Source organism: Mesorhizobium sp. B2-9-1, from assembly GCF_006439455.1.
Taxonomy (GTDB): domain Bacteria; phylum Pseudomonadota; class Alphaproteobacteria; order Rhizobiales; family Rhizobiaceae; genus Mesorhizobium.
On the sequence record NZ_VFTP01000005.1, the window covers coordinates 56,176 to 169,436 of the forward strand.

At 64.7% G+C, this 113,261-nt stretch carries 108 protein-coding genes (2 of these 108 only partly in view); 67 read left to right on the forward strand and 41 right to left on the reverse strand.

Annotated elements, in window-relative coordinates; all coding sequences use genetic code 11:
* Both hemA and FJW05_RS12330 read left to right on the forward strand, forming a co-directional pair.
* Window positions 1–777: the 3' portion of a 5-aminolevulinate synthase gene (gene hemA / locus FJW05_RS12320; protein ID WP_140632183.1), read on the forward strand. Its footprint begins 501 nt before the window's first position; 777 of the gene's 1,278 nt are visible here — the last part of the coding sequence; its start codon lies off the left edge, out of view; it ends in the stop codon at window positions 775–777.
* A gap of 285 nt (window positions 778–1,062) precedes the next feature.
* Window positions 1,063–2,370, forward strand: a complete 1,308-nt coding sequence (locus FJW05_RS12330; RefSeq protein ID WP_140632185.1) for a divalent metal cation transporter — start codon at window positions 1,063–1,065, stop codon at window positions 2,368–2,370.
* Window positions 2,371–2,784: 414 nt separating this feature from the next.
* Here FJW05_RS12330 and FJW05_RS12335 read toward each other — a convergent pair whose 3' ends face one another.
* The 3 genes from FJW05_RS12335 to FJW05_RS12345 all read right to left on the reverse strand — a co-directional run bounded on the left by FJW05_RS12335 (window position 2,785) and on the right by FJW05_RS12345 (window position 5,314).
* Window positions 2,785–3,546: an SDR family NAD(P)-dependent oxidoreductase gene (locus tag FJW05_RS12335; RefSeq protein WP_140632188.1), complete on the reverse strand. Its 762-nt coding sequence runs from the start codon at window positions 3,544–3,546 to the stop codon at window positions 2,785–2,787.
* Between the two features lie 68 nt (window positions 3,547–3,614).
* A complete protein-coding gene (locus FJW05_RS12340; RefSeq protein WP_140632190.1) occupies window positions 3,615–4,385 on the reverse strand; it encodes an SDR family oxidoreductase in 771 nt (256 codons plus the stop codon).
* A gap of 95 nt (window positions 4,386–4,480) precedes the next feature.
* Window positions 4,481–5,314 (reverse strand): GNAT family N-acetyltransferase, encoded by an 834-nt coding sequence (locus FJW05_RS12345; protein WP_140632193.1) that lies wholly within the window; start codon window positions 5,312–5,314, stop codon window positions 4,481–4,483.
* 465 nt (window positions 5,315–5,779) lie between these two features.
* Here FJW05_RS12345 and FJW05_RS12350 point away from each other — a divergent pair, with 465 nt between their 5' ends.
* On the forward strand, window positions 5,780–6,646 hold the full coding sequence (locus tag FJW05_RS12350) for a hypothetical protein (protein WP_140632195.1): 867 nt from the start codon (window positions 5,780–5,782) through the stop codon (window positions 6,644–6,646).
* Between the two features lie 132 nt (window positions 6,647–6,778).
* Here the strand turns inward: FJW05_RS12350 and FJW05_RS12355 are convergent, their stop codons facing one another.
* Window positions 6,779–7,981 (reverse strand): ROK family transcriptional regulator, encoded by a 1,203-nt coding sequence (locus tag FJW05_RS12355; protein ID WP_140632197.1) that lies wholly within the window; start codon window positions 7,979–7,981, stop codon window positions 6,779–6,781.
* 224 nt (window positions 7,982–8,205) lie between these two features.
* Between FJW05_RS12355 and FJW05_RS12360 the strand changes: the two genes are divergently transcribed.
* From FJW05_RS12360 to ugpC, 6 genes are all read left to right on the forward strand, one after another.
* On the forward strand, window positions 8,206–9,447 hold the full coding sequence (locus tag FJW05_RS12360; protein ID WP_140632199.1) for an extracellular solute-binding protein: 1,242 nt from the start codon (window positions 8,206–8,208) through the stop codon (window positions 9,445–9,447).
* A gap of 88 nt (window positions 9,448–9,535) precedes the next feature.
* Complete coding sequence (locus tag FJW05_RS12365; RefSeq protein ID WP_140632202.1) at window positions 9,536–10,420, forward strand: sugar ABC transporter permease; 885 nt, start codon at window positions 9,536–9,538, stop codon at window positions 10,418–10,420.
* Complete coding sequence (locus tag FJW05_RS12370) at window positions 10,420–11,265, forward strand: carbohydrate ABC transporter permease (protein WP_140541780.1); 846 nt, start codon at window positions 10,420–10,422, stop codon at window positions 11,263–11,265. Before FJW05_RS12365 ends, FJW05_RS12370 begins: the two co-directional genes overlap by 1 nt.
* Before the next feature lie 2 nt (window positions 11,266–11,267).
* Complete coding sequence (locus tag FJW05_RS12375) at window positions 11,268–12,284, forward strand: SIS domain-containing protein (protein ID WP_140632204.1); 1,017 nt, start codon at window positions 11,268–11,270, stop codon at window positions 12,282–12,284.
* The gene (locus FJW05_RS12380; RefSeq protein WP_140632703.1) at window positions 12,284–13,222 is read left to right on the forward strand and encodes a PfkB family carbohydrate kinase; all 939 of its coding nucleotides are present in this window, start codon (window positions 12,284–12,286) and stop codon (window positions 13,220–13,222) included. Before FJW05_RS12375 ends, FJW05_RS12380 begins: the two co-directional genes overlap by 1 nt.
* A complete protein-coding gene (ugpC, locus tag FJW05_RS12385; RefSeq protein WP_140632207.1) occupies window positions 13,209–14,285 on the forward strand; it encodes a sn-glycerol-3-phosphate ABC transporter ATP-binding protein UgpC in 1,077 nt (358 codons plus the stop codon). Before FJW05_RS12380 ends, ugpC begins: the two co-directional genes overlap by 14 nt.
* Window positions 14,286–14,369: 84 nt before the next feature.
* Here the strand turns inward: ugpC and FJW05_RS12390 are convergent, their stop codons facing one another.
* From FJW05_RS12390 to FJW05_RS12425, 8 genes are all read right to left on the reverse strand, one after another.
* Window positions 14,370–15,884: an aldehyde dehydrogenase family protein gene (locus tag FJW05_RS12390; RefSeq protein ID WP_140632210.1), complete on the reverse strand. Its 1,515-nt coding sequence runs from the start codon at window positions 15,882–15,884 to the stop codon at window positions 14,370–14,372.
* A gap of 179 nt (window positions 15,885–16,063) precedes the next feature.
* Window positions 16,064–17,338, reverse strand: a complete 1,275-nt coding sequence (locus FJW05_RS12395) for an RNA polymerase sigma factor (protein ID WP_095766416.1) — start codon at window positions 17,336–17,338, stop codon at window positions 16,064–16,066.
* Complete coding sequence (locus tag FJW05_RS12400) at window positions 17,335–17,709, reverse strand: YciI family protein (RefSeq protein ID WP_140632213.1); 375 nt, start codon at window positions 17,707–17,709, stop codon at window positions 17,335–17,337. Before FJW05_RS12400 ends, FJW05_RS12395 begins: the two co-directional genes overlap by 4 nt.
* Window positions 17,710–17,819: 110 nt before the next feature.
* Window positions 17,820–18,911, reverse strand: coding sequence for a DNA topoisomerase IB (locus FJW05_RS12405; protein WP_140632216.1), 1,092 nt, complete (start codon window positions 18,909–18,911; stop codon window positions 17,820–17,822).
* Between the two features lie 90 nt (window positions 18,912–19,001).
* Window positions 19,002–19,877 carry a transglutaminase family protein gene (locus tag FJW05_RS12410; protein WP_140632218.1) on the reverse strand — a complete coding sequence of 292 codons (876 nt, stop codon included), beginning with the start codon at window positions 19,875–19,877 and terminating at the stop codon, window positions 19,002–19,004.
* The gene (locus tag FJW05_RS12415) at window positions 19,878–22,289 is read right to left on the reverse strand and encodes a circularly permuted type 2 ATP-grasp protein (RefSeq protein ID WP_140632220.1); all 2,412 of its coding nucleotides are present in this window, start codon (window positions 22,287–22,289) and stop codon (window positions 19,878–19,880) included. It lies immediately after the preceding gene.
* 6 nt (window positions 22,290–22,295) lie between these two features.
* The gene (locus FJW05_RS12420; protein ID WP_140632225.1) at window positions 22,296–25,646 is read right to left on the reverse strand and encodes a transglutaminase family protein; all 3,351 of its coding nucleotides are present in this window, start codon (window positions 25,644–25,646) and stop codon (window positions 22,296–22,298) included.
* Window positions 25,647–26,012: 366 nt separating this feature from the next.
* Window positions 26,013–27,209 carry an acyl-CoA dehydrogenase gene (locus tag FJW05_RS12425; protein ID WP_140632227.1) on the reverse strand — a complete coding sequence of 399 codons (1,197 nt, stop codon included), beginning with the start codon at window positions 27,207–27,209 and terminating at the stop codon, window positions 26,013–26,015.
* A 105-nt stretch (window positions 27,210–27,314) separates the two neighbouring features.
* Between FJW05_RS12425 and FJW05_RS12430 the strand changes: the two genes are divergently transcribed.
* A complete protein-coding gene (locus tag FJW05_RS12430) occupies window positions 27,315–28,226 on the forward strand; it encodes a LysR family transcriptional regulator (protein ID WP_140632229.1) in 912 nt (303 codons plus the stop codon).
* Here the strand turns inward: FJW05_RS12430 and FJW05_RS12435 are convergent, their stop codons facing one another.
* The 8 genes from FJW05_RS12435 to FJW05_RS12475 all read right to left on the reverse strand — a co-directional run bounded on the left by FJW05_RS12435 (window position 28,227) and on the right by FJW05_RS12475 (window position 39,193).
* Window positions 28,227–30,548 carry a Tex family protein gene (locus FJW05_RS12435; protein ID WP_140632232.1) on the reverse strand — a complete coding sequence of 774 codons (2,322 nt, stop codon included), beginning with the start codon at window positions 30,546–30,548 and terminating at the stop codon, window positions 28,227–28,229.
* A 310-nt stretch (window positions 30,549–30,858) separates the two neighbouring features.
* Window positions 30,859–32,037, reverse strand: a complete 1,179-nt coding sequence (locus tag FJW05_RS12445) for a serine hydrolase (protein WP_140632235.1) — start codon at window positions 32,035–32,037, stop codon at window positions 30,859–30,861.
* Window positions 32,038–32,066: 29 nt separating this feature from the next.
* Window positions 32,067–33,263 (reverse strand): serine hydrolase, encoded by a 1,197-nt coding sequence (locus tag FJW05_RS12450; RefSeq protein ID WP_140632238.1) that lies wholly within the window; start codon window positions 33,261–33,263, stop codon window positions 32,067–32,069.
* Between the two features lie 229 nt (window positions 33,264–33,492).
* On the reverse strand, window positions 33,493–34,527 hold the full coding sequence (locus FJW05_RS12455; RefSeq protein ID WP_140541766.1) for an extracellular solute-binding protein: 1,035 nt from the start codon (window positions 34,525–34,527) through the stop codon (window positions 33,493–33,495).
* 28 nt (window positions 34,528–34,555) lie between these two features.
* Window positions 34,556–35,359, reverse strand: coding sequence for an ABC transporter permease (locus tag FJW05_RS12460; RefSeq protein WP_140632241.1), 804 nt, complete (start codon window positions 35,357–35,359; stop codon window positions 34,556–34,558).
* A complete protein-coding gene (locus FJW05_RS12465) occupies window positions 35,352–36,275 on the reverse strand; it encodes an ABC transporter permease (RefSeq protein WP_140632243.1) in 924 nt (307 codons plus the stop codon). The genes FJW05_RS12460 and FJW05_RS12465 overlap by 8 nt, the downstream gene beginning before the upstream one ends.
* A gap of 9 nt (window positions 36,276–36,284) precedes the next feature.
* Window positions 36,285–37,385 (reverse strand): ABC transporter ATP-binding protein, encoded by a 1,101-nt coding sequence (locus FJW05_RS12470; RefSeq protein ID WP_140632246.1) that lies wholly within the window; start codon window positions 37,383–37,385, stop codon window positions 36,285–36,287.
* A gap of 140 nt (window positions 37,386–37,525) precedes the next feature.
* Window positions 37,526–39,193, reverse strand: coding sequence for an amidohydrolase (locus FJW05_RS12475; protein ID WP_140632249.1), 1,668 nt, complete (start codon window positions 39,191–39,193; stop codon window positions 37,526–37,528).
* Between the two features lie 187 nt (window positions 39,194–39,380).
* Between FJW05_RS12475 and FJW05_RS12480 the strand changes: the two genes are divergently transcribed.
* The 4 genes from FJW05_RS12480 to FJW05_RS12495 all read left to right on the forward strand — a co-directional run bounded on the left by FJW05_RS12480 (window position 39,381) and on the right by FJW05_RS12495 (window position 43,086).
* Window positions 39,381–40,097 (forward strand): TetR/AcrR family transcriptional regulator, encoded by a 717-nt coding sequence (locus FJW05_RS12480; protein WP_246673384.1) that lies wholly within the window; start codon window positions 39,381–39,383, stop codon window positions 40,095–40,097.
* Between the two features lie 42 nt (window positions 40,098–40,139).
* Entirely contained in the window at window positions 40,140–41,171 is a 1,032-nt protein-coding gene (locus FJW05_RS12485) for a histone deacetylase family protein (protein WP_140632252.1), read from the forward strand.
* A 437-nt stretch (window positions 41,172–41,608) separates the two neighbouring features.
* Window positions 41,609–42,319, forward strand: coding sequence for a helix-turn-helix transcriptional regulator (locus FJW05_RS12490; RefSeq protein ID WP_095766396.1), 711 nt, complete (start codon window positions 41,609–41,611; stop codon window positions 42,317–42,319).
* On the forward strand, window positions 42,316–43,086 hold the full coding sequence (locus tag FJW05_RS12495) for a helix-turn-helix transcriptional regulator (RefSeq protein ID WP_140541759.1): 771 nt from the start codon (window positions 42,316–42,318) through the stop codon (window positions 43,084–43,086). The genes FJW05_RS12490 and FJW05_RS12495 overlap by 4 nt, the downstream gene beginning before the upstream one ends.
* Window positions 43,087–43,247: 161 nt before the next feature.
* Here the strand turns inward: FJW05_RS12495 and FJW05_RS12500 are convergent, their stop codons facing one another.
* The 6 genes from FJW05_RS12500 to motA are packed head-to-tail and all read right to left on the reverse strand — an operon-like array spanning window position 43,248 to window position 48,135.
* A complete protein-coding gene (locus tag FJW05_RS12500) occupies window positions 43,248–43,685 on the reverse strand; it encodes a hypothetical protein (protein WP_140632254.1) in 438 nt (145 codons plus the stop codon).
* A gap of 17 nt (window positions 43,686–43,702) precedes the next feature.
* Window positions 43,703–44,785, reverse strand: coding sequence for a flagellar biosynthesis protein FlhB (gene flhB / locus FJW05_RS12505; protein WP_140632257.1), 1,083 nt, complete (start codon window positions 44,783–44,785; stop codon window positions 43,703–43,705).
* 24 nt (window positions 44,786–44,809) lie between these two features.
* Window positions 44,810–45,832, reverse strand: coding sequence for a flagellar motor switch protein FliG (locus FJW05_RS12510; protein ID WP_140541756.1), 1,023 nt, complete (start codon window positions 45,830–45,832; stop codon window positions 44,810–44,812).
* 43 nt (window positions 45,833–45,875) lie between these two features.
* On the reverse strand, window positions 45,876–46,256 hold the full coding sequence (gene fliN / locus FJW05_RS12515) for a flagellar motor switch protein FliN (RefSeq protein ID WP_140541755.1): 381 nt from the start codon (window positions 46,254–46,256) through the stop codon (window positions 45,876–45,878).
* Between the two features lie 30 nt (window positions 46,257–46,286).
* On the reverse strand, window positions 46,287–47,225 hold the full coding sequence (locus FJW05_RS12520; protein ID WP_140632260.1) for a FliM/FliN family flagellar motor switch protein: 939 nt from the start codon (window positions 47,223–47,225) through the stop codon (window positions 46,287–46,289).
* A 34-nt stretch (window positions 47,226–47,259) separates the two neighbouring features.
* The gene (gene motA / locus FJW05_RS12525) at window positions 47,260–48,135 is read right to left on the reverse strand and encodes a flagellar motor stator protein MotA (RefSeq protein WP_140632262.1); all 876 of its coding nucleotides are present in this window, start codon (window positions 48,133–48,135) and stop codon (window positions 47,260–47,262) included.
* A 148-nt stretch (window positions 48,136–48,283) separates the two neighbouring features.
* On the opposite strand from motA, the gene FJW05_RS12530 reads away from it, so the two are divergent.
* The 32 genes from FJW05_RS12530 (at window position 48,284) to FJW05_RS12685 (ending at window position 77,796) form a co-directional block, all read left to right on the forward strand.
* Window positions 48,284–50,095, forward strand: coding sequence for a DUF1217 domain-containing protein (locus FJW05_RS12530; RefSeq protein ID WP_140632265.1), 1,812 nt, complete (start codon window positions 48,284–48,286; stop codon window positions 50,093–50,095).
* A 7-nt stretch (window positions 50,096–50,102) separates the two neighbouring features.
* Window positions 50,103–50,825 (forward strand): flagellar basal-body rod protein FlgF, encoded by a 723-nt coding sequence (gene flgF / locus FJW05_RS12535; RefSeq protein WP_112096306.1) that lies wholly within the window; start codon window positions 50,103–50,105, stop codon window positions 50,823–50,825.
* Between the two features lie 4 nt (window positions 50,826–50,829).
* Entirely contained in the window at window positions 50,830–52,230 is a 1,401-nt protein-coding gene (fliI, locus tag FJW05_RS12540) for a flagellar protein export ATPase FliI (protein WP_140632267.1), read from the forward strand.
* Window positions 52,211–52,987: a hypothetical protein gene (locus FJW05_RS12545; protein ID WP_140632270.1), complete on the forward strand. Its 777-nt coding sequence runs from the start codon at window positions 52,211–52,213 to the stop codon at window positions 52,985–52,987. The genes fliI and FJW05_RS12545 overlap by 20 nt, the downstream gene beginning before the upstream one ends.
* A gap of 195 nt (window positions 52,988–53,182) precedes the next feature.
* Window positions 53,183–53,563 (forward strand): flagellar basal body rod protein FlgB, encoded by a 381-nt coding sequence (flgB, locus tag FJW05_RS12550; RefSeq protein ID WP_140632272.1) that lies wholly within the window; start codon window positions 53,183–53,185, stop codon window positions 53,561–53,563.
* Between the two features lie 2 nt (window positions 53,564–53,565).
* Complete coding sequence (flgC, locus tag FJW05_RS12555; RefSeq protein WP_095766383.1) at window positions 53,566–53,982, forward strand: flagellar basal body rod protein FlgC; 417 nt, start codon at window positions 53,566–53,568, stop codon at window positions 53,980–53,982.
* Complete coding sequence (locus tag FJW05_RS12560; RefSeq protein ID WP_140632275.1) at window positions 53,982–54,311, forward strand: flagellar hook-basal body complex protein FliE; 330 nt, start codon at window positions 53,982–53,984, stop codon at window positions 54,309–54,311. Before flgC ends, FJW05_RS12560 begins: the two co-directional genes overlap by 1 nt.
* Before the next feature lie 4 nt (window positions 54,312–54,315).
* The gene (gene flgG / locus FJW05_RS12565; protein ID WP_140632277.1) at window positions 54,316–55,104 is read left to right on the forward strand and encodes a flagellar basal-body rod protein FlgG; all 789 of its coding nucleotides are present in this window, start codon (window positions 54,316–54,318) and stop codon (window positions 55,102–55,104) included.
* A 6-nt stretch (window positions 55,105–55,110) separates the two neighbouring features.
* Entirely contained in the window at window positions 55,111–55,632 is a 522-nt protein-coding gene (gene flgA, locus FJW05_RS12570) for a flagellar basal body P-ring formation chaperone FlgA (RefSeq protein WP_181164926.1), read from the forward strand.
* 149 nt (window positions 55,633–55,781) lie between these two features.
* Window positions 55,782–56,870 (forward strand): flagellar basal body P-ring protein FlgI, encoded by a 1,089-nt coding sequence (locus tag FJW05_RS12575; protein WP_245442033.1) that lies wholly within the window; start codon window positions 55,782–55,784, stop codon window positions 56,868–56,870.
* 68 nt (window positions 56,871–56,938) lie between these two features.
* Complete coding sequence (locus FJW05_RS12580; protein WP_246673399.1) at window positions 56,939–57,484, forward strand: MotE family protein; 546 nt, start codon at window positions 56,939–56,941, stop codon at window positions 57,482–57,484.
* A complete protein-coding gene (gene flgH / locus FJW05_RS12585) occupies window positions 57,481–58,185 on the forward strand; it encodes a flagellar basal body L-ring protein FlgH (protein ID WP_140632288.1) in 705 nt (234 codons plus the stop codon). The genes FJW05_RS12580 and flgH overlap by 4 nt, the downstream gene beginning before the upstream one ends.
* Window positions 58,186–58,203: 18 nt before the next feature.
* Window positions 58,204–58,698, forward strand: coding sequence for a flagellar basal body-associated FliL family protein (locus FJW05_RS12590; protein ID WP_140632291.1), 495 nt, complete (start codon window positions 58,204–58,206; stop codon window positions 58,696–58,698).
* Window positions 58,695–59,426 (forward strand): flagellar type III secretion system pore protein FliP, encoded by a 732-nt coding sequence (gene fliP / locus FJW05_RS12595; RefSeq protein ID WP_140632294.1) that lies wholly within the window; start codon window positions 58,695–58,697, stop codon window positions 59,424–59,426. The genes FJW05_RS12590 and fliP overlap by 4 nt, the downstream gene beginning before the upstream one ends.
* 243 nt (window positions 59,427–59,669) lie before the next feature.
* Complete coding sequence (locus tag FJW05_RS12600) at window positions 59,670–60,656, forward strand: flagellin (RefSeq protein WP_140632297.1); 987 nt, start codon at window positions 59,670–59,672, stop codon at window positions 60,654–60,656.
* A gap of 258 nt (window positions 60,657–60,914) precedes the next feature.
* Window positions 60,915–61,985, forward strand: a complete 1,071-nt coding sequence (locus FJW05_RS12605; protein ID WP_140632299.1) for a flagellin — start codon at window positions 60,915–60,917, stop codon at window positions 61,983–61,985.
* Window positions 61,986–62,159: 174 nt separating this feature from the next.
* Window positions 62,160–63,818: a flagellar basal-body MS-ring/collar protein FliF gene (gene fliF / locus FJW05_RS12610; RefSeq protein ID WP_140632302.1), complete on the forward strand. Its 1,659-nt coding sequence runs from the start codon at window positions 62,160–62,162 to the stop codon at window positions 63,816–63,818.
* 3 nt (window positions 63,819–63,821) lie between these two features.
* A complete protein-coding gene (locus FJW05_RS12615; protein WP_140632305.1) occupies window positions 63,822–64,448 on the forward strand; it encodes a hypothetical protein in 627 nt (208 codons plus the stop codon).
* The gene (locus tag FJW05_RS12620; RefSeq protein WP_140632307.1) at window positions 64,445–65,863 is read left to right on the forward strand and encodes a MotB family protein; all 1,419 of its coding nucleotides are present in this window, start codon (window positions 64,445–64,447) and stop codon (window positions 65,861–65,863) included. The genes FJW05_RS12615 and FJW05_RS12620 overlap by 4 nt, the downstream gene beginning before the upstream one ends.
* A gap of 122 nt (window positions 65,864–65,985) precedes the next feature.
* Entirely contained in the window at window positions 65,986–67,425 is a 1,440-nt protein-coding gene (locus FJW05_RS12625) for a chemotaxis protein MotC (RefSeq protein WP_140632310.1), read from the forward strand.
* Window positions 67,422–68,771, forward strand: a complete 1,350-nt coding sequence (locus FJW05_RS12630; protein WP_140632312.1) for a flagellar hook-length control protein FliK — start codon at window positions 67,422–67,424, stop codon at window positions 68,769–68,771. The genes FJW05_RS12625 and FJW05_RS12630 overlap by 4 nt, the downstream gene beginning before the upstream one ends.
* Window positions 68,701–69,291 (forward strand): transglycosylase SLT domain-containing protein, encoded by a 591-nt coding sequence (locus FJW05_RS12635; RefSeq protein WP_140632709.1) that lies wholly within the window; start codon window positions 68,701–68,703, stop codon window positions 69,289–69,291. The genes FJW05_RS12630 and FJW05_RS12635 overlap by 71 nt, the downstream gene beginning before the upstream one ends.
* 221 nt (window positions 69,292–69,512) lie before the next feature.
* Window positions 69,513–70,181 (forward strand): response regulator transcription factor, encoded by a 669-nt coding sequence (locus tag FJW05_RS12640; protein ID WP_095766367.1) that lies wholly within the window; start codon window positions 69,513–69,515, stop codon window positions 70,179–70,181.
* Between the two features lie 214 nt (window positions 70,182–70,395).
* On the forward strand, window positions 70,396–71,649 hold the full coding sequence (locus FJW05_RS12645; RefSeq protein ID WP_140542855.1) for a flagellar hook protein FlgE: 1,254 nt from the start codon (window positions 70,396–70,398) through the stop codon (window positions 71,647–71,649).
* Window positions 71,650–71,678: 29 nt separating this feature from the next.
* Window positions 71,679–73,127, forward strand: a complete 1,449-nt coding sequence (gene flgK, locus FJW05_RS12650; RefSeq protein ID WP_140632315.1) for a flagellar hook-associated protein FlgK — start codon at window positions 71,679–71,681, stop codon at window positions 73,125–73,127.
* Window positions 73,128–73,130: 3 nt separating this feature from the next.
* Window positions 73,131–74,180: a flagellar hook-associated family protein gene (locus FJW05_RS12655; protein WP_140632318.1), complete on the forward strand. Its 1,050-nt coding sequence runs from the start codon at window positions 73,131–73,133 to the stop codon at window positions 74,178–74,180.
* A 31-nt stretch (window positions 74,181–74,211) separates the two neighbouring features.
* The gene (flaF, locus tag FJW05_RS12660) at window positions 74,212–74,559 is read left to right on the forward strand and encodes a flagellar biosynthesis regulator FlaF (RefSeq protein WP_040989989.1); all 348 of its coding nucleotides are present in this window, start codon (window positions 74,212–74,214) and stop codon (window positions 74,557–74,559) included.
* Window positions 74,556–74,993, forward strand: a complete 438-nt coding sequence (gene flbT / locus FJW05_RS12665; RefSeq protein ID WP_140632321.1) for a flagellar biosynthesis repressor FlbT — start codon at window positions 74,556–74,558, stop codon at window positions 74,991–74,993. The genes flaF and flbT overlap by 4 nt, the downstream gene beginning before the upstream one ends.
* Before the next feature lies 1 nt (window position 74,994).
* The gene (gene flgD, locus FJW05_RS12670; RefSeq protein ID WP_140632323.1) at window positions 74,995–75,402 is read left to right on the forward strand and encodes a flagellar hook assembly protein FlgD; all 408 of its coding nucleotides are present in this window, start codon (window positions 74,995–74,997) and stop codon (window positions 75,400–75,402) included.
* Window positions 75,403–75,523: 121 nt separating this feature from the next.
* Complete coding sequence (gene fliQ, locus FJW05_RS12675) at window positions 75,524–75,790, forward strand: flagellar biosynthesis protein FliQ (protein ID WP_095766361.1); 267 nt, start codon at window positions 75,524–75,526, stop codon at window positions 75,788–75,790.
* A gap of 26 nt (window positions 75,791–75,816) precedes the next feature.
* Complete coding sequence (locus FJW05_RS12680) at window positions 75,817–76,002, forward strand: hypothetical protein (RefSeq protein ID WP_140632326.1); 186 nt, start codon at window positions 75,817–75,819, stop codon at window positions 76,000–76,002.
* A 150-nt stretch (window positions 76,003–76,152) separates the two neighbouring features.
* Window positions 76,153–77,796, forward strand: coding sequence for an MFS transporter (locus tag FJW05_RS12685; protein ID WP_140632328.1), 1,644 nt, complete (start codon window positions 76,153–76,155; stop codon window positions 77,794–77,796).
* A gap of 63 nt (window positions 77,797–77,859) precedes the next feature.
* Here the strand turns inward: FJW05_RS12685 and FJW05_RS12690 are convergent, their stop codons facing one another.
* Both FJW05_RS12690 and FJW05_RS12695 read right to left on the reverse strand, forming a co-directional pair.
* Window positions 77,860–79,641 (reverse strand): chloride channel protein, encoded by a 1,782-nt coding sequence (locus tag FJW05_RS12690; protein WP_181164927.1) that lies wholly within the window; start codon window positions 79,639–79,641, stop codon window positions 77,860–77,862.
* Between the two features lie 232 nt (window positions 79,642–79,873).
* Complete coding sequence (locus tag FJW05_RS12695; RefSeq protein WP_140632334.1) at window positions 79,874–80,602, reverse strand: NAD(P)-dependent oxidoreductase; 729 nt, start codon at window positions 80,600–80,602, stop codon at window positions 79,874–79,876.
* Between the two features lie 62 nt (window positions 80,603–80,664).
* Here FJW05_RS12695 and FJW05_RS12700 point away from each other — a divergent pair, with 62 nt between their 5' ends.
* Window positions 80,665–81,138, forward strand: coding sequence for a MarR family transcriptional regulator (locus FJW05_RS12700; protein WP_140632336.1), 474 nt, complete (start codon window positions 80,665–80,667; stop codon window positions 81,136–81,138).
* Window positions 81,139–81,151: 13 nt separating this feature from the next.
* On the opposite strand, the gene FJW05_RS12705 is transcribed toward FJW05_RS12700, so the two are convergent.
* Complete coding sequence (locus FJW05_RS12705) at window positions 81,152–81,451, reverse strand: putative quinol monooxygenase (protein ID WP_140632339.1); 300 nt, start codon at window positions 81,449–81,451, stop codon at window positions 81,152–81,154.
* A 119-nt stretch (window positions 81,452–81,570) separates the two neighbouring features.
* Here FJW05_RS12705 and flhA point away from each other — a divergent pair, with 119 nt between their 5' ends.
* From flhA to FJW05_RS12740, 7 genes are all read left to right on the forward strand, one after another.
* A complete protein-coding gene (flhA, locus tag FJW05_RS12710; protein ID WP_140632341.1) occupies window positions 81,571–83,658 on the forward strand; it encodes a flagellar biosynthesis protein FlhA in 2,088 nt (695 codons plus the stop codon).
* Window positions 83,655–84,407: a flagellar biosynthetic protein FliR gene (gene fliR / locus FJW05_RS12715; RefSeq protein WP_140632344.1), complete on the forward strand. Its 753-nt coding sequence runs from the start codon at window positions 83,655–83,657 to the stop codon at window positions 84,405–84,407. The genes flhA and fliR overlap by 4 nt, the downstream gene beginning before the upstream one ends.
* A 5-nt stretch (window positions 84,408–84,412) precedes the next feature.
* On the forward strand, window positions 84,413–84,799 hold the full coding sequence (locus FJW05_RS12720; RefSeq protein WP_140632346.1) for a hypothetical protein: 387 nt from the start codon (window positions 84,413–84,415) through the stop codon (window positions 84,797–84,799).
* Window positions 84,800–84,869: 70 nt separating this feature from the next.
* Window positions 84,870–85,439: a rod-binding protein gene (locus FJW05_RS12725; RefSeq protein ID WP_246673386.1), complete on the forward strand. Its 570-nt coding sequence runs from the start codon at window positions 84,870–84,872 to the stop codon at window positions 85,437–85,439.
* Window positions 85,440–85,447: 8 nt separating this feature from the next.
* Window positions 85,448–85,867 (forward strand): hypothetical protein, encoded by a 420-nt coding sequence (locus tag FJW05_RS12730; protein WP_140542843.1) that lies wholly within the window; start codon window positions 85,448–85,450, stop codon window positions 85,865–85,867.
* Window positions 85,868–85,898: 31 nt separating this feature from the next.
* The gene (locus FJW05_RS12735; RefSeq protein ID WP_095766351.1) at window positions 85,899–86,429 is read left to right on the forward strand and encodes a hypothetical protein; all 531 of its coding nucleotides are present in this window, start codon (window positions 85,899–85,901) and stop codon (window positions 86,427–86,429) included.
* A 190-nt stretch (window positions 86,430–86,619) separates the two neighbouring features.
* On the forward strand, window positions 86,620–86,904 hold the full coding sequence (locus FJW05_RS12740; protein WP_140632349.1) for an SCP2 sterol-binding domain-containing protein: 285 nt from the start codon (window positions 86,620–86,622) through the stop codon (window positions 86,902–86,904).
* Between the two features lie 144 nt (window positions 86,905–87,048).
* Here the strand turns inward: FJW05_RS12740 and FJW05_RS12745 are convergent, their stop codons facing one another.
* Both FJW05_RS12745 and odc2 read right to left on the reverse strand, forming a co-directional pair.
* Complete coding sequence (locus FJW05_RS12745; protein ID WP_246673401.1) at window positions 87,049–87,573, reverse strand: N-acetyltransferase; 525 nt, start codon at window positions 87,571–87,573, stop codon at window positions 87,049–87,051.
* A gap of 343 nt (window positions 87,574–87,916) precedes the next feature.
* On the reverse strand, window positions 87,917–89,050 hold the full coding sequence (odc2, locus tag FJW05_RS12750) for an ornithine/lysine decarboxylase (RefSeq protein ID WP_140632351.1): 1,134 nt from the start codon (window positions 89,048–89,050) through the stop codon (window positions 87,917–87,919).
* A 539-nt stretch (window positions 89,051–89,589) separates the two neighbouring features.
* Between odc2 and FJW05_RS12755 the strand changes: the two genes are divergently transcribed.
* The 4 genes from FJW05_RS12755 to FJW05_RS12770 all read left to right on the forward strand — a co-directional run bounded on the left by FJW05_RS12755 (window position 89,590) and on the right by FJW05_RS12770 (window position 93,645).
* Window positions 89,590–90,786 carry an amidase gene (locus FJW05_RS12755; protein ID WP_140632354.1) on the forward strand — a complete coding sequence of 399 codons (1,197 nt, stop codon included), beginning with the start codon at window positions 89,590–89,592 and terminating at the stop codon, window positions 90,784–90,786.
* Window positions 90,787–90,788: 2 nt separating this feature from the next.
* Window positions 90,789–91,688 carry a LysR family transcriptional regulator gene (locus FJW05_RS12760; RefSeq protein WP_140632356.1) on the forward strand — a complete coding sequence of 300 codons (900 nt, stop codon included), beginning with the start codon at window positions 90,789–90,791 and terminating at the stop codon, window positions 91,686–91,688.
* 78 nt (window positions 91,689–91,766) lie between these two features.
* The gene (locus FJW05_RS12765; protein WP_140632359.1) at window positions 91,767–92,435 is read left to right on the forward strand and encodes a DUF1007 family protein; all 669 of its coding nucleotides are present in this window, start codon (window positions 91,767–91,769) and stop codon (window positions 92,433–92,435) included.
* Between the two features lie 103 nt (window positions 92,436–92,538).
* Window positions 92,539–93,645 (forward strand): nickel/cobalt transporter, encoded by a 1,107-nt coding sequence (locus tag FJW05_RS12770; RefSeq protein ID WP_140632361.1) that lies wholly within the window; start codon window positions 92,539–92,541, stop codon window positions 93,643–93,645.
* A 148-nt stretch (window positions 93,646–93,793) separates the two neighbouring features.
* On the opposite strand, the gene denD is transcribed toward FJW05_RS12770, so the two are convergent.
* Genes denD through FJW05_RS12790 form a run of 4 tightly spaced genes read right to left on the reverse strand, consistent with a single transcriptional unit; the run spans window position 93,794 to window position 96,712 of the window.
* Window positions 93,794–94,768 carry a D-erythronate dehydrogenase gene (gene denD / locus FJW05_RS12775; protein WP_140632364.1) on the reverse strand — a complete coding sequence of 325 codons (975 nt, stop codon included), beginning with the start codon at window positions 94,766–94,768 and terminating at the stop codon, window positions 93,794–93,796.
* A 2-nt stretch (window positions 94,769–94,770) separates the two neighbouring features.
* Window positions 94,771–94,977: a hypothetical protein gene (locus FJW05_RS12780; RefSeq protein ID WP_140632366.1), complete on the reverse strand. Its 207-nt coding sequence runs from the start codon at window positions 94,975–94,977 to the stop codon at window positions 94,771–94,773.
* 51 nt (window positions 94,978–95,028) lie between these two features.
* On the reverse strand, window positions 95,029–96,012 hold the full coding sequence (locus FJW05_RS12785; RefSeq protein ID WP_140632369.1) for a cation diffusion facilitator family transporter: 984 nt from the start codon (window positions 96,010–96,012) through the stop codon (window positions 95,029–95,031).
* A gap of 13 nt (window positions 96,013–96,025) precedes the next feature.
* On the reverse strand, window positions 96,026–96,712 hold the full coding sequence (locus FJW05_RS12790) for a GNAT family protein (RefSeq protein WP_140632372.1): 687 nt from the start codon (window positions 96,710–96,712) through the stop codon (window positions 96,026–96,028).
* An 82-nt stretch (window positions 96,713–96,794) separates the two neighbouring features.
* Between FJW05_RS12790 and FJW05_RS12795 the strand changes: the two genes are divergently transcribed.
* Together FJW05_RS12795 and FJW05_RS12800 are read left to right on the forward strand one after the other, a co-directional pair.
* Entirely contained in the window at window positions 96,795–97,979 is a 1,185-nt protein-coding gene (locus FJW05_RS12795; protein ID WP_140632374.1) for a pyridoxal phosphate-dependent aminotransferase, read from the forward strand.
* 215 nt (window positions 97,980–98,194) lie between these two features.
* The gene (locus FJW05_RS12800) at window positions 98,195–98,539 is read left to right on the forward strand and encodes an SHOCT domain-containing protein (protein ID WP_210239094.1); all 345 of its coding nucleotides are present in this window, start codon (window positions 98,195–98,197) and stop codon (window positions 98,537–98,539) included.
* 46 nt (window positions 98,540–98,585) lie between these two features.
* Here FJW05_RS12800 and FJW05_RS12805 read toward each other — a convergent pair whose 3' ends face one another.
* The 3 genes from FJW05_RS12805 to FJW05_RS12815 all read right to left on the reverse strand — a co-directional run bounded on the left by FJW05_RS12805 (window position 98,586) and on the right by FJW05_RS12815 (window position 101,353).
* Entirely contained in the window at window positions 98,586–99,347 is a 762-nt protein-coding gene (locus tag FJW05_RS12805; protein WP_140632377.1) for an SDR family oxidoreductase, read from the reverse strand.
* 239 nt (window positions 99,348–99,586) lie between these two features.
* Complete coding sequence (locus FJW05_RS12810; protein WP_140632380.1) at window positions 99,587–100,312, reverse strand: tellurite resistance TerB family protein; 726 nt, start codon at window positions 100,310–100,312, stop codon at window positions 99,587–99,589.
* A gap of 123 nt (window positions 100,313–100,435) precedes the next feature.
* Window positions 100,436–101,353 (reverse strand): rhodanese-related sulfurtransferase, encoded by a 918-nt coding sequence (locus FJW05_RS12815; protein WP_140632382.1) that lies wholly within the window; start codon window positions 101,351–101,353, stop codon window positions 100,436–100,438.
* Window positions 101,354–101,524: 171 nt separating this feature from the next.
* Here FJW05_RS12815 and FJW05_RS12820 point away from each other — a divergent pair, with 171 nt between their 5' ends.
* Window positions 101,525–102,163, forward strand: a complete 639-nt coding sequence (locus FJW05_RS12820) for a 2-dehydro-3-deoxy-phosphogluconate aldolase (protein ID WP_140542829.1) — start codon at window positions 101,525–101,527, stop codon at window positions 102,161–102,163.
* Between the two features lie 9 nt (window positions 102,164–102,172).
* On the opposite strand, the gene FJW05_RS12825 is transcribed toward FJW05_RS12820, so the two are convergent.
* On the reverse strand, window positions 102,173–102,922 hold the full coding sequence (locus FJW05_RS12825; protein WP_140632385.1) for an SDR family oxidoreductase: 750 nt from the start codon (window positions 102,920–102,922) through the stop codon (window positions 102,173–102,175).
* Window positions 102,923–103,108: 186 nt separating this feature from the next.
* Here FJW05_RS12825 and FJW05_RS12830 point away from each other — a divergent pair, with 186 nt between their 5' ends.
* Window positions 103,109–104,002: an AraC family transcriptional regulator gene (locus FJW05_RS12830; RefSeq protein WP_140632388.1), complete on the forward strand. Its 894-nt coding sequence runs from the start codon at window positions 103,109–103,111 to the stop codon at window positions 104,000–104,002.
* 82 nt (window positions 104,003–104,084) lie between these two features.
* Here FJW05_RS12830 and FJW05_RS12835 read toward each other — a convergent pair whose 3' ends face one another.
* Entirely contained in the window at window positions 104,085–105,947 is a 1,863-nt protein-coding gene (locus FJW05_RS12835; RefSeq protein ID WP_140632391.1) for a DUF882 domain-containing protein, read from the reverse strand.
* Window positions 105,948–106,326: 379 nt separating this feature from the next.
* Window positions 106,327–107,871: a sigma-54 dependent transcriptional regulator gene (locus FJW05_RS12840; protein ID WP_140632394.1), complete on the reverse strand. Its 1,545-nt coding sequence runs from the start codon at window positions 107,869–107,871 to the stop codon at window positions 106,327–106,329.
* Between the two features lie 157 nt (window positions 107,872–108,028).
* Here FJW05_RS12840 and FJW05_RS12845 point away from each other — a divergent pair, with 157 nt between their 5' ends.
* The 5 genes from FJW05_RS12845 to FJW05_RS12865 all read left to right on the forward strand — a co-directional run.
* Window positions 108,029–109,867, forward strand: a complete 1,839-nt coding sequence (locus FJW05_RS12845) for a M3 family oligoendopeptidase (RefSeq protein ID WP_181164929.1) — start codon at window positions 108,029–108,031, stop codon at window positions 109,865–109,867.
* 354 nt (window positions 109,868–110,221) lie between these two features.
* On the forward strand, window positions 110,222–110,926 hold the full coding sequence (locus FJW05_RS12850; RefSeq protein ID WP_140632397.1) for a proton-conducting membrane transporter: 705 nt from the start codon (window positions 110,222–110,224) through the stop codon (window positions 110,924–110,926).
* A 387-nt stretch (window positions 110,927–111,313) separates the two neighbouring features.
* Complete coding sequence (locus FJW05_RS12855) at window positions 111,314–112,459, forward strand: aminodeoxychorismate synthase component I (protein WP_140632400.1); 1,146 nt, start codon at window positions 111,314–111,316, stop codon at window positions 112,457–112,459.
* Window positions 112,408–113,070 carry an aminotransferase class IV family protein gene (locus FJW05_RS12860; protein WP_140632403.1) on the forward strand — a complete coding sequence of 221 codons (663 nt, stop codon included), beginning with the start codon at window positions 112,408–112,410 and terminating at the stop codon, window positions 113,068–113,070. The genes FJW05_RS12855 and FJW05_RS12860 overlap by 52 nt, the downstream gene beginning before the upstream one ends.
* A 17-nt stretch (window positions 113,071–113,087) precedes the next feature.
* On the forward strand, window positions 113,088–113,261 hold the 5' portion of the coding sequence (locus FJW05_RS12865) for a DUF3445 domain-containing protein (RefSeq protein WP_140632406.1). 783 nt of this gene lie beyond the right edge of the window; only the first 174 of its 957 coding nucleotides appear in the window; its start codon is at window positions 113,088–113,090; its stop codon lies beyond the right edge, outside the window.

Genomic DNA, 113,261 nt, shown 5'->3' on the forward strand with positions numbered 1-113,261 from the left:
AGCCTCTTGCAGGCCGCGGGGCGCGAGCGCGCCAAGCTGATCGTCTTCGAAAGCGTCTATTCGATGGACGGCGACATCGCGCCGATCAGAGAGATCGTCGAGCTCGCCGAACGCTACAACGCCATGACCTATATCGACGAGGTCCATGCGGTCGGCATGTACGGGCCGCGCGGCGGCGGCATCACCGAACGCGAAGGCCTGGCCGACCGCATCGACATCATCGAGGGCACGCTGGCCAAGGCGTTCGGCACGCTTGGCGGCTACATCGCCGGCACCAGCGCTGTCGTCGACGCGGTGCGCTCCTATGCGCCGGGCTTCATCTTCACCACGGCGCTGCCGCCGGCCATCGCCGCGGCCGCCACCACCTCGATCCGTCACCTCAAGCGCTCGCAGGCAGAACGCGACGCGCAGCAGCGCCAGGCGGCCAGGACCAAGCAGGTGCTTGCCGCGGCCGGGCTGCCGGTGATGGAATCGGCCACCCACATCGTGCCGGTGCTGGTCGGAGACCCCGAGCTTTGCAAGATGGCGAGCGACCGGCTGCTTGGCGTGCACGGCATCTACATCCAGCCGATCAACTATCCGACGGTACCGCGCGGCACCGAGCGGCTGCGCATCACGCCCACACCCTTCCATTCGGACGCGCTGATCGCCCAATTGCAGGATGCGCTGGTCGAGACCTGGGATGCGCTGGGCATTCCCTATGCCAGCTCCGGCCGTCCCGCCGTCGCCAAAAGCGACCGGATCATTCCGCTGCTGGTGAGCAACGCAGGCGGCTAGACTAGGGCGCGATTTGCGATCGGCTTCAGCGCCAATCCGGATTTGACCGGCGTCGAGGCTGCCAGGCCTCATTCGGCGTCGACCAAGCTGCGGCTGGGTTCTCTAACAGCGCTCGTGATCGGCTCCATGGTGGGCTCAGGCGTCTTCAGCCTATCTCAGAACATGGCAGCCGGCGCCGGCCCGCTTGCGATCCTATGCGCGTTGTTCCCCATGCTTTGAGCGAGGTCAAAGATCGTCGCGCCGATCGGGATTACAAGGGCGCGGATTTCCTTTTCCGGGCGGCCCATGGGTATCGTCGACGACAACATCAGCGCAGTACCCGGGCACGGCAAGCCATGGAGTTTGCTCGGCCGCCTGAGGGAACATCCGCTTGCGCGCGTCGGACCCGGTTTGATCACCGGAGTAGCAGACGACGATCCGAGCGGGATTGCGACCTATTCGCAGGCAGGCGCCCAGTTCGGTCTCAACATGCTTTGGACGATGCCGCTCTGCTTCCCGCTGATGGCGGCAGTCCAGTCGATGTGCGGCCGAATCGGCCGCGTTACGGGAAAGGGACTTGCCGCCAACATAAAGGCGCACTTCCCACCGTTCGTGGTCGTCTTCGTCGTTGCGCTGCTCGTTGTGGCGAACACGCTCAACATTGCTGCCGATATAGCTGCCATGGGCGAGGTCGCAGAGCTCGTAACCGGCATGAGCCGACACATCGCCACTCTGATCTTCACATTCGCGACGCTGGTCCTGCAGGTGTTCGTCCCATACCATCGCTATGTCGGTTTCCTCAAATGGCTGACGCTGTCGCTTCTTGCCTATGCCGCGGTGCTCTTCATGGTCCATGTGCCCTGGGGCGATGTGGCGCTTCGCACCGTGTGGCCCAGATTGCCGATGAACGCCGAAACTGCCACCGTGGCGGTGGCGATCTTCGGCACGACGATCAGCCCCTATCTCTTCTTCTGGCAGGCTTCTGAGGAGGTCGAAGAGATGAAGGGCGGTCCTCCCCTTATCGCAGACGCGACCGGATCGGGGACTGAACTGCGCCGGTTGCGCTGGGACACCTGGAGCGGCATGTTCTATTCGGATGCGACGTCCTATTTCATCATCCTGGCAACCGCGGCAACACTGAATGCCGCCGGTATCACGCACATCGAGACTGCGGCACAGGCCGCCAGCGCCCTGCAGCCGCTGGCGGGCGATTTCGCCTTCGTGCTTTTTGCCGCCGGCATACTGGGAGTAGGATTGATCGGCGTGCCCGTCCTGGCGGGCTCGGCGGCTTACGCGCTGGCGGAGGCCATGGGATGGCAGGAGGGGCTTGAGCGCAAGGCGGGCGATGCGCGTGGCTTCTATGGCGTCATCGCGGTAAGCATCCTGGCGGCGCTGGCCATCCAATATCTGCCCATCAGCCCGATGAAGGCGCTGTTCTGGAGCGCCGTCATAAACGGCGTCGTCGCGGTGCCGCTCATGGTAGTGGTCATATTGCTGGCCTCAAGCCGATCGGTCATGGGCTCTTTCACGTCCGGTTGGCCGATCGTCATGCTGGGCTGGATCGCGACGGCACTGATGGCCGGGGCATCGATCATGATGCTTTTGCCCGGCTAGGGCGTGATGTGTGAGGCGGTTTTCGGACGACATCATGCTCTATTGATACGGCTGTGAGCGGCTCCTTTTTCGGTGCATTGATCGAGATCAAATTCTTCCTGCCATAATTGGTCATATGTCTTGCAATCAGGCGCTTAAGGTGAATTCCGCTCGATGAAAAATGCCGTCGCGAGACTTGTCGACACGTGCAACGCCGAAAGAAGCAAGGGATCGGACTTTCCCACGATCTGGAGGAATGTGCTAAAGGCGCACCCTTGCGTGCGCGGACAACCCATTCAGGACAGCGCAGAGAGCGGCCCTATTTTGCGGGTCCCTCTGACTACCGGCCAGTTTCTCGTGTTCCTGGGTTCGCATTTCATCCTGTTATGACCTGAGTATCAAAGCGTCCCTGTATTTTGGCTTTCGCGCTCGCGGTCATGCCTTGCGTTCCTGCAGGATGTTGCCGCCGTCCACGACGAGAACGGCGCCGTTGACATAACTGGCCCCGTCGGACGCCAGGAACAGCACGGCCGCCGCGACTTCCTCGGGGCTGCCGGCGCGGCCAAGCGGCGTGTTGCGGGCAGCGGTCAGTTCCTCAGGCGTCGAGGCGCCCGTCGCGATCCATCCCGGTGCCACGGCATTGACCGTGACGCCGCTGCGGCCGACCTCCAGGGCAAGCGCGTGCGTCAGGCCGATCATGCCGGCCTTGGCCGCGGAGTAGGCGGCCTCGCCTTCATTGGATACGTAAGGCCCCGTCACCGATGCCATGTTGACGACGCGTCCATGGCCGCGCTGCACCATGCCGGCCAGAAATCCGCGCGTGCTTAAGAAAGCGGTTTTCAGGCTGACATCGATGCCGCGGTCCCAGTCGCTTTCGCTGAGGTCGAGAAACCGCCGCTGCAATGCCGGCTGGGCGACTGTGCCCATCCCGGCATTGTTGACGAGGATATCGATTTCGCCAGCCTCGGCGCTTAGCCGCTCGACATCGCCCGACAGCGTCAGGTCGGCCATGAAAGCGCGGACACCGAGCCCCTCCGCCCGCAGTTCCGCCGCGCGTTGCTCGACGCGTGCGGACGAAGCGGTGATGGTGACCGAAACACCGGCCTCGGCCAACGCCCGCGCGATCGCCACGCCGATGCCGTCGGCGGCGCCCGCGCCGGTCACCAGTGCCTTGCGGGATTTGTGGAACTCGATCATTTCCCCTCCAGGATGCAGGCGCCGACATGTCGGCGCGGCCAATCACCGCCGCGACGAACCGAACCGGCTCAATAGCCGGCGCTGACGCCGAAATCGATCGAAAGCGCGGCTCCGGTGATCGGCGCCGCGCCCGGCTGGCACAGATAGTGGATGAAGGAAGCGATCTCCTCCACCTGGATGAACCTTGCTTTGTCCCCTTGCGGATAGTGCCCAAGGAGCCGGCGCTTGTAGCCGTCGGGGTCGTCCGCGCCATAGGTCTTGGCCTGATGTTCGATCATCGGCGTTGCCGTGTCGCCAGGACAGACGGCGTTGACCCTGATGCCTTGCGGGGCGAGTTCAAGCGCGAGAGCCTTGGTCAAAAGCACCAGTCCGCCCTTCGAGGCGCAATAGACGGAAGCCCCGTTGTTGCCGACGATGCCGGCGTCCGACGCAATGTTGACGATCACGCCCTGCGCCGCCGACAGATGCGGTATGGCTGCCGAGATCAGGAAGAAGGCTCCCTTGAGATTGACGTCCAGCACCAGGTCCCACTGATCTTCCTCGACCTCGCGTGCCGGTCCCTCGAGCCAGACCCCGGCGGCGTTGACGAGAATGTCGATCGCACCGCCCCACTCCCTGGTCTTGCCCACCACGTCGCGGCAGGCAGCGACGGAGCGGATATCGAGCGGCAAGCCGATCGCGTCCGCCCCGGCCGCGGCAATCTTCGCCACGGCGCCGTCGAGCTTGGAGCCGGGAATATCCGCGAGCACGATCCGCTCGCCGTCGGCGGCGAAACGCAGTCCGGTCGCCAGACCCATTCCGCCGGCGCCGCCGGCGATCAGAACCGTCCTTCCAGCCATTCGATAATCTCCGAAACGCAGCTCGGCAAAGGCAACCACGTCATTGAGCCATGTCGCATGGACCAGCCAGGCAAAACAATGATCTCAGCACGCGATCATCCCAGCTCGAGCGTCGTGACGCCGAAAACCGTCGACTGGTCGTTGCCGGGCTTGCCGCCCTTGTACATGCGTGTCGTCGTGAACCCCGGAACCATGCCGGCGGCCTGCAGCATGGCGGTGAATTGAACCTGGCCGGCCGGCACGTCGATATGCAATTCCTCGCCGGCAGTTGCGTCCGACAGGTCCGCCAGCATTGCCAGGGCAAGCTCCGTCCTGTCGGCGAACAGCGGCCCGACCTTGAAACCCTGCCTGCAACGGCGCGCCACGCCGTAGCCGGCAATGCCGTCCGATCGGGCTGAGAGCCGCGCAATCCGCGGCGGCCGCAGCCACTCGCCAAGGAAGGTTTCGCGCGGTGCTGGAAAGCACTTGCGATCGTAGGCGAAAATCTCAGCCGTGTCGCCGGCCGTCACGGGTCTTGTCTTGCCGCCCTCGGGCAAGCCGGCGGGGCGGCCGCTGTGGCGGACGGTCTCATAGGCAGGCAAGAAGCCCATACTCTGGTAGTTGGCCTGCTGCTCGGCCACCCCGTCGAGACCGATGATGCGGTTGCCGAGGCGCGCCATGCCGGCGTCCCAGACCGCCTTGCCGTGACCTTCGCCACGCCGGTCGGGCCGGCAGATGTAGAGGCCGATGAAGCCGAAGCCGGGGCCGTATGCGACGGCCGAAATGCCGGCCACCATCTCGCCGCCGACAAAGGCGCCGATGAACCCTTGTGGATCCGCCGCGCGAAACGCCGCGGCATCGCTGGTGCCCGGATTCCAGCCTTCCTCCGCTGCCCAGCCAACAAGCGTTTCCACCTCGCTGGCGGTCAGCGTCCTGATTGTTCTCGGCATCGTTTCACTCAGGGTTGGCCATCACCGCCAGGATAGGCCGCCCTCCGCAGGCTTCAAAGGGCTGCGCGGATTCCCCGTCACGTTATCGATCGGCGCCGACCGGCGCGGCCGACGCCAGAGCGCATGTGTTGGAGACCGTCGCGATGGCCGACAGAATGCGGCATCCTTGAAGCGCGAATCCTGCAGGATTGTCTGCGGATCGGCACCAGGGACGGAGCCCGACCCGGGAGGCGCTCCCCGCAGCCCGATGGCGCGGAACCCATGCTCGTCTGGCGGGACTCGTCAATTCAGCGCAGGGCTGCGGGCCCGACTATTATTGGGACGGCTTTCCAGAACCGATGCAAAGAGTTAGCAACGAATTCACGGCCTGATCGTTCGTTGTTCCAATGGGCAACTGGACACGACCGGCGAAGACTGGGAATCTTCATTTGTCGTTGCTTGGAATCGCATGGAGTACCATAGGAAATGCCGCTGAATGCCGCAGAAATCGCCCGTCATCCGGCAGCGCTTCGCGGTGTCCAGGAGCAGTCCAAGGCGCTCATCCATATTTATCAAACGAGCCCGCGGCTGGCTGCCGTGTTTGCCACCCAGCAGCGATGGCTGCTCGCTCATGTCGGCTTGGCTCTGCATTTCCGGCGCGATCCCAACGACCGCCGCACCGACATGACGATGGCGCGTTTCATCGACGTCGTGCGCCGCAATTCCGTGGCCAGCCGCAACACCGCCGAGGCCTTCGTCAAGGAGATGCTGCACTACAACATCGCCGAATATATTTCGGCCAGCGGTGATGGCCGCGCCCATCCGTTGCGGGTCACGGCAGGCACCATAGAGACCTTTACCGGGTGGATTTACGCGCATCTGAGAACGCTCGACCGCATAGATGGCGCCAACCGGCTGGAAAACCTCCTCGATCGACCCGAGATGCTGCCCACCTTGCAGCCGCTGATCGCCGATGGATTGCTGGCCAGCAGCGCAGTGCGGGAGCCTGGGCAGACTTTTTCATTGTTTATCTGGCTAAACAACGGCGGCATCATCATGGACTGGCTGATGTCCGGTATCGATCCTGAGGATGTTCATCTCGACAGGATACCGACCGGCGTCATCTCGGTCAGTGAATTCGCCCACTGGCTGAAGCTCTCACGCACCCATCTGGCGCGCAAACTGTATGATGCCGAGGCGCTCGGCAGCATCGGCTGGATCGGCCAGCGCGGCCATTCCGTGATGTGGGTTTCGAGGGCTTTCTTCGACGAATACATGGCCGTCCAGGCAGCCAAGCTCGCCGTCGTCGACGAGGCCTTCGAAGCCTGTATCTCAGCTCTGAACAATCGCTGACCGTCAAGACTCCGCCCGGCGCCGCGCAAGACCGGTACCCGCGCTGGCGGGCGCCACGCAGGCGGTCAAGCTCGCCATCATCGACGCGGCTTTTCACCGCAAGCACGACGCAGGCGAGGAGGCTGATCGCTTCTATCCGGCCTTCAGGATCGCGGAAAAACGCGGATCGAAGGTTCGGCTGATCGGCTCTGCCGCGGCGCCGACCGCGATCGCCCAGGGATCGGTGGTGCCGAGTTGCAGCCGTGGCAGGCGCCGGACCGGGCGATCTGCGATCGACGGCAGCAGCGGATGCATGGCCTGAAGCAGGAGCCGGGCGAGCGCCTCCGGCGCGCTGGAGGTGAGGATGACGGTTTGCGGATCGAAGATCGTTTCGATCAGATGCACGCTCCAGCGCAGGTCGGACCCGGCTCTTTCAACCCAGCCCATGACCCGCGGATCCTGCGCAAGCGCCAGTGCGCCGAGCGTCTCGTAAAGCCCCCTCTCGGTGGGGTCGAGGCCGAGATGCTGATAGAGCGAGGCCAGCGACGCACGGTGTTCGAGCGGCGTGGAACCGGGGCCGGCCGGCGAAAGCAGCGCCATGCCGACCTCGCCCGCATTGCCGTTGCCGCCGCTATAGAGCTCGCCATTGAGGATCAGCCCGGCGGCTATGCCGTAACCGACATAAAGGCAGACGGCGTGATCGACGCCATGCGCCGCGCCGACGATCCGCTCCGCCGTCGCGCAGGCCGCCGCGTCGTTCTGCAGGCCGACATCGAGCCCCGTGCCGGCCGCAAGCGCCTCCACCAGCGGAAATTGCTGCCAGGCCGGCATCATCCATTTGTTGTCGGGGTTCTTCAGCCCGAACGGTCCCGGCATGGCGACGCCCAGTCCGACCAGCCGCCGCTCGGACTGGGCAAACAAGCAAGCCAGCTCGCGCCTGACGTGGTCGACCAGGCCGAGGATGATCCTGGCGCCCGCCGAAGGCTCGTCGAACGGCAGCCCCGCCTCGGCGCGCGCTATCACCTTGCCGACGAGGTCGACCACCACCACGCGTGTCAGATGCCGGTCGATCTGCAGCCCGATGGCGAAGGCCCCTTCGGGAACCAGCCGGTAGGGCGTGAAAGGCTGCCCCCTGCCCTTGCGCACCGCATCCAGCGCCACGACCAGGCCATCGCGCTCGAGATCCTCGATGATGTTGGAAACCGCCTGCTTGGTAAGCTGCGTCGCCCGCGCCAGGTCGGCGCGCGAAAGCGCGCCGTTGAGCCGCAGCGCCTCGATCATGACGCGGCGATTATGGGCGCTCGTCCCCTCCTGGTTGGTGCCGCTTTTGGCGCGGATCGGACTGATATCGTGCACCGTCGTTTCCCCTCTTGACTCCATTAAAGGATTGATCGACTAATTAAGTCAAGCGAATTGACTTAATAGGTGAGACCTCCGCGGTTTTAAAAAAAAGACGGCAAAAGCTTTCGAGCTCCGCCGCACGCCGTTGGGGATGGATCCGGTCAGACGCGATGCGAATTCGAGAAAGCGGCACAGCCTTGGCCGCCCACTCGCAGCCGTCGAAAATGGGAGAAAGACAAATGCTGAAATCGATCGGTAAGACACTTCTGGGCGCGGTGTTCGTTGGCGGGCTGCTCGTCCCCCACGCCTTTGCTGAAACCACCACCTTGAACGCGCTCTTCATGGCGCAGGCCGCCTATAGCGAGGCCGACGTGCGCTCGATGACGGAGGCCTTCACCAAGGCCAATCCGGACATCAAGGTCAATCTCGAATTCGTTCCCTATGAAGGCCTGCACGACAAGACCGTGCTCGCCCAAGGATCCGGCGGCGGCTATGACGTGGTGCTGTTCGACGTCATCTGGCCGGCCGAATATGCGACCAACAAGGTGCTGGTCGACGTGTCCTCGAAGATCACCGATGACATGAAGAAGGGCGTTCTGCCCGGGGCCTGGACCACTGTCCAGTATGACGGCAAGTACTATGGCATGCCGTGGATCCTCGACACCAAATACCTGTTCTACAACAAGGAAATCCTGGAAAAGGCCGGTATCAAGGCGCCGCCGAAGACCTGGGAAGAGCTCGGCCAGCAGGCCAAAAGCATTCAGGACAAGGGCTTGCTGAAGACGCCGATCGCCTGGAGCTGGTCGCAGGCCGAAGCCGCCATCTGCGACTACACCACGCTGGTCAGCGCCTATGGCGGCGACTTCCTCAAGGACGGCAAGCCCGACTTCCAGAACGGCGGCGGCCTCTCGGCGCTGAAATACATGGTCGACAGCTACAAGTCGGGCCTGACCAACCCGAACTCCAAGGAATTCCTCGAAGAGGACGTGCGCAAGGTGTTCGAGAACGGCGACGCCGCTTTCGCGCTGAACTGGACCTACATGTACAACATGGCCAATGATCCGAAGGACTCCAAGGTCGCGGGCAAGGTCGGCGTCGTGCCGGCGCCGGGCGTTGCCGGCACCAGCGAGGTCTCTGCCGTCAATGGCTCGATGGGCCTTGGCGTCACGGCGGTGTCGAAGCACCAGGACGAAGCCTGGAAATATATAGAGTTCATGACCTCGCAGGCGACGCAGAACCAGTATGCCAAGCTCTCGCTGCCGATCTGGGCCTCGTCCTATGACGACCCGGCCGTCACCAAGGGCCAGGAAGAACTGATCGCCGCCGCCAAGCTCGGTCTTGCCGCGATGTATCCGCGCCCGACCACGCCGAAATACCAGCAGCTGTCGACGGCGCTACAGCAGGCGATCCAGGAATCGCTGCTCGGCCAGGCGACGCCGGAAGACGCGCTCAAGACCGCTGCCGAAAACAGCGGCCTCTGATCTGGCGTTCCCCGACGGGCGGGCGGCCTCAAAATACGAGTGCCGCCCGTGCTATTTCTAACCGGATGAAGGAAGAGAGGCGCCTCTGATGTCGGGCACCTGGATGGCGACGCGTGCGTGGCTGTTGATGCTGCCGCTTCTGGTGATCATGGTGGCCGTCATCGGCTGGCCGTTGGTCGATACTGTCAGGCTTTCCTTCACCGACGCCCAGCTGGTCGGTACGGCGGGCAACTATGTCGGCTTCGACAATTACACCAAGATGCTGACGAGCTCGAATTTCACCCGCACGCTGACCACCACCACTTGGTTCGCGGTCATCTCGGTCGCCGCCGAGATGGTGCTCGGCGTCCTTGCGGCTCTCCTGCTCAATCAGGAATTCCGCGGCCGCGCCGTGCTGCGCGGCCTGATGATCCTGCCCTGGGCGCTGCCCACCGTCGTCAACGCGACGCTCTGGCGGCTGATCTACAATCCCGAATATGGCGCGCTGAACGCGGCGCTGACGCAGCTCCATATCATAGACGATTACCGCTCCTGGCTAGGTGAGCCTGGAACGGCCCTGGCGGCGCTGATCGTCGCCGACTGCTGGAAGAATTTCCCGCTGGTCGCGCTGATTGCGCTGGCCGCCCTGCAGGCCGTGCCGCGCGACATCACCGCCGCGGCGCTCGTCGACGGCGCCGGCCCGTTCAACCGCTTCCGCTTCGTCATCCTGCCCTATCTTGCAGGCCCGCTCATGGTGGCGCTGGTGCTGCGCACCATCGAGGCGTTCAAGGTCTTCGACATCATCTGGGTGATGACACGCGGCGGTCCGGCCAACAGCACGCGCTCGCTGTCGATCCTCGTCTACCAGGAAGCCTTCTCCTTCCAGCGCGCCGGTTCCGGCGCCTCGCTGGCGCTGATCGTCACCCTGCTCGTCACCGTGCTCGCCGTCGCCTATGCGACGCTGGTCAAGAAGACCGCCGGGAGCGCGGCCTGATGGAACGCAAGAGCCCTGTCTTCACTGCTTTTATCTACGTCTGCGCCATTCTGCTCGCCGCCGTAATCCTGGCGCCGCTCGCCTGGCTCTTCATCATGAGCATATCGCCGGCCGCCGACCTCGCCGCCAAGCCGCTGCGCTGGTGGCCGCAGGCGGCCGACTTCTCCCGTTACACGCAGCTTATATCGAGGGCCGAGAACAGCGCCGGCGCCGCCTTCACGTCATCGCTGCGCAACAGCCTGGAGGTCGCCGGCATGGCGACGCTGGCAGCGATCGTCCTTGCCGTGCCGGCCGGCTGGGCCGTCTCGCGCACGCCTTCGGTCGGCTGGTCGCTGTCGATGGTGATCGCCACCTACATGCTGCCGCCGGTGGCCCTCTCCGTCCCGCTTTACATGGGTCTCTCCTATCTCGGCCTGCTCAACAACGTCTTCGGCCTGGCGCTGATCTATCTGACGATCCTCGCGCCCTTCACCACCTGGCTGATGAAATCGGGGTTCGATTCCATCCCGCGCGAAATCGAGGCCGCGGCGATGATCGACGGGGCGGGACTGCTCCAGACCTGGCGCATCATCACCTTGCCGCTGGCCGCGCCCGTGGTGGCGACGTCGGCGCTGTTTGCCGTGCTGCTTGCCTGGGACGAATTCTTCTATGCCCTGCTCTTCACCTCGGACCAGCGGGCAAAGACGCTGACGGTCGCCATCGCCGATCTCGCCGGCGGCCGCGTCTCCGACTATGGACTGATCGCCACCGCCGGCGTGCTTGCGGCCTTGCCGCCGGTGCTGATCGGCCTCGTCATGCAACGCGCGCTGATCTCGGGTCTGACCAGCGGCGGAGTGAAAGGATAATCATGATTGCGCAAAAGAACCGCCCGGCAGGGCTTGTCGCGATCGACCGCGAGATGGCACGCCAGCATGAGGATGCGCTTGCCTCGTTCGCCAGCAATCGAGAAGTAGCTGCCGAGGTCGCTGCCTCGATCAGCAAGAACGGCAGGCTCCTCCTGCTCGGCATGGGCGCCTCGCATGCCGTCGCCCGCGCCGTCGAGCCGCTCTATCGCGCGCATGGCATCGATGCCATCGCGCTGCCGCTGTCGGAGCAGCTCGGCCAGCCGCTGCCGCTGACCGGCAAGACGGTGATCGTCACCTCTCAATCCGGCGAAAGCGCCGAGGTGTTGCGCTGGTTTGCCGAGACCGGCGATCGCACGGAGACCTTCGGTCTGACGCTGGAGGAAGGCTCCTTCCTCGGCCGCACAGTGCCTTGCCTCGTCGGCGCCGGCGGTAGCGAGCTTGCCTTTGCCGCGACCCGCAGCCTGACCGTGACCTTCGCCCTGCATCTCGCCATCCTGACTGCGCTAGGCGACGATCCCGCCGGCGCGCTCGCCGGGCTCAATGCGCCCCAGGCGGTCGAGATCGATGCCGCGCTCGCGGCGCTGAGGATGGTCACGACCATCGTCACTTCCGGCCGCAAGCTTCAAGGCGTGGCTGAAGCCCTTGCGCTCGGCTTCACCGAACTGTCGCGCCTGCCTTGTTTCTCGCTCGAAGGCGGTCAGTTGCGCCACGGGCCGATGGAGATGCTGGGTCCAAGCATTGGCGTCGTGCTCTTCCGCGGCGACGACCCGACCGCCGACCTCGTCACCGCCATGGCCGTTTCAGTGGTCGAGACCGGGGCGCCGCTGATCGTATTCGACGCTTCGGGCAAACCGCCGGTCGCAGGCGCCGCGACACTCGCCTTCAGACCCGCCTCTGGGCTGGCGGCGATCTTTGCCATGCTGCCGGTGGCGCAGCGCCTGATGATCGCCTTCGCCGATTCCCGCGTCGAGAATGCCGGAACGCCGGTGCGCACCACCAAGATAACCAGGAGCGAATGATGCGGCCGCTCGCGGTGATCGGCAACGTCAATGTCGATCTGATCGTTGGGCCGGTCGCGCCCTGGCCGAAGGCGGGCACGGAGACCGTCGTCGATCATGACGACCTGCGCGTCGGCGGCCAGGCCGGCAACACCGCACTTGCCTGGCAGGCGCTGGGCATCGATTTCGACATCGCCGCCAATCTCGGCGATGACCAGTTCGGGCGCTGGCTGCGCGAGGCATTCGGGAGCCGCGCCGCGAGATGGCCGGTCCATACGGAGGGCACGACGCTGTCGGTCGGTATGACCCATCCGGACGGCGAACGCACCTTCTTCACCACCCGCGGTCACCTGCCGCGCTTCAACCTCGACGACGTGCTTTCGGTTCTGGACGGCAGGCGGCTTTCCGGTGGCTATGCGCTGCTCTGCGGCTCCTTCCTGACCGACGACCTGACGCGCCAGTACGAGGCTTTTTTCGACTGGGCGGAGGCACACCGCATCGCCGTCGCGCTCGACACCGGCTGGCCGATGGACGGCTGGACGGCGCAAAATTGTGCCGCGGCGCGCGCTTGGCTGTCGCGTTGCGAGCTTGCGCTCTTCAACGAGGTCGAGACGACGACGCTGGCGGGGTTGAAGGATCCCACGGACGCGGCACGCAAGATCCGCGACGGCATGAAAAAAGCCGCGACCGTGGTCGTCAAGCGCGGACCCGAGGGCGCGATCGCTATCGGCCCGGACGGCCAGCTCATCGATGCGACCGCGCCACGCGTCAACGTCGTCGACACGATCGGCGCCGGCGATGTCTTCAACGGCGCCTTTCTGGCGGCATTTGCTCGGGAGCACGCTCTGGCACGTTGCCTTGCAGCGGCTGTTCAGGTGGCATCGCGGGCCATTTCCACCCTGCCCCGCGACTATGGCGGGCCGATTTTCTTCGAGGAAGCCATCCATGAGCGCGCTTGAAATCCGCGATATCCGCAAGAATTACGGCAGCGTCGAAACGCTGAAAGGCATCGATGTCGCGCTCGAGAACGGCGAGTTCCTGGTGCTGCTGGGTTCCTCCGGCTGCGGCAAGTCGACCTTGCTCAACATCATCGCCGGCCTCGCCGAGGCGACCAGCGGCGACGTGTTGATCGGCGGCCGCTCGGTGCTTGGCGTGCATCCGAAGAACCGCGACATCGCCATGGTCTTCCAGTCCTACGCGCTCTATCCGAACCTGACGGTGAGCCGCAACATCGGCTTCGGGCTGGAGATGCGCAAGGTTCCCGTCGCCGAGCGCGACAAGGCGGTGCGCGAAGCGGCAAGGCTCCTGCAGATCGAGAACCTGCTCGACCGCAAGCCCGGCCAGCTCTCCGGCGGCCAGCGCCAGCGCGTTGCCATCGGCCGGGCGCTGGTGCGCAAGCCGCAGGTCTTCCTGTTCGACGAGCCGCTCTCCAACCTCGACGCCAAGCTGCGGCTCGAGATGCGCACCGAGCTGAAGCGCCTGCACGAGATGCTGCGCACCACCGTCGTCTACGTCACCCACGACCAGATCGAGGCGATGACGCTGGCGACCCGCGTCGCCGTCATGCGCGACGGTCGTATCGAACAGCTGGGCACCCCGGAAGAGATCTACAACCATCCGGCGACACTCTATGTGGCAGGCTTCGTCGGCGCGCCTGCGATGAACATGCTGGAAGCGGTTGTCGAGGACGGCAAGCTCGCCATTGCCGGCACGGATGCGCGGCTGGCGCTGCCGGCGCGCTACGCCAACGCAGGCCGCGGCGGTGCTCAGGTCATTGCCGGAGTGAGGCCGGAAGCGCTCCGGCTGGGGCCGGGCAGCGGCGCGGATCTGTCGCTGCCGGTCGAGATCGACGTCGTCGAACTGACCGGTCCCGAACAGGTCACCACGGCCCGGATCGGCGCGCAGAACTTGACGGCGACCTTGCCGCCACGCGCCCGCGTCGCCAAGGGTCAGCCATGCGCGTTCGTCTTCGATGCGGACGCGCTCCGCCTCTTCGATCCGGCCACCGGCAAGGCTTTCTGAGCAATCGCCCGCCTCCGTCTGCACGGTCTGATCGATAGCCGGGCCGGGTCAGCTCGCGGGCGAGGCTGATCCGTCGCTTCGTTCTCAATCGATGTCGAACGACACGCCCTGCGCGAGCGGCAGCGCTTTCGAATAGTTCACCGTGTTGGTGGCGCGGCGCATATAAGCCTTCCAGGCATCCGAGCCGCTCTCGCGGCCGCCGCCCGTCTCCTTCTCGCCGCCGAAGGCGCCGCCGATCTCAGCGCCCGAGGTGCCGATATTGACGTTGGCGATGCCGCAGTCCGAACCGTCGACGCCGAGGAATCGCTCCGATTCCTGCAGGTCGCGCGTGAAGATCGACGACGACAGTCCGGCGCCCACCGCATTGTGCTGCTCGAGCGCCTCGTCGAAATCGGAGTATTTCATCACGTAGAGGATCGGCGCGAAGGTCTCTTCCGTGACCGGCGAGACCTGGGCAGGCATTTCGACCAGTGCCGGATGCACGTAATAGGCGTCCGGATGGCCGTTCTCGACGCGCGTGCCGCCGGTCACCTTGCCGCCATGCGCTTCAGCCTCCTTCAATGCCTTCTGCATGTTGTCGAAGGCCGCCTTGTCGATCAGCGGACCGACCAGCGCCTTGCCCTCCAGCGGATTGCCGACCGAGACGGTTTCATAAGCCTTCTTCAGCCGCGGCAAGAGCGCGTCATAGACGCTGTCATGCACGAACAGGCGCCTCAGCGTGGTGCAGCGCTGGCCGGCCGTGCCCATGGCGCCGAAGGCAATCGCCCGCAGCGCCATGTCGAGATCGGCGGTGGGCGTGACGATGCCGGCATTGTTGCCGCCGAGCTCGAGCACGGCGCGCGCAAAACGCCTGGCGAGCCTGGGGCCGACCTCGCGGCCCATGCGGGTTGAGCCGGTGGCCGAGACCAGCGGCACCTTCGGATGATCCACCAGCACCTCGCCGGCGGCACGGTCGCCGATCAGCACCTGCAGCAGCCCTGCCGGCGCATCGGTGCCGAAACGCTTGGCGGCGCGCTTGAAGATCGCCTCGCAGGCAAGCGCCGTCAGCGGCGTCTTTTCCGACGGTTTCCACACCACCGCGTCGCCGCAGACGAAGGCCAGCGCCGAGTTCCAAGACCAAACGGCAACCGGGAAATTGAAGGCCGAGATCACGCCGACGACGCCAAGCGGATGCCAGGTCTCCATCATGCGGTGTCCGGGGCGCTCGGTGGCGATGGTGAGGCCATAGAGTTGCCGGGAAAGGCCGACGGCGAAATCGCAGATGTCGATCATCTCCTGGACTTCGCCCAGCCCCTCGGACGGGATCTTGCCGACCTCGATCGACACCAGCCGGCCAAGCTCGTCCTTATGCGCGCGCAGCTCCTCGCCGAGCAGGCGCACCAGCTCGCCGCGCTTTGGCCCCGGCACCAGCCGCCAGGCCTGGAAAGCCTTGTGCGCGGCATCGATGGCCTTGCCGGCGTCGGCGGCCGAGATCGACTTCAGCGCCGCGATCTGTTCGCCCGTCACCGGGCTGCGCACGATCAGGTCGCCCCCGGAAAGCGCATCCCCGGCGACGCCCAGTTTCTCAAGAAGTGAAGCAGTTTCCTTCGCTAACGTCATTTTTGTCCCTTTCATATCCCGCCGCTCATAGGGCGGGCGTGGAAGCCATGCGCCACGTCCGTGCCGTCGGGCACAGCCGGGCGCTTTCATGGCGTGGCATTACGCGTTTCGGGGGAAAACCGCTACCCCGGCATGGTCCAAGGCCGGATTGCGAAATTGGGCCAGACGGCGAAGCCGGATCAGCGCGCTTTTTGGAAGGAAGACTTCTCAGTGCTTTCCTTGATCAGCCGGTCGATATGCATGCGGATATGCGCCGCCTCGGCCGCGGTGTTGGCCAGCGCGATGGCGCGGTCAAAGGCGATGCGCGCCTCGTCGTTGCGCCCAAGCTGCATCAGCAGCCCGCCCCTCAGCCCGAAGAAGTGGAAATAGCCCGACAGCCGCTCTTCCAGCGGCTCGATCATGGCAAGCGCGGCTTCCGGGCCGCGCACCTTGCTGACCGCGACGGCGCGGTTGAGCGTTACCACCGGCGATGGCTGCATCTGCTCCAGCAGACCGTAAAGCAGGTCGATCTCGGTCCAGTCGGTATCCTCGGCCGTCGCCGCCCGCGCATGCAGCGCCGCGATCGCCGCCTGCACCTGATAAGGGCCGGGTTTGCGGTGGCGCAGCGCCTTGTCGACCAGCGCCAAGCCCTCGTCGATCATCTTGCGGCTCCAGAGCGAGCGGTCCTGGTCCTCGAGCAGCACGATCTCGCCGTCTTCGTCGAAGCGCGCCGGTGCCCGCGCATGCTGGAGAAGCAGCAGCGCCGTCAGCCCCATGATTTCAGGTTCCTGCTGAAACAGCCTGAGCAGCAGCCGGGCGAGCCGGATCGCCTCCTCGCACAGCGGCGCGCGAGCCGGCGCCTCGCCGCCATTGCTCGAATAGCCCTCATTGAAGATCAGATAGACCATTGCGGAGACTGCGGCGAGGCGCTCCGAGCGCTCGACCGCGCCCGGTGTCTCGAACGGCACGCCGGCATCGGCAATGCGCGCCTTGGCGCGGGTGATGCGCTGTTCCATGGCGCTTTCGCCGACGAGAAAGGCGCGTGCGATCTGCTTAACGGTGAGGCCGGACACGATGCGCAGCGCCACCGCGATCTGTTGCGTCGCCGGCAGATCCGGATGGCAGCAGATGAACAGAAGCCGCAGGATATCGTCGCGATAATGCGCGCCGTCCAGCCGCTCGGCCATATCGCCTTCGGCATCCTCGAGATCGGAAATCTGGTCCTCTTCCGGCATCGGCGCCTGCTTGGCGCGCTTGCGCACCGCGTCGATGCCGCTGTTGCGGCCGACGAAGATCAGCCAAGCCGCGGGATCGCGTGGCGGCCCGTTCTTCGGCCAGTTGTTGAGCGCCCTCAGGCACGCGTCCTGGAAAGCCTCTTCCGCGGCGTCGAGGTCGCGGAAGTAGCGCAGCAGCGCGCCCATCGCCTGCGGGCGGGCATTGCTGATCGCGGCGTTTATCCAGGCGAGTTCCGTCATACCGCGACCTTTGTCGGATTGAAGACCGAAACCGGCCGGATCTCGTAGGAACCGCCGCTCGGATTGACTTCGGAAAGCTCGCGCGCGAATTCGACGGCTTCGTCGAGATCGTCGCATTCGAGCGTATAGAAGCCGAGGAATTGTTCCTTGGTCTCGGCGAATGGGCCGTCGAGCACGATCGACTCGCCTTTGACCTTTCGCAGCGTCGTGGCCGCCGTCGTCGGCAACAGGCGCGCCACCGGCCCCAGCCGGCCCGCCTTGGCGTATTTGTCCTGCACGTTGAGGAGCTTTGCCATGACCTCGTCGTCCTGTTCCTTGCTCCAGGAGCAGACGACGTCTTCGGAGGCGTAGCAGAGGATGGCGTAAAGCATGGCAGGTCCTTTCCGTATCAAAGGACGCGACACTAGGACCCTTCCCGACACCAGGTCGATAAAAAAAATTATCGAGGGATCACTGACTTGACGATCGCCGCAACCGCCCGTCAGGCGCCGCGCGCCTGCAGCCATCTGAGCACCAGCGTTTCTTCCTCGTCGAGGCCGGGTATGACGCGCTTGTGCTTATTGGCTTCGGCCATTTCGTCGAGCAGGCGCCCGTTGCTCCACGCCTCGAACACCAGCGGGTGGATGTAGCATTTGCGACAGACGGCACGGGTGTTGCCCAACCGCTCGGCGACCTTGTCGACGATGCTGTTTGTCACCCGTTTCCGCAGCGCTTGGCTTTTCGGCAGTTCGGTCTGCGCAAACAGCGAAGCGGCGTGGATGGTGCCGCCCCAGGTGCGGAAATGCCTCGAGCTGAATTCGGCGCCGGAAGCTTCGCGAATGTAGCGGTTGACGTCCTCCGAACGCACCGGCCGCCGGTCGCCATTCTCATCGAGATATTGGAACAGCTTCTGCCCGGGCAGGTCCTGGGCGCCGCGCACGATCTTGGCGATGCGGCGATCGGCCAGCCTCAGCTTCCATTCCTTGCCCGACTTGCCTTTGAAGGCGAAGCGCAGGCTGGAGCCCGTGATCTCGACATGGCGGTCGCGCAGCGTGGTCAGTCCGAAACTCTTGTTGTCGCGCGCATAGGCCGCGTTGCCGATCCGGATCATGGTGTTGTCGAGCAACCAGACCACCGAGGCGACGACGCGCTCCATCGGCAGCCCCTGGCGGCGCAGATCGGCATCGATCTGCCGCCTGAGGGCAGGCAGGCTTTGCGCGAAGGCGACGAGGCTGGAATATTTGACGCCGTCGCGTTCCTCGGTCCAGTGCGGGTGATAGCGGTACTGCTTGCGGCCGCGCTGATCCCGGCCTGTTGCCTGGATGTGGCCGTCCGGATCGGGTGATATCCATACATCCGTCCAGGCCGGCGGAATGACGATCGCCTTGATGCGGGCAAGTGTCTCCGCGCCGACCTTGCGCCCGTTCGGACCGACATAGGAAAATCCCTTGCCTTTTCTCAATCGTCGGACGCCGGGATCGGTGTCGCTGACATAGCTGAGCGACGCGCGCTCGGCCGAATCCTGCGCACCGTTCCTTACTGTTTCCTCGCTCCGCGTTGAACGGTCCGAGGACAATTGTGAATGCTGCAACATGCCGGCTCCGCGAAATTATCCGTAGATAAAGCCGCTCGCCGATGACTGGTTCCGATGCAAACGGCGGTGCGCGTCATCGACGCCCGCGGGTCAGGCTTCCACCGGGACGACGTCGACCGCCTGCTCCCCGACCTGACCGCCCGTCGTCTTCAACACGCCGACGATCGGCGCAACGTCGGAATAGTCGCGGCCGTAGCCAACCGTGATATGGTCGTTGCTCGCCCGCATGCCGTTGGTCGGGTCGAACTCCTGCCAGCCGGCATCGCGTCCGCACCAGGCCTTGACCCAGGCATGCATGGCATCGGCGCCCTCGAGCCGAGGCTTGCCCTTGGGCGGGATCGTGCGCAAAAAGCCGCTGACATAACCGGCGGGAATGCCAAGCCCGCGCAGGCCGGCGATCATGATATGCGAGAAATCCTGGCAGACGCCGCGTTTCAGCCCGAAGGCGTCGCTTGCCCGCGTCTGCACCGTGGTTGCCTTGCCGTCATAAGTGAAATCGCGATGGATGCGGTTGCAGAGATCGGCCGCCGTGGCGACCGCGGAGCCGGCCAGGCTTTCCCGCGCATAGGCCGTGATCGCCGCATCGATGCCGGCATGGTCGCTGGCGGCGAGGAAATGATGCGGCGCGGACGGCAATAGCGAGCGCACCAGGTCGAGCTCCGACCTCAGCCCGTTTATATCGGGCGAGACGTCGAGGCCTTGCTCGGGGCGCGAAACCGAGACGCGCGCGCTCATTCGGATGTCGAGCGTCTCATGCGCGTCGCGAAAGGCGATCGAGGTGACGTTGTTGCCGAAGAAATCGGAAAAATCGGCACGCTCGGCCGGCGACGGCTGGAACGACAGCGAGGCGGCGATCACGCGCTGCACCCCGGCGATCGTCTGCGGCATGACGCGCACCTGGTGCCGTCCCCCACCGGCGGCAGCAGCGTAGTCGTAATGCAAATGGAGTTTGATGTCGTAGAGCATCTAACCGAAATAGGCTCTGGAGAGGCTGTTGTAGAGATCGCCGATCTGGCCGGCGAGGTCGTCGAGCACCTTGGCGCTCATGTCCGACGGCTCCATGACGGCTATTGCCGTGTTGAGCCGCAATATCTCCTTGGCGGCGGGTGACATGTGCCCCTCGCCGCCGATCGAAGGCAGCATGCCGATCTCGGCCTTCAGCCGCTCCAGCTGGAACAGGATCGAGCGAGGATTGAGCGGGTCGAGCGCGAGCAGGTCGATCACCGTGCGCCGCCCGGCCTGCACCGGATATTGCCGGCGATGGGTCATGACGCTGTCGCCGATCTCCAGCATCATGTCCAGCGCCCCTTCCGGCGCCCCATTCCTTGTCAGCTGGCTGAGCGTGCGGGCGATCTGGATGCCGCGTTCCAGCCTGCGGCCGATCTCCAGGAAACGCCAGCCGGTGAAGCGGTACATGTTCTCGTGCAGCAGGCCGGAAAAGCCAGCAAGCTTGCGCAGCATCACCGTCATCGCCCGCGTCGCGTCGTCTCCCGGCGCGACCGTCTCCGCGAATTTGTGGATGGTCTTGGACAGATCCTTCAGCGCCAGCCAGCCATCGGGAGAGAAGCGGTCGCGAATCTGGCCGGCGCTGTAGACCGCGCTGTCCAAAGTGCCGATCAACCCCGGTGGTATCGCCGTCTCGACATCGATGCCGAACGGCTCCAGATAGTCCCTGATATCGGCAAGCAGCGGCATATCCGGATCGGACGTCTCGGCAAGCCGCACATGATAGGCGCGCAGCACGCGCACCGTGTCTTCGGAGCGCTCGATATAGCGTCCGAGCCAGGTAAGGTTCTCGGCCGCGCGGCTGGGCAGGCTGCCCGGCATGGTGCGGGTGAAGCCGTCATGTTCCTGCGGCAACAATGTCTCGCGTTCGACCGGCCTGTCGCTGACCACCCAGACATCCGCCGCCTGGCCGCCGCGCTGCATGGCGATCGCCGTCGGGTCGAGCGAAAAGCCGACACGGGCGAAGCCGCCGGGCATCACCGTCCAGCCTTCCGGCGTGCGCGCCAGATAGACGCGCAGGCTGGCAGGCCGCGGCTCCAACAGGCCGTCGACGAACACCGGCGTGGTCGACAGCGTCACCGCTTCCTGGCCGACGAAACCGGCGCCGTCCGCCTCGATGCGCGCGATGAGCTCGGCTCGCTCGCCGGCCGAAAGGGACGATCCGAGCCGGGTCGCGCCATCGTCCTCGAAGGCAAGCCGGGTCGAGAGCGCCGGGCCGACCACCATGCGGTCGATATTGGCCAGCACATGGGCGCGCTCGGCCTCCTGCCCGCACCACCAGGTGGCGATGCTCGGCAGTTTGAGATCGTCACCTTGCAGGTCTCGCGCGATCCTGGGCAGGAACGACAGCAATGCCCGCGTCTCCATCAGGCCCGAACCCAGCGCATTGACGGCCGAAACGGAGCCGCGCCGGATTGCCTCGACCAATCCTGGCGTGCCGATCTGCGAGTCCGGCCTGAGCTCCAGCGGATCGGCGAAGGCGGCATCGAGCCGCCGCCACAGGACGCCGATCGGCATCAGGCCGGAAACGGTTCGCACCATCAGCCTGCCGCCGGAAACGGTCAGGTCCTCGCCCTCGAGCAGCATGATGCCCAGATAACGGGCGATATAGGCATGCTCGTAATAGGTTTCGTTGAGCGGTCCCGGCGTCAGGATGGCGACGCGGCCGCCCGACTCCGTTGCCATAGCGTTCAGCGCGTCGCGGAAGCGGCGGAAAAAGCCGGCAAGCCGATGCACATGCATCTCGCCATAGATATCCGACAGCGCACGCGTTGTGGCGACGCGGTTCTCCAGCGCGAAGCCTGCGCCCGACGGCGCCTGGGTGCGATCGCCCAGCACCCACCAGCGGCCGTCCGGGCCACGGCCGAGCTCGAAGGCGACCATGTGCAGAAAATGCCCGTTGGCCGGCCGGACGCCGGCTATCGGGCGTAGATATTCCGGGCTGGCTGCAATCAGGCCGGCCGGCAGAATGCCTTTCTCGACCAACCGGTTCGGCCCGTAAATGTCGGCCAGGATAGCCTCGAACAGGTCGGCGCGCTGGACGAGGCCGGCGCTGATCTCGGCCCATTCCTTCTCGTCGATCAGCAGCGGGACATGCGCGAGCGGCCACTCCCGCTCATTGGCGCCAGCCTGCTCATAGACACGGTAATAGACGCCGGCATCGCGCAGATACTGGTCGGCGCGGGCAAACCGCTGCCAGAGCCGATCCGCCCCCAGATCGTCGAGCGCGTCGATGAAGGAGCGCCAGGCCGGGCGCGGGCTGCCAGCCGCGTCGACCATCTCGTCGACGACGCCTTCGATCGGTCGGTAGCGTTCCAGCAGGCTCGGCGTCCGCGGCCTGCCGCCCGTCCGTCTCTGATTCCCCTTGGCCATTGTCGATCAGAATCTCGCCGGCTGCCTGAGGTCAAGGGTCATCGGGAACTCTTCAGCAGCTTCCTCGTCACGCAGCACATAGCCGCCCGGCGTGTGGCCGCGCGGTTCGAACCGGGCAAGCCGTCGCGCCTCGGCCTCGTTGCCGTTGACCGGGAAGGTGTCGTAACTGCGGCCGCCCGGATGCGCGACATGGTAGACGCAGCCGCCGACCGAGCGGCCCGACCAGCGGTCATAGATGTCGAAGACCAGCGGCGTGTTGACCGGCAGCGCCGGATGCAGGCCGGACACCGGCTGCCAGGCCTTGAAGCGAACGCCGGCCACCGCGACCTCGCGATTGTCGGTGACCTTCATCGGCACGACGCGCCCGTTGCAGACGATGGCGTGGCGTTCCGGATTGAGGCCTTCGGTTCGCACCTGCAGCCGCTCCACCGAGGAATCGACGAAGCGGACCGTGCCTCCGATAGCGCCCTGCTCGCCCATCACGTGCCAGGGCTCCAGTGCCTGCCTCAACTCCAGCTTGACGCCGGCATGTTGCACCTCGCCGCAGAACGGGAAACGGAATTCGAGCTGGGCCGCGAACCATTCGGGGCGGAAGTCGAAGCCGTTGAGCTTCAGATCCTCCAGCACGTCGAGGAAATCCGCCCAGACGTAGTGCGGCAGCATGAAACGGTCGTGCAGCGAGGTGCCCCAGCGCGCGAAGCGGCCGTCGAGCGGGTTCTTCCAGGCCCGGGCGATGATCGCGCGGACCAGCAATTGCTGCGCGAGTGACATGCGCGCATTGGGCGGCATCTCGAAGCCGCGGAACTCGACCAGCCCGAGCCGGCCCGTCGGGCCATCCGGCGAGAACAATTTGTCGATGCAGATTTCCGAACGATGCGTGTTGCCGGTCGCGTCGGTCAAGAGGTTGCGGAACAGCCGGTCGACCAGCCAGGGCAAGGGTGCTGCGCCCACGTCGGGATGCGGCACCTGCGCCAGCGCGATCTCGAGCTCATAGAGCGCATCGTGCCGCGCCTCGTCGATGCGCGGCGCCTGGCTGGTCGGGCCGATGAACAGCCCTGAGAACAAATAGGACAGCGACGGATGCCGCTGCCATTGCAGCACCAGGCTCTTCAGAAGATCCGGCCGGCGCAGGAACGGGCTGTCATTGGGCGTAGCACCCCCAACCACGACATGATTGCCGCCGCCGGTGCCGGTGTGGCGGCCGTCGATCATGAACTTGTCGGTGCCGAGCCGCGATTGCCGCGCTTCCTCGTAGATGGCCGTGGTGGTGGCAACGCATTCCTGCCAGTTGGCGGCAGGATGGATGTTCACCTCGATGACGCCTGGATCGGGCGCGACGCGGATGACGTTGAGGCGCGGGTCGTGCGGCGGAGCATAGCCCTCGATATGCACCGGCAACCCGATGGCCTTGGCAGCATTTTCCGCCGCCGCCACCAGTTCGAGATAATCCTCCAGCGCCTCGACCGGCGGCATGAACACGCAGAGCCTGCCGTCGCGCGGCTCGACGGTGAGCGCCGTGCGCACCGCGCCGCCGATCTCGGTCAGTCGCTGCTCGACGCGGTCCTGCTGGGCCGTGGCGGCGGTGAAGGAGGCTTCGGCCTGCTGACGCGCCATTTCGTCGGCGCCGCCGCCTGGACCTTCCGGCAGGATCGCATCGCGCGCCGGCAGCGCGCCGCGCGGCACGGACGGGTCGACCGGCACGATGTAAGGAAATTGCGCCGGCGGAACATAGGGCAACGTACCGAGCGGCAAGCGGTAGCCGACTGGAGAGTCGCCCGGCACCAGGAACAGGCGCCCGCGCCTGGTCTTCCATTTCTCCGAGCGCCAGCGCTGCCCCACAGCCTGGCTGTTCCAGCGCTGCACCGGCAACACATAGCCTGACGGCTTGCTCAGGCCGCGCTCGAAGACGCGCGCCATGCGGCTGCGCTCTTCCGGGTCCTCCAGCTTCGAATTGGACGGATCGACATTGTCCGGCAGCTTGCCTTCCTTGAGCAGCCACTCGCCCGGATCCTCATAAGCCTCGCCGACCATCGCCTTGTCGATGCCGAGCTCGCCGGCGATCGCCGTGAGCAGGCTTTCGGCCTGCTCCGGGCCAATGGCGGCGCTGCCCTTCTCCCGCGCGATCAGCGACGGATCGCGCCAGACCGGCTCGCCATCGGTGCGCCAGTAGAGCGAGAAGGTCCAGCGCGGCAGGCTCTCGCCGGGATACCATTTGCCCTGGCCGTAATGCAGGAAGCCGCCCGGCGCGAAGCGCTCGCGCAGCCGGCGGATGAGCTGGTCCGCCTTGTCGCGCTTGGTCGGGCCGACGGCGGCCGTGTTCCATTCGGCGGACTCGAAATCGTCGATCGACACAAAGGTCGGCTCACCGCCCATGGTGAGCCGCACGTCGCCGTCTTTCAGCACCGCGTCGACCTTTTCGCCCAGTCGATCGAGCGCCTCCCAACTTTCGTCCGAAAATGGCTTGGTGATGCGCGGATGCTCGGCGATGCGGTCAACCCGCATGTCGAAGTGGAAATCGACGTTGGCGAAGCTCGCCATGCCTGAGATCGGCGCGGCATTGCGGAAATGCGGCGTCGCGGCAAGCGGCACGTGGCTTTCGCCGGTCAGCAGCCCGGAGGTCGGGTCGAAACCGATCCAGCCGGCGCCGGGAATATAGACCTCGCACCAGGCATGCAGGTCGGTGAAGTCGACAGCGGTCCCCGGCGGTCCGTCGAGCGAGACGAGATCCGGCTTCAACTGGATCAGATAGCCGGAGACGAAGCGCGCGGCGACGCCCAGATTGCGCAGGATCTGCACCAAGAGCCAGCTCGAATCCCGGCAGGAGCCCTTGCCGGCGGCCAATGTCTCCTCGGGCGAATAAACACCCGTTTCCATGCGCACGATATAGGCGATCTCGCGCTGCAGCCTTGCATTGAGGTCGACGAGGAAATTGACGGTGTTTGTCGGACTGCGGTCGATCGTCCGAAGGAATGCCGTCAACAGCGGCCCGGCCGGCTCCGGCGCGCGGTAGATGGCGAGGTCTTCCCTGATCTCCCCCGGATAGTCGAACGGGAAAGTCTCGGCGCTCTCCTCGACGAAGAAGTCGAACGGATTATAGACCGTCATGTCGGCGACGAGGTCGACCTCGATCTTCAATTCCGTCACCGGCTCCGGGAAGACGAAGCGGGCGAGGAAGTTGCCGTAGGGATCCTGCTGCAGGTTGACGAAGTGGTTTGCCGGCTCGACCTTCAGCGAATGGCTGAGCACCTTGGTGCGCGAGTGCGGCGCCGGCTGCAGCCTGATCACCTGGGGACCGAGCACCACCGGCCGGTCATATTTGTAATGGGTCAGGTGATGAACGGCTGCCTGAATTGCCATGGTACCCCGGAGTTCGGCGTTTCGGTCACCGAACCCTGACATAAATGCTGTCCATTCTCCAAGCAGAGATGTTGCGCTGCACCTAATTTAAGCAGCTAATAGACGATCGACGTCGCCGGGTAACGGCCAGTCTCCAACGTCTGCGATTGGCGAAGACCTCTGCGCCTTCGTCATTCTATGGCGGAGCAAGGAGCGAAGCGACGCAGCGCAGACCATAGAATCCATTCCGTGACGCCGGCCGGAGAACGCGGCGTTGCAAACAAACTTCCGTCGTGCTCGTGCACCGAAAATTCCTGTATCGCAGCAGCGCTTCTACGTCACGGCATGGATACTCGGGTCAAGCCCGAGTATGACGAAAGTACTGCCTTAAAAGAACGCCTGGATCCCCGTCTGCGCCCGCCCGAGGATCAGCGCATGCACGTCATGCGTGCCCTCATAGGTGTTGACCGTCTCCAGGTTCTGCGCGTGGCGCATGACGTGATAGCCGATCTGGATGCCGTTGCCGCCATGCATGTCGCGGGCCTGGCGGGCGATGTCGAGCGCCTTGCCGCAATTGTTGCGCTTGACGATCGAGATCATCTCCGGCGCCATCTTGCCTTCGTCCATCAGCCGGCCGACGCGCAACGAGCCCTGCAGGCCAAGCGCGATCTCGGTCTGCATGTCGGCGAGCTTCTTCTGGAATAATTGCGTGCCGGCGAGCGGCTTGCCGAACTGTTTTCTGTCGAGGCCGTATTGCCGCGCCCGGTGCCAGCAATCCTCGGCCGCGCCCATCGCTCCCCAGGAGATGCCGTAGCGCGCCCGGTTGAGGCAGCCGAACGGACCGCCGAGGCCCTTGGCATTGGGCAGCAATGCCTCTTCGCCGACCTCGACGCCTTCCAGCACCACCTCGCCGGTAATCGACGCCCGCAACGACAACTTGCCGCCGATCTTCGGCGCCGACAGTCCCTTCATGCCCTTTTCCAGCACGAAGCCGCGGATCTCATCCTTGCCGTTATCGCCCTTCAGCTTCGCCCACACGACGAAGACGTCAGCGATCGGCGCGTTCGAGATCCACATCTTGGAGCCGGAGAGCTTGTAACCGCTCGCGGTCTTCTCGGCGCGCGTCTTCATGCCGCCTGGATCGGAGCCGGCGTCCGGCTCGGTGAGCCCGAAACAGCCGATCCATTCGCCCGACGCCAGCTTCGGCAGGTATTTCTTGCGCTGCGCTTCCGAGCCGTAGGCATGGATCGGATACATGACCAGCGAGGATTGCACGCTCATCATCGATCGATAGCCGCTATCGATGCGCTCGACTTCGCGCGCCACCAGGCCGTAGGTCACATAGTTGGCGCCCAGCCCGCCATATTCTTCCGGAATGGTGATGCCGAGCAGGCCCGCTTCGCCCATCTCGCGGAAGATCGACGGGTCGGTCTTCTCGTCGGCATAGGCTTCCTCGATACGCGGCGCCAGCTTGTCGGCGGCGAAGGCGGCAGCGCCGTCGCGCACCATGCGCTCATCCTCGGAAAGCTGGTCCTCGATCAGGAAAGGATCGTTCCAGACGAACGCGTTCTTCTCGGCGGCCATGGCCAACACTCCCGGCAAATTCTTGGATTGCGCGGCTTATCCGCCTCCGCAGAGGAAAAATCAAACGAAATTGCATCGCTGATCAATGAGCGTTAGTAATGGATCATGAATGTCCAGCGCCGCCTTCTACCCAACACCGCCACTCTCGCCGCCTTCGAGGCGGTTGCGCGTCTCGGCTCCTTCACCGCCGCCGCGCGCGAGCTCGATTTGACGCAAGGCGCCGTCAGCCGGCAGGTCAGCCTCTTGGAAGAGCAGTTCGGTCGGCGCTTATTTGATCGCGACAGCCGCAATGTGAGGCTGTCGCCGGCCGGCGAGATCTATGCCGAAGCGGTGCGCTCGGCACTTGGCCAATTGCGTGATGCGGCGCTTGGATTGATGAGCAATCGGCATAGCGGCGTTCTCAACCTTGCTATCCTGCCGACTTTCGGCACGCGCTGGCTGATGCCGCTGATCCCGGATTTCGTCGTCCGCCATCCCGACATCACCATCAACTTCGCCACCCGCATCGGACGCTTCGACTTTGCCCGCGAGCGGCTCGACGCCGCGATCCATCACGGCATGCCCGACTGGCCGGAGGCCGACTGCACGCTCTTGATGCGCGAGACCGTCATGCCGGTGGTTTCGCCCGGATTCCTCGCCACCCGCGCCATCGTCACGCCGACCGATATCAGTCGTCTGCCGTTGCTGCATATGGCAACCCGCCCCGGCGCCTGGAGCGAGTGGTTCGAAAATCAGGGGCTCGAGGCCCCGACCGGGCCCGGCATGCAGTTCGAGCAGTTCGGCACCGTCGCGCAGGCTTGCATGGCCGGCCTCGGCGTGGCGCTGCTGCCGGAAATCCTGATTGCCGGCGAACTGCAGCGCAGCCAGCTGGTGCCGGCGCCGGGCACGCCGATGCAGAGCCGCAGCGCCTATTACCTCGTCGTGCCGCACGACAAGCGCGGCCACCCGGCGGTCGCCAGTTTTCGCGACTGGCTGCTGAGTCAGATCGGCAAGGAGCCGGCTGTCCTGGCGTGGTAGCTACTTCCGCTTCATCGCCTCGGCGAGCGCGGCGCCGAACGCGCCCTGCGAAGGTCGCTCCGTCTGGCGCTGCGGCGCCGGCGAGCGCGGCGCTGGCTTACCGCCGCCGTGATCGCGTTGGCCGCCACGAGGCGCACCGCCCTCGCCGCCATCCTTGCGCATCGACAGCCCGATGCGCTTGCGCTTGATGTCGACATCGACGACCCGCACCTTCACGACATCGCCCGCCTTCACCACCTCATGCGCGTCCTTGATGAAGCGGTCGGCCAGTTGCGATACGTGCACCAGCCCGTCCTGGTGGACGCCGATATCGACGAAGGCGCCGAAGGCCGCGACATTGGTGACGGTGCCTTCGAGCAGCATGCCCGGCTTCAAATCCTTGATGTCGTCGACACCCTCGGCGAAGGTCGCCGTCTTGAACCCGGGTCGCGGGTCGCGTCCAGGCTTTTCCAGTTCGGCGATGATGTCGCGCACGGTCGGCAGGCCGAACCGCTCGTCGACGAAGACGCGCGGGTCGAGCGCCTTGAGCGCGGCGCTGTCGCCCATCAGCGCGCGCACGTCGCGGCCGCAGGCTGCGACGATTTTCTTCGCCACGCCATAGGCTTCAGGATGCACCGATGACGCGTCGAGCGGCTCTGTCCCGTTCGGTATGCGCAGGAAGCCGGCACTTTGCTCGAATGCGCGCGGCCCGAGCCGCGCCACCTTGAGCAGGTCCTTGCGGCTGGCAAACGGCCCGACCGTGTCGCGATGCGCAACGATCGCCTCGGCGAGCGACGGCCCAAGGCCCGACACGCGCGAAAGCAGCGGCGCCGAGGCCGTGTTGAGGTCGACGCCGACGGCGTTCACCGCATCCTCGACCACCGCTTCCAGCGAACGGCCGAGCCGGTACTGGTCGACATCGTGCTGGTACTGGCCGACGCCGATCGACTTCGGCTCGATCTTGACCAGCTCGGCCAGCGGATCCTGCAGGCGCCGTGCGATCGACACCGCGCCGCGCAGCGAGACATCGAGACCGGGGAATTCCGCCGCTGCCGTCGCCGAAGCGGAATAGACTGAGGCGCCAGCCTCGCTGACGATCACCTTGAGCGGCTTCGGCCCCGCACCTCCCGGCAGGTCAGCCAGCATGTCGGCCACCAGCTTCTCGGTCTCGCGGCTGCCGGTACCGTTGCCGATCGAGATCAGCTCGACCTTGTGCTGGCGGATCAGGGCGGCAAGCTCGACCTGCGCGCCGCGCACATCGTTCTTCGGCGGGAACGGATAGACGGTCGTCGTCGCCACCAGCTTGCCGGTGCCGTTGACCACCGCCACCTTGACGCCGGTGCGTATGCCCGGATCGAGCCCCATGGTCGGTCGCGAACCGGCCGGCGCCGCGAGCAAAAGATCTTTCAGATTGCGGGCAAAGACATGGATCGCCTCTTCCTCGGCCCGCTCGCGCAAATCGCGCATCAAGTCGAGCGTCAGATGCAATGACAGCTTTATCCGCCAGGTCCAGCCGGCTACGTCCATCAACCATTTATCGCCGGGCAAGCTGCTGCCGATCGCATAGGCATTGGCGATCATCCGCTCGACTGGCTTCACCGGCGATTGATCATCCGCATCGACCTCGATGTCGAGCGACAGCACTTCCTCGTTGCGGCCGCGCAGCATGGCCAAGGCGCGGTGGCTGGGCACGCCTGCCCAGCGCTCGACATGGTCGAAATAGTCGGAGAATTTCGCGCCGACCTCTTGCTTGCCGTCAACGACGCGAGCGCGCAGGAAAGCGCGTTCCTTCATATAGGCGCGCAGCTTGCCAACCAGATCGGCATTTTCGGCGAACTGCTCCGACAGGATGTCGCGTGCGCCTTCGAGCGCGGCCTTGGTGTCGGCCACCTCTTCCGTGACATAGGCGAGCGCAAGCTCGGCGGGAATTTTCGAGCGATCGGCGAGGATCGCCTCGGCGAGCGGCCCGAGCCCGCGTTCCCTGGCGATCTCGGCCTTGGTGCGCCGCTTCGGCTTGTAGGGCAGATAGATATCCTCGAGCTCGGCCTTGGTGGCGGCCGCCGCGATCTTGGCCTCGAGCTCCTCGGTCAGCTTGCCCTGTTCTCGGATCGAGCTGACGATCGTCTCGCGCCGTGCGTCGAGCTCGCGCAGATAGGCGAGGCGCTCGGAAAGGTCGCGCAATTGCGTGTCGTCAAGCCCGCCGGTGACTTCCTTGCGGTAACGCGCGACGAAGGGGACTGTCGCGCCCTCGTCGAGCAGCCCGATTGCTGCAGCTGCCTGCTCCGGCCGCGCACCGATCTCGGCCGCGATGATTGCTGCGATGCGCTTGATGTCCGATGCCATGCTGGTCCCTGCGGAAAAGAGCGGCGACCATAGGCCGGGATGCCGGCTGCGCCAACCGCATTGGACGTGGGGGTCCACAGGAAACCGGTCTAACGTTGGCGCTGCCCCTCACCTGCCTGCCGGCATCCTCTCCCCGTATAGTGACGGGGGGAGGGGCGCTCTCATCGCCGGGTTCGCCAAATCACCAACGCTGCAGAAAAGATGCCAGCGTGGCGGCCAGCCCCTTCTCCCCGTCACTATACGGGGAGAAGTGCCCGGCAGGGCGATGAGGGGCAGCGCCAGCATCGACAACCGAATGCGACGACGCCACTCATACAATCCCGCTCAACGTTTCCAAAAAGACCACAATGTCCCCATCCAGCTTATCGTCCACGGGTTCCGGCTGTGACGACATCTTGGCGATGACCACTTCCGTCTTCGGATTGACGTAAAGCCACTGGCCGTGGATCCCGATGCCGCAGAAGGCGCCGCTGTCGTGGCCGGTCTGGTACCATTTGTTGCGGTAGCGTCCCTTCGGGAACAAAAACGCCATCGTGCCGCGTTGCCAGGCCTCAAAGCTGCCGCCGGTGGCGACCGTGTCGCGCACCCAGGCTTCCGGCACGATGCGGCGGCCATTGGTCGTGCCGCCCTGCCGCATCATCTCGCCGATGCGGGCAAGGTCGCGCGGCGTCATCGACATGCCGCCGGCGGTGCGCGCCGTGCCTTCCATGTCGACCGTCACCGACATTTCGCTTCCAGCACCCAGCGGCTGCCACAGTTTCTCGCTGAGCAATTCGATGACGCGCCTGCCAGACGCGCGTTCGACCAGGATGCCGAGCACATCCGAGTTGGGCGAGCGGTAGCGATAGGTCTGGCCATGCGGCTCGGCAAGGCGCTGGATCGTCATAAGGAACGCGGCGAGGCTTTCGGACCCGCCGCCAGGGTTCCACAGAGTCGAGCGGCGGTAGCGGGCGAAGGCGCTTTCCGGATCGAGATAGGCTTCCTCGAAATCGAGGCTGACCGTCATGTCGAGCACGTTGCGCACGCTCGCGTCGCCATAGGCCGAGGCCTTGGCTTCAGGGATGTAGTGCGTTACCGGCGCGCTGGGATCGAACAACCCCTCGCCTTCCAATATGCCGGCGAGGATCGCCGTCACCGACTTGCTGATCGAAAAGATGATATGGCGCGCTCCGAACGGCATATGCGGCGCCGACCAGTCGCCGACCAGCTTGCCGGCTTTCAGGATCGTCAGCCCGTACGTATCGGAACGCTTCAGGAAGCTCTCGACGGTCTCGCTGCCGCCGGCAAGCGATATCCTTTCCTCAAGCAATGCGCCGAGCGACTTCGCTTGGCTTTCGCCGCCGGGCGCCGCCGCAATATGCGCGCTCGGCACCAGCTCGCCGACATTCTGGAACGACCATCGGTTGAACGGCGAAAGCCGCCAGTTGTCGAGCCGCACATCCTTGCGGGCAAAGCCGTATCTGGCCTCGAACGCGGTCTTGCCGCTCATGATACTCTCCCGGATCTTGTTTTGCGGTTTCAGGCCAGCGCCGCGGCAATGGCATGCACCGCCTTCTGCGTCGCCACCGAATAGGTGGAGTTGACGAAATCCGGATAGCTCGAAAGCTTCACCACGACCATCCTGTGTTCCCAGTCCATATGGATCAATTGGCCGAACACGCCGCGGCACATCAGCGAGCGCGAGCGCGGATCCTCGATCCAGAACTGGTTGCGGTAGCTGCCGTCGGGAAGGCTCGGGCTGAAATTCGGCCCGTGCTTGCCGCTGCGCGTCGCCTCGATCCAGTCGGCCGGGATCACGCCGCCGCCATTGTCGAGGATCAGTTGCCCGAAGCGGCCATAGTCGCGCAGCGTCGCATTGAAGCCGCCATCGGCAAGCGCATAGCCGGCGCTGTCGACGGTGAAGCAGGCGCTCTCGTCGGCGCCGAGCTTCTGCCAGAGCTCTTCCGAGATCAGCTGCGCCAGGCGCTTGCCGCTCACCCGCTCCATGATGAAGGCGAGCACGTCGGTCTCGATCGAGCGGTATTCGAACGCCTCGCCATGCGGGCGCACCCTGTCCTTCAGCCGCAGGATCAGCTCGAACAGGTGCGACGGCCACGCAAAGTCCGGATCGCTGCCCGGCGGGATCGGCTTCCAGCCGGTCGCGACGTCGACCTGACCGATCTCGGAATAGCGGTCGGTATATTCCTCGGAAAAACGCACGCCAGTCGTCATGTCGAGCACATGCTGCACAGTGGCGCCGGCCCAGCCGGTCTCGACAAGCTCCGGCAGATAGTCGGTGACCAGCCTGCCCGGATCGATCAGGCCGCGCCCGACCAGGATGCCGCACACCGATCCGGTGACCGACTTCGCCATCGATTGCGACAGATGCAGCGTGCGCTCGTCCATGCCGTTGAAATAGCGCTCATAGGCGATCCTGCCGTCCTTCAGCACCAGGAAGCCGTCGGCATAGGTTTCGTCGAGCAAGCCGGCAAGCGTCGTCGGCGCTCCGTTGCTGTCGGCCACCGGCAGATCGTCGAGATCCACCTCCGCGCGCTCGAGGCGATGGCGATGGCCGCTGCCGCGCCACACCTCGATGGTCGGCAGGAATTCGCGGATATGCTGGAAGGCCCAGCGGTTCCAGGGCGGCCGATCCCAATCGAGCCTCGGCGGCACCAGCCTGGGCGGCGAGCCCTGCATGATCGGCGGCCGCGGATCGGAGTTGCGATAGGATTGCATGAGAATTTCCCTGCCGCCGCATGCCGCCCCTTCCGTTTACTTGAACGAGGAGCGGTCTGCACAGCGGACGAAAGCCCCGAATGGGCCCTCGAGTGACGACGCCCGACGCCATGGAGAAGGGCAGCCCCGGCATGCCAGGTGAGGGGCGGCGCGAACGTGCGAATTGAGCGCCACCCCTCATCCGGCCCTTGACCCTCTTCGCGCTCGCGCGGGAAGAGGCGGCGTGCCGCTATTTCTGAACGTCCGTCCAGATGCGCGTGTAGAGTTGCTGCACCTCGGGCGAGCAGGGGGTGAGGAACTGGCCCGCTTTCTCCAGTTCTGGCGGTACCACCAGTTCGGGCGCATCCTTCATGTCGGCTGGCATGAACGCCTTTGAGCCCTTGATACCATTGGCATATTTGGCGAAGGCGGAGATCATGGCGGCGTTCTCGGGATCCATGATGAAGTTCATGAACAGCTTGGCGTTGTCGACATTCTTGGCATCCTTCAGGATGGCAACGCTGTCCATGAAAAAGGGGAAGCCCTCTTTCGGGTAGCCGAACTTGATGTCGGGGTTCTTGATGCGCGAGCGCATGATGGCGCCGTTCCAGTAGTAGACGGCCGAATAGTCGCCGGCCGGCAGCTTCTCGGTCACGCTATAATCCATGGCCAGCCATTTCGGCTTGGCCTCCACCAGCTTGTCGCGCACTTTCTTGAGCAGTTCCTTGTCGTCCGTGCACCAGTCGCCGCCCAGATATTTGATGGTGGCGAACAGCACGTCGTTCATTTCCGGCGCGACGTTGATCTTGCCGACCAGTTCCTTCGGCGGATCGAGGAAGATGGCCGACGTGTTGATATCGCCGCCATAGACCTTTGTGTTGACGCCGATACCGGTCACGCCCCACTGCCACGGAACCGTGTAGTGACGGCCCGGATCCCAAGGAACGTTCACCCAGCGCTCGTCGACATTCTTGAAGTTCTCCATCTGGTCGGGCCGTGCCTCGAGCAGAAGCCCTTCCTTCACCCAGATCTGCACGTAATTGGCGGACGGCACTACAATGTCGAAGCCGTGACCGCCGGCGCGTACCTTGGATAGCGCGGTGTCGTTGGAGTCGTAGTCGGTGATCGTCACCTTGACCTTGTAGGTATCCTCGAACTTCTTGATCATTTCGGGGCTGGTGTAGTCGCCCCAATTAAAGATGTTGAGTTCGCCGTCCGCATACGCGCTGCCCGCAAAGGCAAACAATGCGAATGCCGCCGTGGCGGCCGTTGTCTTCCATTTCATTGCTATTCTCCCGTTTGGCAATCGTTGATCATGGCTTGCGCCGATTGACGAAGTAGAACGTGGTTACGAGCACCACCGACAGCGCCAGGAATACGGTGGCGATCGCATTGATTTCCGGGCTCGTTTCGCGCCGCAACTGGCCGAGCATGTAGGTGGGCAGCGTATCCTGCCCGCCGGATTTGACGAATTCGGTGATGACCACATCATCGAGCGAAATGACGAAGGCGAGCATGAAGCCCGCGATGATGGCCGGCCTCAAAAGCGGCAGCGTCACGAAACGGAAGGCTTTCCACGGCGTGGCGTATAGGTCGGCGGCTGCGCGCTCCAGCGTCAGGTCCATGCTCTCCAGCCGCGCCCGGATCGGCAGGTAAGCGAACGGGATGCAGAAGGCGGTGTGCGCGGCGATCAGATAGCCGAGTCCTGAATAACCGGTCCAGACCTTGATGCGCGAGAACACGATCAGGAGCGCGACGCCGGTGACTATCTCCGGCACCATCAGCGGCTGGTTGATGAAGGCGTATTTGAAGGTAAGGCCGGGATAGGGACGCGTGCGGGTCGTGGCAAGCGCAGCCATGGTGGCGGCGATCGTCGACAGCGCGGCGGCCGAGACCGCCAGCACAAGCGAGCGGATGGAGGCGTCCTGCACCGCCGAATTGTGCCAGGCCGAAATAAACCAGCGCAGTGAGACGCCATCCCAGCGCGAAAGCGAATCCGCCGCGTTGAACGAATAGGCGACGAGCGCCGCGATCGGCAGATAGAGCGCGAAGAAGGTCAGAAGCGCCATGAAGCCGAAGCCTGGTTGCGCCTGGATGTCGAACGGACGCTTAGCCATGGGCGCCCTCCGACCCGGATGCATTGCGCACGTAGAACAGCAGCGCGATCATCACCAGCACCATGAGCGTAATCGAGATGGCCGCGCCCAGCGGCCAGTTGCGGCCCGCGCCGAACTGCAGCTCGATCAGGTTGCCGAGCATCATGTTCTTGCCGCCGCCCAGCACACGCGGAATGACATAGGCGCCAAGCGAGGGAATGAACACCAGTATCGAGCCGGCGATGACGCCGGGCTTGATCAACGGGAAGATGATGCGGCGCAGAACCTGCCAGCGGCCGGCATAGAGATCATATCCGGCCTCGACCAGCCTGAAGTCGAGCTTCTCCATCGAGGCGTAGATCGGCAGCACCATCAGAGGCAGATAGATATAGATCATGCCGAGCAAGATGGCGGCGTCGGTATTCATGATCTGCAGTGGTTGCTTGATGATGCCGAGCGCCATCAGCGCCGTGTTGACCAGCCCTTCGTTGCGGATCACCTGCTGCATGGCGAAGGTGCGGATCAGGAGATTCGTCCAGAACGGAATGGTAACGAGGAACACCCACACCTCGCGTGTCTTCGGCGGTCGCGTGGCGATGAAATAGGCTGTGGGGAAGCCGAAGAGCAACGTCAGCACGGTGGTGTAGAAGGACAGGCTTATCGAACGCCAGAAGATGGACAGATGCGCGTCCGCCAGGCCCAGCGTGTCGTCGAAGATGTCACGCTGGAACAGGACCGATGTCCATCCGTCCAGCGAGAAGGTGCCGAACTGCACGTCGCCATAGTCGCCCTTCAGCATGAAGGAATAAGCCAACATCACGAAAAGCGGCCCGGTGGCAGCCAGAAGGATGATGACGAGTGCCGGCGCCGAGAGCAGCCAGCGGTCGCGTATGTCCCTGGCGTCGGCTGCGCGAGCAATTTCCTCGGCGTTGGCCATGATTGTCCTCTAGTCCTTCAGCGCCTGAGCGGCATTCGGGCCGATCGCGACGCCCACGCGGTTGCCCGGCGCAAGCGCTTCGCCACCGCCGCGGCTGTTCTGCCGCCGCACGATGAAGGCGCTGCCGTCGTCGAGCTTGAGATGGAGATGCGTGTCGGTGCCGAGATAGACGACGTTCTCGACCGTGCCCCTGAGCGAAGCGTTGGCGTCGGCCGGACCGATGTGGGCGTGCTCCGGCCGCACCACGAGCGTAACGCTGCCCGACGGTGTAAAACCTTCCGGCAGCGATGCCGGGATTTCCGCGCCGGTCGAGAGCCTGACGGTGGCGCGCCCGTCGGCTGCGCTTTTCACCTCACCTTCGATGAAATTCGTCTCGCCGATGAAGTCGGCGACGAAGCGTTCGGCCGGCCGGTCGTAGATGTCGCGCGGCGTGCCGACCTGCAGGATCTTGCCGGCCGACATGACCGCGATGCGATCGGACATCGTCAGCGCTTCCTCCTGGTCGTGGGTGACGAAGATGAAGGTGATGCCGGTTTCGTGCTGCAGACGCTTCAGTTCGATCTGCATCTCCTTGCGCAGCTTGTAGTCCAGCGCCGACAACGGCTCGTCGAGCAAGAGCACCTTGGGCTGCGGCGCCAGCGCGCGGGCCAGCGCCACGCGCTGCTGCTGGCCGCCCGAGATCTGGCTGGTGCGGCGCGCCTTCAGCGCCTCCATCTTGACCAGCTTCAGCATCTGGGCGACGCGCGCTTCGGTCTCTCCTTTCGGCTTGCCGAGCATTTCCAGCCCGAAGCCGATGTTCTGCGCCACCGTCATGTGCGGGAAGAGCGCGTAGCTCTGGAAGACGGTGTTGACTGGGCGCTTGTAGGGCGGCAGCGGCGCGATATCCTGCCCGTGCAGCAGGATCTCGCCGGCGGTCGGAAAATCGAAACCGGCGATCAATCTCAGCAGCGTCGTCTTCCCGCATCCGGACGGGCCGAGCAGTGTGAAAAACTCGTTCTCGCGGATCGACACCGACACGGTGTCGAGAGCGGCTACCTGGTTCTCGCCTGTTCCAAAGACCTTGCGAACACCGCGAACTTCGATCGCGTTCTTACCCGGTTGTTCCGGCACGATTACCCCATTGAGAGCGCCTGCTCTTCTCGGCAGGTGTGTTCCTGTTTTGATTGTCACCACAAGCCGGTCGGCTTGGCAACTGCGCAGCAGTGACTCGATCCGAGTCCCCATCCAATTAAGCAATTCCTATGCCATCGTTAGGCTTGGTAGGTGATCTTCCCCCCGCAGATGGTGGTCACCGGATGCACCGTGTGCAGCGCTTCAGGCGCGGTCGCCTCGATATCGGCCGACAGGACGACAATATCGGCGAGATATCCGGTCTTGAGGCGGCCCTTGCGATGTTCATTGAACTCCGCATAAGCGCCCTCCACCGTGTAACCCTCTATTGCTTCCTGCAACGAGAAGCTCTGGTCCGGCATGCCTTCTGCCCAAGGCTTGCGCATCACTGCCGCCTGGATGGACAAGATCGGATCGACCGGCGAGACCGGCCAGTCGGAAGCGAACACCACGCGCGCGCCGGCATTTTTCAGCGTGCGCCAGGCATAGCTCAACGGCCACTTGTCGCGGCCGATGCGCGAGATCGTCGGCTCGAGCGGGAAGTTCAGCGCACCGGGCGGATGCGCCGGCTGCATCGACGCCAACACGCCGAGCTCGGCGAAGCGCGGCACGTCGGAAGCCGTGATCACCTCGATATGCTCGACGCGATGCCGGCTGTCGCGCCGACCGTTCTTCTTCAGCGCCGCCTGGTAGCCGTCGAGCACTGCCCGTACGGCGCCATCGCCGATCGAATGCACGGCGATCTGCAGCCCGCGCCTGTCGGCCTCGACCGCCACCTCGGCGAAATGCTCCGGCGAAAACAGCGGCTCGCCGCGCCATCCGGGCCGATCGGCATAGTCGTCGACCATCACCGCCGTCCAGGAATCCAGCACGCCGTCATAGAAGAGCTTGACCATGCCGGACGACAGCCACTCGGAATTGTAGCTCGCGGCCATCCGCGAGGCTTTCTCCAGCATGTCCAGCTTCATGAAATTCTTGAAGTGGAACGGGATCTTGGTGCGGCAAAGGAGCCGCCCCTCTTTTTCCAGCCCGGCCAGCAGATCGAGCTGGTAGAGATTGCCGTCCATGTTCTGGATCGAAGTGATGCCATGCTTGGCGCACCATTCAAGGCCGCGATGCATCAGATCGCGATCGGCCGCCAGTTCCTTCTCCGAAGGATACGGATCCGGCTCGGCACCCTCGAGGCCAAGCCGCGCCCGGCTCGCCCCGTAATGGTCGAGGACCGGTCCGAATGCCTCGCTTTCGCGCAGCTCGCCGGCGGCAAGCCCATCGGCGCCCATGACGATCTCATTGCCCTGCCTGATCTGCCTGCCATGAAGCAGGCCGGCCTCTTCCAGCGCCTTGGTGTTCGCCCACATCGTGTGGTGGTCCGAAGCCGACATGGCGAACGGACGGTCGGGAATGATGCGGTCGAGATCGTGGCGCGTCACCGGCTCCGGCAGGATGGCATAGTCGACGCCGGCCCCGATCAGAAGCCTGGCGTCCGGGCGCTTCGCCGCGAAATCCTGGATCGCGTCGCGCAGCGCCTCGAAGCCGTGCACGCCCGCCAGATGCAGATTGTCGAGCTCGGCCGCGCCGCCGAACAGATGCATATGCGCTTCGATGAAGCCCGGCAGGACCGAGCCGCCTTGGGCGTCGACAATTTTTGTCGCCGGTCCCTTGAGGTCTTCTATGGAAGCGCGGCTACCGATTGCGATGATGGCGCCGTCCTTGACGGCAATGGCCTCGGCAGCGGGATTGTCATCGTCCATGGTCAGCACGCGGCCGTTGACGACCACAAGATCCGCACCACCATCCGCAACCGACATCGCGACTCCACATTTTGCTGAGTGATCGACAGCGCACGTCCAACGGGCTGCCGCTCCACCGGGGCGGCGCCATGGGACAAAATCGATGCCGATGCGCCGTCTTCGAAATTCCCCTTGTTATCATTGAAGACAGCGTGGATAAAGAATGCGACTGTTTATTCGCGTTTGTCAACAGCCGGAATTTGGAATGTATAGTGGACTGCACCGCGCGCCGATGGTGGGGTCGAGCGGGGAACGGGGGCGACGAGCAGTGAAGCGCAGTCTCGACCGCAAGACCAGGATAGCGCTCGAACCGCGCAAGCAGCCGCGGCAGCAACGGTCAAGCAAGGTGGTCGACAGGATTCTCGATGCGGCCCTGATCCTGACGCGAGAGCAAGGAACCAGAACGCCGACGACGCTCGCCATCGCGCAGCGCGCGGGCCTGTCGGTCGGTTCGGTTTATCAGTACTTTCCCAACAAGGAAGCCATTCTTCTGGACCTGGCCCGGCGCTGGCTGTCGTCTTTTCCCGAGGTGATCCGGAAACGCATCAACGTCCCCCGGCCGACCAACCGTGATGAGTTTCGGCGCGAGGTGCGCAAGCTCTTCGCCGACACATCGAGGCTCTATCTCGAAAACGCCACGCTGATGCCGGTGATCGAGGCCATCTCCGGCAACGCCGACCTGAGGCCGATCCAGGACGAATATGACAAAGAGATCGTCGCCCTTTACGCCGCGTGGCTGCGGCATGTGAATCCGGCGCTTGAAGACAAGATCGCAAGTCGGCTCGGCGTGCTGATGATGGAAGTCGGCCATGTCTGTCGGCTTGTCGGGCTGAAGAGGGAACGCAGGACCTACGACCTTATCGAGGACGACGTGGAAACCATGTGGCTCGCCCTGGTCAGCCCCCATCTCAATCTCGAGTGATTTCGTACTTCCAACCGATTTCGCACTTCCAGGGGAGTTTCCATGAAAACTGTCTATTCGCCACTTCATGCCGGCCATTCAGGCCAGATGGAACTGGTCACGTCGGCGATCGTGCCGGGTTTCGAGAAGCCGTCGCGGGCGGAATTCATCAAGGCGCGGGTTGAGAGCGAGAAGCTCGGGCCGATCATCGGACCGGCCGAGCACGACCTCGCCGCCGCAAAGCGTGTCCATGAGGCTCACTACATCGACTTCCTGCCGACGGTGTGGCCGCAATGGGTCGCCGCCGGCTTCACGGGATCGGCGATGGGGTTCACCTGGCCGACACGCGGCCTGCGCGGCGATGTGCCGCCGAAGCGCATCGATGCCTTGCTCGGCTACTATTCCTTCGATGCCGGCGCCACCTTCGTCGAAGGCACCTGGGCGGCGATCAAGTCGTCCTATGATGTGGCGCTGACCGCCGCCGCTTTGGTCAAGGACGGCGAGCGCAGCGCCTTCGCGCTTTGCCGCCCGCCCGGCCATCATGCCGGCGCCGCCTTCATGGGCGGCTATTGCTTCATCAACAACGCCGCCGTCGTCGCGCAGTGGTTCCGCGACAACGGCGCCAGCCGTGTCTCCATTCTCGATGTCGACTACCATCACGGCAACGGCACGCAGGAGATCTTCTATCGTCGCGGCGACGTCCAGGTCCTTAACCTGCATGGCGATCCGATCGTCGAGTATCCCTTCTTCCTCGGTCACGCCGACGAGCGCGGCGAAGGCGACGGCGAAGGTTTCAACATCAATTACCCGATGCCTTTCGGCACCGATTGGGACGGCTGGAGCGCGTCGCTGGAGGACGCCTGCGCTAGGCTCGCGGCCTACGCCCCCGATGTCGTCATCGTCTCGCTCGGCGTCGACACTTTCGAGAAGGACCCTATCAGCCAGTTCAAGCTGAAGAGCGTCGACTATCCCAAGATCGGCCGCCGCATCGCCGGGCTCGGCCTGCCGACGCTGTTCGTCATGGAAGGCGGCTACGCCGTGGAAGAGATCGGCATCAACGCCGTCGGCGTGCTGACGGGTTTCGAGGGTCGCTGAACCAATCCCGTTCACGGAACATACGCCCTCGGATGCCACCGCGGGCGTATTTTTTGTGACCCCGTCGGGAAATCATCCGCCCAATTCGGCATTGAAAGCACCACCAAGCAACGCGAACGTCGGCTGCTGAGTCGCAATGCGAGTCCATCAGATTCGATTTTGTCAAATCGCGTTTGATGTCGGATTCATCTGCGGGTAGATTAGACCCGAATCAGCCGGTCCATGGGGGGCGCGGCGACCACCCAAAGTCTCAAGTTCCGGCGCCAGGCCGGTACCAGACGCGGACGGTTTCGCGTTCCCTAGAGGGATTCGGCGCGGTTGGGCGCCGTTCGCGCCCGTGGGTGTGTCTTCGTAAACGTGACGCGTTTCGGGTCCGGCCGCTGGCTTCGCCAGCACCGGGCACAAGGATCGATTCCGGCAAGAATCCAAGAATTAAAATGAGCAGTCCCGCCGCGCTTCTCCAACCCGACGCTTCAGGCTCGCGCCTGACGTCGCGCGGCGATCTCACCAGTTTCTTCATGCAGCTCGCCGCCGATATCGGCGCCGACAGCTACATGCTAGTCGCCATCGTGCATGACCAGGACCGTAACGATGCGCGCATCGTCTCCTCCAACTGGATCTTCGACGCCATAGAGCTGATCGGCAAAAGGCTGATCGCCAATTTGGCGCTGGGTCCCTTGACCGTGGCGCCGGGCGTACGCCCGAAGCCGTTGGTGGCGGCGCACGCGCCCGACGCCGGCGCGTTGCTGACCGGCGAGGAAGCCCGCCTGCTCGACGTGCTCGGCCACGCCGAAATCTATTCGCTGCGGCTCAATGTCGGCCGGCAGCGCCTGTTCGTGCTGTTCTCGGCCGCCGAGGCAGGCAGGATCGATCTGGCCGCGCTGATGAAGGCACAGCTCAAATGCTGCTATGCGCTTTCCAGCATCCCGCAGCTGATCGCGGCGGCATCCATGCAGGACCCGCTGTCGGACCGCGAACGCGAATGCCTGTTCTGGGTCTCGGAAGGCAAGACCACCGATGAAGTGGCCGTCATCCTCGGGGTCTCGTCGAACACCGTCAACAGCTACATCACGCACGCCATCCAGAAGTTCGCGGCCTCGAACCGCGCGATGGCGATCGCGACCGCGATCAGGAGCGGCATCATTTGAAGCACGCACAGGTCAAAGAGGCGGCCGCCGCCCTTTTCAACGATCAGCGCAATCCGTTCGGCGCCTTCTCGCTCGGCTCGGAAACCCATCAAGCGGTCACCATTCCGGATGCCGTGCGTCGCTGCCGCTGGATCGCCGTCGATATCAACGCCTCGGCGTTCGGCCTCTATTTCGTTAGCCCCTCGCCCGAGCGCGCGCGTCTCGTGGCGTGTTTCGATTCCGACTATCCCGGCACCGCTGTCGCGACCAAGTTCATCTCCGGCGCCAATGGCGAGGACATGGTGCGCCACAGCCGCCTCTCGACGGCGCCGCGCTGGTGGGCCGACGACGGCAGCGCCGGATCGCGGCAGGTCTTCCACTCGCTCGCCTGGGCCGAGCCGACCACGCCGCTGGCGCCCGGCACCAACGGCATCGCCTTTCCGGTGCATGCCGATCGCGGCCAATGCGGGCTGGTCGTCTTCCTGGGCTCGGAGATCGCGCTGTCCGACGAAACGCTGTGCGAAATCCACGCCCGCTCCTTCGCGCTTTTCGCGGCGGTCGCCCGCATCCGCCCCGGCGACACCGGCAGGGCACGTTCGATTTCCAAGCGCGAGCTCGAATGCCTGAAGCTGACCGCCAACGGCAACACCAGCGAGGAGATCGCCAAGCTCCTCAAGCTCTCGGTGCATACCGCCAACCAGTATCTCACCCAGTCGACGCAGAAGCTCAACGCGGTCAACCGCAACCAGGCTGTCGCCAAGGCATTGCGGCTCGGCTTGATTGAGTGACGTCACGCCTGCGACGCTGAACGTGCTGCGGCTAAAGCATGTCTCCCGAAAGTGGGAACCGGTTTCGGGGCAAAGGCATGCGCAAAATCAAAAGCCTAAAGCGCAGGGAGCGAATCTAAAAGATCGCGATGCGCTTTAGTCGGCTCGCCTGCTATCAAATCTCAGGGGAATGCCAGCGGCTCGGTCCTGCGGATGCGAGCCTCTTCGATCGCGTCCTCGAGCAAGGCCGTGTTGTGCTCGGGCGTTTCGCCGGGCTTCTCGAACGACACGTAGTTGACCGTCACGGATGCCTCGCACTCGGTCAGCGTAAGCTGGAAATAGACCGTCACGCCGCGCGGCCGAAGCTCGAGGTCGAGCACGATGCGCGGGCTGCCGCTCCAGTCGACATGCGCCTCGCCGCCATGGCCGAGCCGCAGCGTGCCCGGCCGGAAATAGAGCTCGGCCGCCGAATCCACCAGGTCCGACAGGCAGGCGAAATGCTCGAGCCGGATGAAGGCGATATAGTCGGCAACGTCGATGAGCCTCAATTCGCCCACCACAGGCTCGATGGCGCTGGCGACGATCAGCTCGCGGGAATTGGCGTGTGGTTGCCGGTCCATGGGTTAGCGGCGTCCGTTCATTGGGTTGCTTTTCGCGCTGCCTTCTTCGAGTAGACGATCCGCACCAACTCGGCGACCGCCTGGTAGAATTGCGACGGGATCACGCTATCAACCGAAACTTGCTTGTACATGGAGCGCGCGAGCGCCACGTCCTCGAAGATCGGGATGTTGTTCTCCCTGGCGATCTCGCGGATCTTGAGCGCCACTAGGTCCTGTCCCTTGGCCAGCACGATCGGCGCGGAATCCTCCTCGCGCACATATTTCAGCGCGATCGAATAGTGCGTCGGATTGGCGATCACCAGCGTCGCGCGCGGCACGGCCGTCATCATGCGTTTGCGCGCCCGGTCGCGCGCCAGCGAGCGCAGCCGCGACTTGACGATCGGATCGCCTTCCGACTGCTTCAGCTCGTCCTTGACTTCCTGCTTGGTCATGCGCAGGTCGCGCCGCCAGTGGAAACGCGACCAGACGATGTCGACCACCGCGATCAGCCCCATGACGAAGACGATCGCCACCAATATGTCGACGAAGATGCCGCGTATGACCAGGCCGAACGAGGCCGGATTGGTGATCATGCCGGCGAGCAGCTTGCGATGATCTTCCGAGAGCGTGAAGGTCAACACCGCGATAGCGAAGCCGAGCTTGGCCAGCGACTTCAGGAATTCGACCCAGCCCTGCACGCCGAACATACGGCTCCAGCCCTTGGCGACCGAGATGCGCGACAGCTGCGGCCTGATCCGTTCGCCGACGATTTGCGGCATGTTCTGGAACACCGAGGCGCCGATGCCGGCAACCGTCAGCAACACCAGCAGGCTGACGACGGCGCCGCCGATCTCGACCAAGACCTGCTTGTAGAGCGAGATGACGTCGGTCTCGGTGTCCATCGGCCAGGCTTCCGGCTTTTCCAGGAACGTCGACAGGAACATGCCGAGATCGACGATCGCGTCCTTGGCATAGAAGACGGCGAAAACCAGTATGGCGAGGAAAGACGCAAAGCTCGCGGTCTCACGCGAATGGGGCAGCTTGCCCTGTTCGATCGTGTCGCGGATCTTCTTTTCTGTGGCTTCCTCTGTTTTGGAATCCTTGTCGACCGCTTCAGCCATGGCGTCGTGACCGGGCTATGATCGTCAGGCGGCTTCGGCGGTGGCGGTCTGCGTCGAGGGCAGTTCGAAAGCCCCTTCGCGCGACAGCCGGATGGCGGCGACCGATATGCTCTTGCGCGCCGCCATGATGTCGGCAAGGCCAATGCCTTCCGAACCTTGTCCGAGTTCGGATTCGATCATGCGGCGAGAGCGCGCGCCGATCGCCGACAACGCGGATTCGGCGAGTTCCGGCGACGCGCCGCGCAGTGCCAGCGTGACGAGCTCCGTCGACAATCCGTCGAACAGCAGAACCCGGGCTTTCTGCGGCAGCAGCGGCAGGTCGTCGAAGGCGAACAGCCGCGACTTGACGCCGGCGAGATCTGGCGTGCCGGCGTCCTCCAGGTCCTGCATGAGGTCGTCCAGCTCCGGCTTCGCCATTTCGTTGAGCATGCTGGCGACGCGCTCCTGGCCGGCAGTGGTGTCCCGGCTGGCTTTCTGCGACAGCACGCTCACGCGCAGTTGGTTCTCGACGATCCGCGATGCCGCGTCCGGGATGTTGGCCATTGTCACCATGCGTTTTATGATCTGGCTGCGCATCGGCTTTTCCATCGTGAGCAGCACGTTGGCGGCTGTCTGCGGCGCAAGCTTCGACAGCACCATGGCCGATGTCTGCGGATGCTCGCCGGCAAGGAAGGAGCCGAGACGCGACGGCTCGAGCTTCTCGAGGTCCGGCCAGATCGGCGCAGGTCCTTCCGGGACCGGCTCGAACTTCTTGTCGCCCATGATGGCGCTCATCTCCTCGGGCGACAGCGATTCGTTGAGGATAGTATCCATCCGGTCGGCTGAATCGAGCAGGCCGGCGCCCTCGGTGAACTCGGCTTCGAACTCGGCGACGATGCGTTCCAGATCAGCCTGCGGAATGGTGCGTAACAGACGCGCGCCCTCGATCAGCGCCTTCAGCTCGTCCTGTTTGAAGAATTTGAGTAGGCGGCTGGCCGCCGGCTTGCCCATGGCCACCAATATGGCCGCCGCCTTTTGCGGACGTGTGAGCGCCAATGCCGTCGTCATGCGTGTTGTCCTCGCTGCCGATTGGTCCGCCCGCCGGCCATTCTCAGGCGCTCTTCGTCGCGGCGATGATTTCGGTGAGCCGGATGCCGAAACGCGTCGGATCGCTTTCCAGCACCGTGATCTCGCCGCGCGCTATTCTGCGGCCGTTGACCACGACGTCGACCGGCTCGCCGATGCGGCGGTTGAGCGCGACGGTGGAACCCTTTTGCAGCGCCATCAACTCCGAAACGGGCATTTCCGTGCTGCCGAGGATGATCTGCACATCGACCGGAATGGTCATGATGATCGAAGAATTGGCACCCGAATACAGCGCGCCATCCGGGCGCTTTTCCTCCTCCCGCAGCACGCCGCGCAGTTCCTCGATGGCGCGGTCGAGCTGTTCGTCGGGCTGATCGGGTTCGGCTTCCACCTTGGTTTTTGCCATCTGTCGTCTCCATGAATCCCGTGCCTGGCGTCAGCCCGGCAACAGTCCGTCGATGAAATCCTGCCCGGCATCATGCGGATGGCTGATGCGGACGGTGTAGTTCTGCCCCAGCTTGCCGAACTCGCAGACAAACAGGGTCTTGTCGCGGGCGCTTAGCTTGGCGTTGATCTGCGCGTTCTCCTCGAATTCGATCACCTGGCCGGGCTCGAACGCGGCGAGGTCGCCGAGCGTCAGCCGGGCGAGCGGCATCGTCGCTTCGAGCCGGACGGTCGAGCGCATCACTTCTTCGGAGAAGCGGGCCCGCCAGTCGAATTCCGTGGTCTCGCCGTCCTCGCCCGTCGCGATGTCGCCGCTGCGCGAAGAAAGCAGCAGGCGCTGCGGGATCATCACGGTGAGCGTGCCGCTGTCGGACGGTATCGACAGGCCAAAGACGATGCGCACGGCGGCGCCGTCGCGCAGCACGCGCCGCCTCGCATCGTTGCCCGACATTGCTTTCGGCACCGGCAGCCGCAGGTCGAGCGAACGTTTGCCGGAACCGTTGAGCGCCGCCGCGACCTCCTGGAACACGCTGGTCGCGACATCGGCCTCGATCTGCGACAGGTCGCGCTCGATCGGCGCCACCGGTTGCTCGGGATCGCCGCCGAACAGCGCGCTCACCATGACGGCGACCGCTTGCGCATCCATCACCAGCGTCATGGCGTCGGCTGAGGTCGGCGAGGAAACAACGGTCAGCGCGAAGGCATCGCCGGCGCGCGAACGCGCCTCGGGAACGCGGCCGACCTCCACCACTTGCAGATCGACGGTCACCGGCGCGCCCAGCTCGCCTATAAGCGCCTTCTGCAGCACCGGCAGCGCCCGCTCGGCCATGCCGCGGCCGGCGCCGATCACCTGCGCCGCCTCGCCGCTGTCGCCGACGAGCCGCTCGATGATGAGCTCCCGGGTTTGCGAAGGACTGCCCGGACTTGTCATGACGGCAGGCGGCCCTGTCTGCGCTGCTGCATGCTCAGGCCGCCTTCTTCTCGGCGCTGCCGGCGTTCATGGTGCTCTGCTCGACGGCATCGATCGTCGGACGCTCGTAGGAGGATATGGTTTTGCGGCCGAATTCGATCGCCACCTGCGGCAGGGCGCCGTTCATATACGCAAGCAGCGTCTGCTTGACGATGATGTAGAGGCGGTTCTTCTTTTCGCGCACCGTCTTGATCTTGGTGGCCACCGGACCGACCACGGCATAGGACAGGAAGATGCCGAGGAAGGTTCCGACGAGAGCCGCGCCGATCAGGCCGCCGAGGATCTCCGGCGACTGGTCCAGCGCGCCCATCGCCTTCACCACGCCGAGCACCGCCGCGACGATGCCCAGCGCCGGCAGGCCGTCGCCGACCGCGACCATCGCGTGATAGGCCTTCAGCTTGTCGGTACGGATCGTCTGGATCTCCTCGTCCATCAGCGCCTCGATCTCATGCGAGCGGGCGTTGCCGATGATGATGATGCGGCAGTAGTCGCAGATGAAATGGGTTAGGTCGTGGTTCTTCAGCACGGTCGGGAAGGCCTGGAAGATGGCCGACTCCTCCGGATTGTCGATATGCGCCTCGACCTCGCTGCGCGACTTCGAGCGCAGTTCGCGCATCAGGCTGTGCAGGACGCCCAGCGTCTCGAGGTAGTCGCGCTCCTTCGGCACCGCCTGCTTGAAGGCTTCGAGAATGCCCTTGCCGGTATCCTTGACCGTCTTCATCGGATTGGCGACGAGGAAGGTGCCGAGCGCCGCGCCGCAGATGACCACCGCTTCCCACGGCTGCAGCAGCACATGCAGATGCCCACCCATGGCCATGAAGCCGCCGAGAACGCAGCCGAGCGTCACCACAAGTCCGATCAGAATGCCCACGGCAGGTCCTTCCGCATGTCACATCGCGGATCAGGGATAGTCCCCGTGCCTTGTGTGAGGCTTGAATCGAAGGCATCGAACGCGATTCAGCTTCGCGCAAGGAAGTGACGCTATTGTGCGGGGATAGCTTCGGCCGGAGGCATGCCCTTTGCTTAGCACCTACATCAGCTACCAGTTGATCGCCAAAGACATCCCTAAATCTATCGCCCGCATCGAGCAGCAGCCGACGGTCGATCGCGACACCCAATACTATCTGGCCAACATCACCAAGGTGAAATCGATCGACGATTTCGTCAAAAACGACCGCCTGTTCAAATACGCCATGAAGGCTTACGGGCTGGAGAACATGGACTATGCCAAGGCCTTTATGGTCAAGGCGCTGAAGGAAGGCGTCTCCAATCCCGACAGCTTCGCCAACAAGCTGACCGACAAGCGCTACGCGCAGTTTGTCGCCGCATTCAACTTCGCCGCCAACGGCGCCGATGCGACCGTCTATAACAAGGCGCAGCAGTTGGTGCCGAAGAATTATGCGCTGCAAGTCCAGATCGGCGCCTCGCAGACCGGGCTCGCTTACTATCAGAGCGAGACCGCCTACTACGCCACCAATATCTCCAAGGTGAAGTCGATCGACGATCTGATGGGCGACAGCCGCCTGCTGACATATGCGATGGCCGCATTCGGTCTGGACGCCGAAACCGAACCGGCAGCAACCGTCAGGGCGATGCTGGAAGGCGGCGTAAGCGATCCCAACAGCCCCGCCAACAAACTGACCGACAAGAGCTACGCCAATTTCGTCGCGGCTTTCGACTTCACCCAATACGGCGACCAGACGACCACCCGCGATAAGGTCCAGCAGGGAGTTCCGGCAGGCTACGTGGCTGGAACCGGATTGAAACTGGTCGAGCCGAGCGCGCAATACATCAAGAGCGAGGCGGACTATTACGCGGCAAACATCTCCAAGGTGAAGTCGATCGACGACCTCATGGCCGACAAGCGCCTGCTCACTTTCGCCATGGCCTCGTACGGACTGGATGCCACGACAGAAAAACCGCAGCAGATCCGCGCTATGCTCGAAGGCGGCGTCAGCGATCCCGGCAGCCCCGCAAACCAGCTGACCGACAAACGCTACGCCAACTTCGTCACGGCTTTCGACTTTGCCCAATATGGCGATCAGACGACGTCGCGCGATGTGGTGCTGAAAGACACCCCGAAAATCTACACGACGGAGTCGCCGCTTGGCCTGATCCCGCCCAACGCGGACTACATCGCGTCGGAGACCGCATACTACCTTGCCAACGTCACGAACGTGAAATCCATCGACGATCTGATGGCCAACAGCCGATTGTACAATTATGCACTCTCGGCCTATGGGCTCGATCCGGCCACGCAGAGCAAGGACCTCATCCGCAGCGTCCTTGCCGGCGGCGTTCGCGACCCCGACAGCGTCGCCAACAAGATGACCAACAAGGCCTATGCCGGCCTCGCCACCGCCTTCAACTTCGAGCAATACGGCGAAAACGCGACCACCATCAACCCGGCGCAGCAGCCGACCGTCGACATGTACATGCGCCAGACGCTGGAGGAGGATGCCGGCAAGACCAATGAAGGCGTGCGGCTGGCGCTCTATTTCCAGCGCAAGGCACCCGACATCACCAGCTGGTACGACGTGCTCGCCGACACCGCTTTAGCCAGCGTGGTCCGCACCGCGCTCGGCCTGCCCGATTCCTTCGCCACCGCCGATATCGACAAGCAGGCGCAGCTCTTCGAGCAGAAGCTCGACATCAAGGACTTCACCGACCCGGACAAGCTCACCAAATTCCTGACCCGCTTCACCAGCATGTACGAGATCAACCATCCAACCTCGACGGCGGTGACGTCCGTCAGCGTGCTCTTCGCGCAGCCGACCAGTGTCGGCATCTCCACCGATTTGATGATGGCCATGCAGCAGTTGAAGTTCTGAGAAGATCATGCAGGATAGCCTTTACGTCGCCCTTTCCTCGCAGATCGCGCTCGAGCGCCGTCTCGACACCATCGCCGACAACGTCGCCAACGCCTCGACCATCGGCTTTCGCGCCACCGGCGTGAAGTTCGAGGATGTGGTTTCGGGCACCGGGCCGAAGTCGGTTTCCTTCGCCTCCTCCGGCAAGACCTATCTTTCCGGCGCGCATGGCGCGCTGACCGAAACCGGCAACCCGTTCGACTTCGCCGTCCAGGGCGACGCCTGGTTCGCCATTGACACGCCCGCCGGCACGGTGATGACGCGCGACGGCCGCTTCTCGATGAACGAGAACGGCGAATTGATGTCGATCGAAGGCTACCCCGTCCTGGACGGCGGCGGCGCCCCGATCCAGCTCGATCCGCGCAACGGCCCCCCCAAGGCGGGCGCCGACGGCTCGCTCAGGCAGAACGATCAACTGGTCGGCGCGATCGGCCTCTACAATTTCGACCCCGGCGAGAATTTCGTCCGCTACGGCAATTCGGGTGTCGTTCCGGCGCGCACGCCCGAACCCGTCACCGACCGCTCGGACGTCGGTATCGCTCAAGGCTTTCTGGAAGAGTCGAACGTCAACCCGGTGCTGGAAATGACCCGGCTGATCCAGGTGCAGCGCGCTTTCGAGAACACGGCGGCGCTGATGCGGCAGACCGATTCCTCTACCGATGACGCGATCAAGACGCTCGGCTCGAAGTGACGGCATGACGACCGGCTCGTCCCTGTTGCGCGCTTCCGACAGCCTGGCGGATACCGCCGACAGGCTGGCCGCGCTCGAACGCGTCTGGCGGCGGTTCGATGATCCGCAGGCACTGCTTTCACGCGGCGGCCGCGTCGTCGAGATATCGCCGACGCATTACAAGGTCCGCGGGCTGTCCGGGGTTGCCAGGCTCGGCGACATCGTCGAGCAGCGCGGCAAGACCGGCGCACGCCGCGGCGAGATCGTCAAGATCGGCAGCGACGAGGTGGTGGTCGCGCCTTTCGAACGCAGCGCCGACGCCGGCATCGGCGATGCCGTCTTTCGCCGCGGCCCGCTCGCGGTCGCGCCGCATGTTTCCTGGCGCGGGCGCGCCATCGATGCCTTGACTCGCGTTATTGACGGCGGACCGCCGCTGATCAGGCCGAATGCCGCCGATGTCGCACATGGCGCGACGCCCGGCGCCCTGGCGCGTCAGCGCGTCGGCACCGGCTTCCTCACCGGCGTCAGGGTCATAGACATCTTCACGCCGCTCTGCTTCGGCCAGCGGCTCGGCATCTTCGCCGGCTCCGGCGTCGGCAAGTCGACGCTGCTTGCGATGCTGGCCGGCGCCGAGGCCTTCGATACGGTGGTCGTGGCGCTGATCGGCGAGCGCGGCCGCGAGGTGCGCGAATTCCTCGAGGATACGATCGGCGCCCAGAGCATGGCCAAGACCGTCGCCGTCGTCGCCACCAGCGATGAAAGCGCCATGATGCGCCGGCGCGCGCCCGACACCGCCATGTGCGTAGCCGAGCATTTCCGCGACCAGGGCCATCGCGTGCTGCTGGTGCTGGATTCCATCACCCGCTTCGCCCATGCGCTGCGTGAGGTAGCGACGGGAACCGGCGAGCCGCCGGTCGCGCGCGGCTATCCGGCCTCGGTCTTCACCGACCTGCCGAAGCTGCTCGAACGAGCCGGGCCGGGGGCCGAAGGCAAGGGTTCGATCACCGCCATCATCTCCGTGCTGGTCGACGGCGACGACCATAACGATCCGGTCGCCGATTCGGTGCGCGGCATCCTCGATGGCCACGTCGTGCTCGACCGCGCGCTTGCCGAGCAGGGCCGTTATCCGCCGGTCAATCCGCTGTCGTCGATCTCACGCCTCGCCGACAAGGCCTGGAGCGCGGAGCAGCGCATGCTGGTGACAAGGCTGAAATCGATGATCGCGCGCTTCGAGGACACGCGCGACATCCGTCTGCTGGGCGCCTACCAGAGCGGCGCCGATACCGAGCTCGACATCGCGGTGCGCCAGGTGCCGCTGATTTACGAGGCGCTCACGCAATCGCCGAGGGACCGCGCATCGGCCGATCCGTTCGCCGACCTCGCCCGCCACCTCAAGGGGAAGCTGAATGGCGATCAAGGAGACTGAGCTCCAATACACCGAGCGCATGTTGCGCGACATGCTTGCCGAGGCCGAGGCGGCGGAGAAAGCCGCTGCCGATGAAGCAAGGATTGCCAGGAACAAAGCCGCGCGCGCCAGGACGGAGAAGGCGACGGCTCTTCTAAGCAGAGCCAACAGGCCGCATCCGCCGAGGGCAACCGCCGACATTGCACAGGCCAGCCGCGATTCGTTGCTCGACGGGCTTTTTCCCCGCACCGAGTGGCCGGAGCCGCCGAAAGCCCAGTTCCCGCGCCTCGCCGACAAGAGCTCGGACCGCCGCAGCGATTTCGTCATCGCCGCGCTCGGCATCACGCTCGGCCTGATCTGCGCCTTGTTTCCCTGGTACATCTTCTTCAACCAGGAGCAGTTCGGCGTTCAGGCCATCAAGTTCGGCGGCAGCGGCAGCAATTCCGGACGCGAGGGCGGCGGCGTTGTGGCCGAACGCAGCGGGCCGCTGACGGTCAAGGATATTCCAAATGCCGATATAGACCTGCTTGCCACCGGAACGGTGCAGGACGACCCCGCGCCGGCGCCCGGCGACCAGCCCTTCCCGGCCGCCGCTTCGGAATTCAAGATGGTGCATGTCGCCAACGGCCGCGCCATGATCGAGGACGATACCGGTCTGTGGATCGTGCAGCGCGGCTCCGTCCTGCCGGATTCCAGCCGCGTCGCCTCGATCGAGCAGCGCGGCGGCAAATGGGTGATCGTCACCAGCGCCGACAAGGTGATCCAGCTCTCGAAGTAGCCGCTAGAGCATGATGCCGAAAAGTGTGAAGCGGTTTTCGGACGACATCGTGCTCTATTTCTTGATCCAGAAGCGGATTCAGATTTCAGGTCCATAGACCTGAAATCATCCGGCTCCAGGGCGCAAGCCCACCCCGCGCAAGGTCCACGCAAGACTGGCCGCCTAGTCTTGCGCGTACTTGCCCGGGAGATTCCCATGGAACCCGTAAATCTTTTCGATCTCGCCACGCGGCAGTCGCAATGGCTGGCCGTGCGCCAATCGGCGATTGCCTCCAATATCGCCAATGCCAACACGCCCGGCTACACCGCCAATGACGTCGAGCCCTTCGAAAAGGTCCTCGACCGGACCGCGGTGACGCTTGCCGCCACGCAGACTGGCCACCTTGGCGCCGAAAGGGCCAATGCCGGCTTCAACGTCAAGCCCGAGAACCCTGACGGCGCGATCATGCCGTCGAAGAACACCGTGGTTCTCGAACAGGAGTTGATGAAAGCCGGCGAGGTCCGCCGCTCCTTCGAGCTCAACACTGCGATCGTCAAGGCCTTCCACTCGATGATGACCATGGTGGTGAAGAGCTGATCATGGACGCCCTCACTGCAGCCCTCAAAGTCGCGGCTTCCGGCCTTGGCGCCCAGTCCGAGCGGCTGCGCGTGGTCTCGGAAAACCTTGCCAACGCCCAGTCGACCGGCAGCACGCCCGGCGCCGATCCCTATCGCCGCAAGACCATCACCTTCCAGTCCGAGGTCGATCGCGCAACCGGCGGCTCGCTGGTGGAAGTCAACGCGATCTCCCGCGATCCTTCGGACTTCCCGATCGAATTCCAGCCCGGCAACGAAGCCGCCGACGCCAAAGGGTACGTCAAGATGCCCAACGTCAACACGTTGGTCGAAATGGCCGACATGAGCGAGGCGAACCGCTCCTATGAAGCCAACCTGCAGGTCATCAAGCAGGCTCGCGATCTGATTTCCATGACCATCGACCTGATGAGGAACCAGTAATGATCGGCGGTATCGGGGCAATACAATTCAAGACGGCGGTTGACGGGGCGGGGCAGGCGTCACCGAACCTGCTGCAGGGCGGCGTCGGCACGCAGGCCGGCGAAAGCGTCGGCAGCAGCTTCGCCGAGGTGCTCAGCCAAGCGGCGACGAAGACCGTCAACACGCTGCAGGGCGCCGAGCAGATGTCGATACAGGCCCTGAAGGGCGACGCCGATACGCGCCAGGTTGTCGATGCGGTGCTGAGCGCCCAGCAGGCGCTGCAGACCACCATCGCGATCCGCGACAAGGTCGTCTCGGCCTATCTCGAAATCAGCCGCATGAGTATCTAGCGTCATGAAAGCCCTTGCCATCGCCGCCACCGGCATGAATGCCCAGCAGACCAATTTGGAAGTCATCGCCAATAACATCGCCAACATCAACACCACCGGCTACAAGCGGGCGCGGGCCGAATTCTCCGACCTGCTCTACCAGGTCGACCGCACCCAAGGGGTGCCCAACCGCTCCAACACCTCGCTGGTGCCGGAAGGCGTCTCGATCGGTCTTGGCGTCAAGACGACGGCGGTGCGCAACGTCCACACGCAAGGCGAGCTGACCAGCACCGGCAACAGCTTCGACCTGGCGTTGACCGGCAGGGGCTGGTTCCAGATCGAGGGCGCCGATGGCGCCACGCTCTACAGCCGCGCCGGCGCCTTCAACACCAATGCCACCGGACAGCTCGTGACGGTGGACGGCGCCAATGTCGTTCCGGCCATCACCGTGCCGACCGACGCGGTCGAGGTGATCGTCAACAAGACCGGCCAGGTCTTTGCTCGCATCGACGGCCAGACCGACCTCCAGCTGCTCGGCCAGCTTCAAATCGCCAACTTCGCCAACGAGGCGGGCCTCGCGCCGCTCGGCGACAACCTCTTCCAGGAAACGGCCGCCTCAGGCCCGGCCAATGTGGGCGTCCCCGGCGATCCCGGCTTCGCCACGATCCAGCAGGGTTACCTCGAATCCTCCAACGTCGATCCGGTCAAGGAAATCACCGAGCTGATTTCGGCGCAGCGCGCCTACGAGATGAATTCCAAGGTCATCCAGGCCGCCGACGACATGGCCTCGGTGGTCTCCAAGAACATCAGGTAACGGATGATGGCCTGGCCGATCTCCTCCGCACTCCGTCGCGCCGTGCTGGCCACCGCCCTGGCGGCCGCCGGCACGCCGGCCTTGGCGCAGGAAACGACCGGCCAGTCGGCGACCCAGATCGCCGCCGGCCAGGCCGTCGGCGAGGCCGTGCTGATCCCCAACCGGGTCATCTATCCCGGCGAGACCATCGAGCCCGCCTCGCTCAAGCAGGTGACGCTCATCCCCGGCAAGCACAAGCCGGACGGCATGGCGACGCGCTCCGAGGAACTTCAGGGCAAGGTCGCCAAGCGCACGCTGCTGCCCGGCCGCTACATCCCGGTTGGGGCTATCCGCGACGCCTGGCTGGTCGAGCAGGGCGCTTCCGTGCAGGTCTATTTCACCGCCGGCGCGCTCACCATTTCGGCCGCCGGCGTCACGCTGCAGCCAGGTGCTGCCGGTGACCAGATCAAGATCCGCAACACCGACAGCGGCAAGATCATCTCCGGCACGGTGATGGCCGACGGCACCATCAAGGTCGGCGCTTCGTGATGCGCGCCTCTGTTCTTCTGCTGAGCGCTGCCATCGGCCTGCAGCCGGCATTGGCGGATGGGCTGACGCCCAAGGCAAAGCGGGAACTCGCGCAGAAAAACGGCGGTGTCTACGACGATCCGGAATACGATCCAGCCACCACCCAGCGCATGTTCCGGGTCTCGACCGGGCCAAGCACGCTGCCGCCCGGCCAGGTCGCGGCGCGCATCAAGGACATCGCCCAGCTGCAGAGCGCGCGCGACAACCAGCTCGTCGGCTATGGCCTGGTCATCGGCCTCGCCGGAACCGGCGACAGCCTGCGCAACTCACCGTTCACCGAACAGTCGATCCGCGCCATGCTGGAGAATCTCGGCATCGCCACCGAAGGCGGCAGCGCGCGCGCCAAGAACGTGGCCGCCGTCATCGTCACCGCCAACATGCCGCCCTTCGTCCAGTCGGGCAGCCGCATCGACATCGACGTCTCCTCGATGGGCGACGCCACCTCGCTCGCCGGCGGCACGCTGGTGATGACGCCGCTGAAGGCGGCCGACGGCGAGATCTATGCCGTCGGGCAGGGCTCCGTGATCGTCGGCGGTTTCACCGCCCAGGGCCAGGCCGAGCAGTTGACGCAAGGCGTGCCGACCGCCGGCCGCGTGCCGAACGGCGCCATCGTCGAGCGCTCGGTACCGGCCGAGTTCGATGACCAGGGCGTGTTGACGCTGCAATTGCGCAATCCCGATTTCTCGACCGCCATCCGCATCGCCGACGCCATCAACGACTACACCTCGCAGCGCTTCGGGATGCGGGTCGCCGCCGAACGCGACGCCCGCACGGTGCAGATCAGGCGGCCGAAGAATGTCTCCGCCGCGCGTTTCTATGCCGAGATCGAAAATCTCGTCGTCGAATCCGACGCCCCTGCCCGGGTCGTCATCGACGAGCGCACGGGTACGATCGTCATCGGCAGCAATGTCAGGATCTCGCGCGTGGCGATCAGCCACGGCACCCTCACCGTGCGCATCACCGAAGCGCCGAAGGTGGTTCAGCCGGAACCCTTCTCCAGGGGGCAGACCGCCGTCGAGCCCTTCACCGCCATCGAGGCGAGCCGGCCCGACGCGCGCGTTGCCGTGCTCGACGGTCCCGACCTCGAAACGCTGGTCTCCGGCCTCAATCGCCTCGGCGTGAAGCCCGACGGCATCATCGCCATCCTGCAAGGCATCAAATCGGCCGGCGCCTTGCAGGCCGACCTGGTTCTCCAATAGGCACGCCGATGTTCGCGCTTTCCTCCCCAACACCCCGCCGTCACCTGAGCTTCCGCGCCATCGCGGCAATGGTTGCTCTGCTTGGCGGGACCGCTGCCCACGCGGAAGAAGTGCGGCAGGTGTTGCCGGGCGGTCAGGCGCCGGTTCAGCCGGCCCAGCTCACACACGAGAGCGCGCCGCTTCAGCCCGCTGCGCTCGCAGGCGGCAAGGCGCCGGACGAAAGCGAGATCCAGCGCTTTTGCTCCAACATCGCGGATGCTGCGCGCGACCGCCGCTACGCTCTCCAGGCCGAGGAATTGAAGCAGCTGCAGGCCGGCATCGACGAGCGCATGAAAGCGCTGGAAGCAAAGCGGGCCGAATACGAGGAATGGCTGAAGCGCCGCGAGGTGTTCCTGGCGCGTGCCGAGGACGGCGTCGTCAAGATCTATGCCGGCATGAAGCCCGATGCCGCCGCCGAGCGTCTGGCGATGGTCAACGCCGAGCTCGCGGCGGCCATCCTGATGAAGCTCGATTCGCGCAAGGCCGGCGTCATCTTGAACGAAATGGACCAGAAGGCGGCGGCGACGCTCACCGGCATCATGGCCAGCGCGGCGCGAAGGGTTGATCCGTCATGAAGTTGAAATTGCTGGCCCTGATCGCCCTCGCCACCCTGGCCGGCTGCGGTACCGATCTCAGGGAGGTCGGCAGGGAGCCAGCTTTGTCGCCGGTCGGTTCCGGCATCGGTGAAGGCGGTCCGGGCCCTTACAGCTATCCCGAGCCGCCTGCCTCGCGGCCGAAGAAATTCTCGCTGTGGGACGATCGCCAGAGCCGGCTCTTTACCGATCCGCGCGCGCTGAGCGCCGGCGACATCCTTACCGTCAACATCAAGCTCAACGACAAGGCCAATTTCAAGAACCAGAACGACCGCAGCCGCACCGCCGCGCGCAAGCTTGGCTACGACGTCAATCTCGGATGGGAAAAGGCAAGCACCAGCGGCAAGGGCGACGCCGGCCTGAGCTCCAGCACCGAGACCAATGCCGACGGCGAGATCAAACGCTCGGAAAACCTTGAGCTCAATGTCGCCGCCGTCGTCACCGAGGTGCTGCCCAACGGCAATCTGATGATCAGGGGCTCGCAGGAGGTCCGCGTCAATTACGAGCTTCGGGTGCTGACCATCGCCGGCATGGTTCGTCCGTCCGACATCGGCGCGGAAAACACCATCCCCTACGAGCGCATCGCCGAGGCGCGCATTTCCTATGGCGGCCGTGGCCGTGTGAGCGAGGTCCAGCAGCCGGCCTATGGCCAGCAGATCCTCGACCAGGTTCTTCCCTTCTAGGGCCGAGAGAGCGCTGCCGTGGCAAATGTCGAGCAAGTCCAGCCGAAAAAGGGACCTTCCCTGGCGATCCAGCTCGCCATGCTGTTGGCCATGACCGGCGCGGCGGTCGGCATGGGTTGGCTTGCCGGCGGCTATCTCAAGCAAGGCGAAACGCCGGCACCGGTGCCCGCGGCGCCGGAAAACGCCGGCGCCGCGGAAAAACCCGCCGAAGGCGGCAAGGCGGGCGCCGGGCCGACGCTGGTTCAGCTGGCGCCGATCACCACCAATCTCGCCTCGCCGTCGGAAGTCTGGATCCGGCTGGAGGCGTCGCTGCTCTACGATGCTCCGCAGTCGCAGGAAGTGACCGAGCAGATCCACCAGGACCTGCTCGCCTATGTGCGCACGCTCAAGCTGCATCAGATCGAAGGCGCCAGCGGCTACCAGCATCTCAAGGCCGATCTCGAGGAGCGCGCGGCGCTGCGCAGCGGCGGCCACGCCAAACAGGTTCTCGTCAGGACGATGCTGCTCGAATGAGAAAGCTCCTCATAGCCACGGCGCTCATCGTCGTCACCACGTCCGTCGCCGCGGCCCAGCAGCTCGATCTCGGCGGCATCGGCAAGGCCGACGGCACGACCGTCGGCTATCTGATCCAGATGTTCGGCCTGCTCACCGTGCTTTCGGTGGCCCCGGGCCTTTTGATCATGGTGACGAGCTTCACCCGCTTCGTCATCGCCTTCTCGATCCTGCGCGCCGGCATCGGCCTGCAATCGACGCCGGCCAACTTGATCCTGATCTCGCTGTCGCTGTTCATGACCTTCTATGTCATGGCGCCGACCTTCGACCAGGCCTGGAACACCGGCGTCAAGCCGCTGATGGACAACCAGATCACGCAGGGCGAGGCGTTCGAGAAGATTTCCGGTCCGTTCCGCGACTTCATGCTGCACAATGTGCGCGACAAGGATTTCGACCTCTTCGCCGACCTCGCCCGGGAGCGCGGCCAGACCGTCTCGCGCGAGACCGTCGACCTGCGTATCCTGGTGCCGGCCTTTATGATCTCGGAGATCCGCCGCGGCTTCGAGATCGGCTTCCTCATCGTCCTGCCCTTCCTCGTCATCGACCTGATCGTCGCCACTGTCACCATGGCCATGGGCATGATGATGCTGCCGCCGACGGTGGTATCGCTGCCGTTCAAGATCCTGTTCTTCGTGCTGATCGACGGCTGGAACCTTCTGGTCGGCAGCCTGGTGCGATCCTTCACCTGATCGCCCCGCCGGGCCACGCAAGCGTGCCGCGCCAAGCCTCGACGGCTTGAGCAAACTGCGCGCAAGCCTTCCAACATTATTTTCGATTAACCGTCCGATTTAGGTCTTTGGTAGCAACTTGCCGCCATAGTCGCCTGCAGATGGCGGGTGACCCAATCGAGCGGTCATTGGCATGATGCCGCACCGTCATACCGGACATACCGGTATGTCAAAAAATCCGTGTAAAAATAAGGTACGAGTACCATGGCCAGTATCATGACCAATGCCTCGGCGCTGACCGCGCTGCAGAGCTTGAACGCCACCCAGAAAAACCTCGACACCACCCAGGCCCGCATCTCGACGGGTTATCGCGTCTCGCAGGCTTCCGACAACGCCGCTTACTGGTCGATCGCCACCACGATGCGCTCCGACAACCAGGCCATGTCCACCGTCTCGGACGCGCTCGGCCTCGGCGCCTCAAAGGTCGACACCGCCTACACCGGCATGGACAGCGCGATCACGACCATCAACCAGATCCAGCAGAAGCTGACCGCTTCGTTCGGTCAGACGGATGCTTCGAAGGAAAAGACCCAGGTCGAAATCGCCGCTCTTCAGAAGCAGTTGAAGGCCTATGCCGATGGCGCCACCTTCTCCGGCACCAACATGCTTTCGGTCTCGACGGCTTCGGGCACGGCGGCCGACGTCAAGATCGTATCGGCCTTCAACCGCGGCGCCACCGGCGCGGTTTCGATCTCGACGATCGACGTCAACGTGGAAACCATCAAGCTCTATGACGCAGGCGCTGCCCCGACCGCGAAGGGCATCCTCGACACGGAGCGTCTCGGCACCACCGGCGCCGCTGTCACCACGGCCTCGGCCCCGACCCTGGGCGCTGCTGCCGCCGCCACCGACACTTATTCGGTCGCCGCCCTGAAGATCTTCTCCGGCACCACCGCTGCGAGCGACACTCAGATCCAGGCGATGATGAACGTCGTCGACGCCGCGCTGAAGGACATGACGAACGCCGCTACCAAGCTCGGCGCGGCCAAGAGCTCGATCAACCTGCAGAAGACCTTCACCTCGAGCCTGATGGACTCCATCGATCGCGGCGTCGGCCAGCTCGTCGATGCCGACATGAACAAGGAATCGACCCGCCTCCAGGCGCTGCAGGTTCAGCAGCAGCTCGGCGTCCAGGCGCTGTCGATCGCCAACGGCTCGTCGCAGTCGATCCTGTCGCTCTTCCGCGGCTGATCGCTTCATACTGACCGGACCAAAGCATCGGGCCGCGCCAAAAGCGCGGCCCGATTTGCGTTTGCTCAAGGCTCGCGCAACCCTCGTTCCCTAACCTCTCGGAAGCCTACTTTTAACATGCCATTAACCATATCGCGGTAGGTATGGTTAACCAATCACTTAGGTTGTCGAATCGGCCCGACCGGCACGATTCGCAACCGATGGACAGGCCCAACCCGGCCTGTATGGCATGCCGGCTTTTGAGAAGGAGCGAGTTTCTTGGCGAGCATCATGACGAACGCTGCGGCGTTGACTGCACTTCAAAGCCTCAACGCCACCAACAAATCGCTCGAGCAGACGCAGGCCCGGATTTCGACCGGCTATCGGGTTTCCGAGGCCGCCGACAACGCCGCCTACTGGTCGATCGCCACCACCATGCGCTCCGACAATCAAGCACTCTCCACGGTGCAGGACGCGCTCGGCCTCGGCGCCTCGAAAGTCGATACAGCCTATACCGGTATGAACAACGTCCTTTCGACGATCGGCCAGCTCAAGACCAAGCTTCTGTCGGCCGTCGGCCAGTCGGATGCAAACAAGGCCAAGACGCAGACCGAAATCACCACGCTTCAAGCGCAGATGAAATCCTTCGCCGATGCCGCCACCTTCTCCGGCTCGAATTACCTTTCGGTGACGTCAACCCAGGTCGCCGCCGCCAATGACGGCGTCCAGCCCGACGCCCAGATCGTCTCCTCGTTCAACCGCTCCTCGTCCGGCGCCATCTCGCTCGGCACCATCGACATCAATGTCGAGAGCACCAAGCTGTTCGATTCCGGCCTCGCAACGGCCGTCAAGAACCAGGGCATTCTCGATCGCAAGACTTCGATCTACTCCACCGCAGCGGACCAGTCGGCATATGATGCCGCCTACGCGGCCTCGATCGCCGGCGGCGCCACCGACATCGCCGCCAACACCGCGGGCCAGGGAGCTGTGACGGGCACGCCCGTCAAGATCGACAACGTTTCCGCCTTCAATCTCGACATCACGGCAGCGGGCGTGACCGATGACATCATCACGCAGATGGTCACCAAGATCGACAACGTCATGAGTCAGCTTACCGACGCCGCCACCGTGCTCGGCGCCGCCAAGAGCTCGATCGACCTGCAGAAGACGTTCACGCAGAGCCTGATGGACTCCATCGACCGCGGCGTCGGCCAGCTCGTCGATGCCGACATGAACAAGGAATCGACCCGCCTTCAGGCCCTGCAGGTGCAGCAACAGCTCGGCATTCAGTCGCTGTCGATCGCCAACAGCTCCTCGCAGTCGATCCTGGCGCTGTTCAAGAACGGCTAAACGACAGAAACATTCCGACCAGCGAAAGGCCGCGCCTCGGGCGCGGCCTTTTTCGTTTTTCGATAAGAGGCCGGGTCGACGCTTTGCTGGACCTTCGGCGGCACGCCTATCATCCTCGCACAAGCTTCGCGGTCTAGTCTTCCGGCGGACAGTCATGCTGGGAGCGGTTGAATCGTGCCGGAACAGATCCAGAGCATCATCGCGAATTTGAAGAGCTTCGGCGTGAGGCGTCTGGCGCTCATGGGCGGCATCGCGGCCCTGGTCATGGCCGTCATCGGCATCGCGTCGGTCTATCTCAACCGTCCGGCCTATGAGACGCTCTATGTCGGCCTCGAGCGTTCCGACGTCAACCAGATCGGACTGGTGCTGGCCGACGCCGGCATCGGCTTCGATGTTGGCTCCGACGGCACATCCGTGATGGTGCCGGCCGGCACCACCGCGCAGGCGCGCATGCTGCTTGCCGAGAAGGGCCTGCCGACCAGCGCCAATGCCGGCTACGAGCTGTTCGACAATGTAGGCTCGCTCGGCCTCACCTCCTTCATGCAGCAGATCACCCGCGTGCGCGCGCTGGAAGGCGAGATCGCGCGCACCATCCAGTCGATTTCCGGCGTCAAGGCGGCTCGAGTCCACATCGTCATGTCCGAGCGCGCCAATTTCCGCCGCGACGAGCAGCAGCCCTCCGCCTCGGTGGTCATCCGCTATGCCGGGAGCGATGCCGAGAAGAGCGCCATGTCGATCCGCCACCTCGTCGCCGCTGCCGTTCCCGGCCTGTCGGCCGACAAGGTCACCGTGCTCGATTCCAACGGCAACCTTTTGGCGGCCGGCGACGACCCGTCCAACACGAGCGCCGCGCGCACGCTGGGCGTCGAGCAGACGGTCGAGGCGCAGATCGGCGACAACATCCGCCGCGCGCTCACCCCTTATCTCGGCCCGGACAATTTCCGCGCCAGCGTCAAGGCCGACGTCAACACCGACACGCGCCAGACCGAGGAGACGATCTTCGATCCGAACTCGCGCGTCGAGCGTTCGGTGCAGTCGGTGAAGACCAACGAGGCCAGCAACCAGAAGCAGGCCTCGACCCCGACCAGCGTCGAGCAGAACCTGCCCGAGACGCAGACCACCAGCACCGAGGGCCCGCAATCCACCTCGCAGAACGACCGCAAGGAAGAGATCACGAACTACGAGATCAATTCCAAGAAGATCGCCACTGTCTCCAACGGCTACACGGTCAACAAGATGTCGATCGCGGTCGTGGTCAACCAGGATCGCCTGAAGACCATCCTCGGCAAGGACGCCACGCCGGAACAGATCGCCAAGCGCGTCGCCGACATCCAGAAGATGGTCGCCTCGGCCACCGGCTTCGACGACAAGCGCGGCGACATCATCGATGTCTCGGCGGTCGAATTCATCAACGGCCTCGACGGCGAGCCGATCGATCAGCCTGGCATTCTCGCCTCGATCGGCACCTATACCGGTACGCTGATCAATGCCGGCGCATTCATCGTTGTCGTCTTCCTGGTGGCCTTCTTCGGCCTCAAGCCGATGGCCGCCGCGCTGACGGCGTCGGCGAGGCCTACGGCCATTGCCGGCCCGAGCTTCGACGACGTGCAGCGTTCCTTGCCGACGCCCGATGCGCCGGTCGCCGCGATCACCGCCGAGACCCCGGCCGGCGCCCTGCCCGGCGCGCGCGCCGGTGCAACCCCGCTCGATGATCTTCGCCAGAAAATCCGGCCGGCGCCGCAGGACCGGCTTGCCCGCATGGTCGACCTCAACGAGGAGCGCACCGCGCAGATTCTGCGCAAATGGGCAGCCGTCCCGGAAGCCGTGGGTTAGGCCATGGCCTCGGCAGCCCTCTTCGATCTCCTGCCCGATTTTGGTTCGCGCACGCCGCGTGCCAATCAGGCGCCGACCGCGCGCGACGCCGAGCATCTGCCGGCCGCGCCGGAGCCGCAGGCCGACATCGGCGCGCTGATCGCCGGGGCCGTGGCCGACGCGGAGGCAGCGCTCGAGGCGCGCCTCGCGCTCGCCCATCAGGCAGCGCTCGACGCCGAGCGCCAGGCCAGCGACCAGGCCGCGCAAAGATTCCTTGAAAGCTTCGGCGGCGATCTCGGCACCGCTGTTGCCACGCGCATCGAGGCCATGGAGCAGCGCGTTGCCGAGCTTGCCGGCGCAACCGTCGCCCGTATCGTCGGCGGCCTTCTCAGCGACGACCTGCAGGAGCGTTCGCTCGCCGCCCTTTCCCGCGCCATCAGTGCGGCGGTCGCCGACAGCGAGGCCGTGCGCATCGCTGTCCGCGGACCGCTGTCACTGTTCGAGCCGCTGCAGGCGGCGCTCGGATCCCGCGCCGCCAATCTCGCCTTCAGCGAGGCGCCGGGCTTCGACCTGACCATCACCATCGACGAGACCGTGTTCGAGACGCGTATCGCCGAGTGGTCGGCGTCCTTGTCGGAGGTCCTGTCATGAGCGCCGTCGATCATGCCGACACCCGGCACGAGATCATCATCGTCAAGCGCAATCACGACAGTCATGACGACGGTCACCATGGTGGCGTGTGGAAGATCGCCTTCGCCGACTTCATGACGGCGATGATGTGCTTCTTCCTCGTCATGTGGCTGATCAACGCCGCCAACGAGCAGACCAAGGCAGCCGTCGCCAGCTATTTCAATCCGGTCGAGCTGATCGATCGCAACTCCAGCCGCAAGGGCCTGGAAGACCTCGGCGACGGCCCGAGCAAGGTCGGATTGACCGCGGACAACCCGCAGCAGGGCGCGACCAAGGCGGGCGACGACGGCAAGGGCGGCGCCGGTTCCTCCGAACGCCGCCAGACCAAGGACGGGGCGCAGGATGCCCAGCTCTCCGACGAAAAGCTGTTCGCCGATCCCTACGCGGTGCTGGCGGAGATCGCCGCCGATACAGGCGTGATGCAGAACGTCAGCGCCAAGGGCGAAGGCGGCGCCCAGGCGGCCGGTCCGGCAACCGGCGCATCCGGCGGCGAATCCTATCGCGATCCGTTCGCGCCGGATTTCTGGTCGCAGCAAGTGGCGGCGCCTGGCGCCGAGGCCACCGCCGAACGCGCCTGGATCGAAGGCGATCCGGTCAAGCCCGGCGAGAAGGTCGCCACCATCGCGGTACAAAAGGTGAAGGCCGTTCCGGCCGCTCCTGCGCTGGCGGCCGCGCCGCTGGAGCCGCTGGCAACTCCGCAAAAGACCGAGGCCAAGAGCGGGCCAAAGGCCGCGCAAGCCGGGGCCGAGACGCCGTCGGGCGAAGCAGACAAGACCGAGATAGCCCAAGGCGGGAAAGCTGAAGTCGACAAGCGCGAGGCTGCAGCGGCCGACACCAAGGCCGAAACCGCGAAGGCGGAGAAGACTGAACCCGAGCAAGCCGCCGACAAAGGCGACAAGGCGCCGAGCAAAGCCGCTCTTCAGGAAGCGGCGGATATCAAGAAGGAACTCGCCAAGGCATTCCTGCCGGGTGAAAAGCTCGCCGACGGCGTCTCGGTCGAGGCCACCGACAAGGGCGTCGTCATTTCGATTACCGACCAGCTCGATTTCGGCATGTTCGAGATCGGCTCGGCCATGCCGCGCCGCGAGCTGGTGCTGGCGATGGAAAAGATCGGCCGCATCGTCAACGAGAAGAAGGGCACCATCACCATCAGCGGCCACACGGACGCGCGGCCGTTTCGCAGCGACACTTACGACAACTGGCGGCTGTCCACCGCGCGCGCCCATTCGGCCTACTACATGCTGGTGCGCGGGGGCGTCGACGAAAGCCGCATCACCGAGGTCGCGGGCTTCGCCGACCGGCAGCCAAAGATCGCCTCCGATCCGATGGCTGCCGCGAACCGGCGCATCGAAATCCTGATGGCGGCCGGCGGATGAGGGCCAGGACCGTCATCGGCCATGCGATGGAGCGCTTCGCCGTTTCAGCGAAACGGCGAGCCGCTCCACCTCCTTGCCTTGGCGCAATTCCAAACGGAAGACCGCCTCACGCTTTTCCTGGGATGGCGCTGGCGCTGGCGCTGTTCGTCGCCGGGCCGTCATCGGCGGCCTTCGCGCAGGACGCCCTGCAACCCTATCAGCTCGTGCGTTCGCTGCAGCTGATCCAGGATCGCATTGCCGGCGGCGATCATGCTGCGTTGCCGATGCAGGCAAAACTCCTCGAAATGATCGACGCCCGGATGCACAATGCCGATGCCGAGGATTTCAAGGAGCCGAAGAACTTCCGCGCTTTGCTTGTCTACGGCATGAGCGGCGGCAATCCGATGACGGTCGCGGCGGCGGCTTCGCGCGCGGCAACCGACCCGCAAAGCCTGGCCATCGCCAAAGGCGTCGTCGCCTATCTGAGCGGCCGGCCGGCCGAGGCGATCGAAATGCTGAAGCCGATCGATCCGATGGGCGTGCCCGCCGACCTCGGCGCTTTCCTGGCGCTGGTCAAGGGCTCGCTGCTTGCGACCGATGATCCTGCGGCAGCGCTGAACCTGCTCGACGAGGCGCGCCTGCTCAGCCCCGGCACGCTGGTCGAGGAGGCGGCGCTTCGCCGCTCCGTGGGCATCGCGGCCGCGCAGGGCGACGCCGCTCGTTTCGCGCTGGCTTCGACCCAGTATGTCGCGTCCTACCTCTATTCGCCTTACGCCAGCCAGTTCGCCGATGCCTTTGTTTCCGGCGTCATCACGCTGCACATGGCGATCAGCCAGGACAAGATCGCCGACATCACCTCGATGATGGATCCCGAGCGCGAGACAGTGATCTACCTGCGCATCGCGCGCCGTGCCGCGATCGACGGGATGACGGAGCTCTCGGCTTTCGCCTCGGCGAAGGCCGAGCTGGGCCGCAACGGCAACGGCAACCGGGACGACCCGCGCACTCAGCTCTATTCGAGCCTTTCCACCATGACATCGGCCAGTGTCGATGAAGTGCGAGCCAAGCTCGGCAAGATCGATCGCGGCAAGCTTTCGCAAAGCGACCGCGACCTGCTCGACGCCGCGCAGGCCGTGGCCGGCGAAGTGATGGCGCCGGTCAAAGCGCCCGCCAATGCCGAAGCCGCACCGACAATCGTTGCAAGAGGCGACGGAGGGAAATCCGCGACCGAGGCCTCAGCCGACCCGGCCAATGCGGACTTGCCTCCCGTGGAAGGAGCGATGCTCGACCAGCCACCGGTCATGACACGCGATCCAGCGGTCGCGGTGGGCGATCCAGCGGTCGCGCCGAGCGACCAGGCGAAAGACACGGCGCCCGCCGCTTCGCTGCCCCCTGTCCCGCAGCCGGCGCAAGTATCGGCTGAAACCCCGGCGGCCGCTCCGGCTCCGACCGGCGCCGCGCCGATGGTTAAGGCATCCGCACCGGCGACGCCCGTTGCACAAGACCCAATCGATGCGGCGGTGACCAGCACGCGGCGTCAGCTCGACCAGATCGACCAACTCCTCGGAGCAGCCCCAAAATGACCAGCGTCAACCAGACCTTGCCGGGCTTTGCTTCGACACAGTCCCCGCCCCGGCAGCACACTACCGGCGACAAGGATGGGGATCAGAATTTCGGCAAGATGGTGCATGGGACCGAGAGCCCACAGGACAAGCACACGGCCGGACCGGTGATACCGAACGCGCATCCGGCAAGGCGCTTGCCGGCCAATGCCGGCAAGCCTGAGCCGCACCAGGACCCGCAGGGGAAAACCGGTTCGCAGAAGGCGACGGGAAAGTCCCCGAAGACCGACGGGCAATCCTTATCCGCGAAGCAGACCGCGGATAAGGATACCGCGGCGCAAGCCGACGATCCCCCGCCGCTGCAGGACCGCTTGCCGTTGCTGATGGCGCTGGGCGACATGAAGCATTTCGCGCAATCGTCGGGCGCGGGCGGCGCTGACGGTGGAGAAGCTGCCGGCGACCACGGATCGCTGGAACTGCCGCTGCGCGCCGGCAAGCGTGCGGCGGTCGACAGTTCCGCCGGGCCGCTGTCGCGATCCATCCGTTCGACGGCAGCGGACGATTCCGGGCCCGATTTTGAGCAGAAGCCGGTGAAGGCGCAAATGGCTCTCGATATGCCGGGCCGGCGTGATGCCGATGCCTTGCCGGCGCAAGGGGATGATCCGGCGGCCGATAGCCCGTTGCCGCCGCAAGGCTGGCGGCCGGCTTCCGCATCCAAGGCTTCGCTGCAATCGCAGTCGGCCGCGCAGCAGGCTCCGGGCAAGCCGTCTTCTTCCGCCGGACGCATGGAAGTCGTCAGCCAGCAGAGCTTCCCGGCGCCGGCGCAAAACCCGATCGGCCAGACGGCATCGGCGCTGGTTGAAGGGCTTGCCTCCGACAATGGCGTCCAGCAAGCCTTTGCAAGCGCCTCGACGGGCTCCCAGACGACCAATTCTGTTGCCGTTCCGACACATGTGCTGAAGATCGAGCTGCACCCTTCGGAGCTCGGATCGGTTGTCGCCAGCCTGCGGCTCTCGGGGGAGCGACTTTCGATTGAGATGAAGCCCGAGACACACGAGGCATACCGCCGTCTCACCGCCGACAGCGACGCCGTCGTCAAGTCGATGCGCAGCCTCGGCTTCGACGTCGACAAGGTCACCATCCTGCAACCCTCGATAGCGACGCATGCGGCCAGTCGCGCCGACGCAACCAGCGCCATGCCGATGTCGACAGGCCGCGACCAGCCTTCGTTCCAGCCTGGGAACTCGGGCGGCAACGGTGCGGGCGGCGGCCGGCAACCGGGAAGGAACAATGGCGATGGCGCACAGGAATTCGGTCGAGCCGCTTCGCCTCTTCGCGAGCGTGCTGACGACGATATGTATATCTAGTTTCGCTGCCGGCGCGGCCAGCGCCGCAGCCAATCCCTGCGAGCCGGAGATCCTGCGCGCCGCCGATCGCTACGGAGTGCCCGCCGGAATCCTGTACGCCGTCGGCCTGACCGAGACCGGAAAGAAGGGTAGTCTTCAGCCTAATGCCTTGAATATAGAAGGAAAAGCCGTGTTTCCTCGCAGTCGCGGCGAAGCGCTCGCCGCATTCGAGAACGCGCGTCGCGAGGGCAAGACGCTGATCGATCTCGGCTGCATGCAGATAAACCATCGCTATCACGGCGCGCAGTTCCGCAGCGTCGAGGACATGCTCGACCCGCATCGCAATGTCGACTACGCGGCGCGCTTCCTGGTCAGCCTGCATGCCCGGCACATGACCTGGTCGATGGCCGTCGCCCGCTATCATGCCGGCCCCGACAACGACCCGGCGCAGAAGGTCTATGTCTGCCGCGTCATCGCCAACATGGTCGCCACCGGCTTCGGCAAATGGACGCCGAATGCCAGCACTTTTTGCAACCAATAGTTGTTTGGCTTGAGGTCCGGTCGACTTTCGCCAGCCTATCCGCCGGCCCCGATATTCGTCAGTCAGCAGCTGGCGCGAATACACCAGCGCAACCGCTTTTATTACGGTTCCCAAAAAAACTCCCAAGAAAATAGCTACAAGAAATGATGGTTTTTCAGGATTCATCGAGCCGGGTACCCCTTTCCGCACGGGGCAAGTGAAATGATTCGGAGGGCGGGCCGATGATCGTGATCGTTGACGAGCGAGAGCTCGTGACAGAGGGCTACTCTTCACTTTTCGACCGCGAGGGGGTGGCCACTGCCGGCTTTGCGCCAGGCGAATTCGGCGAGTGGGTGAGTTCCGCCGCCGACACCGATCTCAGATCCGTCAGGGCCTTTCTCATCGGCGACTGCCGCGAAGGCGCGATATCGCCGCGCCAGATCCGCGACCGCACCGGCGCGCCGGTGATCGCGCTCAGCGAACATCACTCGCTCGAGCACACGCTGCGGCTGTTCGAAAGCGGCGTCGACGATGTCGTCCGCAAGCCGGTGCATATCCGTGAGATTCTCGCCCGCATCACCGCCATCCGCCGCCGCGGCTCCGAAGAGGCCGCCTATACCGAGGTCGGGTCGATGCGGATCTTCATGGACGGCCGCGATCCGGAGATCAACGGCGAGCCGCTGCCGCTGCCGCGCCGCGAGCGGCGCATCCTGGAATATCTGGCCGGCAACCGCGGCCGGCGCGTGACCAAGACCCAGGTCTTCAACGCCATCTACGGCATCTTCGACGAGGAGGTCGAGGAGAACGTGGTGGAGAGTCACATCTCGAAGCTGCGCAAGAAGCTGCGTGAGAAGCTCGGTCACGATCCGATCGATTCCAAGAGGTTCCTCGGCTACCGGCTGGTGTTTTGATGGCCGCCCTGGAGCATGATCCCGAACCGAAGGTCAGCGAAAGCAAAAAGTGGGAACCGGTTTTCGGACAAAGATCATGCTCCAACAAAGAGTCAGAGCGTGATGGCGATTCAACGAAGCGCCATCACGGTCTAGGCCCATCGCGCGCCAGCCTCGCGCAAGACACGAGGCATAATTTTATGGCCTCCTACCCGGGCAACGCGGAGATGTATCGATGAGCCTCTACGGAATGATGCGGACCGGCGTTTCCGGTATGAACGCGCAGGCCAACCGCCTCTCCGCGGTGGCCGACAACATCGCCAACTCGGACACCACCGGCTACAAGCGCTCTTCGGCCGAGTTCTCGTCACTGATCATGCCCGGCACCGGCGGCGCCTATAATTCCGGCGGCGTGACCACCACGATCCGCTCGGCCGTCGGCACGCAAGGCGTCATGACCTACACCACCTCGGTGTCCGATCTTGCCGTCAACGGCGACGGCTTCTTCGTCGTCCAGGATGCCGGCGGCACGCCCTACCTCACCCGCGCCGGTTCCTTCGTCCCGGATGCGCAGGGCCGGCTGGTCAATGCCGCGGGCTACCAGCTCATGGCCTACGACTACGCCAATGGCGATCCGGCAGCGACCGCCAACGGCTTCGAGGGCCTCGTGCCGGTGCAGATCTCCGATCAGCAAATGACGGCGACGCCGAGCACCGAGGGCCTGTTCTCTGGCAACCTGCCCGCGGGCGCGACGCCGCCCTCCGGCCCGCTGCCGTCCAGCAACAGCGCGACCGCCGAATACACGTCGAAAACCTCGCTGGTCGCCTATGACAATCTCGGCAACAAGAAGCTGCTCGACGTCTATTTCACCAACACCGGCACCGGAACATGGGAAGTCTCGGTCTTCGATCAGTCGAAGGCGACCCCCGGCACCTCCTTCCCCTATGCCGGCGGCGCGCTGGGATCGGCCAACCTCACCTTCGACACCACGACAGGCAAGCTCACCGGCGCGACCACGGGCGTCTCCTTCACCGTTCCGGGCGGCCAGACCCTCAACCTCGATCTCTCCAAGCTGACCCAGCTCGGCACCGGCTTCACCGTCGCCGACGCCAAGGTCAACGGCAATGCCCCGAGCTCCATCCAGAAGGTCCAGATCGGCCAGGACGGCGTCATCTACGCTCAGTTCGCGGACGGCTCGACCAAGGCGCTTTACAAGATACCGCTTGCCGACGTTCAGAGCCCCGACAACCTCACCGCGATGCCCGGCAACGTCTATGTGCAGAGCACCGACTCCGGCGCCGTCCACATCGGCTTTGCCAATGAGGGCAAGCTCGGCTCCATCGTCTCCGGGGCACTTGAAAACTCCAACGTCGATATCGCCGAGGAACTGACCAACATGATTGCGGCGCAGCGCAGCTACACCGCCAATTCCAAGGTCTTCCAGACCGGCTCGGACCTGATGGACGTCCTCGTCAACCTGAAGAGATAAACGACGGGCGCCGCCCGTGAAAGATCAGCATGTCGCTTTCCTCCGCACTAAGCATTGCCCAATCGGCGCTCCTGGCCACGTCCAAGCAGACCAGTGTCGTATCGCGCAATGTGGCCGACGCGTCGAACCCTGACTATACCCGCCGCATCGCCGTGGTGACCAGCACGGCGCCGGGCGCCCGGGCGGTGGAAATCCAACGCGCCGCGAACGAGCTCCTGTTCCGCCAGAACCTTTCGGCGCTGTCGGCATGGAGCGGCCAGAGCGCGCTCTACAACGGCATGGATCAGCTCGAACTGTCGGTCAACGGGGTCGACAACGCGTCGTCCCCCTCGACGGCCATCGCCAAGCTGCAGCAGCAGCTGCAGCTCTACGCCACGACGCCATCGAACCAGACCCTCGGCACCAGCGTCGTCGATGCCGCCAAGCAGGTGGTGAATTCCCTCAACAGCGGCACCAAGGCGATCCAGGACTTCCGTACCCAGGCCGACAGCCAGATCGCCACCGCCGTCGACGACCTCAACTCCCTGCTCGGCCAGTTCCAGGATGCCAACAAGGCCGTCATCTCCGGCACGCGATCTGGCACCGACGTGTCCGACGCACTCGATCAGCGCGACGCCCTCCTGAAAAAGATATCGGAATATGTCCCGGTATCGACCTTCACGCGCGGCGACAACGACATGGTCATCACCACCAAGGACGGCACGACGCTGTTCGAGACCGTGCCGCGCTCGGTGACCTTCGCGCCGTCGGCCGGCTATTCGGCTGGCACGCCCGGCAACACAATCTACATCGACAACGTGCCAGTCTCGGCCGGCACCGGCGACAACTCCGCCGACGGCAAGCTTGCGGGCCTGCTGAAGCTGCGCGACGGCGTCGCCTCGACCATGCAGAGCCAGCTCGACGAGATCGCGCGCGGCCTTGTCACCGCATTCGCCGAGACCGCGCCATCGCAGCCCAATGCGGCCGGCCTGTTCACCTGGTCCGGCGCCCCGGCAATCCCGGCCGCCGGCACCCTGGTCGACGGCCTCGCCGGATCGATCGGCGTCAACGCCGCCTTCGATCCGAGCGCCGGCGGCAATCCCGCGCTGTTGCGCGACGGCGGCGCCAACGGCGTGGCCTATGTCGTCAACACCGGCGGCGCATCCTATTCGGACCTTCTGATCAGCTACGGCAACAAGCTCGATCAGCCGATGGCCTTCGATGCCTCGGCCGGCATCGCCGTCAGCTCCGGCGTCTCCGACTACGCGGCCAATGCCATCGGCTGGTTCGAAGGCGTGCGCCAGCAGGCCTCGACCAATGCCGACAGCAAGCAGGCGCTGGCAGCGCGAACGGCCGAGGCGCTGTCCAACGATACCGGGGTCAATGTCGACCAGGAAATGTCCCTGCTTCTCGATCTCGAGCACACCTATCAGGCCTCGGCGCATATGATGAAGACCGTGAGCGACATGCTGGACGCCCTGATGAGCGCGGTAGGATAATTCATGAAAGCGACAGCCGTTTCCTCAGCTGCCATCTCCAACGCCCTGCGTTACCAGCAAGCGAAAATGCAGGCGGACCTTGTGAAGGCGACGACGGAATCCACGACCGGCAGGGTCGCGGATGTCGGTCTGGCGCTGGGCGGGCGCACGACCCAGGCCGTCACCTTCCAGCGCGACCTCGACCGGCTGAACGGTATCGTCGATTCCAACGCGCTCGTCACCGCGCGCCTGACATCGACCCAAGATTCGCTCGGCCAGATCGCCGGTGCCGCGCAGAGCTTCCTGTCGGCGCTGACCAGCGGCGTGTCGGGCGACTCCTCGACCAGCATCCTGCGAACCGCCGGCGCCTCGGCGCTGCAACAGATGACGGGTATCCTCAACACCAGCGTCAACGGCGAATATCTGTTTGCCGGCACCAACACCGACGTCAAGCCGATCGACGACTTCAACGCCACGGGCTCGCCGGCCAAGGCCGCCTTCGATGCGGCCTTCTCGAGCTATTTCGGCTTTGCCCAGACCGACCCGGCGGCGGCCAACATCACCGGCGCGCAGATGGACGACTTCATCACCACCAAGGTCGAGCCGCAATTCCTGGGCGCCGGCTGGCAGGCCAACTGGTCGAGCGCCACCGATGAGCAGATCACCAGCCGCATCTCGCTCAACGAAACCACCCAGACCTCGGTCAGCGCCAACGAACAGGGTATCCGCAAGCTCGCCATGGCGTCCGTCATGGTCAGCAGCCTGCTTACCGGCAGCATCAGCGAGGCCGCCCAGAACGCGGTCGTCAGCCGCGCGCAGGCGCTGGTCGGCGAAGCCATCGGCGGCGTTACCCAGGTGCGGGCCGAAACGGGCCTTGCCCAGCAGCGCGTATCCGACGCCAGCGACCGCATGAAAACCCAGGTCGACCTGTTCGAGAAGCATATCGTCGATCTCGAGGGCGTCGATCCCGCGGAAGCCGCTACCCGGGTCGCGGACCTGACGCAGCATATCGAGACCTCCTTCGCCTTGACCGCGCGTCTGCAGCAGCTCAGCCTGCTGAACTATCTGACTTGAACACGTAAACCGGAACGCCAGAGCGCCGACGATGTATCAATTCTCCTACGCCGACATCCAGACCGACTCCGTCGCCGACGCCAAGGACCGGGAGCGGCAATTGCTCACCCGTTCGATCGACATGCTGGCCGCGGCGGCAGCCGTTGGCACCGAGTCGATGGAAGCCGTCGAGGCGCTGCATTTCACCAACCGCATCTGGACCACCTTCGTCGAGGATCTCGGCTCCAGCGACAACGCCCTGCCCAAGGAGCTGCGCGCCAACCTGATCTCGATCGGCCTATGGCTGCTGCGCGAGACGGAAGACATCCGCCAGGGCCGCACCAACAATTTCGAAGGACTGATCGAGGTCTCCCAGATCATCCGAGACGGCATCCAATGACCAACACGCTGAAGATCTCGCTAAAGCCCAACGAGAAGATCTATATCAACGGCGCGGTCATCCGCGTCGACCGCAAGGTCACCATCGAGCTGATGAACGACGTGCAGTTCCTGCTCGAAAGCCACGTCATCCAGGCCGATCAGGCCTCGACGCCGCTCAGGCAGCTTTATTTCATCGTGCAGATCATGCTGATCAACCCGGTCGGCGCCCCCGAGGCGCGCGAGATGTTCCGCCGCTCGCTGCCGATGCTGATCGCAAGCTTCGACAACCAGGACATCTGCAAGGGCCTGAAGCAGATCGACCGCATGGTCGGCGAGGATGAGATCTATGAGGCGCTGAAAGCGATCCGCGCGCTCTATCCGCTCGAGCGCAGGGTGCTCGAAGACAATGACGACATTCCCCAAACGCCGCGCGCATTGGCTGTAGGAGCATAACATGGCCGTGGACATGACGACAACGATCCCGGTTGGCGCCAACCAGGCCAGCCAGAAGACTTCCAAGACGGCGGTTGACTACCAGTCGTTCCTGAAACTCCTGATCGCCGAGATGAAGAACCAGGATCCGACCAAGCCGATGGATTCCACGCAGTATGTCGCGCAGCTCGCCACCTTCTCCCAGGTCGAGCAGTCGGTGCAGACCAACACCAAGCTCGACCAGATCATGCAGTCCTCGGCATTGTCGCAGGCCGATGCACTGATCGGCCGCTCGATCACCTCGGCCGACGGCAAAACAACCGGAACGGTGGCTTCGGTGACGCTCTCCAGCAGCGGCCTGATCGCCGTGCTGCAGGACGGCACCCAGGTCCCTGTCGGCGCGGGCGTGTCGATCAAGCCGGCCGCCTGAGCATGTCTCACGAAAGTGGGTCCGGTTTCGGGGCAAGGACATGCTTAAATCAAAACCTAAAACAGGTTGCGTGAACCGTTTTTCATGCGACCCGCTTTAGCGGGCTCGCGAGAGGTCAGCCATGAACGAGGCCGATGCCCTCGATATCGTCCAGTACGCCGTGTGGACGGTTCTTACCGCTTCCGCTCCCGTGGTGCTGGTGGCGATGGTCGTCGGCATCGGCATCGCGCTCATCCAGGCGCTGACCCAGATTCAGGAAATCACGCTGACCTTCGTGCCGAAGATCGTCGCCATCATGCTCGTGGTGGCGCTGACCGGCCCCTTCATCGGCGGCCAGATCTCGGCCTTCACCAACGTCATCTTCGAGCGCATCGAGCACGGCTTCTGACGCTAGGCAGCGCGCTGCGCGGTGGCGTGCTGCGCGACGCGATGAAATGGTCTGCTTCCGAACTGGACGACTTGATCGACATGGCAAGGAGCCAGGAAACGTCGCGCCTGCGTCTCGTCGGCATGGAAATGCTGCTCAGGCTTTACATGAATGGCGAGACAACAGGCGCGTTGACCGAGGCCCTGCATGCCGAGGAGAGAGGCGCGAAATAACCCAAAGTTGGTCCAGACGGCCGAGATGCTTGGCTTAAAGCTTCGCCGACGCATTTTCGCCTTTGCCATCCTATTGTTGGGTCGCACTCTTTGGCGAGTCGCCCGCCTCCGCGGGCGCGGCGAGCCTCTATAGCGGACGAAGGCGCAACCATGATCGACGACGAGCCGGAAAGCGAACGCGTCTCCGCGCTGGCGCCGTTCCGGCACGGCATCTTTCGCGCCGTCTGGTCGGCCAGCCTGGTGTCGAATTTCGGCGGCCTGATCCAGGGCGTCGGCGCCGCCTGGATGATGACCACTATTGCCACCTCGCCCTACCAGGTGGCGCTGGTCCAGGCCTCGACCACCTTGCCGATCATGCTGTTCGCGCTCGTTGCCGGCGCCATCGCCGACAGCTTCAACCGCCGCAAGGTGATGCTGGTGGCGCAGACCTTCATGCTGGTCGTCTCGGCGCTTCTGACCTTGTTCACCTGGCAAGGCTGGATGACGCCGTGGACGCTGCTTGCCTTCACCTTCCTGATCGACAGCGGCACGGCGTTGAATAGCCCGTCATGGCAGGCCTCGGTCGGCGACATGGTGCCGCGCGCCAAGGTGCCGGCGGCGGTCGCGCTCAATTCGCTGGGCTTCAACATCACCCGCAGCGTCGGCCCGGCCATCGGCGGCGTCATCGTCGCTGCCGCGGGTGCGGCGGCCGCCTTCGCCGCCAACGCCGTCAGCTATGTCGGCCTGATCGTCGTGCTCGCCCGCTGGAAGCCGGCGCTGCCCGAGCAAACCCTGCCGCGCGAGTCGCTTGGCGCGGCAATGGGCGCCGGTCTGCGCTATGTCGCCATGTCGCCCAACATCGCCAAGGTGCTGGTCCGCGGCTCGGCCTTCGGCTTCAGCGCCGGCGCGGTGCTGGCGCTTCTTCCCCTGGTGGCGCGCGATGTCGTCAAGGGCGACGCGCTGACCTACGGCATCATGCTCGGCGCCTTCGGCATCGGCGCGGTTGGCGGCGCGCTGATCAGCGTGCGGCTGCGGCAGCTGCTGTCGAGCGAGACGATGGTGCGCATGGCCTTTAGCGGCTTCGCGCTATGCGCCTTCAACGCCGCAGTCAGCCACAATGCCTGGCAGACATCGGCGGGCCTGCTCATCGGCGGCGCCTGCTGGGTGATCGCGCTCTCGCATTTCAACGTCACCGTGCAGATGTCGACGCCGCGCTGGGTGGTCGGCCGCGTGCTGTCGATCTACCAGACGGCGACCTTCGGCGGCATCGCGCTGGGCAGCTGGATCTGGGGTGTCGTCGCCGACGCGCATGGCGCCGAGACCGCGCTGACCGCTGCGGCGGTCGCGATGCTCGCCGGCGGCGCCATCGGCTTCGTCCTGCCGCTGCCGCGGCAGACGGTGCTCAACCTCGATCCACTAAACCGCTTCAAGGAACCGATGCTGGCGCTCGATCTCAAGCCGCGCAGCGGCCCCATCGCCATCATGATCGAGTACATTATCCGCGAGGAGGACGTACCGGAATTCCTGGCGACGATGGCCGAGCGCGGCCGCATCCGCCGCCGTGACGGCGCCCGCAACTGGACTTTGGCCCGCGACCTCGAAAATCCGGCGGTGTGGATCGAGCACTACCACACGCCGACCTGGGTCGAGTATATCCGCCACAACCGACGCGCCACCCACGCCGACGCCGTGGTCGGCGAACGCATCCGCGCGCTGCACAGCGGCGACAACCCGCCGCGCGTGCGCCGCATGATTGAGCGTCCAACCACCGCCGGCACGACGCTTGTCTCGCCGAAGGGGCCGATCGATCACTGACGGCACGTCGTCCGAAGCGTGCTTCAGGCAAACGACATGCGCCGAAGATCAAAGATCAGCCGGCTAGCCTTCGCCGGACAAATCCCGCCGCGCCTTGTCGAGCTCTTCGGCATAGCGGCGCATCAGATGGCTTTCGGTGAGCAGGCCGAGCACGATGCGCTCGTCGAAATCCTCGACCACCGCCAGTTCTTCGGCCCCGGTGCGCTGGAAGGTCTCGGCGGCGGTCTGGACATTCATCGACGGCACCAGCACCGCGTCCTTGAACTGGGCGAGCGCACTCACCGGCGTTTCGCCATCGGAGCGATCGCTGTGCAGTTCCGGCACCAGCAGCATGCCGACATATTGGTCGGCCTGCTCGACGGCGATGACCCGCTGCGCCGAGCCGAGCGGGATCTCCTTGCGGAATTCGGAGAGCGTGGTCGAGGCAGGGATGGTGCGGACGTCCTTGCGCATCATCGAGCCGACGGTGAGGCTGCGCATCCAGCCGACGTCATGCGCGCTGCGGATCGTCTCGCCGCGCAGGTGGAAACGCCAGGTCGAGAAGGAGTAGCCGAAGGTCTCGCGCACCAGGATCGCCGACATGATCGAGGCGGCCAGCACCACGCCGGTGAGCGTCAGGTCGCGGGTGGATTCCAGCGCCAGGAAGGTCATGGTCAGCGGACCGCCGACGACGCCCACCGCAAGCGAGGTCATGCCGACGACGGCGGCGACCGCCGGGTCGACGCCGGCCGACGGCGCGGTCAGCGCCATGACGCCGGCAAAGACCTTGCCGAGCAAGGCTCCCAGGAACAGCGAAGCGAAGAACAGGCCGCCGCGGAAGCCCGAGCCGAGCGAGATGGCGGAGGCCGCCAGCTTCATCACGAAGACGCTCGCCACCACGGGAAGGGCATAATTCATGGCGAATTCGCGGTGCAGCGCGCCATGGCCGCTGGAGAGTACCTGCGGCGTGACCAGCCCGAGCAAGCCGACTAAGATGCCGCCGATGAACGGCCTGACCGACACGTCGATCGACAATCGCACAAAGAGCCGCTCGACGATGCTCACCAGATGCATGATCGCGATCGAGGCAGCCCCGCCGAGCAGCCCCAGCAGCAGGAACGGCACATACTCGCCGGCGGTCAGATTCGGCAGACCTGAGAGTTCCAGCGGGAACGGCACGCCGCCGAACATTTCCGCCGTCAGCGAAGCGGCTATCGCCGCCGCCATCACCGGCGCCACATTGGCGACGGAGTAGATGCCGATGACCAGCTCGAAACCGTAGAAGGCGCCGGTCAGCGGTGCGTCGAAGGCGGCGGCGATCGCGCCGGCCGCGCCGCAGCCGACCAGCATGCGGACATCGTTGCGGCGCAGCCGGAAAGCGCGGGCAAGTCGGGAAGCTACGCCGGAGCCGATCTGCGTATAGCCGGCTTCCAACCCGACCGAGGCGCCGAAGCCGCTTGAGATCATCGTCTGCGCCACGATGATGAAAGTGTCGGTGAGCGACATGCGCCCGCCATAGAGGGCGTTGGCTTCGATCGGGTCGACAGGTGTGCGGAACTTGCGCTTTCTGAGCCAGATGACGGAAAGGCCGAGCAGCAGGCCGCCGATCGCCGGAAACATCGCCTGCACCGGATCGGCGAGCGAGAACATCGCCGAAAGCCTGCCGCCCGGCTGCACGTCGAACAGCAGGTAATGCATGCCTTGCACCAAGGCGCTCATGCCGGTGACCAGCGCGCCGGCGATGACGCCGACCATGCCGGCCATCAGCACGATCACGATGCCGCGCGCCTCGAGCACGGGGATCGAGCTGATCAGCACCGCGCGAAGCCGGCGGGCGTAAACTTGTGGGTCTTTTCTGGCAGGCAACGGAGCGGCTCGCCGGTATGCGAAAGATAAGAACTGCCGTGCCTGATACGCGCGGCGGCTTTGCGTGGCAATCGCAATGCCGACCGCATGTGGCGCCATTTTGGCGTTGCGCCAATTAGCGTTACGAAAGACTTGTCGCCGCGACCAAGGAGATAGACTTAGTCAGGTACCGGAATGTTCAGCGCGCGGTGCCGAGCAGTCTCGGGAAGCTAAGGTCACGACGGCAACTCCTTCATTCGGCCAGGCGAAAGCCAGCGCGCCAGCCGAGCTCGCCGACGGCCTTGTCGGTCGCGATATGGCGGTTCGGCTCCGCGACATTGAAGGCGCCCTGCGCTCCCCGCTCGACGGCAAGCAGCGCGGCGTAAGCGGCGGCGTCGACATGGACGGCCGGCTCCGCGGCGCTGTCCGCACCGGTACCCGGTCCATAGAGATGGCCGTAGCGCAGCACGATGCCGGTGATCGGCGAGGCGCCGAGCACATGCTTCTCCAGCGCAATGACGCCGCCGACGCTCACGGCGCGGCCGCCTACCGCATCGCTGTCCAGCGCATCTGTCTCGGCATGCGGCTCTGCGCCCGGTGCATAGACCCAGGCGATGCTTTGCGCGATCAGCCGGTTGGCACCGGCCGCCTTCGCCGCCTCGACGAGATTGCGGGTTCCCTCGTCGCGAATGCGAGCGTTGCGTACAGTTGCTTCAGCCATCTTGGAGGGATCGAGCCCGGCCGGCAGGTCTGTGAGCTGGTGGATGACGATCTCAGGCTTCGCCGCCACGACCGCGGCGCGCAGAGCGTTTGCATCAAACACATCGACCACCACCGGATCGGCGCCAAGCGCCCGAAGGTTTTCGGCTTTTGCCTCTTGGCGCGTCGTGGCCGTCACCTGATGACCTGCCGCCACCAGTTGCGGCACCAGCCGGCGACCGATAGCGCCCGAGGCGCCCGCAAGAAAAATGCGATGGCCCATCGTCTCTCGCTCCTTGCTGCTATAATATCAGAGTACGAACAACATATAAGAGCCCTGACATCATGCGCAAGGGGAACCCATCCATTCCGTCCGCCGGTGAAGGCAAGCGCGGCGAGCAAGGCTATCTGGGCTATCTGCTGCGCCAGGCGGCCGGCGCCTATCGTCTGAAGGTGGAAAGGGCGCTGGATGAATTCGGCGTGACGCAGGCGCAGTTCGCGGCCCTCACCATGATCTCGGCCTATCCCGGCCTGTCCAATGCCGATCTGGCCCGGCTCGCGGTGCTGACGCCGCAGACGGTGAGCGTGATCGTCGGCAATCTTGAAAAGGCCGGCTCGCTTGTCCGCCGGCCGCACGCCGTCCACGGCCGCATCCAGCATCTCGACCTCTCGGACAGCGGCCGCGCCTTGCTGAAGAAATGCCGCGAGCGGGTTTATAAATTGGAGGGCGAGCTGACCGCCGGCCTCTCCGCCGAGGAGGAACACGCCGTCCGGCGCTGGCTGGTCGCCGTCGCGACCGCTGAGGCGGCACAGCTGTAGACACCACAGACGATCAGGTCGGCGCGCCGACGTCCGTCTCGAAAAGCGTGAGCTTGCGCTCGCCGATGCCAAGCTCGGCCCAGCTCGCGCGCCATTCGGCGATATGCGCCGATTTGAAATGCGCCTCGAGCGCGGCGCGGTCGATCCAGGCCTCCGAGACATGGATGAGCCCGGCATCCAGCACATCCTGCGAGTAGGAATAGTCGAGGCAGCCGGGCTCGGCGCGGCTCGCCGAGATCATTCGCTGCATCGCCGGCTTTGCCTGGTCGAGCCTGTCGGGCGGCAAGCGGACCGTGCCGATGATCAGGAGCATGCGATTTCCTTCCGATAGGTGGCTAAGGCGCCGTAGCCGCTCTCCCACTTTCGCGCAAGCTTGGAGAGTTACGGTCAACGGCCTGCCCTGTGCGTGGCGGCCCTGGATTTGAGGACGACATGGCGATCAGCGAAACACTACCGTCCGGCCTGGCGGTCAAGAACGGCCGCGACATCTTCTTCGCGCTCGGCATCGTCTTCATCCTGGCGGTGCTGTTCCTGCCGATCCCGGCCTTCCTCATCGATATCGGCCTCGCCTTCTCGATCGCGCTTTCGGTGCTGATCCTGATGGTGGCGCTGTGGATCCAGCGGCCGCTCGACTTCTCGTCCTTCCCGACCGTGCTGCTCATCGCCACCATGCTGCGGCTATCGCTCAACATCGCGACCACGCGCATGATCCTGTCGCACGGCAATGAAGGCACGCATGCCGCCGGCTATGTCATCTCGGGCTTCTCGAAGCTGGTGATGTCGAGCGACTTCGTCATCGGCCTCATCGTCTTCATGATCCTGATCGTGGTGAACTTCATCGTCATCACCAAGGGTGCGACCCGTATCGCCGAGGTCGGCGCGCGTTTCACGCTCGACGCGATTCCCGGCAAGCAGATGTCGATCGACGCCGACCTTTCCGCCGGCATGATCGACGACAAGACCGCGCAGCTGCGCCGCCGCGAGCTGGAGGAGGAGAGCTCCTTCTTCGGCTCGATGGACGGCGCCTCGAAATTCGTGCGCGGCGACGCCATCGCCGGCCTGATCATCACCGCCATCAATATCGTCGGCGGCATCGCCATCGGCTATCTGCGCCACGGCATGGGCCTTGGCCAGGCGGCCGACGTCTTCATCAAGCTGTCGGTCGGCGACGGCCTCGTCACCCAGATCCCGGCGCTCATCGTCTCGCTCGCCGCGGGCATGCTCGTCTCCAAGGGCGGCACGCGCGGCTCGACCAACCAGGCGGTGTTCGGCCAGCTCGGCGCGCATCCGCGCGCGCTCTACGTCGCGGCCTCGCTGCTGGTCATCCTCGGCCTGATGCCCGGCCTGCCCCTGTTCCCCTTCTTCGCGCTTGCCGGCGGCATGGCCGGCCTCGGCTACATCATCCCGCTGCGCCTGAGCCGCGAGCGCGCCGCCGCCGAAGCCCTGAAGACGCAGGAAAAGGCGAACAAGGTCGAGGAGGAGAAGAACTCGGTCAAGGCCTCGCTGGTCACTGCCGAGATCGAGCTTCTGATCGGCAAGCAGCTTTCGACCAGGCTGATGGTGGCGCACCAGGAACTGGTGTTCCGCATGTCGAAGATGCGCAAAAAATTCGCCCAGCAATATGGCTTCGTCGTGCCGGAGGTTCGCGTCGCCGACGACTTCGCCATCCCGCCGAAGAGCTATCAGATCAAGGTGCACGGCACGGTGGTCGCCGAATACCAGATGCGCGTCGGCGAGATCATGGTGCTGCTTGGCACGCGCGGCGTGCCGGAAATCCCCGGCGAGGAAATCCGCGAGCCGGCCTTCGGCATGCGCGCCTATTCGGTGCTCGAAACCTTCGCCGAGGATCTGAGACGCGAGAACTTCACCTTCGCCGACAACATGTCGGTGCTGCTCACGCATCTCTCCGAGGTGATCCGCAACAACCTGCCGCAGCTTCTGTCCTACAAGGACATGAAGGCGCTCTTGGAGCGGCTCGACCCGGAATACCGCAAGCTCGCCGACGAGATATGCACCTCGCACATCTCCTATCCGGGCCTGCAGGCCGTGCTGAAGCTGCTGCTCGCCGAGCGCGTCTCGATCCGCAACCTGCATTTGATCATCGAGGCGATCGCCGAGATCGCGCCGCATGTGCGCCGCACCGAGCAGATCGTCGAGCACGTGCGCATCCGCATGGCGCAGCAGATCTGCGGCGACCTCTCCGAAGGCGGCACGCTCAAGGTGCTGCGCCTCGGCAACCGCTGGGACCTCGCCTTCCACCAGAGCCTCAAGCGCGATGCCAAGGGCGAGGTGCGCGAGTTCGACATCGATCCGCGCCAGCTCGAGGAATTCGGCCAGGACGCCACCAAGGCGATCCGCAAGCATCTCGAGGCCGGCGAGCGTTTTGTCCTCGTCACCGCGCCCGACGCCCGTCCCTATGTGCGCATGATCATCGAGCGGCTGTTCACGACGCTTCCCGTTCTCAGCCATGTCGAGATCGCCAAGGGCGTCGAGATCAAGGTGCTCGGAACAATCTCGTGAACGCGCTCTCGCAAGGCGTCGTCATCGCCGCCTTCCTCGCCTTCTGCCGTATCGGCGCCTGCTTCATGCTGATGCCCGGCCTGTCCAGCGCCCGCGTGCCGCTGCAGGTCCGGCTGTTCGTCTCGCTCGCCGCCACCGGCGGCCTGCTCGCGTTCCTGTGGGACCGCATCTACCCGTTCGTCGATCCGCGCCCGCAGGTCCTGGCGCCGATGATCGTCTCCGAGCTCCTGGTCGGCGGCCTGATCGGCGCCATGACCAGGCTCTACATGGAGGCGCTGCGCTTCATGGGTTCGGCCATCGCCATGCTGATCGGCTATGGCGGCTCGGGCGGACCGGCGATCGAGGAGCCGGAACCGCAGGCGGCGCTTGCCGCCATCATCTCCTTCTCGGCGCTGCTTCTGCTCTTCGTCTTCGACTTCGACCACGAGATCGTCAAGGCGCTCGTCGCCTCCTACACGGTCGCTCCGGTCAACGTCTTCTTCAACCCGCAGGCGGCGCTGGTCGACGTCACCGACACGGTGTCGGATGCCTTCTTCCTGGTCATCCGCCTCGGCAGCCCGTTTGTCGCCTATGCCATCCTGGTCAATCTGACGATCGGCTTCGTCAACAAGCTGACGCCGCAGATCCCGGTCTATTTCATCTCGCTGCCCTTCGTCATCGCCGGCGGCATGATCATCTTCTATTTCGCCGTCGGCACCTTGCTGTCGCTGTTCGTCGACGGCTTCGTCGATCTCACGCTGGCGAGATAGGCTCCATGGCCGCGCGAAAGGACCGCCTGAAGAAACTGGTCAAGGTGCAGGGGCAGTTGAAGGCGCTGCACGAGACCCGCCACGCCGGCTTCCTCGCCGCCGCCGTCAAGGCTGAAGCGGAGGCCAAGGAGCTGATCGAGCATTTCGACACCGACAGGTCGCTGGCCGGCCTCTTTCCCGCGCTTTACCACCGGCGCATCACCGACGCGCTCGGCCGACAGCAACAGAACCTCGATAATGCCCGCCAGGAAGCGGCGCTGATCGCCACCGCGACGGCGCGCACCAACATGGTCGAGCGCGCCTACAAGGACGAGCGCCGCCGTGACGAGCGCGAACGCTCCGACCGCGAGCGCCTCGATCTGATCATGCAGAAGCGAACCTCCGACGGCTGATGATCGCAAGCCTGCCACAAGCTTCTTCAGTCATTGTGCAACTAACAAAACCGGCAAAGGGCGGACTTTCTTGGCCATTTCCCCACCCAGCGACATCGTCATGGACGTCGCCCGCGCAGCGGAGCCGGCCGATGTCGAGGCCGCGCGGGCAGCGCTCGCGAGAAGGGCGAATGGCGCCTCGGCACCGTTCGCGCTCGATCCCCCCGGGACGGTCGATGCCGGCTCCATTCTCTCGCGCGCAACGGCCGACAAGGCGGAAGCCGCCAATCCGGCGAAGAAGTTCCAGCGCTTCGAGGCGATGGTGCTGACGACCTTCATCCAGAACATGATGCCCAAGGACACCGAGGGCGTTTACGGCAAGGGCCTGGCCGGCGACATGTGGAAGTCGCAGCTCGCCGAAAAGGTGGCCGATGCCATGGCCGCGCATGGCGGCATCGGCATCGCCCGATCCATGCTTGCCGACCATTATCTTGACGGCAAGCACAAGGTGCCGGTCGGGCCGGTTGCCGGCGGAGCGCAGAAAACCGAGATCGACCGGCAGACCCGGCTTTCGACCTCGATGGTCGAGGAGCTTGAGCGCAAAGCAGCACGGTCGATGACCGGCGACGAGACGACCATAAAAACAGATATCAAGATCTAGGGACCTACATGGCCGACCAAACGGAGCTTTCCAACCTTCCCGCACGCACCAGCGCAATGGAGGCGCCCGCCGCTGCGCGACCCGGCAACCTCGCCGCCATCATCGGCCGCATCGAGGAAGTCGTGGACGAGGAAACCGCCGGCATCCGCAGCGGAACGGCCTATGATCTCAAGGCCTCGAACGCGCGCAAGAGCCGGTATCTCTACGAGCTGAACCGCGCCATGAAGGGCGCCAACGAGATCGAATTCCTCGAGCAGCATCGCGAAGGCCTGCTGCGGCTGCGCCAGAAGCTGGCCAGGAACGAGGCGGCGATCCTTGCCCATCTCAACGCGGTCAACGAAGTCGCCACGCTTTTGAGGAATGCCATCCAGCGCGCCGATACCGACGGCACCTATTCGGCCGGTGAGTTCGGAATGGCGCGAGCCTGATTGAGATGGTCGAGGCGCAAGGACAGACCCGGTGATAAAATTCATCGCCGCCGCGCTGTGGATCTGCGCCGTGACGCTCGGCGCGGTCTTCTATTCCTTCCAGGCGGCGGGCCAGCGCGGCGCGGCCGAGCCGCCGAAGCCGATGCTGGGCGGCCTCGACTATGTCAAGACCGACATGATCTCGGTGCCGCTGCTGCGCGACGGCACGATCGAGGGCTATTTCCTCACCAAGCTCGTCTACACGGTGGAGCCGGACCAGATAAAGAAGCTGTCGATCCCGGCGCAGGCGCTGATGACCGACCAGGTCTATTCCTATCTCTATTCCAACCCGCAGATCGATTTCACCAAGAAGGAATCGATCGATCTCGACGCTTTCCGCAAGTCGATCCGTGACACCATCAACACCCGCGTCGGCGTCGAGCTGGTGCACGAGGTGCTGATCGACCAGGTCAACTTCCTGTCCAAGGACGATATCCGCGACAACGCGCTTCGGCGCCGCAAGAATGCCGGCGACACCGCGGCGGCGATGACCAAGCCTTTCCAGGCGGCGCCGGAGCATTGACTGCCTGGCCGCGTCCGGCGGCGATAGACATGGCCCAGTTCCCCTAAGCGATATGACGCAGGGTCACCGCGTTGACGTAAACGTCAACTCGAAGCTATATGCGCCTGTGGTCGCGCTGAGCGCGGCGCGTCTACCTCGCCCAGCGGCCAAGCGCCGGTGCGCGTCAACGCAACCAACGAGGAGAACCGCCATGGGCGTTCAGGAGATTGCCGACAAGATCAAGTCGCGCGTGGCAAGCGCCGGCTTCGAACATTCGGTCAAGTTCGACACCGGCAGCGACGGCGTCATCGTCATCGACGGTGCGACCGTCTCGACCACCGATGCGCCGGCCGACTGCACCGTCAAGCTGTCGCTCGACGATCTGGATTCGCTGATTGCCGGCGACCTCAATCCGACCATGGCCTTCATGTCCGGCAAGCTGAAGGTCGAGGGCGACATGACCGTCGCCATGGCGCTTAGCCAGTTGCTCGGCTGACCCTTTGCAAAAACAGCAACGCCGCCCGATGGGCGGCGTTGCTGTTTTTGTCGAACCTAGAGCAATTCCAGGAAAAGTGCGTAGCGGTTAGGCTCGGCGCCTTCGCCGTAGCCTTCCGTCCGGAATTGCGTGAAAACAAAGGCTTCAGGCGACGAAGCCCAGCGCCTGTCCCTTGATCTTGCGGCCGGCGGCCTTGATCGTGCCTTTGGCGCCATCCAGCGCGCCTTCCTTCAGCTCCAGCGCCAGAAGCCGGTGCCGCTCATAGGGGCCGGGCATGGCAAGCGCTCCCGTGCGGTCGGCCGAAAAGCCGAACCGCCCGTAATAGGGCGCATCGCCGACGAGCAGGATCGCGCCGTGGCCGAGCCGCGCGGCTTCGGCGAGTGCATGCCGCATCAGCGCCGAGCCGATGCCGCCGCTCTTCAAGCCCGGCTCGACCGCGAGCGGGCCGAGCAGCAGCGCTGCCGGACCGCCTTCGCCCAGCCTCACATCCCACAGCCGCACCGTGCCGACGACCGCGCCCGACGCATCGCGGGCGACAAAGGCCAGGCCTTCCGAGGGCCGGCGGCCGCGCCGCAGCTTCTCGGATGACTTCTTCTTGCGCTTCGGCCCCATGGCGCGGTCGAGCAGCGCTTCGCGCGCCGCGACGTCGCCCGCGCCTTCGCCAAGGATGACGAAGGCAGGCGCCTGGGCGGCCCCCTCGTCCGGCGCGCCGCGCGAGCCAGCCTGTGCCCGCAGGGCCAGGGAGGGCGCAAACGCATTTTCAGGCGAAGTGGAAACCGGTTCGCCGTAAGAAAATGCGCCGAGAAGCGCTGCCGTCGAGCCGTTCTCCCCCGCGGAGAAAAGCTCAGCCGACGGTCCGGACGAGGGGGCAATTTCAGTGGCCGCGAAGGCCGATTTGGTCAGGTATTCCATGTCCGCGATCCTTCACGAGCGGAGATCTGTCCCACAAGCGAGCCCGGGCGGGCGACAGGCGCCCGCGCCGGTTTGATCTGAGCGGTTTCTTGCGAACTGCTCAGATCACGTAGGATCGGAGAGGTTCGAAGCCGTTGAAGGCGACCGCCGAGTAGGTGGTCGTGTAGGCCCCGGTGCCTTCGATCAGCACCTCGTCGCCGATGGTCAGCGACAAGGGCAGCGGATAAGGCGTCTTCTCATACATCACGTCGGCCGAATCGCAGGTCGGGCCGGCAAGCACGCAGGGCGCGGTCTCCGAGCCGTCATGACGCGTGACGATCGGATAGCGGATCGCCTCGTCCATTGTCTCGGCGAGACCGCCGAACTTGCCGATGTCGAGGAACACCCAGCGCACATTGTCGTTGTCGGCCTTCTTCGAGATCAGCACGACTTCCGACTTGATCACGCCGGCATTGCCGACCATGCCGCGTCCCGGCTCGATGATCGTCTCGGGCAGCGCGTTGCCGAAATGCTTGCGCAGGGCCGAGAAGATCGCCTGGCCGTAGGCCTGGGCCGCCGGCACGTCCTTCAGGTAACGGGTCGGGAAACCGCCGCCCATGTTGACCATCTTCAAGACGATGCCTTCCTCGGCGAGCGTCGCGAACACCTTCCTGGCGTCGCCCAGCGCGCGATCCCAGGCCGACAGGTCGGTCTGCTGCGAGCCGACATGGAACGACACGCCATAGGCGTCGAGGCCGAGGCCCTTGGCATGGCGCAGCACGTCGACGGCCATCGCCGGCACGCAGCCGAACTTGCGCGACAGCGGCCATTCCGCGCCTTCGCCGTCGGTCAGCACGCGGCAGAACACGCGCGAGCCGGGAGCGACGCGGGCGATCTTCTCGACCTCTTCGACGCAGTCCACAGCGTAGAGGCGGATGCCGAGCTGGTAGGCGCGTGCGATGTCACGCTCCTTCTTGATGGTGTTGCCGAAGGAAATGCGGTCCGCCGGCGCGCCGGCATCCATCGCCATCTCGACCTCGGCAACCGATGCGGTGTCGAAGGACGAGCCCATCGCAGCAAGCAGGCGCAGGATTTCCGGCGCCGGGTTTGCTTTCACCGCATAGTAGATCTTGGAATCGGGCAACGCCTTCTCGAAGGCGCGGAAATTGTCGCGCACGACATCGAGGTCGACGACGAGGCAGGGGCCGTTCGGACGTCGGGTGGCGAGGAAATCAAGGATGCGCTGGGTGGCCATCGGGTCTCTCCATAACGCCTTTCGGCGCGCAATAAGGCTGCGAGACGCGGGCTGTCGGCCTCGCGAACACGCGGTGGACAAAGGCGGGACGTCAATTCCATGGGACCAGCCGGTGGAGACCCCGGAACCATGAAATGCCGTCTCGCGGCGATGAACCTTGGCCTTGCCCGGCCTCGATTCGCTTTGTCTGCCTTGGCTTGGATGGGAGACCCGTCCGCACTGCCGGCAATGAAGGTGTGCCTCTTTAGTAACCCCGGTCTTTGGACAACCGGAAGAGAACCAGAAAGGCCCGCACCGTCGTTGCTTCAAGGTGTCCTCGGTCTTGTGGTTGGCCACTGACCGACTGGAGGGGTTGGCTCCAGTTACCTTACCGATTGCCCTCACCATTCGAGGATCGGCGGACACCCACAGGCACGTGCGACTTTGGGCAAGCGCGATATAGGAGCGAAGGATTTCACAATCAATAAAAATCGTATGCGCAGGTTGTAAAATTTCTGGCATCGAACAATGCTTGCCGCACTGTATCCGGATATCGAACGATGCCAGGAACTCAAGCACCGCTCAACGCCTTCCTCGATCTGCGCCAAATGCCTGTGGCGAATGCGGAATTGGGCCCGCTCGCAGGCCTTCGCCTTGCCGTCAAGGACATCTATGACGTCGCCGGCTACCGCACCGGCTGCGGCAACCCGCAAAAATTCGAGGAGGCGCACGCTGCCTCGAGCACGGCGCAAGCGGTGCAGACGATCCTCGACGCCGGCGCGCGATTCGTCGGCAAGACCCAGACCGACGAGCTGGCTTTCTCGCTGTTCGGCCAGAACGCGCATTTCCCCTACCCGGTCAATCCCGCCGCGCCCGGGCGCGTCACCGGCGGCTCCTCCTCCGGCTCGGCGGCCGCGGTTGCCGGCGGGCTGGCGAACATCGCCACCGGCTCCGACACCGGCGGCTCGATCCGCGCGCCGGCGAGCTTCTGCGGCCTGATCGGACTGCGCACCAGCCATGGCCGCATCCCGCTCGACGGCGCGATGAAGCTGGCATCGAGCTTCGACACGTTCGGCTGGTTCGCCGACGACATCGAGACCTATGAGACGGTCGGCAAGCTGCTGCTTGGCCGCGACCCGCACCAGCACCCGCTCAACCGGCCGCTGTCGATCCGCTGGCTTGACGCCTTCGTCACGGGTCCGGCCGAAGCCGCCGAATATGCGCGCATGAAGGCGCTGGCCGCCGGCGTGATCGGCCAGCCGGTAGAGACCGAATACGCTTTCGCCTCGTTCCCCGACGAGCTTTACTGGTGCTTCCGCCGCCTGCAGGCCTTCGAGGCCTGGCGCGAGCATGGTCCCTGGATTTCGGCCGGCGGCCGGCTCAGCCCGGGCGTCGAGGAGCGTTTCGGCTTCGGCCGCACCATCGACGCCAAGACTGCCGCCACCGAAGCCGCGCGCCGCCTGGCGTTCCGGGCCGAATTCGCGGCGCTGCTCGGCAACAATGGCTTTCTGGTGCTGCCCACCGTTCCCGGCGCGGCGCCGCTCGCTTCAAGCACGCCCGAACAGTTTCAGGCTTATCGCGAAAGGGCGCTGCATCTCCTGTGTCTTTCCGGTCTTTCGGGCTTTCCGCAGATCACCTTGCCGGTCGGCTCCGTCGACGACGCGCCCTTCGGCCTTTCGCTGCTCGGCCCTTCCGGCAGCGACGTTGCCCTGATACGGCTCGGCCGCAGGATTCTCGACGCGGCACGAAAGGTCTGACCATGGACACATTGACGCGCATGCGCGCCTTCATCGACGTGGTCGAGGCGGAAGGCTTTTCGGCCGCGGCGCGCAAGATCGGCCGCTCCAAGGCGCTGTTGTCGAAATATGTGCGCGAGCTGGAGGACGAGCTCGGCGCGCTGCTGCTCAACCGCACCACGCGCCAGTTCTCGCTGACCGAAGCCGGCCACACCTATTATCAGCGCGCCTCCGAGATCGTGCGTGAGGTCGACAGCCTCGCCGAGGCTGTGCGCCAGTCTTCCGGCGACGTTCGCGGCAGGATCAAGCTGTCGGCCGCCCGCACCTTCGCCGATGCGCCGATCGGTCAGTCGCTGGTCGACTTCGCCAGGCAGCACCCCGACATCGTGCTCGACATCCATCTCGACGACCGCTTCGTCGACTTGGTCGAGGAAGGTTTCGACCTTGCCGTGCGCATCTCGCGGCTGGAGAACTCCTCGCTGATCGCCAGGCGGCTGGCGCCGTTCTCGGTCAGGCTTTGCGCGTCGCCGGAGCTGATCGCCAGGCACGGCAAGCCGACACGGCCGCAGGATCTGGCCAACATGCCCTGCATCGTCGACACCAACGGCCGCTCGCTGGCCAACTGGCGCTTCAAGGGCGAAGGCGAAGACTCCATCAGCGTCGCCGTTTCGGGCCCGATCGAGGTCAACAGCCCGATCGTGGCAAGAGCCGCCGCGCTCTCCGGCCTGGGCTTCGCCATGCTGCCGGATTTCGTCGCCGCCCCCGACGTCGCGTCCGGCAAGCTGGTCACCGCGCTCGACGATCGTCTCCTGGCGGGCACCGGCATCTTCGCCGTCTACCCGCACCGCCGCTATCTGCCGGCCAAGGTGAGGGTCCTCGTCGATTTCCTGGTGCAGTGGTTCAAGACGCGCGACGCAGCGTGATAACCCGCGTCCCAATTTCGCCCCCTTTATGTTAACTCTCGGGTCTCACTCCCGAAGTCGATGGAATCGCGGCCCGGAATGCATCTGAAACGGCAAGCAACCATGCTGGCTTCGGTCCTCGCGGCCACATTCGCCTCGGTCGAGCAGGCCGAAGTGCACCCGCATGTCTTCGCCGAGGCTCGCCTCAACGTCATCCTCAGCCAGGATCACCAAAGTGTGACGGCGCTGCGTCACCTTTGGCGCTTCGATGACCTTTTTTCGAGTACGGTGATGATGGAGTTCGACAAGAACTCCGATCTGAAACTTGACGACAAAGAGCTCAAGGAAGTGGCCGACACCGTCCATTCCTCGTTGGCCGAGTTCAACTATTTCCAGCTCGTCACCCAAGACGGCAAGGACGTGCCGATGGTGCCGCCGCCGCATCTGATGGCGAACTTCGACAACGACCAGCTGATCATCCTGTTCGAGTCGCAGCCGAAGACGCCGATCAAGCTCGCCGGCAAAGTCGACATCGGCGTCTACGATCCGACCTTCTATACGGCGATCGACTTCACCGACGACGCCAACCTTGCCGTCGAAGGCCTGCCATCGACCTGCACCAAAAAGGTCATCCGGCCCGATCCTGACGAGGCGATCAAGGAAAACCAGAAGACCCTGACGGAGGCGTTCTTCAACGATCCGACAGGCACCAACATGAGCAAGATCTTCGCCACCAAGCTCGAGTTGAACTGCCCGCCGGAAGGATGATTTGGTGATGAAACCGTCGCTGCGCGCAAGCAGGTTCTGCAAAAGTGTCTCACGGTTTTGCGATCGGAAGCTGCGACAAACAAGGGAATCCAAGCGGATATTCGTGGGGCATCCCACGAAAATCCGCTTAGCGCTCGGCCTCTTGGCCGCCACCCTGGTGATCGCCCATATGCCTGTCGTCGCGCACGCGCAAAGTTCGCTCGGCATCGGCACCAATGACGGCATGGCGCCGACCGCAACGGGTCCGTTCGCCCATATCCTGATGTGGATCAATCTGCGTCAGCAGGAGTTCTACCATTCGCTGGCGGCCGCCATGAAGGCGATGCGCCAGGACGGCAGCAAGCTCTGGCTGCTGATCGGCCTGTCCTTCGCCTATGGCATCTTCCACGCCGCCGGCCCCGGCCATGGCAAGGCGGTGATCTCCTCCTATATGGTCGCCAACGAAGTGGCGTTGAGACGCGGCATCATGCTCTCCTTCGTCTCGGCGATGCTGCAGGGGCTGACGGCGGTGGTCGTCATGATGCTTGCCTATTTCGTGCTGCGCGGCACCGCGATCTCGATGACCGACGCGGCCTGGTTCCTCGAAATCTCGAGCTACGTGCTGGTGACGCTGTTCGGCGCCTGGCTTTTGTGGCGCAAGCTCGGGCCGTCGATCCTGCGCCTGTTCGGCAGGACGCCTGCCTACAGCCTGTCGGCCGCTCATGCCGGTCATTCGCATGGCGGGCATGCAGGGCATTCGCACGCTCATGCGCATGCACTGCACGAGCATGACGATCACGATCACGCCGATCACGACCACGACCACCACGACCATGGCCCAGGCGAAGTCTGCGACGCCTGCGGTCATTCGCATGCGCCGGACCCGGCGATGCTTTCGGGCGACCGCTTCGACTGGCGCACGGCCTGGTCGGCGGTGGCCGCCGTCGGCATCCGCCCCTGCTCCGGCGCACTGATCGTGCTGAGCTTCGCGCTGCTCAACGGCCTGTGGGTCGGCGGACTGCTGTCGGTGCTGGCGATGTCGATCGGCACCGCGATCACCGTCTCGGCGCTGGCGACGATAGCGGTGCTGGCGAAGAACTGGGCCGTCTATTTCGCCGGCGACGGACGCCTCGGCAACCGCATCCATTCGATCGTCGAGATCGGCGGCGCGGCCTTCATCTTCCTGGTCGGCCTGCTGCTGTTGTCGGCCAGCCTGTCTGGCGGCGTCTGATTTAAGGCCGGCTCGCCAAGGTGCGTTGAGATTCAGGTCAGGCCGAGCCGAAAATGGTGGCTTCCGAGAACCGGAGCGGAGCGTACTTAAGTACGTGAGCACCGGAAGCGCAGGAGGCTGCCATTTGCAGGCCGGCCTCACCTGAATATCAATGCACCTTTCCGCCCAGCTCGTCCTCGATATGCGCGCGGATAATTTCGTCGAAACTGCTTTCGGCGGCGAAGCCGAGTTCCCTCGCCCGCCTGGCCTCGAACCGCGTCGGCCAGCCTTTGACAATCGACCAGACGGTCTCGTCGGGCTGCTCGCAGATCCGCTTCGCGACCTCGGCGCCGGCGATGCGCTCCAGCGCCTCGATCTGCTCGCCGACTGTGACGGCGACGCCCGGCATTGTGAGGTTGCGGCGCGGACCAACCCCGTCGCCGTCGATCTCGGCTGCATGGATGAGGAAATTCACCGCCGAACGCGGGCTGGCATGAGTATGCAGCACCGATCGCGGCACCGGCAGGATCGCCTCCTGGCCGGCGAGCGGCTCGCGGATGATGCCTGAGAAGAAGCTCGACGCCGCCTTGTTCGGCTTGCCGGGGCGGACGCAGATCGTCGGCAGCCGGATGCCGATGCCGTCGAAGAAACCGCGCCGCGTATAGTCGGCAAGCAGCGCTTCGCTCATCTGCTTCTGCGTGCCGTAGGAGGTGAGCGGCGTCGGATGGAATTCGTCAGGGATGACATCCGGAAACGGCGCGCCGAACACGGCGATCGACGAGGTGAAGACGAGGCGCGGCGCGAACGCCGCCAGCCGCACGGCGTCGAACAGGGCGCGCGTGCCGTCGAGATTGACGCGGTAGCCGAGGTCGAAATTAGCCTCCGCCTCGCCCGAGACGATGCCCGCCAGATGGAAGATCACATCCGGGCGCGGAGCCACGAGAGCGGACATGGCGCCGGGCGCGGAAAGATCGCCGGTGTGGATCGAAACATCGACGCCGGCGATCTCCGGCGCCGGCGGCGCCGCGATGTCATGCAGGTCGAGCGCCGTGATCTTGCGCCCGCGCAAGGCACCGTCCCTGGCCAGCCGTGCGATAAGCTTGCGGCCCACCATGCCGGCGGCGCCCGTGATCAGAATTCTCATCCTCAGAGACCTTTCTTGCGCTGGCTGCGTCCGCGCAGCCACAGGACGACGAACAACCCCACCATGAAGATGACGGCAATAACGGCTGCCAACACCATCGATACCTTGCCCGCGGCCAGCATGATGACCGGCAGGAAATAGGCTGCGAGGCCGAACAGGAGCAGTATCACGGCCGCGGCGGTCGCCGCGTTGCGGGTGTCACGATCCATCAGCTGGCGGTCTTCGGTTCGAGGCTGTTCGGGTTCATCATCACGCCGCGATCAGTGATAGTGCCGGCGATCGCGCGGCGCATCATGCGCATGGTCGTGATTATGATGGTGGTCGTGCTCGTCATGGCTGTCCGCGCATTGGCCGAATTCGGGTTCGACAGTGGCATGCTCGATGCCATGCTCGGCCGCAAGCCGTTTCTTGATGGCGCTCACCGCGGCATGCGCATCGACGCCGTCGTTCAGGCAAGCATGCAGCGTCGCCATGTTGCTGGTCCCGTCGAGCGACCAGACATGCATATGGTGCACCTCGCGCACGCCCTTGACCGCGCCTTCGATGTCCTTGGCGATCAGGTCGCGATCGAGGCTGGCCGGCACGCCTTCGAGCAGGACGTGGGCCGCCTGGCGCATCAGCGACCATGCCGTCGACAGAATGAGCAGCGACACCAGCACCGACAGGATCGGATCGATGGGCGTCCAGCCGGTTGCCAGGATGATGAGGGCTGCCGCGATTGCCGCGGCCGAGCCAAGCAGGTCGCCCAGCACATGCAGGATGGCGCCGCGCATGTTGAGGCTTTCCCGATCGCCGCCATGCAGCACGAAGAAGGAGGCGATGTTGACCAGAAGGCCTGCCACCGCCACCACCAGCATCGGCCCGCCAAGCACCGGCGCCGGATTCATCAGCCGCCCCCAGGCCTCGTAGACGATCCAGAGCGCGACGACGAAGATGGCGATGCCATTGGTGTAGGCGATCAGCGTCTTCACCCGGGCGAAGCCATAGGTGAGACGGCCGGTGGCCGGACGGCCCGTCAGGTGGAAGGCATACCAGGCAAGACCGAGCGCGATGGCGTCGGCCAACATGTGCCCGGCATCGGCGACCAGCGCCAGCGATCCGGTCAGCCAGCCGCCCAGTGCCTCGGCGACCATGAAGCCCGCGGTCAGGCAGGTCGCGATCAGCACCCGTTTCTTGTCGGTCGAGCCATGCACATGGCTGTGACCGGCCGGGCCATGATCGTGCGAAGCGTGGTCATGCGCCATCGCTGAACTCCTGTCACGCGCCGAAATCAGCGCGGAAATCCTCGAGCCGCCGCCTCTGGCCGCCTGCTCCGTCGAAATTCGCCGGATCGAGCCAGCCCTCATAGGCTTTGCGCAAGGCCGGCCATTCCTTGTCGATGATCGAATACCATGCCGTGTCGCGGCTTTCACCCTTGACCACAAGGTGTTGTCGGAAGATGCCTTCGAACTTGAAGCCGAAGCGCTCGGCGGCGCGCTTCGATGGTTCGTTACGGTTGTTGCACTTCCACTCGTAACGGCGGTAGCCGAGATCGTCGAAGAGATATTTCGCAAACAGGAACTGCGCCTCGGTCGCGGCCGGCTTGCGCGAGATCAGCGGACCCCAATAGATGTTGCCGATTTCGCCGACGCCGTTATTGGCGTCGATGCGCATCAGCGTCTGACGCCCGGCGATCTTGCCGCTCGCTCTGTCGATGACGGTGAAGAACAGCGGGTCCTCGCTCGCTTCGGCCTTGTCCAGCCAGGGCTGGAAGGCCGCGCGGGTCTCCGGCGGATAGTCCGGCAGCCAGGCGAAACGTCCGCCGGCGTCGGGCACCGACGACGCTTCGTAAAGACCATCGCCATGCCTTGCCGCGCTCAGCGGCTCGAGCCTGACCGTGCGTCCCTCGATCGGCTTTCGTTCCGGCCGCGGGCGCGGCTGCCAATTCTTCAGATCTTCCGACACGGCCACTCCAATCCGTTTGACTTTTGCTGGCGGACGGTCACAAAAACGCTCGCTCACAGAAAGAACCACAGGGACGGGAAAAATGCTCCACACGATCGCGGCCTTCGACCGTCTCGGCGAGGAAAATGCCTTCGCGGTGCTGGCGAGGGCTACCGCGCTTGCCCATCAGGGTCGCGATATCGTCAATCTCGGCATCGGCCAGCCCGACTTCAAGACGCCGCAGCACATTGTCGAGGCGGCGATCAAGGCGCTGCGCGACGGCCACCATGGCTACACGCCGGCAAACGGCCTCTTGGCCACTCGCGAGGCGGTTGTGCGCCGCACTCTGACCACCACCGGCGTCGAGGTGTCGCCCGAGAACGTGATGATCCTGCCCGGCGGCAAGCCGACCATGTTCGCCGCGATCCTGATGTTCGGCGAGGCCGGCACCGAGATCCTCTACCCCGATCCCGGCTTTCCGATCTACCGCTCGATGATCGAGTTCACCGGCGCGACGCCGGTGCCGGTGCCGATCCGCGAGGAAAACGGCTTTGCCTTCTCGGCCGACGAGACGCTGGCGCTGATCACGCCCAGGACCAGGCTGCTGATCCTCAACTCGCCCGCCAATCCGACCGGCGGCGTCACCCCGCGGGCCGAGATCGAGAAGCTGGTCAAGGGCCTGGAGAAGCACCCTGGGGTCGCGATCATGTCCGACGAGATTTATGACGTCATGACCTATGATGGCGAGACCCACTGCTCGCTACTCAACTTCCCCGAGATCCGCGACCGGCTGATCGTGCTCAACGGCTGGTCGAAGACCTGGGCGATGACCGGCTGGCGCATGGGCTGGTCGATCTGGCCGAACGGCGACAAGGGTGCGCATCTCTACGACAAGGTTCGCAAGCTGGCGGTGAACTGCTGGTCCTGCGTCAACGCGCCGAGCCAGTATGCCGGCATCGCCGCGATCGACGGCCCGCAGGACGACGTCGAAAAGATGATGCGCGCCTTCGACAACCGCAGGAAGATCGTGGTCGAAGGGCTGAACGCGCTGCCGGGCATTTCCTGCATCACGCCGAAGGGCGCCTTCTATGCCTTCCCCAATGTCTCGAAGACCGGCTGGAAGGCCAAGAAGCTTGCCTCGGCGCTACTCGAGGATGCCGGCGTGGCGCTCATCGGCGGCCCCGATTTCGGCGTGCTCGGCGAAGGCTATATCCGGCTTTCCTACGCCAATTCCGAGGAGAACATCCTGCGCGCGCTGGAGCGGATCGAGGCGTTTTTGGCAAAGTGAGCTCGGTTCCCTCGGTCGGCGATGTTCCCCTCTGGTGAGTGGCTCGCCCCGAGCCACCATTATTGCATCCTTGCGGCCGGCCGGAATCCGCCGGCATGGTCTTTGCAAACATCGTCACCGCATGATGACCGGGCGCAGGCAGGTGTTTGATCCAGCGCAAGGTGCCGGACTGCCCCACGTCGTAGGATTACGCATGCAACGTCAGGACAGACCCCATGCGCAAAGGCTTGATGAAATCGGCGGCCGCAATCAGCGGCGTCTTGGCCCTTGTCCCCGGGGCCGCGTGTGCACAGGCATTGGATGCCGACAGATATGCCTATGGTCCTGGGATGATGTGGTGGGGCGGAGGTTGGGCGATGATTTTCGGTCCGTTGTTCATGATCCTCTTTTTCGTCGTCCTTGTGGGTGCCGTCACCCGCTGGCAGCGGGGGCCGGGCGCGGTGCCACCCCATCAGACGTCGCCGGGTCGCACGCCTCTCGACATTCTCAAGGAGCGCTTTGCGCGCGGCGAGATCGACAAGAACGAGTTCGAGGAACGCCGCCGAGTGCTCGGCGACTAAAGCAATTCCAGGAAAAGTGTGAGCGGTTAGGCCCGGCGCCGCCGGCTCATCCGCGCCCGACAAACGGCATCTTCGTCGCCATCACGGTCATGAACAGCACATTGGCGTCGAGCGGCAGGCTGGCCATATGCAGCACCGCGTCGGCGACGCGCTGCACATCCATCACCGCTTCGGCGGCGATCGAGCCATTGGCCTGCGGCACGCCCACCGTCATCGGCTGCGCCATCTCGGTCAGCGCATTGCCGATGTCGATCTGGCCGCAGGCGATGTCGAAGGGCCGGCCGTCGAGCGCCAGCGTCCTGGTGAGCCCGGTGATCGCGTGCTTGGTCGCCGTATAGGGCGCGGAGCCCGGGCGCGGCGCATAGGCCGACACCGAGCCGTTGTTGATGATGCGGCCGCCCATCGGCTTCTGCCGACGCATGGCGCCGAAGGCTGCGCGAGCGCACAGGAACGATCCCGTCAGGTTGACGCCGACGACATCGTTCCAGACTTCGACCGGGATCTCGTCGATCAGTGTCGACTTGTAGCCCATGCCGGCATTGTTGAAGAGCAGGTCGACGCGGCCGAAGCCTTCGAGCACGGTCTCGAACATGTCGTCGACTTCCTCGGCCTTGCTGATGTCGCAGGAGATGGCCAATGCCTTGGCCTGCGTCTTGCCCGCATCGGCGATCGCCTCTTCCAGCAGCGTCTTGCGGCGGCCGCAGAACACCGTGTTCCAGCCTGCCTTGAGCAGCGCCGTCGCGACGCTCTTGCCGATGCCGGTGCCGGCGCCGGTAACGATGGCGGTCTTCTCTGCTATGGCTGTCATCGCCGTCCTCCGGTCATGGATGGAAAGACGTGGCATCGCAAATGGCAGGGATGATGGCAAGCCGCTGTTGGCAACAAAGAAAAGGCCAACAAAAAGGGCGGCCATTGGCGACCGCCCCGATCTGAACCGCGCTTGGGAGGAGGAAAAGCCGGTCCGACTGATTAGAATGATGCGCTTGCTGGGTTAACGGAAGATTAACGACCGGCAAGGCGTCCCCGAAGGACGTTTACCAAGCCGAATCACCACGGTGAATTGGGCGCCGTTCCGGCCGGCACCTTGGCCGCCGAAACCGTCGCCTCGACATGATCGACCAGGGCGTCCGGCAGGCCGAGGCGGCCGGCGAGCAGGTCGAGATAACCGCGCTCGGTGCGCGTGTCGGGATCGATGGTAAGCCGCGAGGCGGTGTAGAGCTCGAGCTTCTGCGCATCGGTCTTGGCGCCGGCGACCAGCGTGTCGAGATCGAGCGGGCTTTCGAGCTCGGCAAGCAGGAACTTTTCCGCTTCGGCGCCGATGCCCGCGAGCTTGAGCTTGTCGGCGATCTTCTTGCGCTCGTCATCATCGACATGGCCGTCGGCCTTCGCCGCCGAGATCATCGCCCTGACCAGCGTCAGCGTGAACTCGGCCTCGCCCTGCGGCGCCTGCGAGGGGTGGAAGGCCGTGTCGGCCGGCGGTGGTAACAGTTCCGGCTCGCCGGCGGCCGGCGCCGGCTCCTTGCCGGCCTTGTAGTTCTGATAAGCCTTGTAGGCGAGGCCTCCGATCGCAGCCAGGCCGCCGAGCTTGACGGCCGCGCCCGTCACCTGCCGGCCAGTGCCGGTGCCGAGCAGCACGGCTGCCAGCGCGCCGGCGGCGAGCGGATTGTCCTTCGCCATCTGCACCGCCTGCCCCGCCTTGTCGCGGACAGTCGAGCCGGTCCCGGGGATTTGCGAGCCGAGAAGGTCGTCGAGCAGCTTCTTGGGATCGAGCATCAATGCCTCCAGAATGGGCCCGGCCGAACGCGCCCGGGCAGGGTTTCGGACCGGCAAGAGGTAGGCCCCGTGCATCGACATTACAATGACGGGGGCAGCTTTTCGCTCGCAGAACTGGCCGCTCTAATTGCCGATATGGCGCTTGCCGCCGCGCGCTTGCGCCAGCTCGACCTGGCGGTGGCGTTCGGCATAGCGCTCGCGATCCTCGTCGGAGCGCGCTTCAAAGCAATGCGGGCATGAGACGCCGATTGCGTATTTCGGCGACAGCCGGTCCTCGACCGTCAGCGGATGCCGGCAAGCCCGGCAGAGCTCCGCCTCCCCCTCGACCAGACCATGCGAGACGGAGACCCGCTCGTCGAACACGAAACATTCGCCTTGCCAGAGGCTCTCTTCGGCCGGCACGTCCTCCAGATATTTCAGGATGCCGCCCTTGAGATGGAAGACGTCTTTGAGGCCGAGCGACTTCACATAGGCCGTCGCCTTCTCGCAGCGAATGCCGCCGGTGCAGAACATCGCCACCTTGCGGCCTTCGAGCTCTCCACGATGCTGCTCGACCCAGGCGGGGAACTCGCGGAAGCTGGTGGTCTTGGGATCGACCGCGCCCTGGAAAGTGCCGAGCGAGACTTCGTAGGCGTTGCGCGTATCGACGACGAGCGTGCCGGCATCCGATATCAGCGCGTTCCAGTCGGCCGGCGCGACATAGGTGCCGGCGCGCGCCGCCGGATCGATGTCCTCGACGCCCATGGTGACGATCTCGCGCTTCAGCCGCACCTTCATGCGGTGGAACGGCATTTCGGCGGCGGCGCTGTATTTGATTTCGAGACCGGCAAGGCCTTCGACGGCTTGCAGATGGTCGATCAGCGCGGCAACCGCGTCCTCGCTGCCGGCAACGGTGCCGTTGATGCCTTCATGCGCCAGAAGCAGCGTGCCCTTGATGCCGCGCCCGCAGCAGAATGCGGCAAGCGGCGCTCGAAGGGCCTCGTATCCGTCGAGCCGCGCGAATTTATAGAGCGCGGCGACGCGGACTGGCTGAATTTCCATGGCTGTTGTCATGGTCATGCCACTAGACCGTGGTGAAAGCGGTTTCAAGGCGGAGGAGGCTCAAAAGCCGTCGGCGATCCGCTGCGCGGCATCGCGACACGCTGGGCCTTCGTGGACTTGGCAAATGCCTTCTGCTAATCGGTTTAAAATGATCGAGATGGAGACCAGCACATGACCAGCAAGACCGAAAAGCTCCTGTCGCTTCTCAACGGTCAACCGGTCATCCCGGTGCTGAAGATCGCCAATGTCGCGGACGCGGTGCCGCTCGCCCGCGCTTTGTCGCGCGGTGGCCTGCCGGCGATCGAGATCACGCTGCGGACCGCCGATGCGCTGGAAGCGATCCGCCGTGTGGCCGCCGAGGTCGAGGAAGCCTTGGTCGGCGCCGGCACCATTCTAGACGCGAAGCAGTTCGACGAAGCAGCCCGCGCCGGTTCGAAATTCATCGTCAGCCCTGGCATTACCGGCCAGCTTCTCGACGCGGCCAAGGACAGCCCCGTGCCGCTGCTGCCCGGCGCCATCACGCCCGGCGAGATCATGGCCGCGCGCGAAGCAGGCCTGCGCTTTCTGAAATTCTTCCCGGCCGAGCAGTCCGGCGGCATCGCTTCGCTGAAGGCTTTCGCCTCGCCTCTGGCGGACGTGAAATTCTGCCCGACCGGCGGCATCACCGCCAGGAATGCCGCCGACTATCTGAGCCTGCCCAACGTCATCTGCGTCGGCGGCTCCTGGGTCGCGCCCGACGATCTCATCAGGGCCGGCAAGTGGGACGAGATCGAAGCACTCGCGCGCGAGGCGAGCAAGCTCGCCAATTAATCCGCCGGATCACCAGGGCAACGGGCCGTTCTCGTCGAAATAGCCGCCCGTCGGTCCGCCGGCCTCCAGCGTCGCCAGCCGCACGATGATCTCGGCCGCCTGCTGGACAGTGCGGTGCCCCCTGCCCCCGTTCAGGTCTGTCGCAGTGTAACCGGGAGCAGCGGCGTTGACCGCTATGCCGCGCGGCGAAAGTTCCCTGGCGAAGGCCACCGTGACGGCATTGAGCGCCGTCTTCGAGCTGCCATAACTCATGAGATTGGGCGACTGGCTGTCGCCGGACGCGCGCGCGATCGAGCCCATATAGCTGCTGACCATGACGACCCGGGCTGCGGGCGTTGCCAGGAGCAGCGGCAGAAACGCCTGTGTGACCCGAACCGGGCCGAAGACGTTGACGTCATAGGTGGCTTTCATGTCATCGACACTCTCGCGGCTCGGCGGCCGCTCATAGCGGCCGTCCGGGCCGAGCGCCTCGACATAGCCGGGTGCAAAGCCTGCATTGTTGACCAGCACCTCCAAGGCAGGCGCCCGCGCCGCGACTGTCTTGACCGCGGCCGCCACGCTATCGTTGCTGGTAACGTCGAGTTCGAGCCACTCGACGTCGAACCCTTCGCCGCGCAGTGCCTGCGCCGCGGCCTCGCCGCGCTCGGCGTCGCGAGCACCGAGCCACACCTTGAATCCCATGGCGGCCAGCCGCTTGGCGGTCTCGAGCCCGATACCTTTGTTGGCGCCGGTCACCAGCGCGTTCTTTTGCGTCGTCATTCCAGGTCTCCTTCTTGGCGACCTAGACATGGCATCAACCGACCTGCTTCGCGCGCCGGATCCTCGCGTCCTCTTGCCTAATCCTCTCAGGTGCGCGTCTTCGCGTCACCAGGTGCGCGTCTTCGCGTCACCAAGGTGCCGCGTCACATGGTTGCGCGGTCTGCATGGATCGCACATGCTGCAGCGATGAACGAAACGCTGCACGAATTGATCGTGATCGCCGGCCGCCATGCGCGCGGACGGCGGACGAAGACCGCTATCCCGCGCGTTACGATCGGCCGCAGCGAAGTCCCGACGCCGCCGCTGCCCGAGCTCTGTCAGCCGACCACGCTCTTTGTCCTGCAGGGAACCAAAACGGTGCTGATCGGCGACCGCACGCTTGCCTACGGCGCCGGCAGCTATTTCGTCTACGCGGTCGAGACACCCGCCACCAGCCAGTTGCTCGAGGCGAGCGTCGCGCAGCCTTATATGGCCGTCGCATTGTCACTCAACACCGAGCTGATCGCAGGCCTGCTCATCGACCACAAGCCGGCGATCGATGGCGATAGCTTCGTGACCAATCAAGTCGATGACTTGCTGCTCGACGCGTGGCGCCGGATGCTGCGGCTGCTCGACACGCAGGCCGAGATTCCTGTTCTGGCGCCGATGCTCGAACGCGAGATCGCGTTCCGGCTTTTGCAAGGCCCGCAGGGCGAAAAGCTGCGCCAGCTCGCGCGCGCCGACGGCCGCCTTTCGCAAATCCGCCGCGCCACCGCCTGGATCCGGGCGCATTACAACGAGCCTATCGATGTGACGCAACTGGCCGAGCTGTCACATATGAGCAATGCCGCCTTTCATCGCCATTTCAAGGCGGCGACGGCGATGAGCCCGATCCAGTATCAGAAGCAGCTTCGTCTATTGGAGGCGCGCCATCTGCTGATCGCCAAACCGGGCAGCGCGGCGCTTGTCGCCTTCACCGTCGGATACGAAAGCGCCTCCCAGTTCAGCCGCGAATATGCGCGTCAGTTTGGATTGCCGCCCGCGCGCGACGCCGCGCGACTTCTGGCCAAGGGCGAAGCGGCTGCGCTGGAAGTCGACTGAGCATGAAAGACCCGGCCGGCTTGCACCGACCGGGATTAGGACCTGGATGCAATCAGTGGCCGCGTTGGGTCTGGCAGGATCGCTATTTCGTCTGGAAGCGCGCGACCGAGAGGAACTTCACCGCGTTGCCCGTGAACCGGCTTGCGTCCGGCACCCCGCCATCCGCCTGGAAGCCGGCCGTATACACTTCGCTCGGCGGCGTATGCACGATGTTGTAGGCATAGCGCGGCGCTGTCGTCGGGTCGGATACCGTGGCAATGTTGACGCCGCTGCCCAACGCCCAGCGCGCGGCTTGCGGCGGCGTCGCCACCACCATGGCCTTGGGCCCGGGCTTCAGATCGTGGGCAGACGCCCTGGCTTCCTTGGCCGTCGTCTTCACGCCGGCGCCAATCGCCTGCGCCGGATCGCTCCCGGCCGGGAGCGCGGCAATGACCTGGCGCGGCGAGGCCGCATCGACGCCCGACGGATCGTTGAACGCGGAGCGCGGCTCCCGCTCGGTCAGCGACGCAAGCTGGTATTCGGCGCCGCCGACGCCATCGGCCTCGACAGTGGCATTGGCCTGTTCGAGAACGGCTTTGATCTCGTCCTGCTTGCCGGGCTGCGGCCGCGCGGTCGGCAGCACGGAGAACGCGTCGGTCGCGCTCTTGTCCTGCGAAGCGGTTTCGGCCAGCGCCAGAAGCACGTTCTTGTCCTTCGGCACCAGTTCGGCCAGCGTCGAGCGGTCGGGACGCCAGGTCGGCAGCGGGATGTTGTTGACCGCTACCTGCGCCGGGTCGGCGCTCGCGGCCTCAGCGGCACTGGCCGTGCCGAACGGAACCTTGCCGGGCACGGGCGCCTGCGCCGTCGAAACCGCCTGCTCGGTCGTCGCCGAGGCATCCGCCATGGCGAACGGCACGTTCTGCGGCGTCTGCTGGCCGACATCGACCTTCGGACGCGGCGCGAAGTCGGGCAACGGGATTTCCTTGGGCGGCAGGGCGGCGATGATCGTCTCCGGCGTATCCTGCTGCGGCTGCTGCTGCTCGTCGGCGCTGTCATCCGCGATCTGCGGGATGCTGGCGCGCTTGGCATCCTTCGGCGAGACAATCGCGATGCCCGGAAGATTGCTGTCGCGTGCCGTGGCGGCGCTCGCGACCTGAACCTGCTTCACGGCTTTCCGCTGGGGCGCCGGGGCACTTTCGTCGGCGGCGTCGTCGGCCTCGTCGGCACCGCCGCCGAACAAGGCCGCAAGCAGGCCGCCGGAGCGCTTGGTAGAGCCGCCGGCGCTGGCCAGTTCGATGTTCGGGGTGCCGGCTCCCTTGCGGGCCTGGTACGCTGCCACCGCTTGCTCATAGCCGGGCAGCGGGCGTCCGTCGCTCGGCACATGCAGCGTTTTGCCGTTGGGGAACAGGCTGACCAGTTCCTGGCGGCTGATGCCCGGCCAATGGCGCACGTTGCCGACGTCCATATGCACGAAGGGCGAACCGGAAGTCGGGTAATAGCCAACGCCGCCGCCCTGCATCTTAAGGCCGATGTTGCGTAGTTTCTTCAATGGCACGCCGGGAATGTAGAAATCCATCGCCTTGCCCAGCATGTGCTGGCTCTTCTCGGCGACGCCGCGGCTGCGCGAGCGCAGCAGCGCGTTGGTCGACGGCGAGCGATAGCCGCAGACGACCTGGATATAGTCGGTCGCGCCGCTTTCGCGATAGGCTTCCCAGACGAGGTCGAGCAGCCGCGGGTCCATCTTGGTCGGCTCGTTGCGGCGCCAGTCGCGCAGGATGATGTTGATCTTGCGCAGGCCTTCGGGATCGTAGCGGCCATTGCGCTTGTAGACGATCTCGGCCTTCTCGTGGGTGTGCAGGTGATAAAGCTTGAGCGTACGAACCTCGGCCCGGGCGCCCGATGTCGCCGCGGACAGAAAACCGACGGCCAAAATCACGAACGTCAGCCACCTCGGCCAGACGCTCATGTGAAAATGCCGCCCGTTTTTATGTCGTTCGACTTCGTTCAAATCAAAAGGCCTTGCAGGCTGCCGTTTGTCCCCGGATTTGACCAAACGGATGCGTGGTTTTCACATCCGAATATCGATCCTAATGGTTAATCATCGTTTATTGAAGCCGAAATGCGGTAACACCGTGGCGATATCCCGTCAAAAATGATGCACAGCATTTCGTGGTAAACCGCTGGTTTATATCAACAATCCGGCCTCGCTCAGAACACGATCTGTTACCGTTAGCGTTAATGCGTGATCCTCGGCAACGCCAACCGCTGAAAACCAAGCGTTTTCAGGTCAAAAGCGACAATTTGACTCGGATTTTAGGCAGGCAAGCTGGTTCGAGCCTTGCCTGTCACGAGGCAAGCCGGTCGACGCGACCAGCTTCGGGATCAATGCCATATTCCTTCAACTTGCGGTAGAGCGTCGAGCGGCCGATGCCCAACCGGCGGGCGACTTCGCTCATCTGGCCGTTGTAATGGTCGATCGCAAGTTTGATCATCTCGAGTTCGACGTCGGCCAGCGCCCGCACATTGCCGCGCTCATCGAGCGCGCGAAGCGTTCCGAAACGCGGCTGCGGCCTGGCTGACGCCTCGCCGTCGGACAAGGCAAGCCCCGTCGTGTCGGCAACCTCATCCCCATGCAGCGTCGCATCCGCAACCGTATCGGTGATGGCGGACCCCGGTTCCGCCTCGAGATTGACCGTTCCTTCCACCTGCGCCCGGATCTGCGGGAATTCCTCCTCTGTCAGCACGTCGCCCTCGGCAAGCACCGACGCCCTGAAGACTGCATTTTCCAGCTGGCGGATGTTGCCCGGCCAGTCATAGGCCTGGAGCATCGCAAGCGCCGTGGCAGATATGCCGGCAAGGCGGCGGCGCGGATCGGTCGGAGCGACCTTTTCCATGAAATGCCGGACCAGGTAGGGAATGTCGTCGCGTCGGTCGCGCAGCGGCGGCACGAAGATCGGGTAGACGTTCAGCCGGTAGAAGAGGTCCTCGCGGAACTTGCCGTCCTTGACCTGCTGCAGAAGGTTGCGATGCGTGGCCGAGATCAGCCTTATATCGACCTTGACGGTCGAGCGGCCGCCGACAGGATCGACCTCGCCTTCCTGCACGGCGCGCAAAAGCTTGACCTGGACGTCGAGCGGCAGGTCGCCGATCTCGTCGAGGAACAGCGTGCCCGAATGCGCCTCGACGAATTTGCCGGTGTGCTTTTCGGAGGCGCCGGTGAACGAGCCCTTCTCATGGCCGAACAGGATCGATTCGACCAGATTGTCGGGGATAGCGCCGCAATTGACCGTGACGAAGGGCTTTGAGCGGCGGTCGCCGCTGCCCTGGATGGCGCGCGCCACCAGTTCCTTGCCGACGCCGGATTCGCCCTCGATCAGGATCGGGATGTTGGAGGCCGCCGCCTTCTGCCCGAGGCGTATCACACGGTCCATTGCCGGGCTGCGCGTGATCATGTCCTTGAAGGTGAGATGGCCGCCGCCGCGCCGTCGCGACGCACGCTTCATCTCGTCCTCGACGGCTTCCACCTTGAGCGCGTTGGAGATCGCGGTCTGCAGCCTGTCGGGCGACGCCGGCTTGACGACGAAGTCGAAGGCGCCGTGCCGCATCGCCGAGACGACGGTTTCGATGCCGCCCTGGGCGGTCTGCACGATGACGGGAATGTTGATGGCGCGCTCGCGCATCGCCTTCAGCACGCCGATGCCGTCGAGACCGGGCATGACGAGATCGAGAATGACGACGGAGACCTCGGGCGCGTTCGGCCCGTCGAGCACGTCGAGGCCGGCGGCGCCGCTGTCCGTGACGATCGCGGTGTGGCCGAACTTGGTCAACGCGGCCTCGACCAGCCTGCGCTGTACCGGATCGTCATCGACTATGAGTATGGAACCTGTCATGACTGTTTGAGTTGTCCGCCCGAGAAAATCCCATGGATCATCTTGGCACAGGGTTCTAAATAAGGTTTCAAAAAACCCGGTGAACGAATTCCTTAGGATTTGACCGGCTTCTCCTTTCCCTTTGATTCTGGCTCTTGGCTCAAAGAAGGTATCGTCGATGCGCATGATGTTTGGTCGGCGGCTTGCGGCCCCAGCGTCCGGCCAGGGCGCGGCGGAGCTTGGCGACCTGCCGGAGTGGAATCTCGCCGATCTCTATTCGGGCATGGAAGCGCCCGAGTTGAAGCGCGACATCGCCAAGGCGGCCAGCGACGCCATCACCTTCGAAGCCCGCTGGAAGGGCACTTTGGCGACCGAGGCCGGGCGCGGTGGAGCCGGCCGGCTCGGCGAGGCGCTTAAGACCTATGAGGCGCTCGAGGAACTGATCGGCCGCATCGTCTCCTATGCGGGGCTCGTCTATGCCGGCAACACCGCCGATCCGCAGCGCGCCAAGCTCTATGGCGATGTCCAGGAAAAGATGACGGATGCCAGCGCCCATCTCCTGTTCTTCGCGCTCGAGCTGAACCTGATCGACGATGCGGCGATCGAGAACGCCTTGGCCGCCGACAAGGCCTTCGGCCACTACCGGCCTTGGGTGCTCGACCTCAGGAAGGACAAGCCCTACCAGCTCGAGGATCGCGTCGAGCAGTTGTTCCACGAAAAGTCGGTCACCGGGCGGGGCGCCTGGAACCGCCTGTTCGACGAGACGATGACCGACCTGCGCTTCGACGTCGACGGCGAGGAGCTGACGCTCGAGCCGGCGCTGAACCGACTGCAGGATGCCAATGGCGAGGTGCGCCGCCGTGCATCCGAGGCGCTCGCGGCGACCTTCCGCAAGAACCTGCGCACCTTCACCCTCATCACCAATACCTTAGCCAAGGACAAGGAAATCTCCGACCGCTGGCGCGGCTTCCAGGATATCGCCGACTCGCGCCATCTCGCCAACCGCGTCGAGCGCGAGGTTGTCGACGCGCTGGCCGCGGCCGTGCGCGAGGCCTATCCGCGGCTGTCGCACCGCTACTACGCGATGAAGGCGCGCTGGCTCGGCATGGAAGTGATGAACCACTGGGACCGCAACGCGCCGCTGCCGGAGACGCCGCAGGCGGTGATCCGCTGGGACGACGCCAGGGACACGGTGCTTTCCGCCTATCAACGCTTCTCGCCCGACATGGCCGAAATCGCCCGTGGCTTTTTCGATCGCAGATGGATCGACGCGCCGGTGCGGCCGGGCAAGTCGCCCGGCGCCTTCGCGCATCCGACGGTGCCGTCGGCCCATCCTTATGTGCTGCTGAATTATATGGGCAAGCCGCGCGATGTGATGACGCTGGCGCATGAGCTCGGCCATGGCGTGCACCAGGTGCTGGCCGCGGGCCAGGGCGCGCTGATGGCCTCGACGCCGCTGACGCTGGCCGAGACCGCCTCCGTCTTCGGCGAGATGCTGACTTTCCGTTCGCTGCTCGAGCAGACCGCCGACCGCCGCGAGCGCAAGGCCATGCTCGCCCAGAAGGTCGAGGACATGATCAACACGGTCGTGCGCCAGATCGCCTTCTACGAGTTCGAGCGCAAGGTGCATGCCGAGCGCAAGAACGGCGAGCTGACCTCGGACAGGCTCGGCGAATTCTGGCTGGAGGTGCAGGCCGAGAGCCTGGGGCCGGCGATCAAGCTGCGCGAGGGCTACGAGGTCTTCTGGACCTACATCCCGCACTTCATCCACTCCCCTTTCTACGTCTATGCGTATGCCTTCGGCGATTGCCTGGTGAATTCGCTATACGCCGTCTACCAGAATGCCGAGCGCGGATTTCAGGAGAAGTATTTCGAGATGCTGCGCGCCGGCGGCACGAAGCATCATTCCGAGCTTCTGGCGCCCTTCGGCCTCGACGCCACCGATCCCGCTTTCTGGCAGATCGGCCTTGGCGTGATCGGTTCGCTGATCGACGAATTGGAGACGCTCGACAATTGACGACAGCAACGGCGCAGGGATCGACCGTAATAGTTTAGCCGGAACGCATATTAGCAGGATCTATTCTTACCCTAAATAGCTGTTCTTGAATAACTCTCCGGCGCATTTTTCAACTAGCTTTCGACAAGCCATATGATAGCGTCCGGCCTCAAGCTCAGCCGGACGCATCGCGCAGGCCAGAGATGGCTGGCCGCGCCGCCACGGCGAATGCGATGACGGCCGTCGGCTTCGGACAAGGCCAACGCCGATGGCTCGATTGAAGCCGGCGATTGCGCCGATCACGGAACCTTTGACGATCCCTGGCGTGAGCTCGCCTTTCCGGGCCTCGGCCGACAGATCGAACTGGAGAGGGAAATGAGCACTTTCTTTTACATGCTCCTGGCGTTCGTTGTGGGTGTCCTGGTCGGCTGGTTCATCTGGGGCCGTCTGCGCGGCGAGCTCGACAGCCTGCGTGGCGATCTCGACCGCACGCGAGGCGAGCGCGACAGGCTGCGCGCCGATAGCGATCGGTTGAAGGGCGAGCTCGACGCCAGCGGCCGTGCCCGCGCCGATCTCGAAAGCCGGCTGCGCGATACGCCTTCCGCCAAGGCCGGCGCCGACAAGGCCGCCACGCCGGCGCCGGCGGCGCTGATGTCGACGACGTCGGCGACGGCAAAGGCCAGGCCCACAAAGCCCGCCACTGCAAAGAAGCCGGCCGCAATGAAGACTGCAGCGGCACCGAAGCCGGCGGCCAAGGCCGCCGCGCCGAAGAAGGCGGCAGCGCCCGCGGCAAAGAAAGCGGCAGCGCCGCAGGCCAAGTCCGGCAAGGCAGACAATCTGCGCCGCCTCATCGGCATCGGTCCGGTCAATGAAAGGCTGCTCAAAGGCCAGGGCGTCACCACCTACGCCCAGATCGCCGCCTGGACCGCCGCCGACGTCAAACGCATCGAGGAGGTGCTCAATTTCGACGGCCGCATCGCGCGCGAAAAATGGATCGAGCAGGCCAAGCTTCTCGCCGCCGGCGATGAAGCGGAGTTTGCCCGGCAGTTCCCAACAGCTGGAACCGCAAATAACACCTGAACATCGAGCCGGCATGGCAAACGCCGTCGATTGGCCAGAGACACCGCCACTTCGTCATCCTATGGCGTAGCAAGGAGCGAAGCGACGCAGCGCAGACCATAGGATCCATTCCGTGAAGTCGAGGCGTTGCCACGCTGCAGAATTCTGCTCCGCAGCACCCACGGTTAAAGTCGCGGAATGGATCCTCGGGTCTGCGCGTCCGCTTCGCTTCCGCTCCGCCCGTGGATGACGAAGTTCGGGCGTTTCGCCAATCCTGCAAAATCGGTTACCGAAAAGCTTCGGCGCCAACGGGACGCCTTTGCGCCGCTCGACGCCGCTCTCTCGATTGCGCCTCGGTGAGCCCCCATATAGAGCGGTCGACGGCGCTTTTGTCCGCATCCGAGGCTCATGTCCCTGCCCGCAGCCATTTTCCGCAACGACGCGACCGCTCGTCAGCTGGTCTTCGATCGGCCGGATGAGATCATCGTCGCGCACGAGGCTGAAGAGTTCGGGCCTGCGCTTGAAAGGGCCCAGGCCGCCTCCGACTCCGGCAAATGGCTGGCGGGCTATCTCTCCTACGAAGCAGGTTACCTGCTCGAGCCGAAACTGGTGCCGCTGCTGCCTGAAGGCCGCCGCGCGCCGTTGGTCTGTCTTGGCGTCTTCGATGCGCCGGACGAGCAGGAGATCCCGCAGTCACGGGCGTCAGCAAGCAACGGCCCGATCTTCGATGCCCGCGCAGCCTGGTCCGCCGACGACTATGCAAGCCGCTTCGCGCGCCTCCACAACCACATCCGCAAGGGCGATTGCTACCAGGGCAACCTCACCTTCCCGGTCCGTGCGCAGTGGTCCGGCGATCCGCTTGCGGCCTTCGACGCGCTGACGGAACGCCAGCCGGTGAAATACGGCGCGCTGGTCTCGCTCGGCGACCCGATCGTCCTGTCGCGCTCGCCAGAACTGTTCTTCGAAATCGATGCCGACGGCATGATAGAGACGCACCCGATGAAGGGCACCGCGCCACGCGGCGCGACCAAGGCCGAGGACGCACGGCTGAAGGCCTTCCTGCGCAACGACGAGAAGAACCAGGCCGAGAACCGGATGATCGTCGACCTTTTGCGCAACGACATCTCGCTGATCAGCGAAGTCGGCACGCTCGACGTGCCGGAATTGTTCCGCATCGAGACCTATCCGACGGTGCACCAGATGGTCAGCCGCGTGCGGGCGCGGCTTTTGCCCGACATCGGCATCCGCCAGGTCTTCGCCGCGCTCTTTCCCTGCGGCTCGATCACCGGTGCGCCGAAGATCCGCGCCATGGAAATCCTGCACGACCTGGAAGACGCACCGCGAGACGTCTATTGCGGCGCCATCGGCTGGATCGCGCCGGACGGCAGGATGCGTTTTTCGGTGGCGATCCGCACCATCTCGCTCTTTGCCGACGGCGAGGCCGTCTACAATGTCGGCGGCGGCGTCGTCTTCGATTCGACCGCCGAGGAGGAGTATCGTGAGTGTCTGTTGAAAGCCCGCTTCGCGACGGGAACGGTGCCGGCTTCGAGCTGATCGAGACCATGCGCTGGGAGCCTGGCTCGGGCTTCCTGCGCTTCGAGCGCCACCTTGCGAGGCTTTATGCGTCCGCCGCCGAACTCGGCTTCGTCTGCGATCCTGAACGGATCGGTGAAGTGATTTCGAACACCGTCGGCGGGAACAAGCTTGCCTTGCGCGTGCGCCTTGCCTTGCAGCGCAATGGCGAAGCGACGGTCGCGGCTCAAGTCTATGAACCGGTGCCCGCCGACAAGGTCTGGCGGCTACAGCTGGCGCGAACACGGATCGATTCGGCCAACATGCTGCTGCGCCACAAGACAAGCCTGCGCCAGGTCTACACGCAGGCGCGCGCCGAATATCTCGCCACCCGCGCCGACGAAGTGCTTTTGGCCAACGAGCGCGGCGAGCTCTGCGAGGGCACGATCACCAATCTCTTCGCCGACTTCGGCGACGGCCCGCTTGCCACGCCCCGCCTCGATTGCGGCCTTTTGCCTGGAATATTGCGCGGCGCGCTTCTGGACGAAGGCCGCGCCGTGGAAGCGATCTACAGCTTCGACGACCTGAAGGCGGCGAAGGCGATCTTCGTCGGCAACTCGCTGCGCGGGCTGATCCCGGCGCGGCTTGGCTGACCGCGCCGGAGACATAAATGGATAGCACCCAAACAGGCATGACCGTTCGCCACCCGATCCACACGCCCTATGACGGGTCCTCGAAGCTCTTCACTATCGGGCTGAAGCCGCTCGACTTCGACCGCTGGATCGAGGTCGATGAATTGCTGCTGCCGCATCTGGCCGAGAAGCAACGGCTTTACACGGAAATC

What these genes read in the sequence shown, in the direction of transcription:
- FJW05_RS12405 (WP_140632216.1), bottom strand. Translation starts at nt 18,911, where the DNA reads ATGTTGCAGCATTCACAATTGTCCTCGGACCGTTCAACGCGGAGCGAG.
- FJW05_RS12845 (WP_181164929.1), top strand. Translation starts at nt 108,029, where the DNA reads ATGCGCATGATGTTTGGTCGGCGGCTTGCGGCCCCAGCGTCCGGCCAG.
- FJW05_RS12360 (WP_140632199.1), top strand. Translation starts at nt 8,206, where the DNA reads ATGCTGAAATCGATCGGTAAGACACTTCTGGGCGCGGTGTTCGTTGGC.
- FJW05_RS12335 (WP_140632188.1), bottom strand. Translation starts at nt 3,546, where the DNA reads ATGATCGAGTTCCACAAATCCCGCAAGGCACTGGTGACCGGCGCGGGC.
- FJW05_RS12410 (WP_140632218.1), bottom strand. Translation starts at nt 19,877, where the DNA reads ATGCTCTACGACATCAAACTCCATTTGCATTACGACTACGCTGCTGCC.
- FJW05_RS12475 (WP_140632249.1), bottom strand. Translation starts at nt 39,193, where the DNA reads ATGTCGGTTGCGGATGGTGGTGCGGATCTTGTGGTCGTCAACGGCCGC.
- FJW05_RS12390 (WP_140632210.1), bottom strand. Translation starts at nt 15,884, where the DNA reads ATGACGTTAGCGAAGGAAACTGCTTCACTTCTTGAGAAACTGGGCGTC.
- FJW05_RS12545 (WP_140632270.1), top strand. Translation starts at nt 52,211, where the DNA reads ATGGCGATCAAGGAGACTGAGCTCCAATACACCGAGCGCATGTTGCGC.
- FJW05_RS12635 (WP_140632709.1), top strand. Translation starts at nt 68,701, where the DNA reads ATGGCGCACAGGAATTCGGTCGAGCCGCTTCGCCTCTTCGCGAGCGTG.
- FJW05_RS12785 (WP_140632369.1), bottom strand. Translation starts at nt 96,012, where the DNA reads ATGGCGCATGACCACGCTTCGCACGATCATGGCCCGGCCGGTCACAGC.
- FJW05_RS12460 (WP_140632241.1), bottom strand. Translation starts at nt 35,359, where the DNA reads ATGGCTAAGCGTCCGTTCGACATCCAGGCGCAACCAGGCTTCGGCTTC.
- flhA (WP_140632341.1), top strand. Translation starts at nt 81,571, where the DNA reads ATGGCGATCAGCGAAACACTACCGTCCGGCCTGGCGGTCAAGAACGGC.
- FJW05_RS12575 (WP_245442033.1), top strand. Translation starts at nt 55,782, where the DNA reads ATGTTCCGGGTCTCGACCGGGCCAAGCACGCTGCCGCCCGGCCAGGTC.
- FJW05_RS12815 (WP_140632382.1), bottom strand. Translation starts at nt 101,353, where the DNA reads ATGGAAATTCAGCCAGTCCGCGTCGCCGCGCTCTATAAATTCGCGCGG.
- fliP (WP_140632294.1), top strand. Translation starts at nt 58,695, where the DNA reads ATGAGAAAGCTCCTCATAGCCACGGCGCTCATCGTCGTCACCACGTCC.
- flgD (WP_140632323.1), top strand. Translation starts at nt 74,995, where the DNA reads ATGGCCGTGGACATGACGACAACGATCCCGGTTGGCGCCAACCAGGCC.
- FJW05_RS12340 (WP_140632190.1), bottom strand. Translation starts at nt 4,385, where the DNA reads ATGGCTGGAAGGACGGTTCTGATCGCCGGCGGCGCCGGCGGAATGGGT.
- FJW05_RS12630 (WP_140632312.1), top strand. Translation starts at nt 67,422, where the DNA reads ATGACCAGCGTCAACCAGACCTTGCCGGGCTTTGCTTCGACACAGTCC.
- FJW05_RS12840 (WP_140632394.1), bottom strand. Translation starts at nt 107,871, where the DNA reads ATGACAGGTTCCATACTCATAGTCGATGACGATCCGGTACAGCGCAGG.
- FJW05_RS12805 (WP_140632377.1), bottom strand. Translation starts at nt 99,347, where the DNA reads ATGACAGCCATAGCAGAGAAGACCGCCATCGTTACCGGCGCCGGCACC.
- FJW05_RS12720 (WP_140632346.1), top strand. Translation starts at nt 84,413, where the DNA reads ATGGCCGCGCGAAAGGACCGCCTGAAGAAACTGGTCAAGGTGCAGGGG.
- FJW05_RS12700 (WP_140632336.1), top strand. Translation starts at nt 80,665, where the DNA reads ATGCGCAAGGGGAACCCATCCATTCCGTCCGCCGGTGAAGGCAAGCGC.
- FJW05_RS12755 (WP_140632354.1), top strand. Translation starts at nt 89,590, where the DNA reads ATGCCAGGAACTCAAGCACCGCTCAACGCCTTCCTCGATCTGCGCCAA.
- FJW05_RS12830 (WP_140632388.1), top strand. Translation starts at nt 103,109, where the DNA reads ATGAACGAAACGCTGCACGAATTGATCGTGATCGCCGGCCGCCATGCG.
- FJW05_RS12510 (WP_140541756.1), bottom strand. Translation starts at nt 45,832, where the DNA reads ATGACGACGGCATTGGCGCTCACACGTCCGCAAAAGGCGGCGGCCATA.
- FJW05_RS12415 (WP_140632220.1), bottom strand. Translation starts at nt 22,289, where the DNA reads ATGGCCAAGGGGAATCAGAGACGGACGGGCGGCAGGCCGCGGACGCCG.
- FJW05_RS12455 (WP_140541766.1), bottom strand. Translation starts at nt 34,527, where the DNA reads ATGAAATGGAAGACAACGGCCGCCACGGCGGCATTCGCATTGTTTGCC.
- flgB (WP_140632272.1), top strand. Translation starts at nt 53,183, where the DNA reads ATGGAACCCGTAAATCTTTTCGATCTCGCCACGCGGCAGTCGCAATGG.
- FJW05_RS12380 (WP_140632703.1), top strand. Translation starts at nt 12,284, where the DNA reads ATGCGGCCGCTCGCGGTGATCGGCAACGTCAATGTCGATCTGATCGTT.
- FJW05_RS12850 (WP_140632397.1), top strand. Translation starts at nt 110,222, where the DNA reads ATGAGCACTTTCTTTTACATGCTCCTGGCGTTCGTTGTGGGTGTCCTG.
- FJW05_RS12330 (WP_140632185.1), top strand. Translation starts at nt 1,063, where the DNA reads ATGGGTATCGTCGACGACAACATCAGCGCAGTACCCGGGCACGGCAAG.
- FJW05_RS12365 (WP_140632202.1), top strand. Translation starts at nt 9,536, where the DNA reads ATGTCGGGCACCTGGATGGCGACGCGTGCGTGGCTGTTGATGCTGCCG.
- FJW05_RS12810 (WP_140632380.1), bottom strand. Translation starts at nt 100,312, where the DNA reads ATGCTCGATCCCAAGAAGCTGCTCGACGACCTTCTCGGCTCGCAAATC.
- FJW05_RS12560 (WP_140632275.1), top strand. Translation starts at nt 53,982, where the DNA reads ATGATCGGCGGTATCGGGGCAATACAATTCAAGACGGCGGTTGACGGG.
- FJW05_RS12345 (WP_140632193.1), bottom strand. Translation starts at nt 5,314, where the DNA reads ATGCCGAGAACAATCAGGACGCTGACCGCCAGCGAGGTGGAAACGCTT.
- FJW05_RS12615 (WP_140632305.1), top strand. Translation starts at nt 63,822, where the DNA reads ATGGCCTCGGCAGCCCTCTTCGATCTCCTGCCCGATTTTGGTTCGCGC.
- FJW05_RS12780 (WP_140632366.1), bottom strand. Translation starts at nt 94,977, where the DNA reads ATGGATCGTGACACCCGCAACGCGGCGACCGCCGCGGCCGTGATACTG.
- FJW05_RS12685 (WP_140632328.1), top strand. Translation starts at nt 76,153, where the DNA reads ATGATCGACGACGAGCCGGAAAGCGAACGCGTCTCCGCGCTGGCGCCG.
- flgK (WP_140632315.1), top strand. Translation starts at nt 71,679, where the DNA reads ATGTCGCTTTCCTCCGCACTAAGCATTGCCCAATCGGCGCTCCTGGCC.
- flgF (WP_112096306.1), top strand. Translation starts at nt 50,103, where the DNA reads ATGCAGGATAGCCTTTACGTCGCCCTTTCCTCGCAGATCGCGCTCGAG.
- flgG (WP_140632277.1), top strand. Translation starts at nt 54,316, where the DNA reads ATGAAAGCCCTTGCCATCGCCGCCACCGGCATGAATGCCCAGCAGACC.
- FJW05_RS12705 (WP_140632339.1), bottom strand. Translation starts at nt 81,451, where the DNA reads ATGCTCCTGATCATCGGCACGGTCCGCTTGCCGCCCGACAGGCTCGAC.
- FJW05_RS12425 (WP_140632227.1), bottom strand. Translation starts at nt 27,209, where the DNA reads ATGGCCGCCGAGAAGAACGCGTTCGTCTGGAACGATCCTTTCCTGATC.
- flgA (WP_181164926.1), top strand. Translation starts at nt 55,111, where the DNA reads ATGGCCTGGCCGATCTCCTCCGCACTCCGTCGCGCCGTGCTGGCCACC.
- FJW05_RS12825 (WP_140632385.1), bottom strand. Translation starts at nt 102,922, where the DNA reads ATGACGACGCAAAAGAACGCGCTGGTGACCGGCGCCAACAAAGGTATC.
- flgH (WP_140632288.1), top strand. Translation starts at nt 57,481, where the DNA reads ATGAAGTTGAAATTGCTGGCCCTGATCGCCCTCGCCACCCTGGCCGGC.
- FJW05_RS12435 (WP_140632232.1), bottom strand. Translation starts at nt 30,548, where the DNA reads ATGGCATCGGACATCAAGCGCATCGCAGCAATCATCGCGGCCGAGATC.
- odc2 (WP_140632351.1), bottom strand. Translation starts at nt 89,050, where the DNA reads ATGGCCACCCAGCGCATCCTTGATTTCCTCGCCACCCGACGTCCGAAC.
- FJW05_RS12520 (WP_140632260.1), bottom strand. Translation starts at nt 47,225, where the DNA reads ATGACAAGTCCGGGCAGTCCTTCGCAAACCCGGGAGCTCATCATCGAG.
- FJW05_RS12580 (WP_246673399.1), top strand. Translation starts at nt 56,939, where the DNA reads ATGGTTGCTCTGCTTGGCGGGACCGCTGCCCACGCGGAAGAAGTGCGG.
- flgC (WP_095766383.1), top strand. Translation starts at nt 53,566, where the DNA reads ATGGACGCCCTCACTGCAGCCCTCAAAGTCGCGGCTTCCGGCCTTGGC.
- flaF (WP_040989989.1), top strand. Translation starts at nt 74,212, where the DNA reads ATGTATCAATTCTCCTACGCCGACATCCAGACCGACTCCGTCGCCGAC.
- fliQ (WP_095766361.1), top strand. Translation starts at nt 75,524, where the DNA reads ATGAACGAGGCCGATGCCCTCGATATCGTCCAGTACGCCGTGTGGACG.
- FJW05_RS12760 (WP_140632356.1), top strand. Translation starts at nt 90,789, where the DNA reads ATGGACACATTGACGCGCATGCGCGCCTTCATCGACGTGGTCGAGGCG.
- FJW05_RS12835 (WP_140632391.1), bottom strand. Translation starts at nt 105,947, where the DNA reads ATGAGCGTCTGGCCGAGGTGGCTGACGTTCGTGATTTTGGCCGTCGGT.
- FJW05_RS12820 (WP_140542829.1), top strand. Translation starts at nt 101,525, where the DNA reads ATGACCAGCAAGACCGAAAAGCTCCTGTCGCTTCTCAACGGTCAACCG.
- FJW05_RS12445 (WP_140632235.1), bottom strand. Translation starts at nt 32,037, where the DNA reads ATGAGCGGCAAGACCGCGTTCGAGGCCAGATACGGCTTTGCCCGCAAG.
- FJW05_RS12500 (WP_140632254.1), bottom strand. Translation starts at nt 43,685, where the DNA reads ATGGACCGGCAACCACACGCCAATTCCCGCGAGCTGATCGTCGCCAGC.
- denD (WP_140632364.1), bottom strand. Translation starts at nt 94,768, where the DNA reads ATGAGAATTCTGATCACGGGCGCCGCCGGCATGGTGGGCCGCAAGCTT.
- FJW05_RS12395 (WP_095766416.1), bottom strand. Translation starts at nt 17,338, where the DNA reads ATGACGGAACTCGCCTGGATAAACGCCGCGATCAGCAATGCCCGCCCG.
- FJW05_RS12855 (WP_140632400.1), top strand. Translation starts at nt 111,314, where the DNA reads ATGTCCCTGCCCGCAGCCATTTTCCGCAACGACGCGACCGCTCGTCAG.
- FJW05_RS12645 (WP_140542855.1), top strand. Translation starts at nt 70,396, where the DNA reads ATGAGCCTCTACGGAATGATGCGGACCGGCGTTTCCGGTATGAACGCG.
- FJW05_RS12800 (WP_210239094.1), top strand. Translation starts at nt 98,195, where the DNA reads ATGCGCAAAGGCTTGATGAAATCGGCGGCCGCAATCAGCGGCGTCTTG.
- FJW05_RS12485 (WP_140632252.1), top strand. Translation starts at nt 40,140, where the DNA reads ATGAAAACTGTCTATTCGCCACTTCATGCCGGCCATTCAGGCCAGATG.
- ugpC (WP_140632207.1), top strand. Translation starts at nt 13,209, where the DNA reads ATGAGCGCGCTTGAAATCCGCGATATCCGCAAGAATTACGGCAGCGTC.
- FJW05_RS12600 (WP_140632297.1), top strand. Translation starts at nt 59,670, where the DNA reads ATGGCCAGTATCATGACCAATGCCTCGGCGCTGACCGCGCTGCAGAGC.
- FJW05_RS12400 (WP_140632213.1), bottom strand. Translation starts at nt 17,709, where the DNA reads ATGCTTTACGCCATCCTCTGCTACGCCTCCGAAGACGTCGTCTGCTCC.
- FJW05_RS12420 (WP_140632225.1), bottom strand. Translation starts at nt 25,646, where the DNA reads ATGGCAATTCAGGCAGCCGTTCATCACCTGACCCATTACAAATATGAC.
- FJW05_RS12430 (WP_140632229.1), top strand. Translation starts at nt 27,315, where the DNA reads ATGAATGTCCAGCGCCGCCTTCTACCCAACACCGCCACTCTCGCCGCC.
- FJW05_RS12795 (WP_140632374.1), top strand. Translation starts at nt 96,795, where the DNA reads ATGCTCCACACGATCGCGGCCTTCGACCGTCTCGGCGAGGAAAATGCC.
- FJW05_RS12640 (WP_095766367.1), top strand. Translation starts at nt 69,513, where the DNA reads ATGATCGTGATCGTTGACGAGCGAGAGCTCGTGACAGAGGGCTACTCT.
- fliI (WP_140632267.1), top strand. Translation starts at nt 50,830, where the DNA reads ATGACGACCGGCTCGTCCCTGTTGCGCGCTTCCGACAGCCTGGCGGAT.
- FJW05_RS12450 (WP_140632238.1), bottom strand. Translation starts at nt 33,263, where the DNA reads ATGCAATCCTATCGCAACTCCGATCCGCGGCCGCCGATCATGCAGGGC.
- FJW05_RS12370 (WP_140541780.1), top strand. Translation starts at nt 10,420, where the DNA reads ATGGAACGCAAGAGCCCTGTCTTCACTGCTTTTATCTACGTCTGCGCC.
- FJW05_RS12765 (WP_140632359.1), top strand. Translation starts at nt 91,767, where the DNA reads ATGCATCTGAAACGGCAAGCAACCATGCTGGCTTCGGTCCTCGCGGCC.
- FJW05_RS12480 (WP_246673384.1), top strand. Translation starts at nt 39,381, where the DNA reads ATGTATAGTGGACTGCACCGCGCGCCGATGGTGGGGTCGAGCGGGGAA.
- flbT (WP_140632321.1), top strand. Translation starts at nt 74,556, where the DNA reads ATGACCAACACGCTGAAGATCTCGCTAAAGCCCAACGAGAAGATCTAT.
- FJW05_RS12625 (WP_140632310.1), top strand. Translation starts at nt 65,986, where the DNA reads ATGGCGCTGGCGCTGGCGCTGTTCGTCGCCGGGCCGTCATCGGCGGCC.
- fliN (WP_140541755.1), bottom strand. Translation starts at nt 46,256, where the DNA reads ATGGCAAAAACCAAGGTGGAAGCCGAACCCGATCAGCCCGACGAACAG.
- FJW05_RS12375 (WP_140632204.1), top strand. Translation starts at nt 11,268, where the DNA reads ATGATTGCGCAAAAGAACCGCCCGGCAGGGCTTGTCGCGATCGACCGC.
- FJW05_RS12490 (WP_095766396.1), top strand. Translation starts at nt 41,609, where the DNA reads ATGAGCAGTCCCGCCGCGCTTCTCCAACCCGACGCTTCAGGCTCGCGC.
- FJW05_RS12695 (WP_140632334.1), bottom strand. Translation starts at nt 80,602, where the DNA reads ATGGGCCATCGCATTTTTCTTGCGGGCGCCTCGGGCGCTATCGGTCGC.
- FJW05_RS12740 (WP_140632349.1), top strand. Translation starts at nt 86,620, where the DNA reads ATGGGCGTTCAGGAGATTGCCGACAAGATCAAGTCGCGCGTGGCAAGC.
- flhB (WP_140632257.1), bottom strand. Translation starts at nt 44,785, where the DNA reads ATGGCTGAAGCGGTCGACAAGGATTCCAAAACAGAGGAAGCCACAGAA.
- FJW05_RS12465 (WP_140632243.1), bottom strand. Translation starts at nt 36,275, where the DNA reads ATGGCCAACGCCGAGGAAATTGCTCGCGCAGCCGACGCCAGGGACATA.
- FJW05_RS12620 (WP_140632307.1), top strand. Translation starts at nt 64,445, where the DNA reads ATGAGCGCCGTCGATCATGCCGACACCCGGCACGAGATCATCATCGTC.
- FJW05_RS12655 (WP_140632318.1), top strand. Translation starts at nt 73,131, where the DNA reads ATGAAAGCGACAGCCGTTTCCTCAGCTGCCATCTCCAACGCCCTGCGT.
- FJW05_RS12350 (WP_140632195.1), top strand. Translation starts at nt 5,780, where the DNA reads ATGCCGCTGAATGCCGCAGAAATCGCCCGTCATCCGGCAGCGCTTCGC.
- FJW05_RS12730 (WP_140542843.1), top strand. Translation starts at nt 85,448, where the DNA reads ATGGCCGACCAAACGGAGCTTTCCAACCTTCCCGCACGCACCAGCGCA.